The sequence below is a fragment of the Marivirga salinae genome (assembly GCF_030503855.1).
GTDB classification, from domain to species: domain Bacteria; phylum Bacteroidota; class Bacteroidia; order Cytophagales; family Cyclobacteriaceae; genus Marivirga; species Marivirga salinarum.
On the sequence record NZ_CP129971.1, the window covers coordinates 1,967,602 to 2,082,944 of the forward strand.

Consider the following 115,343-nt stretch of genomic DNA (forward strand, 5'->3'; position numbering starts at 1 on the left):
ATAAGTTATACAATAAAGTGAAGGTTCTTAATAGTATAAATAACCCACCTAGAATGAGAGCAAATCAAGAAGATACTACTTGGACTCAGCCCGGAGCTCCCATAGTAAAAGGTTTCTTGAAATTATTGATGTCTTTAAAGAATGTAACCGGAAGTTATTCTGAAAGAGGAGGGACACTATTACCAGGCTTTAGAAATAGAGCCTATTTATTTGGGTTAGATTCATCCTTAACAGCACCAGGTTTGCCCTTTGTTTTTGGTAGTCAAGATCCAAGTATCCGCTATACTGCTGCTGAAAATAATTGGTTGGCTACATCTTCTTCTCAATCGAGCTTTTATACACAATCCATTGTAAAAACATTGGATTTAAAAGCTACTCTTGAACCAGTTAAGGATTTAAGCATTCAATTGGATGTAAATAGAACGATAAATGATAATTATAGCGAATTATTCAGATTTAGTGATGAATCGAATTCATTTGTAAATCTCACACCTTCCAGGAGTGGTAATTACGTAATGAGTTATAATATGATAAAAACTTCATTTGTGCCTACTGATGATTCTTCATCACCTCTTTTTGAGGAAGTAAGAGAAAATAGAGAAAGTATAAGGCAAAGACTTTCTGAAGCTAATACCAGTAGTGGGGAATATCAAATTAACCATCAAGATGTGTTGATTCCTTCATTCCTTGCAGCCTATACTGGTACTTCTACTGATGAAATATCTACTAACCCTTTTCCAAAATTACCTTTACCTAATTGGCGTGTCGATTATAATGGTTTAACTAATATTAAAGCTATAAAAGATGTTTTTCCTAGTGTAAGTTTAAGTCATGCTTATGTATCAACTTTAACCATTAATAATTATATTAATAATGCAGTCTATCGTTCTGAAAGTGAATTAAACCTCAGTAATAATATTGAACAATACCCTTTGCCTTCTGTGGTTTCTGATAGTGGTTTCTATTTACCTGTATATACAATAGGCCAAGTGTTGATTTCAGAACGTTTTTCTCCCTTAATAGGTGTTAGTCTCAGAAGTTCCGGAAGATTAACAGCCAAATTTGAATATAAAAAGGAACGAAATGTGGCATTAAGTACAGAAACCTCTCAAATCACAGATCAAAAAAGTAATGATATAGTGATTGATATAGGATTTACTGATCCTAATTTTACTTTACCATTTAAAGTTAATGGTCGAACGGTTTCTCTCGATAATGATTTGACTATGCAGCTTAGTATTACAGTCAGAGATACTGAAGTCGTCCAAAGAACATTAGATGATGGGCGAAATGTCTTAGTAGATGGTACTATCAACTTTCAGCTTCGACCTACGGTTAACTACACTGTAAATGATAGACTCAACCTTAATTTTTATTATCAAAGAAATTTCAACGAACCGCGGGTTCAAAACTCCTTTCCTACCACAAATACAGCCTTTGGAGTACAAATTAGGTTCGGATTGCAATAATTATTTTTGCATCCAAAAAAAGAGTGTAATTTTGAAGAATTATTAAATAGTAGCCAAATTAAAATTGAATAACAAATGAATATTCCTGAGAATTTAAAATACACTAAAGATCACGAATGGGTGAGGGTAGAAGGTGATGAAGCTTACATTGGAATCACAGAATTTGCTCAGCGTGAGTTAGGTGATATTGTCTATGTTGAGGTAGAAACTATAGATGAAGAGCTTGAAGAAGGAGAGGTTTTTGGAACTGTTGAGGCAGTAAAAACTGTATCTGATTTATTTATGCCTGTAGGTGGAACAGTTTTAGAATTCAATGAAGATTTGGAAGACGCTCCTGAATCTGTAAATGAAGACCCTTATGAAAAAGGATGGATGATTAAATTGAAACTTTCTGACCCATCTTCTGTAGATAAATTGTTATCAGCAGACGATTACAAAGAATTGATAGGGGAATAATTATGTTTCTCAGGTATAATCTGTTTGGGATTATCTGGTTTTTGCTCATTCTGCTATTAGGCTTAACACCTGGTGAATCAATGCCTTTGACCAATGTTTGGGATTTTCTCAGCTTTGATAAAATTGCGCATTTTGGGGTTTTTGGCATACTTTGCTTTTTGTTAATACTAGGATTTTCCAAACAATATACTTTTTTATTCATTCGTTATAATGCTGTATTATTAGCGATAGTGATCAGTTTTGTTTATAGTTTAGCGATTGAATTATTTCAAATGTTAATTCCAGATAGAGGATTAGAATTGGCTGATATTTTAGCTAATTCACTTGGAATTTTTGCAGGATGGTTTGTATTTTATTTGATTTATAAAATATAATTTCATAAATTCTTGAAAAGATTGTAAGTATAATTTGAATTTTATCCATTAAATAATAGTTTTACTATCTAAACGATGCTTTAATTATGGAACTTAAAAAAAATCCGAAAGCTGATATCAATAAAAAGTCTACACTATTCCTAAATATTGGTTTAGTAGTTTCTATTTCATTGGTGTTCTTTGCTTTTGAATACAAATTTTATGATGAGGGACCGGCCATGGATTTAGGTACGGTTAGTGATGACATGGAAGATATTATGGAAATTCCGCCAACGGAGCAACCACCTCCCCCACCACCAAAAGTGAAACTTCCTGAAATCATTGAGATTCCTGATGAAGAAGAAATTGAAGAGGAAATTGAATTAGATTTAGATATGGACATGACTGAAGATGATGCCATAGAAGACATCGTATTCGAAGAAGAAGCTGAAGAGGAAGTTGATAAGGTTTTCCAAATTGTAGAACAACAAGCTGAGCCATCTGGTGGGATTCAAGCTTTTTATGATTACGTGGCTAATCAGTTATCTGATAAATATCCTAGACAAGCCCAGCGTATGGGAATCGAAGGTGTTGTTTATGTTCAGTTCGTAATTGAGAAAGACGGATCATTAACGGACGTACAGGCCGTGAAAGGTATTGGCGGAGGTTGTGATGAAGTAGCTGTTGAAGTTGTGAAGAATTCTCCGAAATGGACACCAGGTAGACAAAGAGGTAGAGCAGTACGTTCTCAGAGGGTAATCCCAATTAGATTTGTATTGAACTAAAACAAAAAAATATTTTTAGCATTATAAAAAGCCGGATCTTCCGGCTTTTTTTATGAGCTATTAAAAATATTTTATTTTGAATTCTAAGTAATCTGTCCTTTTGAATCTTTAATTTTGTTCGAATTAATACCTTAATAATCTAATGGAAATTATAGCAGTCATAATTGGTTTAGCGGTTGGAGTAGTATTGGCTTACTTTATTCTTAAGTCTCAAAATAAAAGTGGGGACGAATTGGAAGGTTTAAAGGAAGAAAAGCAACAAGTTTTAACCGAACTAAGCGTTATAAAAAGTCAGAAGGAAAACCTTTTTTCTGAACTAAAAAGTGAAAAAGAAGCTCATTCTGCTGAGAGAGAAAAGAATGTTCAGCTAAACAGACAATTATCAACAGTTGAGTCAGATTATAAAAATCTTAAAATAAAATTAGATGAGCATAAATCAGAATTAGCTGAACTGCAACAACAATTTAAAAATGAGTTCAAGAATTTAGCTCAAGAAATTTTTGAAGAAAAAAGCAAAAAATTCACAGATCAGAATAAGACTAATATTGGAGAATTACTGAATCCATTGCGTGAAAAAATCGATAAATTCGAAGAGAAGGTAGAGAAAAGCAACAAGGAAAACCTGATCTGGAATAGTGCATTAAAAGAACAGATTACATCTCTAAAAGAACTAAATCTTCAAATCACTAAAGAAGCTGAAAATCTTACTAGAGCTTTAAAAGGAGATTCTAAATCGCAAGGAAACTGGGGTGAAATGCAATTGGAAGCCATTTTAGAAAAGGTTGGTTTACAAAAAGGAGTTCATTATGAGAAAGAGAAAAACTATAAAAATGAAGAGGGTGATAATCAAAGGCTAGATTATATCATCAAAATGCCTGATGATAAATATTTAGTATTGGATTCAAAAGTATCCTTAACTTCATATAGTAATTATTTTGATGCCGATGATGATGTAAAGCAAGCGCGATTCCTTAAAAATCACCTGGATAGCATGTATTCTCATATTAAAACATTGGGAGACAAAAATTATCAAAATCTTTATGACATCAATCAGCCAGATTATGTATTAATGTTTATTGCCAACGAACCTGCTCTAACTATTGCGTTAAAAGAAGATCACAATCTTTATGAAAAGGCATTGGATAAAAATATAGTACTCGTATCCACTACTACTTTGATGGCTACTTTGAGAACTATTTCTTATATCTGGAAACAAGATTTGCAAAACAAAAATGCAATTGAAATTGCAACACAAGCTGGTGCCTTATATGATAAATTCACCAACTTCACTGATGATTTGTTGAAGGTGGGCAATAATTTGAAAACCACACAAAATAGCTACTCTGATGCTATGAAAAAGCTATATGATGGAAAAGGAAATTTAATTAGAAGAACTGAAATTTTAAGGGAGTTAGGTGCTAAAACTACTAAAAATATTGATAAACGGCTTTTAGATAGGTCATCAGAGTAGTTGTTAAAATAGTATAGATTGAATTATATTTTATTTATGTGGTTTATATATATTATTATTTAAATTGCTTACGTTGAAAATCATATGAGATTAATCTGTACAGTATTACTGCTGTTTTCAAGTCTTTTCTTAGTGCAAGCTCAAGAATTGGAAGGAGTGGTTAAATCAAGTGAGGATAACTTACCAATTGAAGGTACACATATTGTCAATACAACATCAAATAAAATGGCTGTTTCAGATGAAAATGGAAGGTTTCATTTAATTGCTGAAATGGGGGATACCTTAATAGTTTCAAATGTAAATTTCAATTCAAAGCAATTTGTAATTAATAATTCTCGTTTTTTAAATATCAGCTTGAACCCTGCTAGTATTCAATTGGAGGAAGTACGAGTTAGTAATTTGCCAGAAACTGAAGCAGAATTTAGAAATCGCTTGGTGAAAATGGGTGTTCAAGATGATGATACTTTTGTGATTTCAGGAATGCCACCATCCAAGCCTAAGGGCGAAATACCCAAAAATTACGACCCTAATTATACGAAATCTGTTAAATATGCTATTACTAAGCCTATTTCATTTATTACAAAGAAATTAAGCAAATCCCACAAAAACAAAGTAAAGTATTACCAAACAGTGGCTAATCAAGGAACAACTATTTCGAATAACAAGAAATATAATCCTGAAATAGTAAGAGAATTAACTGGGTTAGAAGGTGATAAATTAAATGATTTTATTCAATATTTGGATCTTGATCCAGCTTTTGTGAATAGGTCAAGTGAATATGAAATTGCAGCTCGGATTTTGAAGGAGTTTGATTATTATAAAACTAAATCTCAAAAGGGATAAATTTAACCAATTCTGAATTCTAAGATTAAAATATCCTCTATTTGATCTCTATTTCTTTTCCAATATAGATAAAGTGAAATAATATATAGGACTAAAATTCTAAATTTTATACTTTTGTTGATATTAAGAACCTCCATTTATTTACCTAAAATTTACTGGCTACAATAATTTAGTTAAAATAATGACTATTAAACTATCAACTTGGCTTTTTGCCTTTACTTTCATACTACTTTTAACCACAAAACAAACTGCACTTGCTCAAAGCGATACTACCTGGTACGATGCTTCTGGTTATACTACCAATCTCAGAGAAAGGGCTGTTTACTATAGTTTTAATCCAATAAAAACAGATAGCGGGTATAGGGTGGAAGAGTTTTACCTATCTGGTCAGAAGAAAATGGAGGGTCTTTCTACTTCAGCCGATGGACAGTTAATGGAAGGATGGGTTACATGGTATTATGAAAATGGCGATATAAGTGAAAAAGTTTTTTACGAGAAAGGAAATAGGAAAAAATGTATTTCTTATTGGGAAGGTGAGAAATTTTCTACTGCTGAATATCGAAATAATAAGGCTTATGAGGGCAAAATTGTAGTCTATGCAAACTCAAGAAGTGCCTACCTTATGCCAACTTACCGGCAAGGATCATTACATTCACTATATATTTTTGAGAATGACCCCAATGGTATTCGTTATGGCTACACTTTAACCGTAGACAATGATGGAGATACTTTACGTCATTACAAATTTTATGATGAAAATGGGGAGCTATTGGGCAAATATGAATGTGTAGATCAAGAATTTGAGATGTATGCTGATGAGGAGGATAAGCCTAAAAAGAATGGCACCTTTGTCGATTACTATTCCGACCCCATGCAGTTGGGCGCTATTATCAAGTACAAAAAAGGGAACGTCCTGAGTCGTAAAGATTATTACCGAACAGGTGCGTTAAGAGAGGAGGTCATTATAGAAGGAGAGACAGCTACAGCTAAATATTACAAATCGGATGGCACACTTTTAGGTGAGTTTTCAGGCCCTTACAACACTGAATATGACTATTTTAAGCGTGGTGGAACTGGCACTAAAGTGGATTTTTATGACGATAAGGAGGGTAGTCATATGCCGGTAAGAGAGATTGTGAAAAGGGAAGATGGAGAAAACGTGGAAAAGAAATTTTATGCTAGAAATGGCAATTTGAAGCGGTCAATAAAATTTGGTGATAATGGCGATAGGGTTGAAAAGCGTTTTAATGATGAGGGGAATCTAAGCCATGAGCTGATCTGGAAAAATAACGATCCATATCATGGTACTTTCGTCCAGAATTCAATGATGCATAAAATTTACGAGAAGGGCGAGATGACTGGAATAATTCATTTCTACAAATCGGGTGAAAAATTCAGGAATAAAAGAGATTCCATAGCAACTTATTATAATAAAGAAGGCGAGGTGATTGCTAAGGCCACATTTGAATCTTTGGAATCTGAAAAGCCGATAGAGGGCACTGTAATGGAGCTGTTTAACGCTAAATTACGTTATGAAAAACACTATAAACATGGAAAAGAAATTAAAAAGGTCGAATATTTCCACTACAAATATCCTTTGCGAATAAGCAAGAAAGAAACGATTTATGTAGATGGAAGAAGAACCCGTGAAAAATGGTATTACAGCACGGGTGACCTTAGGTCGGACTTTATTTATGACGGCTATCGCAGAAAAGCTGTAGCTTATTATGATAAAGACGGAGAGGTAATAGGAAAACTGAACTATTCTAACAGAAAGGAAATTGGCACAGAGGTAAAGTTTTTTTATGAAAGTGACCTTATAAGAGAAGTCACTAAATATGATGAGGAGGGGGAGATACTGACCAAAAAAATATATGACAAACGATATGATGAAGATAAAGTGCCCTATACAATTTTAGAGGCCGACATTCAGTCTAATGGAAAATCAAAATATTATGCTCCTGATGGCAGTAAGCTAGCAGAAGCAGAATTTCGGGTTGGAGAGCCTTTTTCTGGAGTAATTGTGGAACACCCTAGTTATAATGCTGATTATGATTTATATATTATCAAACCTTTTAAGGAAGGGGAGGTTCACGGTATCGTCAAAGAAATTAAATACTTTGATAAGGAGCCTTATCAGGCTGTGGTGGGAAGAGAATCAGTTTATAAAGAGGGTCAACGAAATGGTGTTGATAAAATATATTACCTGAATGGAGAATTGAGAATCTTTCAACATTATAAAAATGGACAACTTCATGGTAAATACATCAGCTATGATGAAAACGGTCATATTGAAGATCAATATAGCTATAAGGAAGGAAAGCCTTATGATGGACTTTTTAAAAATTCTATCCCTTATACGAGAGATATTGATGACAATGAGTACAAAATTAATAAAGGGAACTTGGTTTATTGTAATTTCAAATTAGATAGTCGGTTGCTTGAAAAGACCAAAATGGTTGATGGACAGTATGAAACAGTGATTTATAAAGAGAATGGTACTGACAGTATAACCTTAATGCTTGACGAGAATAGGAACGGTTCAGTATTGCTTCATGATAGGGAGAAGGGAGAATCCGAAAATATCATTAAAGATGGCGAGCCCTGGTCAGGTACTTTTTACTTTACTGATTTCGATAAACGTGAAACAGAGGTATTTGGTGAAACTGAGTATTTGAAAATTACTTTAGATCCTAATTCATGGAAACTAATTGCCTACAATATGGATGACGAGGAAATATTTCAGCTTGCAGAGCGAAAAAACTGGAAAGAATCTAATGTAATTTCCCGATATATATGGGTAGATAGTTATTTGAAAGATTTATCCTTTTTTTATAAACATAGGTGGTCAACCTTTAAATTCAAATGAAATCATTAAAACACTAACTAGCTATACCCCAATAAGAATATTATTGTACAACTATTAATTAAATATGACTGCACCCTTAAATCAACTGTTATTCTATTTGTCCATTTTATTTTACAGCCCTGTTACTTTTATTAGCCAGGAGACAGAAATTAGCTTCGACTTTTCTCAAAACAATCTAGAACTCATTTTTCATCATTTGGAAACTCCTGAATTAGAAAAGGAAAAAGCGAGAGCTGCATTACTACAAATAGATACAGCCAGCCAAATTGATTCTTATTTGACAGAATATACTCCTGGTTTTGGAGAGTTGAAATTACAATCCAAACAATTTCATAAAAACAAGAGACAGCTTGATGCTAAACTTACCTTCTCATTTACAGATAAAGAAAGCAGTTTGAAAGCCTTAGGTATTTATCATGTAGATGGTAAGTACCACTATGCATTATTGAAAAAAGAAAGCGTGCTTAGTACTAATGGAAAGGTACTTCATGAAAATGGTCAGAAATTCATTGTTTGGGATGAAGCTCATGAGCTCATTGAGCTTAAGTTAAAGCATAAAGCATTGGATGACCCTAACCTTCAAAAAATGGTAAATGCGAAAAAGTATTGGCAATAGAAAAACTTTAGAATTTCGAAATTGAATTAAAATGAGTAAATACATTGTATCAGTATTAATTATAATACTTTTCGGAGCTACATTTTTGCTTTTTGGGAAGGGGGAATCCATTAAATTCAACCCAAAACTAAATCAGCCTTATCGCTATGAGGCACAAGTCCTCCTCAATACTGATAAAAATGAGGATTACCCAGTCGGTTATGTTCAAATGATGATGAAAATAGATTATGTCATCACTTTTATCAATTCCGATTTGGATTTTTATCTCGAAATAGAAGGCATAAAGGGGTTTTTAAAACCTTCTTTAACTAGACACTCCTCGGAATCATCTCGAACAAAATACTTTAATACCTACGATTCCGTCCAATACGATAAGAAGCAGATAGCTTTCAAGAAACTTTTTCAAGGTAAAAGATTTTTGATTTCTTCAGATGAGGGTATTTCCATGGGTGATGGAAGCAATGATCCAGGTTTAGACGCACTTCGTGAGGAAGGAATACTAGAACCTTTGATTCGAGATTTTCGGTCAAAGAATTTGAACCCTTTCAGCAATATTAGTATGGAAAAAGGGAGTTCATTCAAGGTAATTGATTCAGTTTTGGTAAAGAACTCTAAGTACCTGAAAATGAACAACCAATTTGTAGTGAAAGATATTACCAGGAATAAAGTTCAATTAAGCATTACAGGACAGGCAAGGTTTAAATCACAAGAACATTATTCTCGCTCAACGGATAACCTTAAATAAGAAAACAGGAATGCCAAAGATAGCCCACCAATATTTGCAGTTAGGAAGTGAAAACGAAATGTTTTCACTTGTGAAAATGAGAGAGGTAGATGCGCCAGATATATTGAGTGAATTTGAGGAGCTCAATTTTACTAGATTGAATAATGTGATAAATGTAGATCGGTTAAATTCTGAGACTGGAAATATACCACCACTTGATGAACAGCCTTTTAAAGGCTTTAGTAAGAACGAACAAAGTCAGCGTGTGAGCCAATTTATTGATAGCCTGACCTTAGTTGATGATGAGTTGAACAGACCGATGTTTGTATATTCTGGCTTTCATGTATTTTCAAGGCAATTTCTTAAAGGAGCATATGTAAAAGCATCATCACTGAAAATATTTTCAGAAAACGGGGACACACATACATTGGCACCGAAATGGGGAAGTGAGTCCTTTTCCCCATTAAACCTTATTGGACCATTCCATTCGGATATCTTTAAGGCCCAGCCTAAGATAGACTCGTGTAGTTTAGATTTGACCTTTTTCGTGGCGACCGAAACGGAAGAAATTACCTTGACGAATAAGAGGAAGAAGCGAGGTGAATTTGAATTGGATTTGAAAGATAGTACTTTAACGCTTAGCTATCAGCATGATGGAATTAGACTTTTTTCACCATATCCTATGCATTCCCTGAAGTGTTATGATAAAGCGGGTAATGAAGTTCAGGCAAGGCTTGTAGGAATCGAGCCTAATGGCTTACATAAGTCTGGTCGGTATACTGCTTTGGAACTGGCAGAAATCTACGCAAACCAAGATTTGATAGATCCTCATAAAACGGTTTCCTTTATATTTGAAGCATCAAATGTTGATCATGTAGTGTTGGAAGCTTATACTGATATAGTACCATTCAAGGAGACATTATCGAGACCTTGAAGCTGATTCTTTAGATTATTTGATAGACTGGCTTTGGATTGAACTAATCGAGTCGGACTTATTGTATCAATTAGTGTTTCTAAACTAATTATCTTTACTATTCTTTAATCTGTTCAATTCTTATACCAGCTGAAACCATCCCTTTTAATTCATTTTCACGCATATATTGCTTTAATTCTATTTTGTAATTTCCTTTTTTAGGAAAATAAACAGAATCTTGAAGTATTAATTGATGCGAATAAATATCACTTTGATGGTCTCCATATGGTTTGCCTGTTTTAGCATTAAATAATTTTAAATTCAATAATTTATCTTCCATTAAATAAGTAGAATCTTTTAGTCGATATTTCATATATAGATTTCTATACGGATAATCCATAGTATTCCTGACATTCAATTTGATTTGATAAGGAAGTTCAACGCTGTCAATTTCAAAATTGAATTCAGCTGATTCTTCCATGTTCCAGATTCTATCTTTAAAATCATGGTTATCTTCAAAATACCTTTCTTCGGTGCAGGATAAGAATAGAAATACCAAAAATATAGTTCCGTATATTGCCCTCATTAATCTTTTTTGTTATTATTTGGGTTGTTCTTATTTTTATTAAACCTTTTTTTATTTTTAGGCTTTTTAGAATTGCCTTGTGGGTTGTCCTTAACTGCTGGATTTGCTCCTTTTTCAGCCTTTATTTTATTTGGATTAAACTTGCCACCTTTTTTCTTTTTCTTCTTAGGTTTGGAAAATTTACGATCTAGTTTAATTAAGTCACTGTTGATCTGTACCGTTTCTTCAATTTCAAGAATGTCTTCCATTAAAGTGTCAGGTTTTTCTCCCTGCTTATTTAAGGCAATTATTTCTGCTACTCTATCTACTTTCACTGGATGCCAGATGTTATCTTCCGAATAGCTAAACCACATAATTTTACGAAAGATATCAGTCTTTTGTAAAGTCAAACTGCCTCTTTTGGTTTGAATAGGTCTTTCAACTTCAGGTATGCCACTCAAGGCTTCCATATAAGTATCTAGCTCATAATTTAAGCAGCATTTTAATCTACCACATTGCCCTGAAAGCTTACTTGGATTCAATGATAGGTTTTGATAACGTGCAGCACTAGTAGAAACACTTTTAAAATCTGTTAACCAAGTGCTACAACATAATTCTCTTCCACAGCTGCCGATTCCACCGATTCTTCCAGCTTCTTGCCTAAGTGAAATTTGGCGCATCTCCACGCGTATTTTAAATTCACCTGCCAGCTTTTTAATTAGTTCTCTAAAATCAACTCTTTCTTCGGCAGAATAATAGAATGTAGCTTTTGAATTGTCAGCTTGAAATTCAACATCAGAAAGCTTCATTTTTAATTTAAGCTCTTGAATTACTTCCCGAGCACGATACATGGTTGGCATCTCTCTGTTTTGAACTTCATGCCATTTTTCAAGGTCTTTATCAGTTGTAACCCGATATACTGCTTTTATTTCATCATCATTTTTTACCTTTTTCTTTTGCATCTGTAAGCGAACTAATTCGCCTTGCATAGATACATAGCCAATATGATGACCATTGGGCACATCTACCACTACGGCATCTCCTGTTACTAATTCAAGATTATGTATATTTCTAAAAAATTCTTTTCTGCCTCCCTTAAACTTTATTTCAACTATGTCGAAATTATCATAATTCGGGAAATCCATATTGGATAACCAGTCAAAAGAATTCATTTTATTGCATCCGCCTGTACTGCATCCTCCATTATTTTGGCAACCAGTTGTAGTGCCTTCTTTATTTTTAGTTCCGCATGATGAGCATCCCATAGTATATTTATTTAAGCTGTATTTCTTTACAGCATTCTACATTTGATTGATATGAATACCAAATCCTCAAAAGAAAAATAGAGGGATATTCATCCAATTATATTTTTACTTAATAAAAAGTCGGTCATTGACCCTCTAAAGCCAATAAATCCTGACCTATGTCTTTTCTATAATAAATATCGTCCCAGCAGACTTTATTAGCGCCTGCATAGGCATTTTTTAAAGCCGTTTTCAAATCATCACCCATTCCAGTAATGGCTAAAACTCTACCTCCAGCTGTCACTACTTCATTGTCTTTTTGAGCTGTTCCCGCATGAAATACTTTTGCATCCTTCACATCATCTAAGCCTTTTATAGCTTTTCCCTTTTCATAACTTTCAGGATAGCCACCTGCCACTAAAACAATGGTAGAAGCAGTTTGCTCACTAATTTCAAATTCTTGATCTTTCAAGCTTTTGCTTTTCATGCTTTTGAAAATGGAGAGCAAATCACTTTTCAGTCTAGGAAGTACTACCTGTGTTTCAGGGTCTCCCATTCTTACATTGTATTCAATAACAAAAGGTTCTCCGCCTACATTCATCAGTCCAATAAAAATAAAACCCTGATATTCTATTTTATCTTTTTTTAATCCATCAATTGTAGGTTTTATAATTTTGGATTCGACTTTCTCCATGAAGGTAGCATCTGCAAATTTCACTGGGGAAACTGCACCCATACCACCTGTATTTAGGCCTGAATCTCCTTCACCTATCCTTTTGTAATCTTTCGCAGCTGGCAGAATTTTATAGCTTTCACCATCTGTTAAAACAAAAACGGAAAGTTCTATACCTGATAAAAATTCTTCTATAACTACCTTTTCACTAGCAGCTCCAAATTTTTCATCCTTCAACATTTCAGTAAGGCTTTGCTCTGCTGTTTGGAGGTTTTCACAAATAACAACTCCTTTTCCTCCTGCCAATCCATCTGCTTTTAAAACATAAGGAGGTTTTAAGCTTTGTAAATAGGAGAGTCCTTCTGATAAGGTAGCTTTAGTGAAAGTAGAATAAGCAGCAGTAGGGATGTTATGTCTTTGCATAAAGCTTTTGGCAAATTCTTTACTTCCTTCTAATTCTGCTCCGGCTTTCCCTGGACCTATAATTTGGATATCCTTAAGATTGCTATTATACTCAAAATAATCTCTTATTCCTTCAACAAGTGGTGCTTCTGGCCCCACCACTATCAAGTCAATTTTATTTTCTAAGCTGAAATCAGCGATTCCTTTAAAGTCAGTAGGAGATAGATTTATGTTTTTAGCAATTTGAGCAGTTCCAGCATTTCCAGGAGCAACAAAAAGCTTATTGCATTCAGCGCTTGCAGCTATTTTTTCAGTAAAAACGAATTCTCTTCCACCTGAGCCTAATATTAATATATTCATCTAAATAGTTCAATTTTGTCCATTTTCAACCTGAAAATGTAGTTTTCATCTAGTAAAATTAATGAAAAAAATGACCGCAATTAAAGCGGTCATTCAAATTAGTTTGCATAAGTGGATAAAAACTTAATACGCATCAACCTTAAATCTTCTTCACTGAATTCTTCATCAAATTCATCCATCGCGTCATCTATGCTGTCTGATTCTGCCGTAAGAAAATATTCCATTATTTCCTCCTGCTTATCATCATCAATGATCTGATTTAGGTAATAATTTAAATTTAAAGTGGTGCCTGAGTAGCAAATATGTTCTATTTCATCTATCAACTCCTCAAAAGAGATATCTTTCATTTCTGCTATTTCCTCTAAGTCCATTTTCTTATCCACTTGCTGAATAATGAAAATTTTCATTTTGGATTTGTTGACGGATGATTTTACCATTACATCAGCAGCAGTAATAATGTCATTTTCCTCAACATATTCCTTAATTAGCTCCATAAAAGGCTTACCAAATTTCCGAACCTTTCCTAAGCCCACACCATTCACTGCTGCCATTTCCTCGTTAGTCGTAGGGTAGGTAGTAGCCATTTCCTCTAAAGAAGGATCTTGGAAAATCACATAAGGAGGAAGGTTTTTCGATTTCGCAACCTTTTTTCTTAACGCCTTAAGCTGAGTGTATAAAGTTTCATCGAATGCGTTGGCTGAAACAGTATCTTTTTCAATATGATCTTCATCACCATCATCCGTATAAACGTGATTAACAGTAAATTGAATATCAGTTGGTTTCTTTAAGAAATCTTCTCCTGCTTTATTGATTTTCAGTACACCAATATTTTCAATGTCTTTTTTTAAATATCCGTAAAGCATGGTTTGTCTGATGACAGATTTCCAAAACTCAACATCTTGATCAGCCCCCACACCATGTACTTCTAGTTTGTTGTGGTCATAACTGGTTACGTATTGGTCTTTAGAACCACGAATTACATTTACTAAGTGATTGATGCCAAATCGTTGATTGGTTAATTTTACGGTTTTCAGAACCGTAATCATTTCATCTTTTGCGTCAAACTTTTCTTTTGGATGCTTACAGTTATCACATTTTCCACAGTAATCGGCAAATTCTTCCCCAAAATAGTGAAGCAATTGTTTTCTTCTGCAAACAGATGATTCTGCATAGGAAGACATTTCTTCCAAAAGCAGCTTGGCATTTTCCTTTTCTGTTACAGGCTTATCCTTATTAAATTTCTCAAGCTTAAGAATGTCATTATAGCTGTAAAACATTAGACAATCACCTACCAGGCCATCTCTTCCAGCTCTACCAGTTTCTTGGTAGTAACCTTCCACTGATTTTGGAGTGTCATAATGAATCACAAAGCGAACATCAGGTTTATCGATTCCCATACCAAAGGCTATGGTCGCTACAATTATATCAGTATCCTCGTTTAAGAAATCATCCTGATTTTTCATACGAGTAGCACTTTCTAAGCCAGCATGGTATGGAGCAGCATTGAATCCATTTACATTCAGAAATTCAGCAATTTCTTCAACCTTTTTTCGGCTCAAACAATATATTACACCACATTTCCCTTTTCTTTCATTTAAGAATCGAATGAGTTGTTTTTTGGCTTGATTTTTTGGCCTAACCTCATAATACAAATTTTCCCTATTAAAAGAAGATTTAAAAACATTGGCCTCTTCCATATTCAAGTTTTTCTGAATATCCAATTGCACTTTAGGCGTGGCTGTTGCCGTAAGGGCAATAATAGGAATATTAGAAATTTGCTCTAATATGGATTTTATTCTTCTGTATTCTGGTCGGAAATCATGTCCCCATTCTGAAATACAATGCGCTTCATCTATTGCTGCAAAAGAAATATTGGCTTGTTTTAAAAACTCAACATTTTCCTCCTTAGTCAGAGATTCCGGAGCAACATAAAGAAGTTTCAAGTTTCCACTCATGACTTCTTTTTTCACTCTTTTGGTTTCTGTTTTGGTTAATGTTGAATTTAAAAATGCGGCATTAACACCTAATGCAACCAAAGTGTCTACCTGATTTTTCATTAATGCAATCAAAGGAGATACAACCAAGGCTGTTCCTTCTTGCGAAAGTGCAGGTAATTGGTAGCAAAGTGATTTTCCTGCTCCAGTTGGCATGATCACAAAGGTATTCTTACCATTTATTAGGTTCTGCATAATCAATTCTTGGTTTCCCCTAAATTGATTATATCCAAATACCTCTTTTAATTTTTCTTTTAAAGTAGCTTCTTGCTCTTCTATCATTTCTTTAGCACAAATTGCTTAATTAATAACTTATTTATTCAATCTCATGTCAAATTTAATCGCTATTCATGAGATACTTTGAATTTAGTAAAAAATATTAAAAGGATTGCCTAAATATCTGTATTTAATAATGCATTTAGTGTAAGAATATTAATAATAATGAGCAATTTCTTCATTATACTCTTTAACCGTACTTCCGCTGAGATATTTTATTGGAGTTTTGAATTTTTTGTTTCGTTTTTCAATGCGGTTATTATTTTGCAATTTTGAGTTCAAAATTTCTGCCAAGAACATTTGTATTGATGGAGGCGTTAAACGACTTGAACCTGCTTTAATCAGCTTAAAGTGGATTTTTTTAATTTGGGTAACTTTTCAATTTGCTCGGAACCACAAAATTTATGAATCAGAATCATTATGTTATTATCATGGCCGGAGGAACAGGAACACGTCTTTGGCCAGTGAGCACATCTAAAAAGCCCAAACAATTTCATGATTTATTAGGAGTAGGTAAAACATTGCTTCAAATGACTTATGAAAGATTTTTGGCAAAATTCCCTAAAGAGAATATTTATATAGTTACAAATAAAGAATATGAAGACTTAATTCATGAGCAAATTGAAGGGCTTGGAAGTCAACAATTGTTGTTAGAGCCTTATAAAAGGAATACTGCACCTTGTATTGCTTATGCAGTATATAAGATTGCAAGTAAAAATCCTGATGCCTCCATGGTTATTGCACCAGCCGACCATTTAATTCTGAAAGAAGATATTTTTCATCAGTCCGTTGCAGTGGCTCTAGATAGTTCTTTAAAAAATGATCAGTTGATAACATTAGGTATGCATCCTAATAGACCCGAAACAGGTTATGGATATATTCAATACATTCCTGATTCTGCTGCCATTAAAAAAGTAAAAACCTTCACCGAAAAACCTGAGATTGGCTTAGCGCAGAAATTTATAGAAAGTGGAGATTTTGTATGGAATGCTGGGATTTTCATTTGGTCAGCTAAAAGTATTATCAAAGCCTTTGAATCTTACCTTCCTGATTTAGCAGAAGTTTTTGCTGATGGAGAATCACAATATTTTGGCACCAACGAAAGCTTATTTGTGAAGAAAGCTTATACACAGTGCGTCAATGTCTCCATTGATATCGGGATTATGGAAAAAGCAGAAAATGTTTTTGTGCTATTGACTGATATTGGCTGGTCGGATTTGGGAAATTGGGAAAGTCTACATGAAATAAGGGAAAAAGACAATCAAGATAATGCTGCACCAAAAAATGTAATGAGTTTTAATTCCACTGGAAATATTGTGACTACTGATAAATTAGATTTAGTGGTTGTTCAAGATTTGCACGATTTTCTGGTTTCAGAACAAAATGGAGTACTTTTGATTTGCAGGAAAAATGCTGAAAAAGAGATAAAAGAAATTGTAAATTCCGTTAAAACAGAAAAAGGAGATAGTTTTATCTAATCTCCTTTTAAGTTATTTTATAATTTGCTCCAAAAAATCTCCTACAAAATAAGCAACAAGTGCTGCTAAACCACCTAAAAGTAATGTTTCGGAAATTCCTTTTATAACAGAGTTATTGGTTACTTTGGATTTCAGGAAACCAATTATAATAAAGCCAATTCCTGTTAATATACTTGCCCAAAGGAATTTTTGAGAGATATCGATATTTATGTAATCTGCAACAAAAACTAATAAAGGGATCAATCCTACCACTAAAAAGGAAATGAAAGTATAAAGTCCTGTTTGAAAGGGAGATTTATCATCTTCAATTAATTCCAGCTCATCTTTCATCATAACACCTACCCAACGGTCTTTATCTTTTGTAATTACTTCCACTACTTGGCTTAATAATGGTTCTTCAAAACCTTTACCTTTATAAATATCTCTTATTTCCTCTCTCTCGGTTTCAGGCATATTTTCAACTTCCCAATATTCTATGGCTTTTTGTTTGTTGAAGTTTTGCTTTTCCGATTTTGCAGACATATAAGCTCCAATAGACATCGAAAATCCATCTGCAAAGAGATTGGCAAAACCTAAAATAATGATTATAGCATTGTCCAACCCTGCACCTACAGCACCTGCTACTACCGCAAAAGTGGTGATACTTCCATCTATGCCACCATAAACAAATTCTGCTAAATAATTTTGGTGTCTACCTAAGAAACTGTTTGGCTGATGTATAAATTCTTCTTTAGATTCCATATGTAATACAATATAGATTTTTCCATCTAAAGGAAGAACCGATTGTTGTTTTTTGTGACTTAATCATATAGAAAAAAAAAGGTGGATTTTGTAAATCCACCTTTTAAGAAATTAAGCAAAATTTAAGACTAGTACTATGAGGATCATGGTAGTAATAATTCCTATTACCACTGGCCAGTTCACTTGTTCTTCATCGGGTGGAGTGGCAATGTTTTGATTTGTAGTTTTCATTTTATTCTGATCACAGAAAATGCTGTAACAAGCTCATTTACGGATTATGTATAAAAAGGTGAGGTAGTTTGAGATAAATATTTTAAACTTTCAGAGCATTATAATTATTAGTAAAAACGACAAACAAGGCTTAACTTGCCACAAATAGTAAGTTGATATGAGAGAAGATTTCCTGACAGGAGATGATGAAAATTTGAATCCAGAAGAGAAAGAGTTTGAAAAAGCACTTCGACCGCTCTCTTTTAGTGATTTTACAGGTCAGCAAAAGACAGTGGATAATATTCAGGTGTTTGTGATGGCTGCTAAAAAGCGTTCTGAGCCATTAGATCATGTACTTTTACACGGACCTCCAGGCTTAGGGAAAACCACACTATCTCATATTATAGCTAATGAATTAGGATCAAGTTTAAAAGTTACTTCTGGTCCGGTATTGGATAAACCCGGTGACTTAGCCGGATTACTGACTAATCTGGAAGAAGGCGATGTTTTATTTATAGATGAAATCCATAGGCTCAATGCAGTGGTAGAAGAATATCTTTATTCTGCTATGGAAGATTTCCGCATAGATATTATGTTGGATAGCGGACCAAATGCTCGTTCTGTTCAAATCAGTTTAAGCCCTTTTACTTTAATTGGTGCTACCACTCGTTCTGGTTTATTGACTTCTCCATTAAGAGCTCGATTTGGCATCAATGCTCGTTTGGAATATTATGATGCTGAATTGTTGAAGAAAATCATCAAACGTTCTGCTGCTATTTTGAATACTCCTTTGGAAGAAGATGCTGCTTTTGAAATTGCCAGAAGAAGTAGGGGGACTCCAAGAATTTCCAATACACTTTTAAGAAGAACCCGTGATTTTGCCGAAATAAAAGGGGATGGAACTATTACTAAAGAAATTGCAGAATTTGCTTTGAATGCATTGGATGTAGATCAACATGGGTTAGATGAAATGGATAATCGAATTTTGTCCACCATTATTGAAAAATTTAATGGAGGCCCTGTTGGATTGGGTACAATCGCTACAGCAGTTGGAGAAGAAGCCGATACCATAGAAGAAGTATATGAGCCATTTTTAATTAAAGAAGGTTATTTAAAAAGAACCGCTCGTGGTCGTCAAGCAACCGAATTGGCTTATAAGCATTTAGGTACTGTGCCTCCGGGCAGATTAGGGACTTTGTTTGATTAATGTCTTTGTTGAAAGAAAAAAATACCAAAATCATCAAATCCATAGCCTCCGATTTGGGCTTTGATTTCTGTGGTGTGTCCAAAGCAGGATTTCTGGAAGATGAAGCCCCAAAGTTAGAAGATTGGCTCAAAAAGGGATACCATGGAAAAATGCATTACATGGAAAACCATTTTGATAAACGACTCGATCCCACAAAATTAGTGGAGGGTGCTAAATCAGTAGTGTCTTTAATGTACAATTATTACCCTGAGCAAAACTTAGCTAAAAGTGATTCCTACAAAATTGCAAAATATGCTTATGGTAAAGATTATCATTTCGTCATTAAGGATAAGCTGAAAGATTTTATGTATCGCATCCATGAGGAAATAGGGGAGGTAGATGGAAGAGTTTTCGTGGATTCAGCACCTGTGATGGAAAGACAATGGGCAGCCAAAAGTGGATTGGGCTGGCTTGGGAAGAACAGTTTACTGCTCAATAAACAAAGGGGAAGTTTCTATTTTTTGGCAGAATTAATCATTGACTTGGAGCTAGAAGAAGATGGCCCAATGCAGGATTATTGCGGTACCTGCACAAAATGCATAGATGCCTGTCCCACTGATGCTATTGTGGGTGATGGAATAGTGGATGCCTCGAAATGTATTTCTTATTTAACGATTGAGCTCAAAGATGACTTGCCCCCTGAGTTTTCCAATAAAATGGAGAATTGGGTTTTCGGTTGTGATATTTGTCAGGATGTTTGCCCCTGGAATCGCTTTTCAAAACCGCATCATGAAGAAGCCTTTCAACCTCATTCTTTATTAACGCAAATGGATAAAAAAGATTGGGAAGAAATGACTAAAGAAGTTTTTAACGAAGTCTTCAGAAAATCTGCAGTGAAACGAACTAAATATAGTGGCTTGATGCGGAATATTGATTTTATGAAATCATAATAACTAGTCAATATTTGACTAGTAATAATAAAACAACTTGTGGTACACATTCTTTAATTATTACTAAAGATTACTCAAGTAATTGCTTAAAAAACACTTTTCAAGGCTGAAAAATAGCTGGAATCACTTTTTGTATATCTTCAGAATGCTGAGCATAATGTACATAATCAGGCAGATCTTTCAAAGGCATCATTAATAGACCAATTTTTTCACTAAGTGCATATTCATGATAATCAGCAACAGAATGAAGATGTAATTTAATAAAGCCCAAAGGTTCAAAATATTTCTTGGTTTGTTTTACCAACTTTTGCTCTTTTAAACGGTTGTTTTTGCTTAGAGCATAAGGAGAAATAATAGTTGCGGGAATGGTGGTTATAGGCAAAAAGGGTTTTATTACTTTAAAGGAATTTTCAAAGTTTTCATGTCCGGTGAATTTAATAAGAGCTTGTTCTTTAATGGGTTGGTTTCGATGGTAAAATAAAACAGGTCTGTCAAATTTCGCTAAGCTTTTCAGGAAACTCCCTAAATCAATTTCAAAATCCTTTTCTTTTAGTTTTGAAAGGGGTAAAATTAGTTGATCCTTCTCTTCGTATATAGATAAACAACTGTTGCAAATTCCGTTCTTACAAGTGTAAAACGATCTGGCTGAAACCCAGTCATTGGGCTTCCCTTTTCCTCCGTTATTATGAATTGCTTTGGCTTCCATCTTTCCCAATTGTTTTTTACAAAATTGGCACAATTATGATGGAACTGCCCTGAGATTAATAAGGAGCTAATATGATAAATGTCATGGTTTTTTTGAAAGAGGTAAGATCCTAAAGTCAAGAATTAAGAAACTATATAATAATCAAAACTTCTAGCTTCCGATTGCAGACTTCTAACTTTTTTTCTTTGCTATTTCCAGTCTGACCTGCGCTACTGACCTAATCATCCATTACCCAAAATCCTTCTCATTCATATATTAAATAACCCTTTCTCATCTCCTTATATTCCTTTAATCTAGCCTCCCAGCTCATTTTAATTTCCTCTTCGGAAAACCCAGCTTCAATTTGCTGACGGAGAGATTCTGTTCCAGCTAATTTGGTTAAGAAGCTATTGAAGTATTCTTTTTTATTGGGAAAGGCCTTATAGAAGTTAATCAAATATTTTAATGAAATCCCTTCCTCAAAATCTTTAGCTTCGAAATCAATTCCAAAGCATTTTTTATCCTCAAAAGGAGGGTGAACGCTGCTTCCTGGCATGCTTACAGGAGTGAAAGTATGTCCATAATCTGTTAAGGAAGGATGCCCAATTTGCTGAAAAGGCTTTTCAGTTCCTCTTCCTACACTGATTACAGTTCCTTCAAAAAGACACAAAGAAGGATAAAGTGCTATACTTAAATCATTAGGTAAATTTGGGGAGGGTTTGATGGGAAGTGAATAGGTATCGCTATGACTGTAATTTTTATTTTTTATAATCTTCAATTCGCATTTTAATTCATTTTTTAGCCATTTTTCACCGTTTATCATTTGAGCTAATTCAGCTATCGTTAAGCCGTGCAAAATAGGAATCGGGTGCATGCCTACAAAAGACTGATGTTCCATTTCTAAGACAGGGCCATCAACATACATTCCGTTCGGATTGGGACGATCTAAAATCAATAATGGAATATTATTTTCAGCACAAGCTTCCATTACATAATGCATGGTGCTGATGTAGGTGTAAAATCTTGCGCCCACATCCTGAATGTCAAAAATGATTACATCCAAATCTTGTAGCTGCTCATTCGTGGGTTTTTTGTTCTTCCCGTAAAGGGAAATAATGGGCAAGCCTGTTTTTTCATCTATTCCTGATTTTACGGTTGCTCCAGCATCTGCCTCTCCACGAAAGCCATGTTCTGGTGCAAAAACTTTTACAATATTTATTTCATGAGATCTCAGAGTATCCACCAAATGGGTTTGACCAATTGTTGAGGTTTGATTCACTACCATTCCGACTGATTTTCCTTTCAAGAAAGGAAGATATTCTTCGGTTTGATAAGCAGCTGGCATGGGCGAATTTTGCTGAGCCACACAAGCATTTATTAAAATCATAAAAAATAGACCGCAAAGCGGAATGAGTTTGCCAATGAAATTGTAATTTGCAGTTCTAATCATAAATCAAAAATAAAGTTAATTCTTGAATCTACCTGATTTTATAGCGAAACGTACGATTAATTCTAAAACTGGTCAATTTTCTGGCAGTATTTATAAAATTGCCATCAGCAGCATCGCCATTGGATTGGCCATTATGTTGATAGCACTTTTAATTCTGGGCGGATTTCAGAAAACCATTAAAGATAAAGTGTTCAGTTTTGCTGGACACATGCAAGTAACGAAATATACGCTCAGTAATTCTTTTGACGAATCACCTATTTCTACAGAAACAGATTTTTTCCAGAATCATCAAGAATTATCTTTTATAAGACATGTACAAGGTGTTGCCTATAAAGCTGGACTACTAAAAACTGAAGAGGCTGTAGAAGGAGTGGTAATTAAAGGCATTGGAGTAGATTATGATACCGCAAATTTTGCTTCTAATTTAATTCAAGGAAGATTTCCAAATGTCAACTCTGAAAATTACAGTACTGAAATTATAATCAGCAAAGAATTAGCTCAATTGCTTAGACTGAAAATGGATGAAAAAGTCATCATGTATTTTGTTCAAAATCCACCAAGATTCCGACAGTTGGAAATTGTAGGTGTTTATGAAACAGGCTTGGAAGATTTTGATGAGCGAATGATTATTGGAGATATCAGAATGATTCAAAGATTAAATGATTGGAATGAAGATCAGGTGGGTAGTTTTGAAGTTTTTATAAATGATAATATTGATGAAGAGGAGGCAGAATCTATTGTTTTTGATAAAGTAGATGCTGACCAATTTGTAAATCTAACAAGTCAGAAATATCCGCAGTATTTTGAATGGTTGGAACTGCTCAATCAAAATGTACGATTATTTTTAGCCTTGATTTTATTTGTTGCCTGCTTCAATATGGTGGCCGTAATCTTCATTCTCACCATGGAAAGAACACCTATGATAGGGATGTTAAAATCTATGGGTGCCCAAAATAAATTGATCAGAAACATATTCCTGATGAGTGGTTTACGTCTAACTTTCAAAGGCTTGCTTTGGGGTAACTTAGTAGCCATCGGAGCTGCGGCATTACAATATTATTTTGAGCTCATCCCACTTGACCAGCAAAATTATTATATGAATGCTGTTCCAATCCTATGGGATTTTAAAATGATAGTAAGTTTGAATATATTGGTATTGGTAGTGGTATTGATTTCGCTCTTTTTACCGGTTTGGTTTATAGCTAGAATGAAACCGATTAAGGCTATTCGATTTGATTGATTAGATTTAAGCCAATTTTGCTTAAGGTCGTCCCTCTGAAACTTGGCTATTTGTTTTAATCTTTTTACGTAGGATAAGGTCGTCCTTACAGGACTTTATGTTCTATGGTTTGGGGACCCAACACCCTACTTCCAACTTTGCTAATTTCTAACTTCCAACCTAAACACTACATCACCTCAACACATAAGTACATCCAAACCTCATCACTTATGAAAAATCTATTTTTTATCTTCCGATTCTTCCCGCCTTTCACTAATTTCAAACTCTGAAAATCACCACCTTCTCAGCAAAGATTTTATGTATTTAATTTACGATACCGAGACCACCGGATTACCAAAAAATTACAACGCCCCATTAAGTGATGCAGACAATTGGCCACGCTGTGTGCAGATTGCTTGGCAGCTGCACGGAGCCAATGGTGAGTTATTGGATGCACAAAATCACATCATCAAACCTGAAGGTTTTGATATTCCCTATAATGCCGAAAAAGTGCATGGTATTTCTACCGAAAGAGCCCAGAAAGAAGGTAAACTGCTAATTGAAGTTTTAGAAGCTTTCGAAATGGTTCTGGAGAAAACCGATGTGGTGGTCGGACATAATATTAGTTTCGATGTTTCCATAATGGGAGCGGAGATGTTGAGAAAAGAACTTTCTGAATTGGTTCTTACGGAAAAACCCATAATCGATACCAAAGAAGCGGGGACTGATTTCTGTAAAATACCTGGTGGAAGAGGAGGAAAGTTTAAGTGGCCAACGCTAACAGAGCTTCATAAAAAACTTTTCGGACAAGATTTTGCAGATGCACATGATGCAGCTTACGATGTGGATGCTACTGCAAAATGTTTCTTTGGCTTGATTAATGAAAAAGCAGTAAAGCCCTTGGGTGAAACTCCAATCGAAGCGATTAATTATGAGCCGCCAAAATTAGATGCAGCTAATTTTGCTGCAAGTTCAAAAAATGAAGAAAAGGCAGCTTCTGATGCATTAAAGCAAGCTAAAAATGCTGATATATCAGAATTAAGTGATACTAATTTTGTGCATCTTCATTGCCATACGCAATTTTCCATTTTGCAATCGACTTCGGAAATTCCCTCAATGGTCAATAAGGCAAAAGAATTAGGTATGCCAGCCATCGCCATGACAGATCACGGCAATATGATGGGTGCCTATAATTTTGTGCGTGACGCGAATAAAGCCGGAATAAAACCCATCGTGGGTTGTGAGTATTTCCTTACGCAGGATAGAACTAATAAGAAAAATAAGGATGATGGTTTTCAAACTGTTCTTTTAGCAAAAAATAAAGCAGGATATCATAATTTAGCTAAGCTTTCTTCCATCGCCTTTGTGGAAGGCTTTTATTATGTGCCTCGAATTGATAAAGAAGCATTAATCCAATATAAAGATAATATCATTGCCACTACTGGTGGATTATGGGGAGAAGTCCCATTTTTGATTCTAAATGCTGGGGAAAGCCAGGCGGAAGAAGCTTTTGTTTGGTGGAAAGAACAATTTGGGGAAGATTTTTACATTGAATTAAACCAACACGGGATTCCCGAAGAGCAAAAGGTCAATGAAGTATTATTAAAATTTGCCAAAAAGTATGATGTAAAATATTTCGCAGCCAATAATACGTACTACACCAATAAAGAAGATGCTGAAGCGCAAGATATTTTACTTTGCGTGAAAGATGGTGAAACGACTGGAGAGCATGGAAAGCCTAAAAAATATGTAGGAAAAAGAGGACGCGAATATCGTTTTGGTTTGCCAAATGATGAATTTTACATCAAGTCTCAGGACGAAATGAAGAAGTTGTTTGTTGATTATCCAGAAGCCATTGCGTGCACAGCTGAGATAGCAGACAAAATTGAAGGTTTTGAATTAGCAAGGGATGTTCTCTTACCTAAATATGATATTCCTCAAGAGTTTATTGATCCTAAAGATGCTGAGGATGGTGGAAACAGGGGGGAAAATGCTTATTTAAAACATATCACTTATGAAGGAGCTAAAAAGCGATATCCTGAAATAACAGATGAAATAAAGGAACGACTTGATTTTGAGTTGGAAACTATTGAAAGAACTGGTTATCCAGGTTATTTCTTGATTGTACAGGATTTTACCACAGCCGCCAGAGAAATGGGCGTTTCAGTTGGGCCTGGAAGGGGTTCGGCAGCAGGTTCAGCAGTAGCTTACTGTACAGCCATTACCAATATTGACCCTATTAAATATGATTTACTATTCGAGCGTTTCTTGAATCCAGATAGGGTTTCATTACCCGATATTGATATTGATTTTGATGATCACGGAAGGCAAAAAGTAATTGATTATGTGATTAAAAAGTATGGAGCTAATCAGGTAGCCCAAATCACCACTTATGGTACTATGGCGGCTAAATCAGCCATTCGAGATACAGCAAGGGTGATGGAGTTGCCGCTTATGGATGCCGATAGGATTGCCAAATTGGTTCCTGATATTAAGCTCAAGGCCTTATTTGATTTGGCATCTGATAAAAAGAAGTTATCAGCAAAATTGAAGAATAATGGGGAAGCGATTAGCAAAGCGGAAGAATTATTGAATTTAGCAAAAGCAGATGATGCTTCTGCAAAAGTAATTAATCAAGCAAGAGTTCTAGAAGGCTCGGTTAGAAACACTGGGATTCATGCCTGCGGAGTAATTATCACCCCTGATGATATTACCAAATTCGTTCCAGTTGCATTGGCCAAGGATTCGGATATGTACTGCACGCAGTTTGATAATGCGGTGGTAGAGAATGCAGGTCTCCTGAAAATGGATTTCTTGGGTTTGAAGACTTTAACGCTGATCAAAGATGCTGTCAGAATTGTGGAGGAAAGACATGGTGTTAAACTTGATCCAGATGAATTTCCGATAGATGACCCAAAAACATATGAGCTGTTCCAAAAAGGAGAAACGGTTGGGATTTTCCAGTATGAATCTGCTGGTATGCAAAAATATTTGCGGGATTTAAAGCCTACAGAGTTTTCGGATCTGATCGCGATGAACGCACTTTACCGACCAGGACCTTTAGAGTATATTCCCAATTTCGTAAAGCGTAAAAATGGTCTGGAAGAAATCAGTTATGACCTTCCGGAAATGGAGGAATATCTGAAGGAAACTTATGGTATCACTGTTTACCAGGAGCAGGTGATGTTGCTGTCACAGAAATTAGCTGGTTTTACCAAAGGTGAAGCGGATGTTTTGCGTAAAGCAATGGGTAAAAAAATCTTTGCCCTACTGGAAGAACTGAAACCTAAATTTATTAATCAAGGAGCTGAAAAAGGGCATCCAAAAGATGTATTAGAGAAGATCTGGAAAGATTGGGAAGCCTTTGCAGCCTATGCTTTTAATAAATCACACTCAACTTGCTATGCTTGGGTGGCCTATCAAACAGCCTATTTAAAAGCGCATTATCCTGCTGAGTACATGGCTTCTGTGTTGAGCAATAACATGGGGCAAATCACGGATGTGACTTTCTTTATGGAAGAATGTAAACGTGCAGAAATAGAAGTTTTAGGGCCAGATGTTAATGAATCAAATCCTGGCTTTACGGTAAATGAAAATGGTCAAATCCGATTTGGATTGGCAGCTATTAAAGGAGCTGGTTCTGCTGCGGTGGAAAGTATTATCCAAGAACGTAAAGCTAATGGCCAATACAAAGATATATTTGATTTTGCAGAACGAATTCCATTAAAGAGTGTCAATAAGAAGACTTTTGAATCACTTGCAATGGCTGGTGGGTTTGATTGTTTTAAAGAATATCATAGAAAGCAATTTTTGGTTTCAGATAATGGAGAAGGTACATTAATTGAAAAAATAATTAAATACGCTCAAAAGCTGCAACATGAAAAAGATAGTGCACAAACTTCCTTATTTGGCGGGGAAGGAGGAGTAGCCATTCCGCCTCCAAGAGTTGCTGAAATGGAACCTTATTCTGAATTAGAAAAACTAAATATTGAAAAAGAAGTAGTAGGACTTTTCATTTCTGGTCATCCGTTAGATGCTTACAGATTTGAAATGGAGAGCTTTTGCAACACTCAAGTTTCGGAGTTAAATGATATTGAAAGTCTTGCATCTAAAAATGAAATAAAGGTTGGCGGTATTGTAACTGCTGTTGCACATAGACAAACCAAAACAGGAAAGCCTTTCGGTACTTTAACCTTGGAAGATTATGGCGGTTCTTTCACATTCTTCATGTTTGGAGATGATTATTTGGCGAATAAGCAATTTTATGAAAATGGTTGGTTCATTTTTATTTCCGGAAGAGTAGGGAAAAAACCATGGGGAGACCAAGCATTGGAATTCAAAATCAGCAAAGTAGAGCTGCTTTCGGAATTAAGAGACAAAAGAACCAAGAGTTTGGCTATTATGCTTGATTTAAATGCCATTACAGAAGATTTGATAGTAGAGCTTGATAATTTATGCCAAACATTTAAAGGAGAATGCGAAGTGAAATTGGAACTACAGGACAAAATCAACGGCTACAAAGTAGAAACTAAATCAAGAAAATATAAAGTTAATCCTAGTAATGAGTTGATAGAGGGTTTGAATAGAATTCCTGATTTGAATTATAGGATTTTGACTTAATAATCAATTATGGTTTTTTGAATTCATTGATCAATTTAGGGAAATTGGTTCTTATTTGAAAAGAAAAGGTACTTAAGCTAGTCGGACTGTGATTATATTCCTGAATATCAGTTCTTATTCCAATAGAGGTGTGGTCAAAGATCATTAATTCTAAATTTAGCCCGAAAGCCTTTCCAAAACTCAAACCGGAAAATGCTTCTTGTCTATAAGATTTATCTTCTTTAATTGGTTGCCCAGGAGGGGTTTTTGAGCCGTGTAAGTATCTTACTTCATCTGAATAACGAGATGAAATACCAGCGTGCGGAGTAATTGTAATCGGACCTAAATTAATCCTTAAATTGGCGTCTAATTGTAGTATTAAATTATAGGAATGTTCATCGACATATACGTCTTCTATATTAAAATAGCGCTGATTAGTCGCATGCATATAACTTAGTTGACTGCTTGCATATAAGAATCTCCAAACACTTTTATCAATACCAATGTAGTGATGACGGCCCCACAAAAAATCTTGTCCACCTTCACCTGATCCAGCAAAGTACGAAATTGAACGATCTTTTTGATCAGTATTTTGAGCCAGTGAATCATTAGTAAAATGTAGGATAAGAATAACGAAAATTAATCCGAAAGTATATTTTTGTCTAAAGTGCATTTTATAATAAGGTTTGATAGTTTTCAAAACTATTAAAACCTTAGGAAATATAAAATTCTTTTATGAATTGAATTAAATAATTCGGACTTGATAAAAATAAAAAATCCTCATTTCATAACATTGGATGTTAAGATGAGGATTTGTGTAGTTGAAATTCAATGCAGACTGAAAGTCTACACGCAGGTTTATATTTGTTTGATATTTACTTCTTTTTTATTATTTGCGCTATTTTTGCCAATTGGGACAAATATTTCCAATTTGTTATCATGGTGAACTGCATCTACATCATCCGTGTCTGCAAAAACTGGCAATTGTACCTTTCTATAAAAAAGTGGGATCATTACGCCTTGATTTTCAGCAGGATGATTTATGGTAGCGAATATCTGTAAAGAGTTTTGCTCTGAAATTACTTTAAGTTGTTCAGCCTCAATACCTGGAGCATTCACCACTATCAAAAAACCATCTTTTTGGTTTTCTATTTTAAAATCAACTTGTGCAACGCCCCCTGCCAAGGTATTCAATTGGTCACCTTGGTATAATAAGTTTCTTAATAAATCTTTATTTTTGAGTAGGTTCATATTTTCTCAATTTTATAATCAATGTCTTAACATCAAAAGCTGTTCCAATCAAAACTGTATTTTCAGGTAAGCCATAATGGCGCACTTCAATACTTCGTACTGACATTTATTCCGATTAATTAGTAAATTTTGTCTATGCTGAGACATAATAAAAGTAGCGAATTCGTACTTTTGCAGTCTAAATAAACAAATGGATTCTAAAATAGTAGTTATAATTCCTGCCTTTAATGAGGAGAATGCCGTTGGTAAGGTAGTGAAAGCTATTCCAAAGGATTGGGTGGAGGAAATAGTAGTTGTAAATAATAATTCTACAGACCAAACTCGACAGGCAGCAGAAAAGGAAGGGGCATTGGTACTGGATCAGGCTATTAAAGGCTACGGAAATGCTTGTTTGAAGGGGATAGAATATGTAAAATCCAAAACACAAAAGCCAGATATCATTGTTTTTTTAGATGCAGATTATTCTGATTATCCAGAGCAATTACCTGATTTAGTAAATCCTATTTTAAAAGAAAAAATAGATATGGTAATTGGTTCAAGGGCTTTAGGAGAAAGAGAAGGAGGAAGCATGACCTTTCCTCAAGTTTTTGGAAATTGGCTAGCTACCAGATTAATTAGACTCTTTTATGGCTATCGTTTTACAGACTTAGGTCCTTTTAGGGCAATCCGTTGGGATAAGCTGATGGAGATTAATATGCAGGATAAAACCTTCGGGTGGACTGTAGAGATGCAAGTGAAAGCAGCCAAAATGAAAATGAAATGCACGGAAGTGCCAATGGCTTACAGGAACCGAATTGGAAAATCGAAGGTTTCAGGTACAGTATACGGAACAGTTATGGCAGGTTATAAAATTTTATATACCATTTTTAAATATTTATGAGCATGATTTGGGAGTGGATTATTATTGTACTTTACGGACTCAGCTTATTGTTCATATTCTTTTTTAGTTTAGGGCAGTTACACCTGACTTATCATTATTTAAAAGCTAAGAAAAAGCAAAAGAGGCAAGCTGTAGAAACGCCAGAAATGAAAGGTGATTTCCCTAAAGTTTGTGTACAGTTGCCTATTTTTAATGAAAAATATGTAGTCAATAGATTAGTTGATGCGGTTTGTCAATTAGATTACCCCAATGAATCCCTTGAAATTCAGCTTTTGGATGATTCCACAGACGAAACTACTGAAATGCTGGAAGCCAAAGCTCAATATTGGCGTTCAAAAGGAAAAAATATTCAGCTCATTAGAAGGCCAGATCGAGTAGATTTTAAAGCTGGCGCCTTAAAATATGGTATGGAAATTACTGATGCGGAATTCATCGCCATTTTTGATGCCGATTTCTTGCCACAATCACATTTTTTGAAAGCCACTGTTCCGCATTTTCAAAACGAAAAAATTGGGGTAGTACAAACCCGTTGGGGACACGTCAATAAAGATTATTCACTTCTCACTCGCTTACAAGCTTTCGGATTGGATGCACATTTCACTATAGAACAAGTAGGTAGAAATAAGGCAGGATCCTACATTAATTTTAATGGAACAGGCGGTGTTTGGCGTAAAGAAACTATAATAGATGCAGGAGGATGGTCAGCTGATACTTTAACAGAGGATTTGGACTTGAGTTATCGTTCGCAATTGAAGGGTTGGGAGTTTTTATATAGAGAAGATGTGGAATCTCCTGCAGAATTGCCGATTATTATGCCAGCCATAAAATCACAGCAATTCAGATGGAATAAAGGTGGAGCAGAAACAGCAAGAAAGAACTTTCTGAATGTATTAAAATCTCCCATTAAGTTTTCCAATAAGCTGCATGCATTTTTCCATTTATTCAATAGCTCTATTTTTATTGCGATCCTGATTACCGCTGTACTTAGTGTCCCCATGCTTTGGATAAAGAGTATTCACCCTGAGTTGGCACTTTTATTCCAAGTTGGAAGCGTTTTTTTATTAGGGTTTTTCTCCATTGCCATTTTTTACTGGGTAGCCAATAAACATTTGATGAAAGGAAAAGCTCATGGGAAATATTTCTTTAAGACCTTTCCGATTTTTATAACAGTATCCATGGGTTTGTCTTTGCATAATGCTTTGGCTGTGGCGGAAGGTTTACTCGGTTTCAAGTCAGCTTTTATCCGTACACCCAAATTCAATATTTCAGATAAAAATAGAAGCTGGAAGGATAATCAATACATTAAATTGCAATTCAGCTGGCTGAGTGTTTTGGAAATGATCTTAGCACTCTATTTTGCTTTTGCTATTTTCTTAGGATTTAGCTTGGGCGATTATGGTCTCATCATTTTCCATCTAATGTTGATGCTAGGGTTTTTGATGGTTTTTTATCACTCGGTAAAGCCGCAACTTAAATAAATTGAAAGCTTCTGTGAAGTATATAGCTGTCATGATTATGGGCGTATTGCTCATCACCATCAGTTATTTAACTTTTCGATATGAAAGCTCGCTCCTAATTGGGCAATTTTTAACTCTTTTTGCTCTTTATTTGTTTCTGGCTTTTCAGAAAAAGGAGTTTTCTCTTAATGAAATAATCACTTTTGGAATACTTTTCAGATTGCTTTTACTGCTTTTGACTCCCAATTTATCAGAAGATGTATATCGTTTCCTTTGGGATGGCAAATTATGGTGGGAAGGAATAGATGCTTATGCCTTTTTACCTTCTGAAATTGCCAAGGAAAATATTCTTAAATCCAGAGTTATTTACTCAACTCAATTCACCCAATTATTACAGCATTTATCCACCATTAAATCAATTGATTTTTGCTATTGGAGGAATACTTGAAAATACCACTTTGGGCATTATCACCATAAGGCTGTTTATTATTTCAGCCGAGATTGGAACATTAATTTTACTTCCAAAAGTCTTGATGCAATATGGTAAAGATTCAAATCTCTCACTTTTCTATGCTTTCAATCCCTTAGTGATTTTGGAATTAAGTGGGAATCTTCATTTTGAAGCTTTTGTGATTTTCTTTCTGGCTTGGGGAATTTATGAATTTGAAAAAAGAAGAAACCATAAAAGCGCTATAGCTTTGGGTTTGGCTATAAGCTTTAAGCTTGTCCCACTTATTTTGTTGGCAGGCTTTTTCAGAAAGCTGCATTTAAAACAATATATTAAGTTTATTCTATTGGCTGGTTTAGTTGCAATAGTAAGTTTTCTACCGTTTTTATTTTCCGATGCGCTAAAAGGGATTTCCACTAGTACATCTTTATACTTTAAGAATTTTGAATTCAATGCAAGCCTATATTATTTGATCAGGGAAATTGGTTTCGCTGTAAAGGGCTATAATATTATTGGTACAGCAGGTCCACTATTAGGAATATTGTCTTTTTCTGCAATGGTAATATTCAATATTCTGGCTTCCTCAAAGATGAAATTGCCTGAAAGGATGTTATGGACATATCTGATTTATTTCCTATTTGCCACTACAGTCCATCCATGGTATGTTTTACCTATTCTGGTTTTAGGAATCTTAAGTGGTTATAAATTTCCTGTATTATGGACTTTTACAGTGTTTTTCACCTACTTGGGCTATTCATTAACAGGTTTTCAAGAGTATTTGTGGATTGTTGTTATAGAATACATCTCATTGGTAATATTTATCGTATTTGAATTGATACAAAAAAGTAAAAAAAGCAAAAGACTTTATGCTTAAAATCTGGTTGAATATCATGTTGTTTTCATTTTTACAATCCTTAGTGGCTTGCGGTCAGCAGACCTATGATCAAAAGCTTCAGTCACTTTATAGTAATACGGTTCCTCTTGTTAAGCCACAAGAAGTAAAAGAAAAGCTTAATAGCAAGGAAGTAGTAATTTTAGATACTCGTTCAGCAAAAGAATATAGTATTAGTCATTTACCAGATGCTCAATTTGTTGGTTATGATCATTTTGATATCGAACAAGTTAAAGACATTCCCAAAGACAAGGAAGTAGTCGTTTATTGTTCTGTTGGATATAGAAGCGAAAAAATAGGAGAGAAGCTCAAAAATGCAGGTTTTCAGAATGTTAGCAATATGTATGGTGGTATTTTCCAATGGAAAAATGAAGACTTTGAAGTAGTGAACCAAAAAGGACAAATTACCGATAGTGTACATGTTTATAATAAGCGCTGGGGAAAATGGTTGGAAGAGGGAAAAGGGATTAAAGTTTATGAATAAAAAGCGTTTGTTAATTATCTTCGTTAAAAATCCTGAATTAGGTAAATGTAAAACCCGATTGGCGGCTACAATAGGTGATGAAAAAGCATTGAATTTTTATAAGAACATGCTGGTAAGAACCAAAGAAGTAACTGTGCATGTCAATTCTGATAAAGCAGTATATTATTCTTCTTTCATTGATGAGAATGATTTATGGCCTAATCAGGCACCATTCTACAAGCATTTGCAATATAAAAATACTGACTTAGGGATCAAAATGCAATCGGCTTTTGAGGAAGCCTTTCAAAGTGGTTATGAATCAGTTTGTATCATCGGAAGTGATTGCTATGCTTTAGATGAGAAAGTGATCAAAAAGGCTTTTGATGCTTTAGAAAATCAAGAAACTGTTTTGGGCCCTTGCAAGGATGGTGGTTACTATTTATTGGGTATGAATAAATTGTATCCTGAGTTTTTTAGAAATAAAAATTGGAGCACGGAGACCGTCACGCCAGATACTATTAGAGATTTTATTGACCTCAGATTAAATTATAGCTTATTGGATGAGTTGATTGATATAGATAATGAGGAAGATTTAAATTCATTGCCTAAAGAGAAGATTATCGAGTTATTATCATTTTAGGCCGCATTATTCAATAAGTTTATAATAAATCAAAATGAATTTTTGGGGTTAAACCTATGCTCCTCCTAATAAATACTACAAACTTTCAAAATTAAATATTATCCCGATAAATACGAAACAGGTCTTTCTCGAAGAGGGAAGTTAGTAGGACAAAAAGGCGGGCCTGCTTGGGCAGACAAGCCAGCGTTGTGATATAGCGATAAAGCCAGCCAATAGCTGGTCAGCCTTTGGCTGATTTCTTTTTGATCAAACAAAAAGAAAAAGTAGAAACTGCGAAATATAATTTTGGTATAAATCTATATTTAATATCTTAAATCTCATACTCCCTCTAAATCAAAGCTTTCTGAGGTTTTAGATATGATGAGATTTCAGATTAAGGACTTTATATTTGCTATAATGAAAATTAGAGTTTCATTTTAATTTTCAAGAGAGCCCAAACCTAATCTTGAACTTTATTTATTCTTTTTCCAAATGTCATCATAAACGAAGCTCCTAAAGTATTTTGATTAAAAAATCGTTCATCTGGAGGAGCGAATCCTGGGCCTTCAAAATTTTTCATTTGAAAATTCAGAATATTTAATCTCATTCCTGGTACAAGTATTAAATCATGAATTTCAATATAACCATTGAATAATATATGATAACCAATATTAACTTGGTATTCGGCACTTCCTAAATATTGATTATTCTCAGTTAGTTTTGCCGTACCTGGAATTGCTAAGCTCATTCCACCTCCAATACTAAAACCATCTATATTTCGAGAGTCTTCTGTAAGAATAAACTTTGATAAGCTAGCCTCAATTGATTTCCAGTTAAATGAATAGGATGATAAATATTCCGCACCATTATTTAAAATGTAGTAGCGTGAGAAAAAACTGGCATTAATTCCCAATTGCCCATTCCATATCAAATTATTTTCTGTCCAGTATTCAATGCCAGCATTTAATTTTAAACCGCCACCAGGTTTGTAAAAGAGAAGTTGTTGGTTTATTTCTATTGGGTTTTGAATAACACCCATATTAAGTCCAATTGTGCCATTTAGATATAAATCTTGGCTAGATGCATGGTTAAAATATAGGCCTGAAAGTAAGAACAGTACAAGTATCCTTTTCATTATATTATAGAGAATGTTTTCGACTTTGAAAATAAAAAAAAGCCTTTGAATAATCTATCCAAAGGCTCATTATATGTTTTCTAAAATTTAGATTCTAGAAATTTGTATTTTATCCAATCGCTACTCTCTTGAATTCAGTAACAGTCATTCCTTTATTAACTGAATCTAAGTATTGAGCAATAGAAGTTTTGTTATCTTTTACGAAAGCTTGAGGTAATAAAGTACTTTCTTTGAAGAATTTGTTCAATTTACCTTGAGCAATTTTTTCTAACATTTCTTCTGGCTTGCCTTCCTGACGAGCAGTTTCTTTTCCTATTTCGATTTCTTTTTCGATTACTGAAGAATCAACACCATCTTTATCAACTGCAACTGGGTTCATAGCAGCAATTTGCATTGCAACATCTCTACCTGCATCTTTTACATCAACACCACCAGTGTTTTTCAATGCAACCAAAACGCCTAATTTAGCACCAGCGTGAACATAAGAAACTACTTTTTCACCAGATAAAGTTTCGTAATGACTGATTTCGATTTTTTCACCGATTTTACCTACCATTTCGATTACTTTCTCACCAATAGTGATGTCTTCATAAGGGATTGCTTTTAAAGCATCCATGTCAGCTGGCTTTTCAGCAGCAACTTTACCGATGATTTCCTCACCAAATTTTTGAAAATCTTCATTTTTTGAAACGAAGTCAGTTTCACAAGTTAAAGAAATTAAGAAAGCTTGCGTTTCATCATCATTAGTTTTGATGAAAACATTTCCTTCAGTTGTTTCTCTATCGGCTCTTTTTTCAGATAATTTCTGTCCTTTTTTTCTTAAGAACTCAATGGCTTTGTCAAAATCACCATCAGCTTCAGTTAATGCCTTTTTGCAATCCATCATGCCGGCACCTGTTATTTCTCTAAGCTTTTTTACTTCTTGTGCTGTAATAGCCATGCTTAATTGATTTTAATGTTAAATTTTATTTTATGGAATGGGTTAAATAAAAAATTGAACACCGGACAAAGTCTGATGTTCAATTTTTTTATTTATTCAATATTGTTCATTTGAAGAATTATTCAGCAGACTTTTCAGAAGCTTCCTCTTTCTTAGGCTCTTCCTTTTTAGATTCCTCTTTAGCATCTACTGCTTTTTTCTCTTCTTCAGCTTGTTTCATTTTAGCATCATCTTTCTCTGCTTTTCTTTCCATTAAGCCTTCTTCAATAGCTTTACCGAAAGATTTCAAGATTAAGCTGATTGATTTCCATGCATCATCATTAGCAGGAATTGGATAATCAACTTGAGTTGGATCAGAGTTAGTATCCACCATTGCAAAAACAGGGATATTTAATTTCTGAGCTTCTTTAATTGCGATGTGCTCTCTTTTAATATCGATAACAAATAGCGCAGAAGGGATTCTGTTCAAGTCGGCAATACCACCTAAAACTCTCTCCATTTTTTCCTTCTCTCTTTGAATCATCAAACGCTCTCTTTTTGCAAGATTAAGGTATGATTCTTCTTTTTGCATCTTATCGATGTTAGCCAATTTTTTCAATGACTTTCTGATAGTTGCAAAGTTGGTCATCATACCACCTTGCCATCTATCCACTACATAAGGCATGTTTAATCTTTTTGCCTCTTCCATCACGATATCCTGTGCTTGTTTTTTTGTAGCAACAAATAAAACTTTTTTACCAGAACGAACATGTTGCTTAATTGCGTGACATGCTTCATCTAAAGCAGCTAAAGTTTTATTTAAATCAATGATGTGGATGCCATTACGCTCCATGAAAATGTAAGGAGCCATTTTTGGATCCCACTTTCTTGTTAAGTGTCCGAAATGGACACCAGCTTCAAGTAAGTCGTTGTACTCAAGCTTAGCCATAAGTGTTTATATTTATATTGTTTGTAAAAATTAACGTTTCGAGAACTGGAATGCTCTTCTCGCTTTTCTTCGTCCGTATTTCTTACGTTCAACCATTCTAGGGTCTCTAGTAAGGAATCCTTCTGCTTTCAATGCTGGTCTATGTTCAGGATCAAGTTCACAAAGAGCACGAGCAATTGCTAAACGTACTGCTTCTGCTTGACCTGCAACTCCACCACCATCAACATTAACTTTCAGGTCGAAAGAACCTTCAGTTTTTGTTGTAGCAAATGGTTGGTTAACGATTGCTTGAAGAATTTCTGTTGGGAAATAATCTTTTATATCCTTTGTGTTAACGGTAATAGCACCTTTGCCTGACTGCATATACAATCTAGCAACAGATGTTTTTCTTCTACCAATGGTGTTTATAATTTCCATCTATTGATTTTTTAGATTTCTTTAACTTTAGGTTTTTGTGCTTCATGACCGTGCTCTGCTCCTTCATATACATAAAGGTTTCTGAACAAGTCTCTGCCCAATCTGTTTTTCGGCAACATGCCTCGTATAGCTCTTTCTACTAATAAAGTAGAAGATTTCGCTTTCAACTGACGAGGGGTGATTTCACGCTGACCACCAGGATATCCTGTGTAGTGCTGGTAAACTCTATTATCCCATTTCTTTCCAGTCATAAGGATTTTGTCTGCATTGATAACGATCACGTTATCACCGCAGTCCACATTAGGCGTAAAACTTGGTTTGTTTTTACCACGAAGAATTTTGGCTACATCGCTGGCAAATCTACCTAATACTTTTCCTGCAGCATCTACTACAACCCAGTCTTTTTCAACTGTTGCTTTATTTGCCGAGATGGTTTTGTAACTAAGCGTATCCACTATTTTTTCTTTTTGTTAGTTCTTAACTCCTTATTAATTAGCTTTTTACAGATAGTAAACATTTATGATCGGGCGAACTATCCGCTAAAAGGGACACAAAGATAGAAGCTTATTAATTGAAAAACAACATCCTACGGAAAAAATCGCATTGATTTACATATTGTTTTTGCTCTTTTTCAATGTAAATCTCAAAGATTGACCAATTTCCATACTTAACTATTTTTTTCCAATTGCTTTAGCGCCACTTCTATGTCTTTAGGATAGGGGGCTTCAACTGAGATTAATTGCCCTTTTAAATCTGTTAAACTTAAAGTGACTGCATGAAGGGCAAATCTTTTAATAATAGGTTGTTCTTCTTTTTCTTTCCCTTTAACATACTTCTTTTTAAAGGAAGATAAATACAATGCTTGACCTCCATAGGTTTCATCTCCTGTAATAGAAGCATTTAAGGAGGCTAAATGGACTCTAATTTGATGCATTCTTCCTGTTTCAGGTCTGCAAGCAACTAAAGTGTGCTTTTTAAAAGTTTTGAGTGTATTGAAAATAGTCTTAGCATTTTTTCCTTGCCTATGTGATATTTTGACATATCCTGATGCGGTGGTATGCAAAGGTAAATTCACTTCTTCATCATTAAATTGATGTAATCCATCTACGATAGCATTGTAAATTTTTTCTACTTGCCGGTGTTCAAATTGCATAGATGCATTTCTATAGGCTTCAGGATTTTTCGCTACTAATAATACTCCTGATGTTTCTTTATCTAATCTATGACAGATTTGATAATCATCATTGTATTTTTTTACTAAAGATAAAATCGTCACTGGATCGTTTCTATCAGCTAATGTGGAAACGAATGGTGGTTTATTAATAAAAATATAATCCTCTGTCTCTTCTATAATCAGAGGTTTTAGTGATTTGTAATACATTCTAAAATTAAAATTATTTACTCTGCCTCTTCATCCTCTACAGGTACATACGGTTCTGGTATTTTTTTCACAGGTAGTTTAAAGCTAAACAAAGAACCTTTCCCCACGGTACTTGTAACGGATACAGAAGAACCGTGTGCTTCTATAATATGCTTCACAATTGCTAAGCCCAGACCTGTACCACCTCTTTCTTTAGACCTACTTTTATCGATTCGGTAAAATCTTTCAAATATTCTCTTTATGTGTTCAGGTGATATTCCAGCACCATGGTCTTGAATTGCTATGATAACATCCTTATCTGTTATTTCAAAACCGACCACAATTTCGGTATTTTCATCGGAATATTTGATGGCATTGGAGATCAAATTTACAATTACTTGATAAATACGTTGATAATCAGCAATTACATTGATTGGTCCTTCATATGTCTTATCAAATTGAAGATCCATATTCTTTTTGTCAGTTTTCCCCTCAAACTGGTCAAAAACATCTTCAACCAACCCCAATAAATCAATTTCTTCAAAATGCATGGTGATTTCACCAGCTTCAATATGGGAGAGCGTTAATAAATCATTGACCAACATTTCCAGGCCATCCAAGCTTTTGGCAGCTTTTTTAAGAAATTTACCTCTCACTTTTTTGTCTTCAACAGCCCCATCCAAAAGCGTATAAACAAATCCTTGAGCAGCGAAAATAGGGGTTTTCAATTCATGAGATACATCAGCAAGAAACTCACGCCTGTAGGTAGCCATTCTTTTCAGCTCATCAATTTCTTGTTGCTTATTGGCAGCATAACTAAAAATTTCTTGATTGATTTTCCTTAATGGATTAGAAGATTTTTGAGTTTCTATATCATTCACGAATGAATAATCTTTTTCTCCAAGCTTATTAAAAACTTCATAAAGTTTGTTGATTTCCTTGAAAAATAGGAATTCCAATACGATGCTAATTAGTAAGTAGGAAGAAGAGGAAGATAAAATAAAGGTGAGAACCAATGCTGTTGTTCCAACGCCTTCTAATAAACTTAGAAAGGCAGTCGTAACTATGGCAATTGAAAGTGCTAATAAAACTGAAACTCCTCTGGAATTAAAAAGCATAGTTTTTACTATTCCATATCAAATTTATAACCAACTCCTTTTACAGTGGAGATATAACCATCTCCGACCTTTTCTCTTACTTTACGAACATGGACATCAACCGTTCTGGCTAATACATAAACGTCTGAACCCCAGATATTTTGCAATAAATCGTCTCTGTTAAAGACTTTATTGGGGTTTTGAGCAAGGAAATATAATAATTCAAATTCTTTTTTAGGTAATGAAACCTGTTTACCATCTACCGTGACCGTGTAACTAGTTCTGTCAATCATTAAACCACCAATTGTGATTTTATTGCTATCCTTTTGTTTCTTAATATCTCGCCTAAAATAAGCATTAATTCTACTCATTAAAGCGCGTGGTTTTATTGGTTTAGTGATGTAATCATCAGCGCCATTTTCAAATGCAGCAACTTCAGAATATTCTTCAGAACGGGCAGTAAGGAATATAATGAATGCATTAGCCGATTCTGGACTTTCTCTGAGCTGACGGCAGGTTTCTACACCATCTTGATTAGGCATCATGATGTCAAGCAGAATCAATTGTGGTTGAAACTTTTGAGCTTTTTCAACTGCCGTTTTTCCATCTTGAGCTGTTTTTACCTCATAGCCTTCTTTTGTGAGGTTATATTCCAATAACTCTAAAATGTCTGATTCATCATCAACGACAAGCACCTTGTGGCTTTGCTTGTTTCCCATGGTTTATTGTATTTTGTTTTGGGCTAAATTCGATAAAAATATTTATAAATTAAGCGATTAAAATGGTAATAACAATTTCTTAATATTGAATTAAACTTTAGGATATATTTATTATAAAGAATCGAAGTTCTTATGATAGAAATCTAACATTTTCAAAACATCTCCATTAAACTCTTCTTCCATTTCATTTTTTAGTAACTGCTGATGTCCAGAATAGCGTTTAAATGATAATAAATAAGCATTATTCACATCCATTTCACTTTTTTGAAACTTAGTGTATTTCGGATTGATAAACTTTTGTTTCTTTAAATCTTCCTTAAATCTTTCTATAAAATAATATTTCTGATTTTCTTTTTCTGTAGTTTTAAAGGTTTCGATTTGTTGATAAAGACTATCGAATTTGGGTATGTAATTCCTAACAAATTGATTTAAAGATTGTCTATCTTCAAGATGCGTTAAGTATTCTTTATAATCTTCCTCAAATTTTTCATGCTGTTTTTTAAAAAATAGTTTGGTGAATTCCTGTCCGAAAAAGGAAGCTAAGTTTTCATTGAAATCGACACTATCTTTTATAAAAATTTCATCGTGTGTGAGCTCATGGAAAATCAATTCAGCTAATCTTCCATTGCTGTATTGCAATACATTGCTTAATAATGGGTCATTCAACCAACCTAGTGTTGACCAAGCACTTGCGGTTCTTAATCTCACATCAAAACCATCTTTTTTTAATTCTTGTTCAAGTTTTAAAGCTTCTTCTTTAATGAAAAATCCCTTATAACTAACTTTCCCTAAAACTGGAAATTTCCATTGATAGCTTTCTAGTTTGTAAGGATAGGCTGCCGTTACCACCCACATCAATTCCTTTCCTTTTTGGTCAAACATTTTTTCATATTGATCTTCCGAAGAGAATCCTAATTCAGAATGTGCAAAAGATTTGACTGCTTCAACTAGTTTGATTTTTGCTTTTAAAGAGTCGGGGTAGGATGGGTTTTCAAAATATGAATCCAGTGGTTCAGCATTATACATGATAGAAAACTGACCTTTAGCTTGTTGTAAACCATATCGGATTAAATCCCATTTCAATACAATGAAGATAGTGACTATGATTAAACCGAGGAGTATTATTTTACGGAATACAGACTTCACTTATTTTTTATGGGTAGTGTTTTAAAAATATTAAAATAAATAGCGTGGGAGAATTCAAACACTTGATTTTTGAAATCCCAATAAGGTTCAAACCTTAATAATAAAGTTGAAGATTCTCCAATATGAAATTCATTCATCACTCTTAAAATTAATAGTTGCCGCTCATCTTCAAAATATCTTGAATTTGGATCAGTACTATAGGATTGATAAAGTCGACCACCTTTATAAGAATAAAAATGATCTCCATGCCAATAGCTCAGCATAAAATCCCCAATTTTTGTTTCCAAAGTTCCGTTCATGTAGTAACCATAACCTTGAGTATATGGTAACATGAAATCAAAACTATTATCTATATAATGCAAAAAATAACCCTCCCATTTATGGCCTTGAATAAAGCCTGTATTGTATTTTTTATGATAAGAAGCCCCAACTGCATTATTAAATCTGGTAACTAATGGTTGTCCTCTCAATGCATCAATTTGCCCTGCACGATGATAACCTCTAAACTGATAATGAAGTGTTGCTTTATTGCCATTCTTTTTAATTAGATCATATTGACTTACTAATCCACCAGAGACTTCTTCTTTAAAAGGAGAGTCCTGGTAGATCATTTTTTCCCAATTTATCCACGCATCAAAAAATATTTTTTCGGTATTGAATAAATACTGGATCCCATTTTCGGGAGTATCAACCAATAATCTTTCAAAATCTTCAAGAGGTTCCAGCATTCGGTGATGGATAGATCCATTATAATTTCCAAAAATTAATTGACTGTTATTCCAATCATATAGAATACTGAAATAGGGGATGGAGTAAGTGAGGTTATTATTCCCGAAATCTTTTTGAAGAAAAATACCAGCTTGTATGTTAACTTGTTCATGTAATTGATAACCAATGCTTGGGGTAAATCTGGTACCGAACAAAGTATAGCCTTTTACGATTCTATTGAAATACTCATTATTTTTATTAAATGACAAGATCCTCATAGAAAAACTAAATGGATCATCCAAAGTGCTATCCTTTTCAATTTTTTTTTCGAACCCTGTATTATCTAATTGAGCCATTAAAGGATTAACACAAAAGGCTAAAATAATGAAGTAAACAGTAATATATTTGAATTGCATAAAATTTAGTTATAAAGCGAGGCTAAAGCATTTGGCAATTGTTTCTTTTCCTGCTAAATTCGATGCAGCAATTTACAAATAAGCCCTATACAAAATATTAAAGATGAGCGAAAAAAGCGAAAAATTAAAAGCATTACAACTAACTATTGATAAACTGGATAAAACTTACGGGAAAGGTTCCGTAATGAAGTTGAGTGATGAGAAAGTTGTGGATGTTCCATCCATTCATACTGGTTCTTTAGGCTTAGACATAGCATTAGGAATCGGAGGTATTCCAAGAGGAAGAGTGATAGAAGTTTATGGTCCTGAATCTTCAGGTAAAACCACCTTAGCCATGCATTGTATTGCTGAAGCTCAAAAAGCAGGTGGAATGGCTGCCATTATTGATGCTGAGCATGCTTTTGATAAAGCGTATGCTGAAAAATTAGGGATTGATACTGAGAATTTGTTGATTTCTCAGCCGGATAGTGGAGAGCAAGCTTTAGAAATAGCGGAACATTTAATTCGCTCAGGTGCTTTGGATATAGTTGTGATAGATTCCGTTGCAGCTTTGGTTCCTAAAGGGGAATTGGAAGGCGAAATGGGAGATAGTAAAATGGGGCTGCAAGCCAGATTGATGTCTCAGGCATTGAGAAAATTAACTGGGGCAATTAGTAAAACAGGCTGTTCATGTATCTTTATTAACCAGCTAAGAGAAAAGATTGGAGTAATGTTCGGTAATCCCGAAACTACAACTGGTGGTAATGCATTAAAATTTTATGCTTCTGTTCGATTGGATATCAGAAGAATAGGGAGTATCAAAGAAGGGCCTGATAACATCACTGGAAATAGAGTGAAGGTTAAGGTTGTGAAAAATAAAATGGCTCCTCCATTCAAAGTGGTAGAATTTGACATCATGTATGGAGAAGGAATTTCTAAGGTAGGGGAGATTATTGATTTAGGTGTAGAATTAGATGTGATTAAGAAAGCCGGTTCTTGGTTCTCTTATATGGATAATAAACTAGGGCAAGGTAGGGATTCAGTCAAATCTTTAATTTTGGATAATCCGGAACTGATGGAAGAATTAGAAACTAAAATCAGAGCAAAAATAAACGGTGAAGATTTGGAAGAGAAAGCCGGAAAGCCTGAGAAAGCTAAAAAGTAATTTCAAATATTTATTTCTTTAAATACATATAAAAGCAGCTACTGAATGGTGGTTGCTTTTTTTGTATCCACTTACATGTAAAATTCATTAAAGCTTAATATGGTTTTTAATTTATTAGTTTGATTTTCACTTACATTTATGTGTAAATGAGCCCTGAATATTTAAAAAATAAAAGCCAATTTCAAAATGTGCTTTCCATTATGGATAGCTCAGAATGGTTATTGTTTATTAGTACTTTCATTCGTAGAAATAACCCCATCACTAAAATTTATTGGATTTATCTATTACTCGGTTTGATTGGAGGTGTTTATATCCTATTTAATGATGATTTAGTAAGCATTGAATCTAGGTTTTGGATTGTGGGCTTAACTGGTGGATTGTTACTTTCGCTATTAGTTAGTCCTGTTTTGCATGAACTGATTCATTCATTAGCTTTTAAATTTTTCGGTGCAAAATCTATAAAATTCAAATGGAGTTGGAGCCTTTTTCGCTTTAATGTTCAGGCCAATGATTTTGTTTTAAGCAAAAAGAAATATTATTTAATATGTAGCATTACATTTTTCCTTTTTTCAATTTTACCATTCATATTAGCTTTCTACACTGATGGCATAATCCTTTTTACGTTACTTTCCCTTTCTTTTTTTCATGCGCTTTATGCTATGAAGAATTTAGCCGTATGTAGTTACTTATATAAGTTTCCAAACTGCTTTATATACAGTTCTGAAGAAAATAAAACTATTTTTTATAAGTCAATACCATAATTTTCGCTTAATAAAACCTCCTTCATTTATTCTCGTTTCCGAATTAAATTCTTTAAGCTAATATTATGAAAACTTTACTTAAATTAAACCTAGTGCTAATTGCTGTGCTTGTTATAAGTTGTGAATCAAAGGAGAAGGAAGTCGAAAAGCTGAAATCTGAAACCATCGCAGTTCATGACGAAGTGATGCCCAAAATGGATGACATCATGAAATTGAAAAAATCATTGAGAGAAAAAAAAGATTCAATTTCAACAGAAGGAAATCAAACAATTGAAGAGTTAATTAGCTCGCTTGAAGAATCAGATAATGCCATGATGAATTGGATGCGAAATTATGATCCACAGATGAAGGATATGTCGGAGGATGAAAAAATCGACTATCTAAATGATCAAAAATCTTCTATTGAAAAAGTAAGTAAACAAATGAAAAATAGTATTTCTGAAGCAGAAAGATATTTGAATCAATAGAATTAATGGCAGTTGGAAAGCGACTCTTCAACTGTCTCTAATTCAATCATTCCTTTTTCATTTCCCCAGCTATTGAAGATATAGGTTGAGATTTCCGCGATTTCCAGGTTAGTTAATCTGTCTAAAGCTGGCATTGCCTGATTATACGTTTTGCCATTAACCTTAATCTCTCCTTTTAAGCCATTTTTTATAGCACAAATGCTTCTAGGAATATCAGCTAACATATAATCTGACTTTGCTAATGGTGGGAAAAGCTTACCTAAGCCATCGCCATTTTCTTGGTGGCAATTGCTACAATGGGTAGTATAAAGTTGCTTGCCCTGTATCATATACTTGGCATACTTCTGCATTTTAGCATCAGAATAATTTTTAGTAGCGGAGTTTTTAAATTCCTCGTATCTACCACATGAAACTAGTACAAGGATAAATATTACAATGGAGAAAAATCCTGATTTACTCTTCATAAGTAGCCAAAAGTAATTCGATGTCAGTGATTAATTTATCGACTTCTTCAGATCGTGTTCCATCATAAACCCCTCTAATCTTTCTTTCTTTATCCACTAATACAAAAGCACCACTATGAAGATAACCACCTACTTCGTTTTCATCTTCCATGGCAGTTACCATATAGCCTTTTTGACCTAATTCGTAAATAGCTTCTTTTTCTCCTGTAAGAAAGTGCCATTTTGGTGCTTTTACATCCAGTTTTTCGGCAAAATCTTTCAATAAAGCAACGGTGTCGTATTCAGGATCAATGGTGTGAGAGATAATGGCAACTTTATCATTCTCTTTATAAGCTTCATATACCCTCAGCATTTCTTTTTTCATAGTGGGGCAAATGGTAGGGCAAGAAGTGAAAAAGAAATCAGCTACATATACCTTTCCTTCAAATGTTTCAGGAGTAACCCAATTGCTGTCTTGATTCACTAATTTGTAGTCAGGAATTGTGTGATCCACAGTATCCGTTACAATTTTCCCATCTACTTCCTTTTCAACATATTGCTTTCTTCCCAATACAGGAAATTCCGCCTTTTTATTCTTTTGGTTCTCTAATCCGCAAGCAACTAATGTTAAGCTTATAAATGTGAATAGAATAATTGATTTAAATTTATTCATTTTGATTAATTACAAATTATTAATTACTAATTCTCTCTCAGGGCTTTATAGATTTTAATGGCAACCATTAAAAGGACTCCAAATCCTATAAAACCAACTGTTCCCCATATCCAGTTGATTTCATTTTTAAGAACTATTAAGAATACTACGGCAACCAGGAAAAGAGTTGCTACTTCATTCCAAATTCTTAACTGCGTAGAACTGTATTTGATTTCCCCTTTTTGCAGTTTTTTGTAAATATAATGACAAGAGAAATGGTATAAGTAAAGGAAAAACACAAAGGTTAATTTGATGTGCATAAAAGGTTGCTGTAACCAATTAGGTCGTAGTAAAAGTAAAGTGGTTGCCAAGACCAAAGTTATGATGGCAGATGGCCACGTGATAACATTCCATAAAAGTTTGGACATCTTACTTAACTGATTATGCAGAATTGATCTTTCAGGTTCAGATTTTTGAAGAGCTTCTGTTTGATAAATAAACAGCCTTACAATATAGAATAATCCTGCAAACCATGTGACTACAAAAATGATATGCAAAGATTTAATATATAAATACATATTGTGTTAATTGGAATTTTACTTTAATGATTTAGTAATTATTAATTTCACTCTGTTGCAAAAGTAATGAATATGAACAAACTTTTGTTTAGTTCCGTAAAGTATAACGTTATAATCAATAGTAAATATCACATTTTATAAACCCTATTCAAATGGCAGACTCTACCAAATTATGGTATTTTGAAAATGTTGATTTGTTCAATATTCTTTGTCCTCATAAAATTGAAGGAATAGAAGATGATCATCCCATGACTAAATTTAAGAAGGAAGAGTTTGTGTATTTCCCAGAGGATGTCTCAAATTATATTTATATGATAGCCGAAGGTAGAATAAAAATCGGCTCATATCTTGAAGATGGTAAAGAATCAGTTAAAGCGATTTTAAGTAAAGGAGAAATTTTTGGTGAATTGGCTTTAGCTGGTGAGGATACAAGACAAGATTTTGCACAAGCAATGGATAGCGGAACCATCATTTGTCCTATGACTTTAAAAGATATGCAAAACTTGATGGCAAATAATCAGCCTTTGAGTTTTAAAATGATGAAATTAATAGGTCTACGCCTTCGGAAAACAGAGAGAAGATTAGAATCATTGGTTTTTAAAGATGCAAGGACAAGAATTATAGAATTTCTGAAAGATGAAGCAAATGAGAGGGGAAAGAAAATAGGTTTTGAAACTATGATTCCTAGTCATTTTACTCATAAAGATATTGCAGCCTTAACAGGAACTTCAAGACAAACCGTTACTACTATCTTGAATGAATTACGAGAAAAAAATATTATCAATTTTGATAGAAGGAAGATCCTGATTCGGGATATGGAACTATTGGCATAAAAAAAGGAAGCACTTTTCAGGCTTCCTTTTTTAGTTTAGGTTTGGTTTTAATTCTTAAATTGCTTTAATCTACCAATTGATAATCAGTCCAGATATCTATTGGGACTGATTATCAAATAGATTTAACAGATTCACTATTAAATGCCTAATAGGCTCTATTTAATTTGTAAATCCATTTCTGATCAAGAAATCTTCATAAGCTTTTTCAAAAACCGGAACATCCGGTGCTTTCTGAATGGCTTGTTCATAAGCTGTCAAAGCATCTAAAAGTAAGTCGTTATCTTCATAGAAAGCAGCCATAATTAATTTATCCATTGCTGACTCACCTTCGATCTCACTTTTTAATTCTTTTAAAGTAGCTTTAATCTCAGCAGTTTCATCCTCAGGTTTGATGGTGATCGCATAATCATCAGATTTTAGATCCTTTCCTTTAACCTGAACTTTTACTTTAATAAAAGATTGATCTTTGAATGCTTCTTCAGTTCTATTTAACATGTAAGAAGTTTTGTCAACTGTTTCTGTTTTGATAGTTTCATCGAATAGATTACTAAAAGTAAGTTCATATTTTAATTCTTCGATTTCACCTTCCTGCTTAGGCTTATTCCATCTTAAGATGACTTCATCATTAATGATTTCACTTGAACTTAGTGCCATAATCTTAATGGAAGCACCGCTAGCTAAAGCACGATCAACCGCACCTGTAGCACCAATACTTTTTCTGTAATCACCACTACCTTCTTCATCACTCATTTTGTTCATTACAAAATCAGCATATTTGCTGGCAACACTAGTATTTTTGCTTTTTAAATTAGCAGCTAAGCCTGAAACAGTATGAGAACCAGGGGTTTTAACTTCTAAGGTTTTACCAGAACTGTGCATTAAGCCTAAATAAGCCTCATCTGATAGTTTTAATTCATCGCCTGAATTTAAAGACTGTCCTGTTTTTAAAGGGCTCCAATCTGCTCCTTCAATTTTTACAGAATTATCGCCTTTGTTTGCCAGTACCTTAAATACGTAACTTTGGGCATTAGCAGCGTAATTACCTAGCCATAATACCACGACTAAAATTTTAATTAAAGATTTCATAATTCTCGGTTTAATTGATTTCTACTTTGTCCTTTACTCTTTTATTAACACTAAATAATTCTTTTCTACCTTCTTTGGTAAACATATTTTTCACTACTCCATTATAAACTTCTAAGGAGTCACCCACTACCGCCACAACACCCATTGCGAGTGTTAATTCTAAATTAATATTGTATAAATGGTAGCTGTATATAATAGCTCCTAATATAAGTAATAACTCTATTAACTGAACTATTTTTGTTATTCCGTCATACCAATTCTTCAATGCATAATATACCCACATAAAAGCTACTACATTAAGATAGCATAATAATACGGCTATTATAATTTGATAATGCTCTTCTAATTTATAAACATAATCTTCATCCATTATCATGGATATGATATTAGCGTGAATTACAGCCCCGTACATATCAGGAGCTCCTCTACCTGCATATTTTTTATTTAAAGGTGTGTAATATTTATCTTCAACATTATAAGGGTCACCGAAATATTCACCTAGCATCCCGAAAATCACTATTTTGTCTTCAATTAATTCAGGGACAAAATTTTCATTTAATACATCTGGCACATCCAAGGCAAAGAAAGTAGGAGCGAAGTTAGTTTCACTTCCCATTGCATTTCCTTTGTAATTAATATACTCAACATCATTATCGCGTTCGATAAATCTTTTTACTTTTTCAGGAGCTTTGTATTCTGCTAATTTTACTGCAAATGCATAATGCAAACTGTCTTTGTTTAAGTAGGGCTCTTTTGGAATAAAAGATCGGCACGTTTTCACGTCTTCCTGTTCCACCCCTTCACCCACTATTAAATTGGCAAAACCAAAATCTTCAGCATGTACTCTGAATTTCTCAGCTGATAGCTTCAATGAATCAACCACTTTATCATCCCATCTTTCCAATTTAGTAGCCATTACTAAGTTGTCCACTTCTTTAAAAGCATTAACCAAGGCAGTGTCTTGAGCCTCACCTTTAGGGTAAGGAAAGAATGTGTCCATTCCTATTACTTTTGGATTGTATTTATTAATGATCCTAACTTGTTCTGCAATTAAACGTCTTGGCAACCTACCAATATTGACTAAAACAATATTATCGTCTGCAGGTGGGTCTTCTCTTAAAGTAGAGTAAACTATATCATTAAATTCTACATCTTCTAACGCTTCACCAACAGGATCTATAGCATCAAAAACATTTATTAAAGAGAAAAGTCCAAAAATCACAACGAATATAAAGGCTGTTGCCAATATTGAATCAATCCATATGTTCTTGAAGATACTTCCTTTCATCCTTTATTAAAATAATACATTTTTTTAATTGAATAGTAAAATTAATTTAATTTATTGAATATAACAATTATATGTATAAAAAATTGCATTTTAATGATTTACCACCTTAACTTTTGACTTTAAATGGAAGATCAGCTTGAAAAAGAAGAATAGATTATCAATTGAAGAATATAAATCTGGTGTGCTATCAGGAGATAGAGTTGCACTTAGTAGGGCTATCACTTTGGTAGAGAGTACTTTGGATGAGGATAATGAGCTAGCAGCTCAATTAATAGATGAGTTATACCAATATACTGGTAATTCATTTAGGGTGGGAATTACAGGTGTTCCAGGTGTAGGAAAAAGCACTTTTATTGAGTCATTCGGCTCTCATATTCTTGCTGAAGGAAAAAAATTGGCAGTTTTAACAATTGATCCCTCAAGCCAAAAAACTGGAGGTAGCATTTTGGGGGATAAAACTCGGATGGAAAAACTTAGTCAATCTAAGAATGCTTTTATCCGCCCATCTCCATCTGGTGATGCCTTAGGAGGTGTAGCACAAAAAACAAGGGAAAGCATGTTACTTTGTGAAGCTGCTGGTTTTGAAGTGATTTTTGTTGAAACAGTAGGAGTGGGGCAATCAGAAACAGCTGTAAAAAATATGGTGGATTTTTTCCTTTTATTGATGTTGGCAGGTGCTGGTGATGAACTGCAAGGAATTAAAAAAGGTATAATGGAAATGGCTGATACCATTGCTATCAATAAGGCAGATGGAAGTAATATAGAATCAGCTAAAAGAGCAAAAAAAGAATATCAAAATGCATTACATCTATTTCCTGCAAATGAAAATGGATGGATACCTGAAGTTAAAATATGTTCTGCTTTAGAGGATAATGGATTGTCAGATATTTGGCAACTATTAAAGGAGTTTCAATCTCAACAAAAAGAGTCTGGTTTTTTCGATCAAAACCGAAAGGAACAATCCGTCCATTGGATGCATCAAACCATTCATCATTTTTTGAAGAGAAACTTCTACAAAAGTCCAGAAATTAAAGAGAATTTGCTGAAATTTGAAGATGCTGTGAGAAAAGGAGATAAGCACTCCGTTCAAGCGGCTAGAATTTTATTACAGAACTATTTTAATAAACTATCATGACAAAAATATTTACCTTATTTGCTGTTTTAATATCAGTGAATTTAATTGCTCAGACACCTTGCGAAAATGGCGAGGTAGATGGATATCCATGTAATCAAGTAGATTTTTATGCTAACTTAAACAATTCAGCGCTCTCTGGTACCTCTGGTGTTGGGTCTAATGATATTTGGGGATGGACTGACCCGGAAACCAATACGGAATATGTGATAATTGGACAAGACAATGGGACTGTATTTGTTGATATTAGTAATCCTTCTTCACCTGTTGTAATTGGAAGGCTTCCTAGCCACACTGGAAACTCTAGTTCTTGGCGAGATATAAAAGTTTATGATAATCATGCATTTATAGTAGCAGATAATAATTCAGGACATGGTATGCAGGTTTTTGATTTAACCCGGTTAAGAGATGCAGGGAGTTCAATAGTGACCTTTGACAATGACGCACATTACGATGGTGTGTCTAGCGCACATAATGTAGTCATAAATGAAGAAACAGGTTTTGCATACATAGTGGGTGCTAGAGGAGCTGGAAATGAATGCGGACAAGGTGGCTTGCATATTGTGAATATTCAAGACCCTAAAAACCCAGTTTTTACGGGTTGTTTCGATGCCGATGGTTATACTCACGATGCACAATGTGTGATTTATAATGGCCCTGATTCTGATTATCAAGGTCAAGAGATATGTTTTAATGCAAATGAAAACACTGTTACCATTGCTAATGTTGATGATAAAAACAATACTTCTTTAATTGCGAAGGAAGGATATCCACAGTCTGCCTATTCTCATCAAGGTTGGCTTACAGAAGACCATAAATATTTCATATCAGGTGATGAATTGGATGAAGGAAATTCAGTTTATAGAACGCGTACATTAGTTTGGGATGTAAGAGATTTAGATAATCCTGTTTTACTGACCCAATATTATTCTGAAAGGGTAGCCATTGACCATAATCTTTATACAAAAGATGATATGGTATTCCAATCTAACTATACGAATGGATTGGTTATTTTGGATTCAAAAAAGGTGGAAAATGGAAATTTGAGAGAAATAGCCTTTTTTGATACTTTTCCTCAAGGAAACAATACCGGATTTAATGGGTCATGGAGTAATTACCCTTTCTTTGAAAGTGGAATAATTGCAGTTAGCGACATTAGTAATGGTCTATTTTTATTACAGCCTAATATAAAGGATATCATTACCGAACATCCAAATTTTACTGAATGCGGATCAGGCCAAAAAGTAATAAATGTAAGTGTTGATGCGCAATATGAAGTGGATAACTTTCAGTGGCAAATAATCACGGAAAATATCCCAAGTGATTTACAAGAAGGAGATAATTTTTCGGGTATAAACACATCTGAATTAACCATAAACTCAATCACTGAAGATATTGTAAATTCTAAATTCAGATGTAAAGTTCAGCTTTCAACTGGTGAAATTGCTTATAGTTATCCTTCAAGCCAACCCTCTGGTTTGCCTGAACCTTCTTTTACTTTTAATAGATCTGGTGATTTAACGGTAAGTTTCACTAATAAATCTATTAATGCGGATAGTGTTGTATGGGATTTTGGTGATGGTAGTGATTTTTCAAATGAAGAAAACCCTGTTCACATTTATAATGAATTAAAAGAATATACAGTGACACTTACGGGCTTTAATTTCTGTGGTGAGCAGACTATTTCGGAAAATCTTGGTGCTTCAGTATTGAACAATAGACAAGAATTAGGAAAGGATGTTAATATTTACCCTAATCCGGTAAAGGATATATTGAAAATTAAACAGAGTGAAAATTCTAACTTATTAAGTTTTAGAGTTTTAAATATTTCCGGTCATACTGTTTATGAATCAGGAAAACAGTCAGCAATCATAGCTGATAATATAAATACAGCTGAGTGGAAATCTGGAATGTATTTAGTTTTATTAACCTTTGAGGATGGTGGTAGAATAGTGAAAAAAATCATCAAGGAATAAATTATAGATATCTATTTATCATGGAGGTGAAAAGAGAATTTTAATACTGTATGGATTATTCGAATTCAGCAAAATAAAATTCGCTTTTCACCTTTTTTATTCCCTCATTTTCTTCAATCTGATATTCATAAAAGTGCGATTGAATTGATTTTAAATTGATTTTGACTGCATTCTTGAACAGAGGGCCATCATACACAAATGTGTGGAATTCTCCATTTTCTCCGCAAGGGTCAACATCTTTCGGTAATTGAATGAGGGTATCTTGAGTGATGGTTTTACCTATTATTTCCTTGTTTAATTTAGAAGCATCACCAGCACAAATTTTAGTTTGAAAGCCTAAATCTAAAAATTCATTGATCACATTCTTTGTATCTTTTTTCCACAGAGGAAACAAGCATTTTATATCTACTTCGGCCATTTTTTCTTCTCTGTATTTTTTCAAATCCTCAAGAAAAATATCACCAAAAGCAATGTTGCCAATATTTTTTGACTTACAATAATCAGCATATTCTCTCATGACTTGCTCATATGATTTATTGCTTTTACTAGATGGTAAATAACTGATCTTAAGTGGGAGGTTCAAAGAACTTGCTTGAGCTTCAATCAATTCTTTTTTGATCCCGTGCATGCCCACTCTATTAGTGTCTTCTCCAATTACTGTATGCAAGTGGTCTATTTCATATTCATTTGATTGGGTTAAATAATGCAATGCCAAACATGCATCCTTACCTCCACTCCAGCTTAAAGCAATTTTCTTCCTCATTTATTATATCGTTAAAAATGAAATATAGAGCTCAAAAGCAAACCCAAATAGTAAGAGTATAAAATAGAAAAATCCTAAAATGAAAAATTTAAAAACAGATTTTGCCCAACTGTTTTGATAAAGTCTTTTTATTGAAAAAAGTGTATAGAGGCTCACCCAAATAAAACTTATAAAGACTATCCAACCTTCAGCTTTAGAGAAAACACTAATTAATAAAATGGCCAATCCATAAATAAAATAGGCAAATGCATGAAGGTGCAATCCATGGATCAGATGTTCCATAAAATACCTTTTCTTCATAAATAAGAGATAAAGTATAAAAGCAAAAATTGGGAGAAAGAAAAACATCATCAAAGGCAGATTTCTAATGGCCTGATAAGTAAACATAGAAGAATTTAGTAAAAATGACCTTTTATACTTTGCTGGAATACCTTCGATATTTCCACCTACTTTATTTAGGTTCGCTTCGAATTCCTCATCACTCAAAGTTTCATCTTCAGCCCAATATTTTAGGGTAGCCCATTTATTAATTGAATCTTCCTTTTTCGCTACTTTATTCTGTTCTGCCTTTATAATCAGTTGTTGAACTTTAGCACTGTCGAGTTCTTCAACTTTTAGAGAATCCATCATAGGTTTTTGATTGACAATAGATCTTAAAACTGAGTCAGTCAAATCTTTAGGAACGGTAAGACTAATCATAAAAAAATAGAAAAGGGAAAAAATTAAATACAACCTAATGGGGTTGATGTATCGCCTTCTTTTCCCTTCATTAAAAGCCTTGGTAAGCTTTCCTGGCCTGAAAATGAAGGGGTTTAAGGTTTTGAATAAGATTGTATCAAAACTCAGATAATTAGAAAAGAAGTCTTTCAAAAATGCACCTAAAGCTAGTTTTTTATCGGAATTTTCTTGCCCGCAATTAGAACAAAAGTTTTGGTCAGTTTCTAATTGCTCACCGCAATTAAGACATTTTTGCAATTTTTCTTTCAATTTTTCTTTCAGTTAGCTTATCACGAAAGTAAAAAATAAAATGAAACTTTGTGTTATTTTTTTGCTTTCACATTTTTATACTGGAAGGGGCAATGTCTGCATTTATTTCCACAGCAATAACCTCTTTTTAAATGATATTTTTCAGTGAAAACGAAAAAGCCATTTTCCATATAAAAATCATCGTTCTCTATTTTTAAATTTTTTGCACTCATGTAATTAAAATTGGTTTCTTATTTTCATCTATAGCTACCATAGTAAAACAGCCTGAAATGGATTTTTCTCTGTGGTTGGAATACATTTCTTCTGTAAAAACATCCACTCTAACCTCTAAACTGGTATTACCTACTTTTTCTATTTGACCAACTAATTCCACTATGGTTCCAGCAGGAATTGCTTTATTGAAGTCAATTTTATCACTGCTAACCGTCACCATTTTCTGTCTTGAATAACGGGTGGCCGTAATAAAAGCCACCTCGTCCATCCATTGAAGGGCAGTTCCTCCAAATAGCGTATCATAATGATTAGTCGTATTTGGAAAAACTGCCTTGGTTACTTTTGTAATGGCGTTATCTGCCTTATTTCCTTTAGTTACAATCATCTATCTCTTTCGATGTTAAAAGAAAATTGAGTAGGGGCAATTCCAGACTCAAATGTATCCAGTAGTTCTCCTTCTGCATCATAGCGAATCACTAGGCCTTCACTCGAAAAATCTAGGGCGTCACCTAAGTAAAAATCTCCTGAAACTGGATCAACAGCGAAAGCATAAGGAGTTTGCATTTCAACCTCAATTCCTGTTGAGCTAATACTATTATCTGAAATATTTAAAAATGAAATTTCACTACCCGAGTAAAAATAGATAGCACCTTCATGTGAGTCAATATCACCTAATACTGAATTATCCAGTTCAATTTGATTTGCAATGCCTGTTAAAGATGCACTTAATTGTATCAAGTTTCCGCTAGTGCAAACCACCCAAACATTGCCGTTATCATCTTCTGTTATTTCTTTTGGGCTGCTTGGAACCTCAAGAGTTTCTTCTATTTGTAAGTTATCAAGATTGATAATAGATATTTCGCTAATGCTTCCATCAAAGGATGCGTGGCTTACAATAAGTTTGTTGTTTTTAATAAAAAGATGTTCAGGATATTCCTGAGTTTCAATACGGTCTACTAATTCATTTGTACTTAAGTCTACAACAAATATTTCACTATTCGTTAACGCAAAATTTTCATTGTAAGGGCCCCAATTTGCAATAAAGGCTAAGCCATCCAATACAGCAATATCCCTTGGTTTATCTAATTCAGGGAAACTGATTTTTGCTTCTGATTTTAAGTTTGAAGTCATTATATCAATGGAATTACTTCCGTTCAATACACTGTAGATTCTGTCATTATTATTATCCACTAAAATATTTTGTTGAACATCTCCAATAAAGCTGCTGTTTTGACCTCTGTAAAGTGAAGCATTATAATCATAAGATTCAGGATCATAATTACCAATGGTTGCATTATTGCTTCCAAATGCCCCTTCATGATATACGTAAACTCCTGCTGTTTTGAGTTCTATATCCTCAGTGTCATCACAAGCTGAGAAAATGAATAGTGCAACAATTAAGTTGATTAAAATTGAATAATTCTTTGTCATGTTAATTAAATTTAAATTTTCGGGTTATACTGAGTTGATAATTTCTACCAGGCATTGCATAGCCTGAGTAGAGGAAATATTCTGAGTTAAATAAATTCTTTGCTTTGACTGATAATTGCCAAGAAGTTGATTGCCAGTTCAATCCAAGATCGGATAATAAAAATGGCTGAAGGGAAAATAAATCTGAGTTATTATTGGTAGTGTAAACTTTTCCAGTCCATCGCTGGAAAATATCTAATGAAAAATTCATCCAAGAAACGGAAGCAGATGCATTTGCTTTATGTAAAGGCGTATAGATTAATTGTTTGCCAACCTCATTAGTGTTCGTTTCACTTTCCAAAACTCTGGATTGCGTATAGCTATATTGCAAATCTAACTCAAACCATAATTCATTATAAATAGGGAAATGAATTCCTGCTGTTGTTTCAATCCCTTTTGCCAGTACTTTTTTTATGTTTCTAGGTCGCCATTGATTGTTTTCATCTGGTATCCACTGAATCCAATTATCCACCTCATTATGATAAGCGGTCACCGAAAAGTCTACTTTGGTTTTATCCCAATTATGATTTGAATGAATAGACGCTTCTTTATTCCATGCTGTTTCTGAATTCAGTTCCGGATTTCCGGCTTCGTTCCAGAACCGATCATTTAAAGTAGGAAGTCTGTAGTTGTAAGAAGTATTTAATTTAAGATCGAGTTGATGATTTTCAGTTCTGAATAGTTGATGTGAAATCCCCGCATACGGAGAAATTGGAATATTAACTTCTGGTACCAATTGTTGTCTCAAATGCACGGCATAATCAAAGTTCCTCCATATTTCTCCTTTAAATAAAGCACCTAAACTATAGCGTTGTTCAGTGGCACCACCGCCTGCGTAATTTTGATTTTTCGCATCAATATAATTGTATCGAGCTGATAATTTTAGCTGATGTTTAATGGAGATTTGATATTTATAGTCAGCGAAGCTTTCCCATCTATCTACTTTATAATAAGAAATAGCCTGGTTCAATCGATAATCCATTTCATCCATGAAGTAGCCAGTCCCAATAGTTAGACTGCTTTTTTCTCCCATTTTTTCAAAGTTAAGATGTGTCCTTAGGTTTTGATCTGTTTGCTCGTTTACATCTCTGGTAGATCCTATTGGAGGTTGAATTTCCCTGAAGTTGTCATTATACCAAATCGCTAATTTTATTTTTTCAGTATTTCTGATTTTATAGCCGATGCTTTGGTTTATCCCCCATCTTTTAAATCTTGCATTATCCTGTTTTTCACCAGTTTGTAAAATTTCAAAATCATTTTTGGCTTTTCCCCAATATAACTTAGTGTCATAAGCCCATTTGCCGTTACTGCCATTTGCATTTACATTACTATTTAACAATCCAAAACTACCGATTTGCTGCCCGATAGATAATCTATTTCCTTTTTTGAATGAAAGTGGATTTTCCAATAAAACAGCACCACCAAATGCACCACTTCCTCCCATGCTGCTGCCACTTCCCGGAATGATGGATATTTCAGAAATGGCTTGAGAGGGTATTAAAGAAAAATCAGTTTGGCCTAGTGTGAAACTATTGATGTTGAAATTGTCCCAAAGCACTGCGGTTTGGCTGGCATTGGTGCCGCGGAAGGCTATGGTTGTGAGCATTCCATTTCCGTATTCCTTGAAATAAATACTGCTGTTCTGCTTTAAAATTTCGCTAATATTAGCGCCATCGTAGAAATTCAGTGTTTTGGCTTTGGGCAAAATAATAGTATTACCATGCAAAAATTGTTTTTCAAAATGGCCTTGCACAGACACTTCTTCTAACACAGGAATACTGTCCTGATGGTTTTGTGCCCATAGTTCATTGGAGAACCATAGCAATAAAAATAAAGCACCTAATCGCATAAAATTGAGTTTAATGCGACCACGGTCAAAATCAGATGTAAAAAAGTTAGCTTATAGCTTTCGTACATTCCTGACCTTTCACCCGAAAGTCGAAAATAGTTATGAGCTATGGCAGGTCTCCTGACTCGTCCGTTGAAGTTGCGGCCTTCCCATCAGCCGAAAGGCTAACAGTGGCAAGGGTAGTGCACTTCAATTAAAAATGGACTTACAGTTGCGGGGACAGTTTCGGAATATTGGTCTCAAAAATTAAAACCAAGCACCGAATTCCCTTTTAATTCTGAAGGAATGAAATCCAACAGAAACCATAATTCTTCAACAAATGTAGGGGAATGAAATCTGAAATCAAATTTTAATTCTTTAACTTTATTAATTAAAATGTTTGCGCAGTGAAAATAGTACCTATGTATCCTGACCCCTACAAGCTCAAAATCCATTTGGAGCATACGGATATATATAGAATAGTTTTAGTACCCTCCTTCATTAATATGCTTCAACTTCATTTGGTTTGCCAAGAAGCTATGGGTTGGATGATGGCACATTTATTCACATTTACAGATAAAAAAGGATCTACAGCTAGAATTAAGGCAGGCTTACCAATTGAAGATTTACCATTTTTATCAGGACCTAAGGAAATAAAAGCAGATAAAGTCAAGTTAAATGAATTTCATGAGATCACGGGTGGAAAATCGTTTTGGTATTGGTATGATTTCGGAGATGATTGGTGGCATAAAATAAGTTTCCAAAAACCTACTAAAAAGGACTTGGAATTATATAGTGGTACTCCAGTTTGTTTAGATGGAAAAAAAGCTTGCCCACCTGAAGATATAGGTGGAGTAGATGGTTATTTGCACTTCTTGAAAATTATAAATGAAAATACCCAACCTGATAAAGACGAATTAATGGATTTTTATGGCTTTATGGAAGGAGATGTTTTTGATCCAGAGTTTTTTGAAATTGACTTTATTAACGAGGAACTGACGGAAATAATGGAATGGGATGAATGGAATAAAACGGCTGACGATTTTATTTGATATTAGAGAAAGTAATGGAGTTAATCATTTATATTCCTGATACCATTGAAACTTCTCATCAAGAATTTCATTTTTCTTAAGTCTTATAAAATCCAGATAAGCTTGAGCAACGGGTGAAATTCTTTTTCCTTTTAGCCAAATTAATCTCCATTTCGTTGTTACTGGTAAATCCTCAGTAGGTAAAATATATAGTTGCTTATTTAATAATTCGTTTTTAATCCCAATTAAAGGCATAATAGAATTACCTAATCCTGCGATAACGGCTTGTTTTACAGCCTCATTAGATGTAAGCTCTAATCTCTTTCTAGACTTTGAATTATGTGTTCCATAATAGTGTTCCATCGCACTTCTTGTGGCAGAGCCTTCCTCCCGGTAAATCAAAGGCATACTTTCATTTTGCTGTGCTTCGCTACTCACTAAATATAATTTATTATCGATTAAGAGTTCTTCTTCTATATCTAATAAATCAGGAATTACGCTTACAAGGGCGAAATCAATTTCGTTATTTTTTAAGCTTTGAATTACTTTAGTTTTATTGGTAACATCTAAAACCAAATCAATTCCAGAGTTTTTGGACAAGAATTCTTCAAGGAAAAAAGGAATTACATATTTTCCTGTGGAGGCGGAAGAAATTTTCAGTTTTCCTGTCATCATTCCACTATAGGCCTCCGTTTTATAATTTATATTATTCAATTCTTCTATTACACGCTCCGCAATTAGGGCAATTTCTTTACCGAAATCTGTTATGAATAATTTTCTTCCTACAACCTCATATAATGGTATGTCGAATTGATCTTGAAAGTTTTTTAGCTGGATGGAAACTGCTGGCTGTGACATAAATAGTTCTTCCGAAGCTTTAGTGATGCTTTGTTTTTGGACCACTTTTAAAAATATCTGTAGCTGATGTATAGTGTAATGCATAATAATATTTTATGGTTTACATTAAATATATAAATAAAAATATATGAAAAATGTTTGCCAAATTTGTGTAAATAATTTCATAAAACATTAAACAACAATAAAAATTATGGAACAAGTTTTAATTAACAAGCAAGAAAAAGACCTACTAAGAGGTGAGTATTCGGCTGAGGAAGCAAAAGAGATTATTTCAAATTTCATTACTCAGAAAATCAATTTTCATAATATGAGGAATTTTAGATCACAAGTAAGATATGAAAAACCAGATGAAAATTCTTTGAAAAGAATAGAGGAGCTTAAGGAAAGTAGAAAATCAATAATGGAATTAATTAATACTGCCAAAGAAGAAGGCAAAATGCTTAAAATCGATTCAACCATCACCATTGAATTAATTTAAAACTGTAAATCATGACCAAAGAACTAATCATAAGCACGGTTTTTCTATCGCCACTTTTATTTACACTTATCGCCATTTTATCATGGTTTATGAGCGGCTTAAGGCCTAAAAAATTGATATGGGTAAGTAAAATCTCCATTTATGCAGGTGTACTTATGGCCATATTTTCTGCCGTGATGGTATATCAATATGGATTATTGGAGAGCAATAGTATAGGCTATAATGGTCTTGGATTATCCATACGATTAGATGCTTTAAGTGTATTGATCTTTACCATGATTAATCTCATCTCTTTTATAGTGATGCGGTTTAGTTTCAATTATATGGATGGCGATAATAGACAAGGGGTTTTTATAGGGAGATTAGCCGCTACTATTGCCTCCGTACAATTGTTGGTGCTATCAGGAAATGTAGGTTTACTGTGGATTTCTTGGGTTCTCACAAGTATTTCTTTGCATCGATTACTTATTTTTTATTCTGAAAGACGCAGATCTAAACTGGCAGCCAGGAAAAAATTTATTGCGGCCCGATTGAGTGATTTATTCCTACTAGCTGCTGTTATCTTGATTTTTAACCAATTCGGTACAGGAAATTTAGAAGAAGTCATAACCGGAATAAAAAGTTTTGCTAACAATGTCCCATTTAAAATAGAATTAGCGGCTATTTGTATTGTGTTGGCGGCTATCTTAAAATCCGCTTTATTTCCAACTCATGCATGGCTTGTAGAAGTAATGGAAACACCAACTCCTGTTTCTGCATTACTGCATGCAGGTTTATTGAATGCTGGCCCATTTTTAGTGGCAAGAATGTCATTTATAGTGGTGGAAACCACCTATGCGCCTCTACTACTGATTATTTTTGGTGGTATAACAGCCATATTTGGCTCCATTGCTTATATGACTCAATCTTCGGTGAAGACAGCTCTTGGTTATTCCAGTATTTCTCACATGGGTTTTAGTTTATTGCTTTGTGGATTTGGAATTTATGCTGCAGCCATGTTGCACTTGGTGGCACATTCTTTCTATAAAGCGCATGCATTTCTTTCTTCGGGTAGTTTTATTGATGTTAAAAAAGCATCCAAAATATCGCTGCCAGCAAGAAAAGCTAACCCACTTGTGCTTTTAACAAGTATAGGGCTTGCTTTTACAATTTTTGGAATAATGGCATATGCTTGGGGCATTAACCCAATAGAGGAATTGTCATTATTGGTGATAAGCTGCATTATAGTGATGGGATTATCATTATTAATAGGTACTGCTTTAGATTCTTATGAAAGCAGGAGGTTGATTCCAAGAGTGGTCTTAATGGCTGCTCTTGTTGCCTTTGCATTTTTCAGTTTGGAAACGCTAATGGGCGCCATTTTGAAATCCCAAATCCCCGTAATTATGCAACCTTCTACTGCAGTAGTAATTTTATTGTTTTTTTGGTTGATTGTTTTTGCAGGATTGGTGCTTATTCAAATTTTTTCACCTTTTATGAAAAACTCCACTATTTGGAGGAAATGGGCCATTCATTTTAGAAATGGTCTCTATGCAAATGTACTATATGACCGTTTGGTAGGAGCCCTTTATGTGAAAGCTTCTAAACCTGGAATCATGAAAGGATATGAATAAGTATAGTGATTTTTAACTATTTATTTAAAAACAATTTTTGTGTATTTAAACAATTTGAAATGTTAAATAAAATCAAGGATTCTGAAATCAATTTAATGAAAACTTCAATAAGTAAGACCTTAAATGAAGCTTCTAAAAAAATTGCACCTTTATGGCCTTTGGAGAATTTTGTTGCTGTAAACCCTTATTTGGGTTTGAGTGATCATTCTTTCGAATCCATTGCTCAACGATTATCTTTTACTGCAGGTATCAAGACAACTATGCCGCTAAGCTACTATTTGGATATTATAGAGCAAGAGAAGATATTGATGGAGGATTTAGAAATAGCATTAAATCAAAAATTCCCCCATGAAAATAGAAGTGCAAAATCATTTATTGAAGAACTGAAAAGGAAAGAATTTAAAAGTTTAAGTACTTTTCAAATTAATACGGTTGCAGAACTGGCTAAGAAAATAAGCACTGCCAATTGGCCCGATTTCATGTTAGACTGTATTTCTTCATGGGCGGCTTCTTATTTTGATGAAGCTCAAAGTCAGTGGAATTCTGAGGGGCAAACTATAGATTTATTTTCCGCTTGGAAAATTGAAGCAGAAACGAATCGATCACCATCTTTGATGGGGCTAAAAGGATTCCATAAGCTGATAAAAGAGCTACCAGATAATCATATTGAAGCCGCAACTATTGCACTTCATCATTTGGAAGTGGAGGAGAAGGCTCTGCCAATTTATTTACACAGTTTATTGCTAAAGGTAGGAGGTTGGTCATCTTACATTGCGCATTTTGATTGGGATGCTAAGCGATACGGTCGCGAAGAGGAAAGATTAAGTGAATTCTTAAGTGTTTTAATCTGCTGGGAATATGGGATTTTTAATGCACTGCAAAACCCGGTTTTGGAAAGCCAGTGGAAAAAGGAAAAGCTGGAAATGCTTAAATTTAATGATTCAGAAATCCATCATTCGGACTTATCGGATTTAATTATATTACAAAATGCTTATGACTTAACTGCCCAAAGGCGATTAATCAAAAAGTTTAAGAAAAAAGATTCTTCCAATCTAGAAATAGTTAAACCTAAAGTTCAGGCTGTTTTCTGTATTGATGTTAGGTCAGAAGTTTATCGTAGAAATCTGGAATCAGTGGCACCTGAAATTGATACTTTGGGCTTTGCTGGTTTCTTTGGTTTCCCAATAAACGTAAGGAAAATTGGCCACGATCAAGGATATGACCAATGTCCAGCTTTAATTCCTTCAGGCTATACTGTAAAGGAGCAGTTGCTTGAAAAGAATCAAAATGATAAAGTAGTTTTAAGAAGAAAACTTAACAGATTGTTCCATTTCTCATGGAAGTCCTTCAAATCAAGTGCTATCAGTTCTTTTGGTTTTGTAAGTCCTATTGGATTGTCTTTACTGCCTAAACTTTTTACCGATTCTTTTGGGATTACTAGACCCGTGCCGCATCCACAAAAAAATGGACTAAGTAAGGAAGAGCAAGAAAATTTATCGATGGATATCGACAGCAGTCCAGATGAATTGAATACCGGAATTCCTCTGGCAGACAGAGTTAATATGGCAAAAGGAGCCCTTCAGGCAATGTCATTAACAGAAAATTTTGCAAGAGTTGTGATGATAGTAGGTCATGGTTCTACTTCAGTCAATAACCCACATGCTTCTGGTTTGGATTGTGGTGCTTGTGCTGGTCAATCAGGTGAGGCCAATGCAAAAGTGGCTTCCATTATCTTAAATGATAATGAAGTAAGAAAGCAACTTGCTGAACAAAAGATTATCATCCCTGACTCTACCTATTTCTTAGCTTGTCTGCATGATACCACCACTGATGAAGTCTCTCTTTTTAATACAAGTCAAGTTCCTTCTTCTCATCAGGAAGATTTAGAAAATATTAAGGACAGAATATCAAAGGCTGGAAAAGCTACACGTGCTGAAAGGATTTTAAGAATGAATATGAGAGATGGAAAGGATGTTGATTCATTTATAAAATTAAGAGCCAAAGATTGGTCGCAAGTAAGGCCAGAGTGGGGACTAGCAGGATGTTCTTCTTTTGTGGTGGCGCCTCGTTCCATAACCAAAGGAGTTAACCTGGAAGGGCGTTCGTTTTTACATTCTTATAATTGGAAGGATGATCAAGGGTTTAAGGTCTTGGAAGCTATAATGACCGCACCAATGATTGTGACTAGCTGGATAAACCTACAATATTATGCCTCCACAGTGGATAATAAACATTTTGGATCAGGAAATAAGACTTTACATAATGTGACTTCAGGAATTGGTGTTTTAGAAGGATTTGCAGGAGATTTAAGATCAGGGCTGCCCATGCAATCTATTCATGATGGGGTGAACTATCAACATGAACCATTACGATTAAGTGTCGTAATTAATGCACCTAAAGAAGCCATGATCAAAATTTTGGAAAAACATGAATCAGTAAGGAATCTTTGTGATAACCAATGGATTTTTCTTCTGGCCATGAATGATGATGGAGAAATAACCGATGTGTATGACGGAGATTTTATGTGGAGAAAGTTGAATTCAACAGAGCTTGTTAATAAGCAAAATGAAAAAATGGTTGAAGAGTATGCTTAATAGTAATTAATATTATTTTCAGAATTTTAGGTTGTAATTTGGGGCTTCTTTATTGATTTAATGAGGCCCTTTTTTTATTCTTTCTTTTTTTGATAAAATAAAGTACAGTGTAAATGTCATAATATAATTCACTTAAAAATAAATAGCGGAGTATTTAGGTTGATTTTCCTGGTGTCTTTCTAATTGAAAATGAGAATTGCATTTGTTTGACTTAATAAATCTGTCTTAAATTTTCATACCTTCATTTTTAATTATTCTTTTACCCGCAATATTGATTTGACATGAAAAATCTTATAAAAGGAATTTGCCTTCTACTAACTTTTTCCTTCACCATAATGGAAGGAAAAGCACAAGACTATTTTCAAGAGGAATATCCCAAGGTTTGGGAACGAACTACTGCCTATTCCCGAACGATTGCGGAATCTATGCCAGAGCAGCTTTATAATTTTAAAGTTTATCAGGATGGCATGAGTTTTAAAGAACAGCAATTGCACATAGTAGGAAATATCAGTTTTCTATGCCGTCATATTACTGGAGAGTACAAAAACTTTTATTCAAGAGATGAGATAAAAGGGCTTAGCAAAAAGCAGGTTTTGCAGATTTCAGATGTAGCATTTAGCTATGTGGCAGATTTAATTGAAAGCACAAAACCTTCAGTGCTTTCTCAAAAAGTAATGTTTAAGGGAACTGAAATGACCAAAATGAATATATTTTACCTGATTAGAAGTCATGCAATTCACCATTTAGGACAATCCATTATTTATTTGCGCATGAATGATATTGAGGCGCCTGAGTATGTGGGGTGGTAAATGTTTTTTTTAATTTCTAACTGATTGATGTTTCAATCCATCTCTTCAAATAATACCTGATTTCCCTAATTATTGTAAGACCCTGGATTTCAAGAAGATTTCATTCAGACAGTTTCAAAATTATATTTAAGTATTTGCTTAAATAATAAAATTAATTAAATTTGAATGAGTCATGAAATAGCAAACAATATAATCATGGATAAAAATCAATCATGTATAAGGGTATTGGCTGATGAGGTGCAAATTCAACAATGCAAGGAAAATCTGGAAGAAAATAATGAATCATTTGGTAAGCTAAGTAGCATTCTGAATTTGGCTGGCAATGAGGTGAGATTGAAAATTCTATACCTTTTAGAGCAAGAAGGTCAATTATGCCCATGTGATCTTTCCGATATTTTAGGAATGAGTATTCCAGCAATATCTCAGCATATCAGGAAAATGAAAGACCGAAATATCATAACAGGAAAGAGAAGCGGGCAAACAATCTTTTATTCTATTAATGAAGAGCATTTAGGGCTTCTAAAACCCTTGTTTAAGGAAATTAGAGTTAGTGACCAAAAAGAATTGATATGAACTCGAAAGAAAACTCAAATATTGACTCTAATAGTAACAACAAATTATTAGGTGCAGGATTAGTATCGGCAATTACAGCATCTCTATGCTGTATTACCCCGGTTTTAGCCCTGGTTTCAGGTGCATCCGGTATCGCCTCTGCTTTTTCATGGTTAGATCCTTTAAGACCTTTTCTGATAGGAGTGACCATATTGGTTTTAGCATTTGCCTGGTATCAAAATTTGAGGCCCAGAACTGAGGAGGAGATAGCTTGTGCGTGCGAGGAAGGTGAAAAATCGAATTTTTGGCAAAGCAAGAAGTTTCTCGGAATTGTAACTGTTTTTGCCGTAGTGATGATGGCTTTCCCTTTATATGCCGATATGTTTTATTCTTCTCAGGATAAAAAACAGACGATTGTGGTAGAAAGTGATAATCTGCAAACTGCCACTTTCGAAATTAAAGGAATGACCTGTAATAGCTGTGCTTCGCACGTAGAAAATGATGTCAACAAATTGGACGGCATAGTGGGAGTAGATGCGAGTTATGAAGATGCTGATGCCACAGTAAAATATGATAAATCAAAAGTAAGCAGCGAGGAGATTGAGGCTGTGATAAACGGCACAGGTTATATAGTAATCAGTCAGAAATAGTATTTTTTTGGCTTTTATATTTAAGAAGTTGCTTAAATAAATTAATTAGAAATGGAAGTAATATTAGAATCAACGATAAAATGTCCCAATTGTGGGCACGAAAAAACAGAAGAAATGCCAACAGATGCTTGTCAATTCTTCTATGAGTGTGAAAATTGTAAAACAGTTTTGAAGCCAAAAGCTGGCGACTGCTGTGTGTATTGTAGTTATGGAACAGTGGATTGTCCTCCAATTCAACAAAACAAAGATTGTTGTTAATGAGAAAGCGTCTGACAATAACTAACCGTCAGACGCTTTTTTTAACATCAGGCCAACCACTTATTCGTTCCACCACATAACCAAATAGCACTCAAACCGGCTTCTTTTAATGTTTTAGCTCCTTCAGCTGAGCGCCCACCGCCTTTTCCACAAACTGTTACATAATAGGTGTTTTTATCCAATGTTGAGATTTTTTCACTTAGCTCACCTAATGGAATATTGATTGCCTCTGGAATATGAGCAGTTTCATATTCATCCTTATTTCTAACATCTATAATTTGAATAGCTTCATTTTTATTTAATGCTTCTTTTAGCTCCTCTGGTTCTAGGCAGTCCTTTGTTTGCTTGATGTTGGCCGGCATTCGGAATTTGATAATTAAAGAAGACATAATAGTCAGCCCTGCAATAGTTAGAATCGCATATTCTATCCCAAATAAATCAGCCATTACCCCTGAAATGATAGCACCAAATGCATACCCTAAATCTCTCCAAAGCCTAAAGGTACCCACACTTTCAGCTCTTTGTTGTGGACTGGTTGCCTGTGCAATGGTGGATAAAAAAGTAGGATAAACCAAGGCAGTTCCCAAACCTAAAATGGCAGATAAGCCCGCTAAAACGGTAAAACTGCTGCTGTACGGAATAAACAGTATAGCAATACCTTGCATTAGCATACCCCAGAACAGCATCCCTTTTTTGGAATAATGATCGGACATTTTACCGGTAAATAACTGACCAATTCCCCAGACGGTAGGATAGATAGCAGTGATTATACCAATATTTTCATTGTCATAATTCAATGAAAAAAGCACCATCGGTAAAAGCCCCCATATCATCCCGTCATTCAGGTTATTGATTAGACCTGCCTGCGTGACAGAGCTTAAGGTTTTGTTTTTGAAAGTGGTTTCTAAAAAGATATTTTTCAAATGCACGGTTATGTCAGTCCCGCTTTCTTTATTTACATGACCTCGGGTATCTTTCACCCAAAGTAATGTTAAAAGAAAACCTACAATTGAAAGGAAGATTCCAATGTAAAAAGGATAGGGTGTGATGCCATAACTATTCGCAACATAACCTGTGATGAAAGCCATAATACCTACAGCGAAATATCCGGCAAACTCATTTAATCCCATGGCGAATCCTCGGTCTTTTTCGCCTACTAGGTCAATTTTCATCACTACAGTACTGCTCCAGGTCAATCCCTGACTTAATCCTAACAAAATATTAGCGATTATGACGAATGTCCAGCTTGGCGCATAAATCAGCATGAAAGGAACAGGGATTGCCAATAACCATCCAAAGAGGAGGAGATTTCTCCTACCAAATTTATTGGCCAATTTTCCTGTATAATAATTGGCAATGGCTTTACTAATACCAAAAGCTGTAATAAAAGTCAGAATAGCCGATTTGGATGCAATCCCGAATTCCACTTCAGCAAATTGCGGGAATATACTTCTTTCCATCCCCACCATACCGCCAACAAAACCGTTGACGATCACCAATAATGTAAACTGCTTCCAGTTTTCTCTAAGTCCTAATTTTATATTATCCATTGATAATTAATTTCCAAACAGGCAAAGTTCGAAAAATTTTGAGGACTGTTATGTAACAATTATTATATTGTTTTATATTTTGTCTAAAGCCTTCATTATTTCCTCTGCACTTGCTCTTTTTTTATAGTCTCTATCGAAATGTCTCCAAGCAACTCTTCCATCTTGGTCAATGATAAAAGTTGCAGGTACAGGAATTCTTTTTGAATTGTCTGAATGTGCATTTTCTAAATCAGCATCCAGGCGAGTGTCATAGAGCTCAATCAATTGTTCTTTTGGGACAAAGGCCACATCGAAATCTTCACTGATTTTGTAATTTTTATCGTAAAGCAAAGTGAATTCAGCTCCTGTTTGAGATTTTGTCTTTTGAAGATTCTCCTGCTTTTCAGGTGAAACTGCTATCACTTTAGCACCTTTGTTTTTTATTAAATCTAAGTTTTCCTGCAACTGACTTAGGTGATGATTGCACACTGGACACCATTGACCTCGATAAAACAGTAAAACTACAGGGCCTTCTTTCAAGGAAGTTTTTAAATTGAATGTATTGCCATCAGCATCTGTAGCAATAAAGTTTTCAACAGTTTCGCCTACCGCTTTTCCTTCTACTTCTTCCACGGTTTTATGTTGTGCATTTGCAGAGAAAGCAAATATGAAGAAAGTCAGTATTATTAGTGAGTTGTGTTTTATGTTTCTCATCTGTAATTTTTTTTCTATTATCTTAAATCTTTTAAAATTATCTATACTCTGGATTCGGGTTGTCTTTATGTGTTGAAGCATCCCATTCCGTTCTTTGATTGCCATGTGCTGGAATTCCATTATTATCCTTCAGCATTTTAGCCATATGCATTAAATTCCAAGTCATGAAAGTGGTATTTCTATTGGTAAAATCATTCTCAGGCCCGCCACTTCCTTCATCCATATAGGATGCACCTGGTCCTGCTTCACCTACCCATCCTGCATCTGCTTGTGGAGGAATTACATAGCCCAAATGCTGCAAACCATACAAAGTACTCATGGCAACATGTTTGATGCCATCTTCATTTCCGGTCACCAAACAGCCGCCTACTCTTCCGTAATAAGCATATTGCCCATGCTCGTTGGTTTCCCCTGAAAAGCCATATAGTCTTTCAATCACCTGAGTGGCAACCGAGGATTTTTCTCCCAACCAGATAGGTGTACCAATTATTAAAATATTAGCATCCATTACCTTTTTTTGAATGGCAGGCCAGTCATCTTTATCCCAACCATGCTCGGTCATATCAGGGTAAACCCCAAAAGCTATATCATGATCAACCGCTCTGATGATATCTACATGAATCCCATTATCTTCCATGATTTGTGCAGACATACTTATCAGTCCAGAGGTATGCGATTTTTCAGGTGATTTCTTTAAAGTACAATTGATAAAAACGGCTTTTAAACCGCTGAAATCTGTTTTATTTTCTTTATTAAGTTGTGATTGATAGCTGCTGAGTTTCATAGTTTATAATTTATTTGCCCTAAGAAAAAGAATTTGTTCTTAATGAAATGTTTAATAGGTGACACTTGTATTGTTTTTAACTCTAATAATCAATTTAAAGTTATGAGGATAAGGGAAATGAAAATTATGTGATTTTAACTGTAATTATAATTCAATTTTTTAATTGATTTGCAACGATTAAGTACCTTATTTGTCATAAAAAAATGTAAAGAATAAAAAGTATTAGTTACTCACTATAGATTGTATTTCATTCACGTATACAACTACCTTGTCGGCTGCCTGCATCGCATGTAAAATTTTAAGTTGAAAACACTTGAAAGAGGGCGCAATGTAAGTTACCTACTCAAGAGCGGTAATTCTTAATTACTAATTATTAATTCATCACACTACTCTTCAAATTGAAAATTCATATAAGCATTTTGTAATTCCCTCAGAGCATGATGTTCACCATTTTTTTGAGCAAGCGCAATTCCTTTTTGGTAAATTTCTTCCGCTTTATCTCTATCAAAGAATTCTGCATATAAAGCTGCTGCATGATAGTAAGTTCCGATGTAGTTTTCATGCTTTTCTAGCAGTTCATCGAAAAGTTCCTTGGCTTTTTGTGGTACTTCTTCTTTAAATTCTGTAGCCAAAGCATAGATTATAAAGGGATCATTGGGAGATTCTTCTCGAAATTTTTGAAGTTGTGCTATTCTATCTTCATTCATTAGTCGGATTCAGTTTTTATTTTTTTCAATTATACTTAACTTCGGGCTTTAATATCAGTTATACTTTATAAATCTTCAAATTGTCTTCAACAAAAAGTGTTTTAGGCAATGAACCATAAACTCAATATATTTTATGAAAATATTAGTTTGCATAACGCATGTGCCAGATACAACGGCAAAGATTTCCTTTAAGGATGATAATACAAAATTTAATTCAGACGGAGTACAATTCATCATTGGCCCATATGATGATTACGCTTTAGCAAGAGCCGTTGAATTAAAAGAAGCTACTGGAGGTACAGTTACCGTATTAAATGTTGGGGGTGCTGAAACAGAACCTACTATCAGAAAAGCATTAGCAATTGGAGCTGATGATGCTATCAGAATTGATGCTGAACCAACGGATTCATTTTTTGTAGCAGAGCAAATAGCAAACCATGCAAAAGATGCTGGTTATGATTTAATCATGATGGGTAGAGAATCCATTGATTTTAATGGTGGTATGGTGCACGGAATGGTAGGTGAATTATTAGGCTTGCCCGCTATTTCTCCAGTAATGAAATTGGATATCGAAGGACAAACTGCTAAGTTAGCTCGTGAGATTGAAGGAGGTAAAGAATATTTAGAATTAGAATTACCTTTCATTGCAGGATGCCAAGAGCCAATTGCTGAATGGAAAATTCCTAATATGAGAGGAATCATGTCTGCTAGAAGTAAAAAGCTAGAGGTAGTAGCTCCATCAGATTCTTCTGAAGCGGTGAAATTACAGAAATACGAATTGCCGCCTGCTAAAGGAGATGTGAAAATGATTGATGCCGACAATGTAGAGGAGTTGGTGAAATTGTTGAAAAACGAGGCTAAAGTTATTTAATAACTGAAAAGTCGATTAATCATTGTTGAACGAAATTATTAGAAAGAAATGTCAATATTAGTATTTATAGAACACGCAGAAGGCGAAATTAAAAAATCATCTCTTGAGGCAGTATCTTATGCTGCGGCAATGGGAGAGGATGTAACGGCAATCGCTTTAGGTCCAGTAGATGAGTCAGTTTTGAAAGTGGCTGGAAAAGCAGGAGCTTCAAAAGTTTTGCACGCTGCAGACGAGAAATTAGAGAAAGGATTAATTCAGCCATATGCAAAGGTAATTGCACAAGCAATGGAAAAAGAAGGAGCGAAAACTTTAGTTCTTGCTAAATCTTCTTTAGGTGATCCGGTTGCTGCTAGAATTGCAGCTAAATTGAAAGCAGGATTTGTTTCTAACGTAGCTGATTTACCTGATACTTCGAGCGGATTTACAGTGAAAAGAAGTATTTATACGGGTAAAGCTTATGCTAATGTGGAAATGACCACAGAAAATAAAATCATTGGTATCAAGAAAAATGCTGTAGAGTTGAAAGAAGATGGGGGAGATGCTTCAGTTGAAGCTTTTGAGCCAACTTTGGATGATGCTGATTTCGCAGTAAAAATCACTTCTCAAGATAAGCAAGAAGGTGAAATCTTATTACCGGAAGCAGAAATTGTAGTTTCAGGTGGTAGAGGAATGAAAGGACCTGAAAACTGGGGAATGATAGAAGATTTAGCGAAAACTTTGGGAGCAGCTACTGGATGTTCAAAACCAGTTTCTGATATCGGTTGGAGACCTCACCATGAGCACGTAGGACAAACAGGAGTTAAAGTTTCTCCTCAGTTGTATGTTGCAATTGGTATTTCTGGAGCTATTCAGCATTTAGCGGGAGTGAATTCATCTAAATATATTTTAGTGATTAACAAAGATGAAGAAGCACCGTTCTTCTCAGCAGCAGATTATGGTATTGTAGGAGATGCTTTTGAAGTAGTTCCTAAGTTAACTGAAGCATTAAAAGCAGCACAAAACTAAAATTCACTTGTGGATAAAATCAAATTAGAAATATTAGGTTTATCGTCTAGTCAGTCGCAATCAGGTTCTTTTGCCTTAGTTTTAGGTGAAACACCTGGTAGTAGAAGACTTCCGATTATCATTGGGATGTTTGAAGCACAAGCTATCGCTATTGAAATAGAGAAGATTGTGCCCAACAGACCTATGACACATGATTTATTCAAATCCTTTGCACACAGTTTTAATTACACAGTAAAAGAAATTGTGATTTCAGATTTGAAAGAAGGTGTGTTTTTTGCCAAAATCGTTTGCGATAACGGCATGGAAACGGTAGAAATAGATAGTAGACCTTCCGATGCCATTGCAATAGGTATTCGTTTTGATGCACCTATTTACACTTATGAGAAAATCATGTCGGAGGCAGGAATAGTACTTTCAGACGAGAAAGAAGACGAAGATATTTCTGAGTTGAAAAAGCCGGTTGAAAAATCATCTTCACCAGGATCGTCATCAACTCCAACCTCAAAATCCGATTTCGACAAATTGAAAAATATGCCGATGGATAAATTGAATGAGTTGTTGGATAAAATGATTCAAAGTGAGGATTATGAGAAAGCCGCTAAAATCCGCGATGAAATAAATAGAAGGAATTAAGAAATATATTCTTAGATCATTTAATAAATAGCTTTGCCATTATTGGTGAAGCTATTTTTTTTATTGAAACTTCGATTCAATAGGGCAAGATTTCTGCCTCCGCAGGAATGACGCACTGATTAGATTTCTTTAATTAATTTGGAACAGTATACCACAGATAAATTGCTTGTGTTTTTTTCTTAAAGGCTAGAAAAGACCGTCATTCCTGCAAAGGCAGGAATCTATCCATTTTAATTTTCAATTAAAATATAATGATGGCTTATCCCTTGAATAAGAAGATCCACCTAACGCCAAACTCTTCCACATCAAATAATCTCTAAAAAAGTATAATTTAAGCTTAAAATACTTCTCAATTTCATACTCTTATCATCAAATTATACTAAATTTACGATCACTTAATACGAAGCCTTTATTTATTCTATTGAGTTTTCAATACTTGGTAAAAACATCATCCTAAGTAGTAATAATGAATTTCTCTGCACTTCTTGCACAACATCCAGTTTTTGAGTTAGTAAAAAAAAGCGCACAATCGCTTGGGATTGAAGCCTATGTAGTAGGTGGGTATGTACGCGATTTAATCTTAAAAAGACCATCAAAAGATATTGATTTTGTATGCGTGGGGAGCGGAATAGAATTAGCTAAAGAAGTAGCTGCCAATATTGGTTCCAAGAAGAAATTTCAAGTATTTAAAAATTTCGGAACTGCCAGTATCCATCATCAAGATTTGGAACTGGAGTTCGTTGGCGCAAGAAAAGAATCTTACCAAAGAGAAAGCCGCAAACCCATAGTGGAGGAAGGAACCCTTGAAGATGACCAAAATAGAAGGGATTTTACGATTAATGCTTTAGCTATAAGTTTAAATGAGGAAAATTATGGAGCGCTAATTGATCCTTTTGGTGGAGTAAAAGACTTAAAGAAAAAGCTAATTAAAACACCATTAGAGCCAGATGTTACTTTTTCAGATGATCCCTTGAGAATGATGAGAGCAATTCGTTTTGCTGCTCAATTGAATTTCGATATTGCTCCTAAAACTTTTGATAGCATTATTAAAAATGCTGAAAGATTAAAGATTATTTCCGCTGAACGCATTACAGATGAATTGAATAAAATCATTTTAACAGAGAAACCTTCTTATGGTTTTAAACTACTCTATCATGCTCAATTGTTAGATAAATTCTTTCCGGAAATGATAGAATTACAAGGCGTAGAGGAAAAGAATGGATTTAAGCATAAAGATAATTTCTATCATACTTTGCAGGTATTAGATAATACAGCGGAATATGGTGGGGATCTCTGGTTGAGATGGGCGGCCATTTTACACGATATTGCAAAACCTGCAACCAAAAGATTTAATCCGAAGCAAGGATGGACATTCCATGGCCATGAAGATAAAGGTGCTCGAATGGTGCCTAAAATTTTCAAGAGAATGAAGCTGCCACTGAACGAAAAAATGAAGTATGTGCAAAAGCTCGTATTACTTCATTTAAGACCGATCCCTTTAGTCAGGGATAATATCACAGATAATGCAGTTCGAAGATTACTTTTTGAAGCAGGTGATGATATTGAAGATTTAATGACCCTTTGCCGTGCGGATGTCACCTCAAAGAACATGAATAAAGTCAAGCAATTTCGAGCTAATTTTGATAAGGTAGAGCAGAAAATGAAAGAAGTGGAGGAAAATGACCAAGTCAGGAATTTTCAACCTCCCATTAGTGGAGAAGATATCATGAAGGCTTTTGATTTATCCCCTTGCAAAGAGATTGGAATTATTAAAAGTGAAATAAAAGAGGCGATTTTGGATGGTAAAATTCAAAATAATAAGGAAGAAGCCTATGAATTTATGCTTGGCATTGGTCGAAAACTTAATTTAAAAGCTGTATAAAAAATTAATTGGCACAGTATTAGTAAACACATTAATATAAAAAAATGAATATGCGAAATTTTACTCAAAAAATAGTTCTGTCGGTTTTTGCTTTACTATTGGTATTTAATTTTGATTTAACAGCTCAAAATGAAGCTGAAATTGAAAGAGCTAAGCAGAAGTACAGTAGATCAATTAAATACAATGATTTTGCTGTTGCTAAAAATGCTATATATGATTTACTGATTTTAGAGCCAAATAATACCTCATACCTAGATTCATTGGCCTATATGTATTTTGAGTTTAATCAATTTGCATCTGCAGCTTTAGTGGGCAGGGATGCTTTGAAGAATAATCCAAATAATCAAATGATGTTGCAAATCAGTGCTAAAAGCTTGGATCAATTAGGTGCTTTGGATCAATCCTTGAAAATGTATCAAAAGCTTTATACTATTTCTGATGATGGCTTTGTATTATTTGAAGTAATTCAAAAACAATATGACCTGAAAAAATATGATGACGCTATGATTAATTCAGAGTTATTGTTGGGTAAAAGAATAGTTGAAGGCAGTCGGGTTTATGCGAAAGACCAGAATGGAAATGAAATTGAAGTTCCTTTTAAGGCCGTCATCAAAAACTTACAAGGAATGATTGCAAGAGGACAGGGAGATGAGGAATCTGCAAAAAAATACTTTAATAGTGCATTAAATTTAGCGCCAAACTACGCTTTACCAAAAGAAAATTTGAATCCTAAAGACTAATGTTTTTATTTACTAATTGATTTAAGTGGAATTAATACCCTAAACTGAAAATTATGAAACAATTTAAAATTGTATTTTTTACGGCTACTTTCTTTTTTTTAAGTAGTGCTGTATTATCTCAAAATTTAACAGGAGATAACTATGCAACTGCAAAAGCAGCTGGCAATGGAACGGTTACTTTCACTTATGTGGAAACTCCAGGATTTGTGTATAAAGATCAAAGTGGAAAATTGACAGGAGTTTGTGTTGATATCATGAATGATTTTTTACAATATGTTAGACAAAATCATGGTATTAATTTGAATGCTCGTTTTTTAGGAAATGGTAGTAGTTTTAGCGCCATGTATAATGGAGTTAAAAACAGTCAAAATGGTGTTTTCGGTTTGGGAAACATTACTGTGACAGAAGCTAGGAAAAGCGAAATTTTATTTAGTCCGCCCTTTATCACCAACTTTGCTATTTTAGTTACGCATAGTAGTGTTCCATCTTTGGAATCCATGGATGAAATACCACAAAAATTTAAGGGTTTTACAGCTTACACGGCAAAAGGAACTCTAAATGAAAAACGTATTAATAATCTAAAATCTAATTATTATCCTGAGCTGAAAATAAGCTATGTGAATTCAAGTCCTGATGTTTTGGATAAGATATTATCTGACAAGAAGTCAATGTCTTATTTGGATTTGGCTTTTTATTTATCAGCCGTAAAGGAACGAAAACCATTGAAAAGACATAAAGTAGGAGATGAGGGTTCTGAAGAGTTTGCTTTTGTAATGCCAAAATCAAGTGATTGGCAACCAATTATTGAAGAGTTTTTTAATGCAAACGGAGGATATAAAAATACTACAGAGTACAAAAAAATTCTAGTTGATCACTTAGGCTTATCAGCAGTAAAATTATTGGATTCTGCATCAGAGTAAAAGCTGAATTAATTTATGGACCAAAAAACAGATTTTAAGTATTGGGAATCATTTTTTCAATCATTACAAATGACCTATTATGGTTTATTAGCAGCACCATTGTTTCTCTTTGCTGTGGTATTTTTAAGGGCTGAAAATGGCAATGCAAAATTACTAGGTATTCCTGCAGATATAGAGGATATCGTGGTAGGTATAGTTGTGATTTTAGCTATTATTGAAATTTTATTCCTTCATCTTTTAGCGAATAGGCAATATAAATTGGCTGCACAAGAAGAGGAATTAATATCTAAAATGCGTAAATATAAAAGTGCCACTTTAGTGAAATATATAGGTTTAGCCATTTATCAAATCATTACTGTTGCTGTATTTGCAATGACTTATCATAGTGGATTGATGGGGCTATTTACAGGTCTATTGCTTTACAGTTCTTTTTTTAGGCCAGAAATTCAAAATGCAAGAAGGGATTTGAAGCTGAGTAAAGAAGAATATCAAAAAATAGATTATAAAACAGGTTTAGTAACCTAAAAACAAAAGGCTTTCTAAGAAAGCCTTTTGTTTTTATATCTCTTTAATCACCACTTCATATGTTGCTTTAACATTTAGAGTACCAGAAACAGAGCAATATTTACCCGCTGCCAATTCAACCAATTTCATAAATTCATCTTCCTTTAAATTGTCTGATGTAGCGGTAAAAATCATATGGATACTTTCATATGCCCTCGGGTGTTCTTCTCTTCTTTTTCCTACGGTCTCAACTTGAAGGTCCATTAGATTTTTCCTTCTTTTCTTAATCATTTCCACTAAATCTACCGATGCGCACGAAGCTAAGGCAGCCAAGAGACTTTCCATTGGAGAAAAATAGTCCTTGCTTTTGGCGTCATACATATCAATATTTAAGATATTGCCTGACTCATTTTTGCTCTCATATTCCTTAGGAGCCAGCATATTTGTGATTACTCTCATTTCTTTATAATTAAAATTTTCAGGAAATCGCAAAGCTACAATCTTATAAATAAATTAGTAAGCTTATAACTTATATTTTCAATCGCTGTAAGATTCCATTATCTTTTCCTAATTTTAGAAAAGCCTAAATTAGCATAAATGTTAAAAATAATTCAAGACGATCCTTGGTTAGCTCCGTACGAACCCGATATTCAAAGCCGGTTCGATTATTTTAAATCAGAATTGGATAGAATTCAATTTCAATATGGAGATTTATTAAAATATGCTTCTCGACATCAGGAGCTGGGTTTTCAAAAGACAAAAGCTGGGGTTTCTTATAAAGAATGGGCACCCGGGGCTCAAGCTCTATCTTTAGTGGGTGATTTTAATAATTGGGATGAAAATGCTCACCCGATGCAGAAAGATGAAAATGGAATTTGGGAAGTTGAAATTAAAAAGGATGAGGGTTTAGCACATCTTTCACCTATTAAAGTGAGAGTTACTTCGGCCAATGGAAAGCATGACAGAATTCCTGCTTACATAAAATATGCTACACAAAACGAAGAGGATTATGATTTTACGGGAAGAGTTTGGGATCCTGAAAAAGCATTCAAGTGGACAGATACTAAATTTAAGTTAGCGGAAATTAAAAATCCTGTAATTTATGAATGCCATCCAGGTATGGCGCAGGAAAAAGAAGGAGTGGGCACTTTCAAGGAATTCGAAGAGAATATATTACCAAGAATAAAGGACTTAGGATATAATTGCATTCAATTGATGGCGGTGGCAGAACATCCTTATTATGGATCTTTTGGTTATCATGTGGCTAACTTTTATGCGCCTTCTTCTCGCTTTGGTACACCCGAGGAATTGAAATCTTTAGTCAATGCTGCTCATAAAATGGGGATTGCTGTGATTATGGATGTGGTCCATTCCCACGCAGTCAAGAATTTTTCAGAGGGCTTAAATGATTTTGATGGAAGCGGAAATCAATATTTTCATGAAGGCGGGAGAGGGTATCATACTGGCTGGGATTCCAAATTATTTAATTATGGAAAAGAGGAAGTATCTCGTTTTCTCTTGTCGAATTTACATTATTGGCTGGAAGAATTCCATTTTGATGGTTTTCGTTTTGATGGTGTAACTTCTATGCTCTATCATCATCATGGGGAAGGAGTGAGTTTTGATCATTATGATAAATATTTTAAAGAAGGAGTGGACTGGGATGCTGTTAGATATTTACAATTAGCCAATACATTAATCCATGAAATTAAATCCAATGCCATCACCATAGCAGAAGATATGAGCGGAATGCCTGGTACTTGTCAAGCAATTGAAGAAGGTGGCTTAGGCTTTGATTACCGTTTGGGAATGGGTATACCCGATAACTGGATTAAATGGCTCAAGCATAAGCAAGATGAAGAATGGGGCATGCAGGAAATCTGGAATGTGTTGGGTAATAGAAGATATGGAGAGAAAACCGTTGCTTATGCAGAATCTCATGATCAGGCTATGGTAGGAGATAAAACACTTGCTTTTTGGCTGATGGATAAAGAAATGTATTGGCATATGAAGAAGGGCGATGATAATTTAATTATCGACCGAGGAATAGCCTTACATAAAATGATTCGCTTGGTGACTGCCTCAGCTGGTGGGGAAGCCTATTTGAATTTCATTGGGAATGAGTTTGGTCATCCTGAATGGATGGATTTTCCCAGAGAAGGCAATAATTGGAGTTATAAATATGCCCGAAGACAATGGTCATTGGTTGACAATAAAGAATTGAAATATCATTATCTCAATGATTTTGAGGAGGCAATGCTAGACGTATTGAAATCAGAGAATGTATTGCAAGCAGCTCCGGCTAATTTGCTCAATGTAGATGAAACCAATAAAGTACTGATTTTTGAAAGAGCAAATTTGATTTTTGTCTTTAATTTTCATCCTAATAATTCTGTTCCAGACTATGAGTTTTGGGTGCCAAAAGCTGGCAAGTTCAAATACCTTTTAAACAGTGATGACGCAAAATTCGGAGGTCATGAAAGGATCGATCAATCTACTATTCATGAAAGCTTTAAAAAGGAGGGTGGAGATTTTATTAAAATTTACTGTGTGAATAGGGCGGCTTTGGTTTTGAAAAGAAAGTAAAAAAAATGTCTATTGCCATCCTCTAGATGGTGATGGTTACTGGTCTCTTGGTGCTTAAGCTTGCTTGCCGATGAATAGAGGTGGAGTCCCATAGACTTTAAGTCTACTTTAAAATAATTCAATAATAGAAGAACCAATAAATTAGTTATTGACCAATTTATTGTTTTCCATTAACTTCGTAGCTATGACTAAAATCATATGATAATGAAATTTAATTACCTTTTTAGTTTACTTATATTTTCAGTTTTAATTTCAGCCTGTTCTAAGGAGAGAGTAATTACTCAGGATAATTATGAAGTAGTGGATTTGCCCGATGGCAGCATAGTTTTTTTAAATCATTATTCAGAATTAGAATATATTGAAGCATTTAATCAGCGCAGAGTTGCTATTTCCGGTGAGTGCTATTTTTCAGTTGAAGCTTCCGATAAATCATTCACAGTAACAGGTGAATTAGGAGAAGTTGAGGTGTTAGGTACTGAATTTAGTGTAAAATCAGATATTGAGGATATGAAAGTTGAAGTTGAATCGGGAAGTGTCCAATTTACTGTTGAAGATCATTCTGAAAAATTATCCAAAGGGGAAATGGCTTCTTATCAAAAAGGAGATAATTCCATTAAGACTGGAAAAGCTTCCAATGGTTTTAAGAAATGGATGGCTAAATTAAGAATTGAGTTCAAGCGATTGGATAAAAAATTGAATGATGAAGCAAAAGGCATAGAAGAAGAACTCAATGAAAAAGCCAAGGAAATTGAAAAAGAAGCTAATAAAATTGGAAAGGAACTGGAAGATGTGGGAGATCAAATTGGCAAGAGTATTAAGAAAATTACAGATTGAGATTAATTAATAAGCCTCTACTATAATTAAATGTCTTTAAAGAAATCGTTCAGGTTTTTTAGGTATTGTGAATTAAGTTGAGCACTTACATTTATTTTCACCTTTAGACCAAATATTTACAATTGTATTTTGGTCATGTCCCTACCTTGCAGTATTTTAGCTTTTTAATAAAGGTTGAATACTATTGACAAAAGTTAAAATTTTTCATTTAAACATAACCAAATTTGGTGTAATAGCATCTAATTTAAATCTCTTCATTTTTCACCTGAGGATCTTATGAATCTCTTTTTACTAAAAACTATGGACAAATTATTACGATTATTTAAATTACTAAGCATTGTCACAGCATTTATCTTTGGTATGAGTCTTGAGATAAGTGCACAAAATATTACCATTTCAAACTTCACTCCTAAAAGTGGAGCAGTAGGCACAACGGTAACCATATCAGGCACTAACTTTAATACCACTGCTGTTAATAACATAGTGATATTCGGAGCTACAAGAGCAACAGTCACAGCGGCCACAGCTACTGAACTTACGGTTACCGTTCCGACTGGGGCAACTTATGCACCTGTAACAGTGCTTAATACTGAGACTGATTTAATAGCTTCTACCAATAGTAACTTTACGCCCACCTTCTCGCCCAACAAAAGCAGTATTACTGCTACCGATTTTGAAACTAAAGTGGATTTTGCGACTGGAGCTGATCCTTTCTCGGTTGCAATAGGTGATTTGGATGGGGACGGCAAAGCAGACTTAGTATTAGCAAATTTTACTAGCAATACTGTCTCTGTTTTACGGAATATAGGCAGCCCTGGTGTTGTGGACTATGCTGAAAAAGTGGATTTTAATACTAATACAAATCCTATATCAGTTGCCATTGGTGATTTGGATGGAGATGGCAAGGCGGATTTAGCAGTAGCGAATTACAGTAGCACTAATGTTTCTGTTTTGCGCAATACGAGTACTATTGGTACCATAAATTTTGAACCTAAAGTGGATTTTGCTACAGGTGCAAATCCTCACTTAATAGCCATAGACGATTTCGATGGAGATGGTAAGGCAGATATAGCAGTTGCGAATCGTAACTCTACTTTTAAAGTTTCTGTTTTACGCAATACGAGCATTCCCGGTAATATAAGTTATGAGACAAAAATAGATTTTCTATCAGGTGGTGTTCCTTATTCAATTGCCACGGGCGATTTGGATGGGGATGGGAAGTCAGACCTTGCAGTAGCGAATTATAATAGCAATAGGGTTTCTGTTTTACGTAATGAGAGCAGCTCTGGAACCATAAACTTTGCGCCTAAAGATGATTTTTTTACTGGTGGAAATCCTCATTCTGTTGCCATAGGTGATTTGGATGGAGATGGGAAAGCTGACTTAGCAACAGCGAATTATGGCGATGCTACCGTTTCTGTTTTACATAATAGGAGTACCACTGGTGACATAGACTTTGCATTTAGAGAGGATTTCCCTACTGGCCCACTTCCAATTTCAGTTGCGATAGGAGACCTGAATGGGGATGGGAAAGCTGACTTAGCAACAGCGAATTATGGTAGTGGTGAGAGGACAGTTTCTGTTTTACGAAATATAGGTGCCCCAGAAGATGCCATAAATTACGCCACCAAAGTTGATTTTACGACCTATACAGGTCCTGTCTTAGTCGCGATAGGCGATCTGGATGGGGATGGAAAGGCTGACTTAGCAGTAGCGAATCGTTTTAGTGATTTTGTATCTGTTATCAGAAACAATCCTGATTTTATTCCTTTTGTAACTGCTTATTCACCTGCAGATGACGAAACAGGCCTAGTGGAGGTCAATACAGACCTAATCCTTACCTTCAACGAAGATATTCAGAAAGGAACAGGTAACATTCTGATCAAGGAAGATGGAGTAATCACGCAGACTATTCCGGTAACGGATGCTAGTGTCACGGTTTCAGGAAATACGGTGACCATTAACCCTGAAGATTTTACAATAGGTGCTACAGTCAACATAGAAATGGATGCTGGTGTATTTAAAGATCTGACTGATAATAACTATTCAGGAATCACTGGTCCTACTACTTGGAATTTTGTTGCAGGCTTGCTTAGTCAAATGATCAGTTTTGATGCATTGGGTGATCAAACTTATGGTGATGCTAATTTTGATTTAACCGCCACAGCCAGCTCAGGTCTACCTGTGAATTATACCAGTTCAGACCAAAGTGTGGCAACCATTAATGGGAGTGAGGTAACCATTACGGGAGCAGGAACTACTACAATAACGGCAAGTCAAGAAGGTAATTCGGATTATAAATCAGCTCCATCAGTAGAGCAAACATTTACTGTAAATAAATCTTCTCAAACTATTACGTTTGATGCATTGCCTACTAAAAATTATGATGTTGCAGCTTTTAATTTAACTGCAACGGCCAGCTCAGGTTTATCTGTGAATTATACCAGTTCAGACCAAAGTGTGGCAACCATTAACGGAAGTGAGGTAACAATAATCGGAACAGGAACTACTACAATAACGGCAAGTCAAGAAGGTAATTCGGATTATAAATCAGCTCCATCAGTAGAGCAAACATTTACTGTAAATAAATCTTCTCAAACTATTACGTTTGATGCATTACCTACTAAAAATTATGGTGATGCAGCTTTTAATTTAACTGCAACGGCCAGCTCAGATTTGCTTGTGGAATATACTAGCTCAAACTTAAACGTGGCAACCATTAACGGAAGTGAGGTAACAATAATCGGAACAGGAACTACCACTATAACGGCAAGCCACCCAGGTAATGCAAATTATAAGGCAGCTTCTTCAGTAGGTCAATCATTGACTGTAAACAAAGGTTCTCAAACAATTACATTTGAAAGCTTAGAAAACAGAACTTATGGAGATGAGGCTTTTGATTTAACCGCTACATCGAGTTCAGCTTTAGAACTAACTTTTAGCAGTTCAGATGAAACTGTTGCTACCATTGAGGGAAAAACGGTAACCATAATCGGAGCAGGGACTGCAACCATCACTGCAACTCAGGCAGGAAATCAAAACTATGAACAGGCTACAGCTGTAGAGCAAATTTTAACAGTAAATAAAGCGGCACAAAGTATCACATTTGAAAGCTTAGAAGCCAAAACCTATGGAGATGCGAATTTTGATTTAACAGCTACAGCTAGTTCAGGCTTAGAACTGACTTACAGCAGTTCAGATGAAACTGTAGCAACCATTGATGGCAATACGGTAAGTATTGTTGGAGGAGGAACGGCAAGCATTACTGCCAATCAATCAGGTAATTCAAACTATGAGGCAGCTTCAGCAACCGAACAAATTCTAACGGTAAATAAAGCAGCTCAAAGCATCAGTATTACGGCCATTGAAGATAAATTGGTTGATGCAGCACCCTTTGAGGTTGTAGCGATTGTGAATAGCGGTTTGGATTTAACCTACAGTTTGACAGGCCCCGCTACTATTAGCGGAAATACTATTACTCTTGATGGATCAGAGGGAACTGTTGAAGTAACGGTTAGTCAGTCAGGCAATACGAACTACAATTCTACTTCGGCTAGCATTAGTTTTGAAGTAACAGACCCTTGCATTGACTTTGGTGCAGAGGCAATAAATATCACGAATGTACTATGTAATGGAGAGGCGAATGGAAGCTTTGAAATTTTAGCCACTGGAACAGAACCCTTCCTTTATACAATGGATGGAACTGATCAAGAGAGTGAAATATTCAGTAACTTAACTGCAGGAGACTATGATGTGATCGTAACGGATGGGAATAACTGTACCCAAACAGTTACTGTTACAGTAAAAGAACCTGCAATGCTTACAATCAGCGGAGAAGTAGCGAATAGTAATAGTACAGATGGTAATGGTAGTATTTCATTAACTGCCAATGGAGGAACAGGAAATCTAAGTTATGAGTGGAGCAATGGTGCTACTTCAGCTAATATTAGTGAATTAACTATTGGAGAATATACTGTAACAGTGACCGATGAGAATGGTTGCAGCTTAACAGAAAAATTTACAATAAGTGGGGTTACTGCCAATGGAGAAAAGCTGAATAGTCAAGTTAGCATATATCCAAATCCGACTAGTCAATCTATAAAAATACTGCATGCAGAGGCAGTAGAGATTATAACATTGTATAATGCACAAGGTAAATTGATCCTAACACAGAAAGCAAAAGGCACCGAAAGTAATCTGCAATTGACACAATTACCAATAGGACTTTACTTTATTCAATTGGACAATAGTGCAGAAATGCATAGAATAGTTAAAAAGTAGATAGTATTGAGTAGTGAGATAATTTATCTTCTCACTACTCAATTTTATGTTTTTATATGGGATGAGGAAATTTCCATATTTTTGTTGTTTTCCTCACAATAAACCTCAAAAATAATAATGAAATGTTCAATTTCGATTATTGTATACTTGATAACATCATTTCTAGCGTTTTCCCAAAAGCATCATACCATAAAAGGCCAGTTACTTCAGCATAGTGATTCATCACCAGTATTTAATGCGCATATTTATTTTGATAAAACAGCTATTGGTACCACCACCAATGAAGATGGATTATTTGCATTTCACTTTCTGGAAAATGAAAAACAGTCTAACATTCATATTTCTTGTATCGGATATAAAATTGATAGTATACCCATAAGCGAATTCCAGAATAAGCCTTTAACAATATTTATTGAGGAGGATAAATTATTCTTATCAGAAGTAGTGGTTAGCCCTAGTGACCCAAATGATATCCTAGAAAAAGCGATTGAAAACTTAGGACAAAATTATCCTAAGGAAAAAATCAGTAAAACGATATATTACAAAGAATCAGTTAAGCAAAATGGGAAACCCATTAGGTTGCTGGAAGTAGTGGCAACCATTGTTTCAGATGGCTTCAGTGATTCTCGTCAAAACCCTAAGAAGTATGAACTTTTTATTGATCAAAAACGACCAGATTTTAATTACGATTCAACTTTTGAGGGAGGAAATGGAATAGGAGTTTTGCATGGGCTTCTCTGGACAGAAGCATACTTGAATAAAAGAAAACTTAGAAAATACAATGTTTCATTTGATGGTAAATCCTTTTTTAGAAATCATGAAGTATATAAAATCAGCATTAGCAAACCTAATAGTCTGGGGACTACCTCAATGTACATTACGGTGGATGAATTTGCTATTGTTGCAATAAGTCAATCCTTTGTAAATCCTAGCAGGAAAAAACCGGATTCGAAACAGCAATTTCAGTTTTTAGCCTTTGATTTATACGTGGATTTTATACAAATGAAGGATGGATATTGGTATATTCATACTATTGATGACATCAGGGAAAGCATTTCTCAAGATGGCGCTATCACCAAAATCATAAGGTCCATTCGTACCACTTCTGTAGGTGAAATTCAGGATTTAAATAAAAAGAACAGGATTAAGATGAATACTGATTTATATAAATATCCGACCGAATACGACCCTGAGTTTTGGAATCATTACAATGCACCACTTGAAACACAAGAGGAGTTAAAAGCAAAGCAAGAATTTTCTGAATAGGAAATCAATTTCTTTCCCATTTCGATCAGTATTTCAAAATATAAAGAATAGAACATTTTAAGCCCTCTACTATGTCCAAATTCGTTCATTTTTGTTCAAAAATGAACAGCATTTGTACAATAAAAGTACCTCTATTGCCTTTTAATGAAGATGTTTTGAATGGTTTAATTATTGAACAAAAATAAAAAGTAATATTTGCAACTTTTTAAAGATAGTAGACATCTTTAAATAAATCTACTTTCTCAAAGTAAATAGAAATAGCACTCTGATACTTCTTTTTATGCTGTAAAATGTAGAAATGCAATAGTTAATTATTGTCTGTAAAATTGATATTAAATATTCACCATGCTGAAGTGTTATCTAGTCACATTATTTCTGTTTTTGAGTTTTAGTAGTTTTGCACTAGAAACAGATAGTATTTCTCGAAAAAGCATAGAAATTCCTAGAATCTCAGAAGCCCCTAAAATTGATGGTGTTCTTGACGATATTGCCTGGCAAAATGCCCCCATCGCAACAGATTTTGTCGAAAGAAATCCTAATAATGGAAGACCTATTCCAGATAGTCTATCCACTGAAGTGAAAGTAATTTATGATGATTTGGGGGTTTATTTTGGAGCCAAAATGAAAGATCCTGAACCAGATAAAATTTCAAAAGAGCTAACGGAAAGAGATAATATAGCAGCGGATGATTTCTTTTTCATTTTATTAAACGGATATAACGATCGCCAACAAAGTATGCAATTTATTGTAACTGCAGCTGGAGTTCAATATGATGCTAAAATGACCAATGGAAGGGAGGATAATTCCTGGGATGCAGTTTGGTATAGTGAGGTAAAAATCAATGATGATGGATGGGTGGCAGAAATTTTTATTCCTTATTTTATTTTAAGATTTCCGAAGAAGCAAGTGCAAGAATGGGGGCTCAATATGGAAAGAGAAGTTTTTAGGACACGAACTCGCTATAGTTGGAATCATGTAGATAATCAAAAAGGAGCTTATTCTTTATATGACGGAGAGATTCATGGAATCGAAAATATAAAAACTCCAACTAGATTATCTTTTCAACCTTATATTTCAGCTTACGCCAATAATTATGATGGCAATACTAATTTTAATTTTAATGGTGGATTGGATTTAAAATATGGTATATCAGATGCTTTTACGCTTGATATGGTACTGATTCCTGATTTTGGCCAAGCGCGATTTGATAATAATGTTCTTAATTTGTCAGCATTTGAAGTCCAATTTGCAGAACAGCGTGCCTTTTTTAATGAAGGAACAGAATTATTTTCCAAAGGTGATATGTTTTATTCCAGAAGAATAGGAGGCAGACCTTCTTCGAGTCCTACCATAAATGAAGGGGAAGAAATAGCTTTTCAACCCAATGCAGTAGAATTAATAAATGCAACTAAGGTGTCAGGCAGAACAGAGAGTGGATTAGGGATTGGGTTTTTCAATGCCGTTACCAATGAAGCCTTTGCTCAAATAAGAAATGTAGAGACTGGGGAGATTAGAACTGAAATGGTAGAACCTTATACCAATTACAATGTAACGGTGTTAGATCAGAGGTTTGGAGATAATAGCTCTTTTTCCTTTGTTAATACCAATGTAAGCAGACTGGGGAATTATAGAGATGCCAATGCAACCGGATTGTATGTTAGCCATACCAATAAAGCCAATACATGGAATTACAGTGCTAGTACTGAAGGGAGTTGGAGATTTTTGAAAGAGGAGACGATTTTTGGAACTGAAGTTCAAGCAGGTATATCCAAAATAAGTGGCGAACATAGGTTGGAAGGAAGATTGGATTTAAGAACGCTGGATTATAATATTAATGACTTAGGGTTCTCTACTAACACCAATTATGTTAGATATATGGGGTATTATGGGTATCGATATTTACAACCCAAAGGAAACTTGAACAATATGTTTCTTAATTTTAATCTCAATCATTTTAGAAGATTAGATCCTGATTTATTTAGCAATTTCACATTTAATTTTAACTCCAGCTTTACCACCAAAGACTTTTTTAGTTATGGGGGTGGTGTGGAAGTGACTCCTTTTGGGACCAACGATATTTATGAGCCAAGAGTGAATGGAAGACATGTGCAATTCCCTGGCTATCATGATCAGTGGATTTGGATGAATACTGATTTCAGAAAGAAATTGGCTTTCGAAGGCTTCATCGATTGGTATAAATTCTTTGAAGAGGGCAGGAGTAATATATTCCTGAGTTTGAATCCACGCTATAGGTTTTCCAATAAATTTAATTTAAGATATGGTCTGCTTTATAACCCTTCCTATAAGGAACAAGGCTTTGTGGATACAGATGGGGATGATATCATTTTTGGTCAGCGAGATAGATTAACAATTGAAAACTCTATTGGAGGGGATTATATTTTCAATAATAAAATATCACTAAACCTTACTTTCAGGCATTATTATTCAGGAGCTATGTATTCAAAACTTTACAGTCTAGAACAAAATGGTGAATTAACAGAAGAACCAGAAAGGGAAAATATTTATGATGTTACTTTTAATACCTGGAACCTAGATTTGAAATTTGCATGGTGGTTTGCACCAGGTAGCCAGATTACTATTTTATATAGAAATGCTTTAGATAGCTACCTGCAGCAAGGTGGTCAGGCTTTTGATGAGAATTTCGATTACTTATTTAATCAGCCGCAGCTAAATAGTTTTTCTGTTAGGTTGAGCTATTTCTTGGATTACAATCGAATCCGAAATGCATTCTCCAATAGAAACATGAATAGGGCTAAGCCTGGTAAAATGACTGCTGGTTTGTAAACCATATATCCTAAAATCACAAAAAAAAAGTAAGCAAGAATCATTCTTGCTTACTTTTTGATACAGTTTATTGATCACTCCTATAAAATATTGTCCTCCCTCATTTATTCTATCTTCAAAGATTCCGTAGGGTTTATTTTTGCGGTTTTATAAAGATTGAAAACCACCGTTAAGAAAGAAATGACAATTAATATTAGTGTTGGTATTATAAATAAATCAACGCTTAAGTTCATTTTGAAAGCAAAATTGGTAAGCCATTCTCTAGAAATATAAAAAACAATGGGTACAGAAATTAAACTTGCCATTAGCAACAGTGTTAAGTACTCTTTTGAAAGGATTAGAATCAATGTGCTTACCCTTGCACCAAGGATTTTTCTTATGCCCATTTCTTTGGTTCTTTGAACAGTGGAGAATGATACAAAGGCGAATAAACCCATACATGCTATAAATATGGCGATCAATGAGAAAATCATAAAGATTTTACCGAATTGCAATTCAGCTCGATATTGGTAATTGAATTCATCATCTAAGAAAAAATATTCAAACGGATTTCCTGCGAATTTTTCGTTATAAGCAGAGCGAATCTGTGATAATGATTCTTCTATATTAGAAGTGTTTATCTTGAAAGAAAAATATCTTCTTACTCCATCAGATGCTACAAAAAGGATAGGCATATGGTCTTCTTTTAAAGATTGCCAATGAAAATCCTTAAGTACGCCTGCAACTAATACAGTATCATCACCCACAACTATTTGTTCATTGAGGGCTTCTTCAGGAGACCCCAATTCATAAGTCTGCAATGCTTGCTGATTTAAGATTACATAGGTATAATCAGAGACAGTTTTGCGATCAAAAGGTTCACCCGCAAGGAATTCAAGCTCATAAGTATCAAAAAATTTATAATCTACAAAAGAAATTCCTCCAGGTTCATTTTGACTTGGATCTTTGCCTAATTTCCTCATTCCTACTACAGCACTATGCCCTTTTCCAGGTATGTTTCCAGAACTTGTAACCGACTGTATGCTTGAATATTTTGAAGTTTCTGTTTTAAATGTAGATAAATTGGATGCAATCGTTTCCCTATTTTCAATCAATTCCGGTCCTCTAACAACCAGTATTTGCTCCATATCAACACCCAAATCTTGAGATTTCATAAAGGTGATTTGGTTATAAATAATGAAAGTCCCAGACAGTAAAATGGAAGAGATCAGAAATTGGAAGATTACTAAGCCTTTACGCAAGTTAAATCTGAAACCTGATATTTTGAATTCTGATTTCTGAATGTTTATTGCTTGAAAAGAAGACATTACAAAGGCAGGATAAAATCCAGATATTAAAGCGCTAATAATTGTAAAAAGTACCAATCCAATCCAAAATTCATAATGACTGAAAAGTAAAAAAGTAAATTCACTATCCAGTATATTATTTAATTCAGAGAGTATGAGGTCAGCAATGAATATAGCGAGTATCACTGCGATAAAATTTATTATTAGGGCCTCCATTATAAATTGATTGCGTAATTGTGTTTTTAATGCACCTAATGCTTTTCTTATTCCAACCTCTTTCGTTCTTTTTATAGAATTTGCTATAGATAAGTTAATGAAATTTAGCCATGCAATGATCAGGATGAAGATTGCAATGATGCCTAATGCTTTTAAATTTCGGATACTTCCATTGTTTGAAATATCATATTCAAGATGGCTAGAGTATAAGTGAATGTCAGTAAGTTGCTGAAGGTTTAATTCCCATTTCACATTGTAGTGATCAAGTGATTTTCCAAAATTATCGTAAACAAGCTGGTCAAGCTTATTTTCGATATTCCCAATTTTGCTATTTTCACCAATCTTGAAATAGGTGTAAAAATTACATCTTCCCCAAGCCCCGCTTTTATATTCTCCGCTTTCCAAAAGCGAGCGCATGGGTAATAGAAAATCAAATTTAAGATGACTGTTACCTTTTGAAGTATTTAATACGCCAGTTACTACATAATCTTCTTTAGTCCATCCTTCAACCTTAAGAATTTTACCAATTGGATCAATTTCTTTTCCGAAATATTTAGCCGCCATTTCATCAGAAATGACAATATTATGTTTATCATTCAATACATTTGAAGGGTCTCCATGTTTTAAAGGGAAATTAAAAACATCAAAGAAAGTGCTATCTACATAAAGCATGTCTTGCTCTTCCTCTAAAAAAGGAACGTTTTTATCAGGATTAGTCACCACTGCACCAAAATATTGAGGATGTATCCTGCAGTATTTTTCAATCTCAGGAATAACTTCTTCAGCTTTGACACCCATTGCATAAGAGGTTTTTGCTTGCCTGCTTTTTATCACATCATTTTCAGATATATCCAAAGTCAAACGATAGAGGTTTTCCGAATCTTTATGAAATTTGTCATAACTTAATTCATAGTGGATATACTGTAAAATTGCAAGACATACTCCAATGCCAATAGCTAATCCTGCAATATTGATTATTGAGGATGATTTGTATTTTTTAAGGTTTCGAAGTGCTATCGTAAGATTAAATTTTAGCATTGGTTATAGGTTTAAGGTTATGAATAATTTATTTTTCGTTTAATAAAATTGGCTTCTAATAAAATTAAGATACTTTTTTGTAAAAATTTATTCCTCTCAAGTCCTCACAGCCTTTGGCAGTATCTTTTGTTTTCTTCCATTTTTATTCCCGTAAATGCGGGACAGGTTGTGGTTAAGTTTCCAGCTTTAGCTGGTTTTTCTCAACTTGAGAACATAGTTTCTTGTCTTAAATTAATTTTTGATATTCTAATCACTTTATCCCTCTCAAACCTTCGGAAACTGCAAAGTGAAAGTCGTATTCACCCCAGGAGTTGAACTTACGCTTAACTTCCCTTTATGCAGCTGCATAATTTGCCTTGAAAGCGCCAATCCAATTCCTGAACCCTGTTTTTTGGTCGTAAAAAATGGAATGAAAATGCGGTCTAAAGCCTCAGGCACTATGCCTTCTCCATTATCTTCAATATTGATATAATAAAAGTTTTGTGTGGTGATTATGGTGATGGTAATAAGAGGGTTTTCCGTCTCTAACAGTGCTTCTTTTGCATTTTTCAAGAGATTTATAAATATTAATTGCAATTGTTCTTCATCCGCCCATAAGCTAATATCATTTTCAGGAAGGTTTAATTTCAACTCAATTTTATGATTGTTTAATTCTTCTTGAAGCAATTTTTGAACATATAAAATCAGCTGTTTGGCAGAAATATTATCAAATTTGGGAGCAGGGATATTCGTATAATCTCTATAAGCATTGATAAAATTAATCAAACCTCGACTTCTACTTTCAATGGTTTTCAAGCCGAGTTGTAAATCATCATGAGCTTCCAAAGGCATGGTAAATGAATCTGAATGCTTGATTAAGTCTTCCTCCATTATATCATTCATAGAATTTACCAAAGAGGCTATAGGCGTAATGGAATTCATGATTTCATGGCGAAGTACTTTGGTAAGATTTTGCCAGGCATACAACTCATTTTGTTGTAATTCAGAATAAATATTGTGCATAGAAACAATTTTCCAATTTTTTGTGCCCAGACGAAGAATAGTACTGTTGAGGGCAAGCTTAATGTCATTGTTGACTATGATCAGGTCACTTTTACCGGGCTTAAGCTTAATGAGTTTCTCGTAAATGGCAGGCTGACTTCTTTTTATATCCGATAAATTCCTGATTTGGGGAGTAAGCAACAGCTTTTTAGACATACTATTGAGAATACCTATTTCACCGGATGCATCAAAACTTATAATGCCCGTCTGAATGTTTTGTAAAATAGTGGAAAGCATGATGAGATTCTGCTCTTTTTCCGCCCGGGTCTTGCGGAAGACTTCTAAGACTTCATTAAAAGCATGATTTAATTCTTTGAATGAATCTCCCATCTTATTATCAGTGGAAAAACCAGAGGAGAAATCAGAATATTTTACGGATTCTAAAAAACGGATCACTTTTTTATTGATGCTCACCACATAATGATAAAGCTCAATAAATTGAATAATTAATACTATGCCCAGCACAATGGAGCCTAAGTAATTAGCACTTGCCTGAATTAAATAGGCAATAAAGGCAAGTACTACAAATACGAGTAGAAGCCTTATAATTACACCAAAACTGAATTTTTTAAATATCAATTATTTATATGTTAGTTTAAATATCTTTTGAATTCTAAATCAAAACATTTCTGTATTTCCCTCCAATAACACCCCTATAATCCCCTCAAGGGGATAGTCCTCACGGATTTTAATTTGTAGATGTTAAAAATATTATACTATATTTTTAACATCATAAATAAAAAAATGATCAATTGGTATTAATTCAATTTTAAAAGATAAAGAAAATCTGTGCGACTCCCCCCTTGAGGGGGGCGAAGGGGGGTGTCTCAATAGTTGAATATAATTACTAGTCATTTCTTGTTTCCTTTTACTTTACGTTGCGAGGTCTTTGCGTCTCCGCGTCTTTGCGAGAGTCACCTCAAGCCTTTGGCTTGTAAAAGCTAATTCATAGCGAATGCCCCCCTTCGGGGGACAGGGGGCTTACAACCCATATTTCTCCAATCTTCTATACAATGAAGAGCGAGTCAATCCCAAATCCTGTGCAGCCTGCGTTATGTTTCCAAAGTTTTTATCCAAGGCTTTTCTGATCAATATCTTTTCGACATCCTCAATATTCAAGTGATCTAAATTTACCTTATCTGATTTTTTACTTTCATGATCAGCAGCCTGAAAAAAGAAATCTTCCGGCTGCAAAACCGATTGATTGCTTAAAATGACTGCTCTTTCAATGCTGTGCTGCAACTCGCGCACATTTCCAGGCCAGTCGTATTTGCACATTCTCGAAAATGCGGCATCGCTCACTTTATAAATTTCTTTGTTATACTTTTTGCTGTAGTATTTAATATAATGCTCTGTTAATAGCGGAATGTCTTCCACTCTTTCTCTCAAAGCAGGTAATTTTATTTCAATGGTATTGATTCTGTAAAGTAAATCTTGTCGGAATTTGCCTGATTGAATCATATCCTGAATAGGCATATTGGTGGCACTGATCAATCGGATATCGATATCAACTTCTTTATTGCTTCCTACGCGGGTAACTTTCCTGTTTTGTAAAGCGGCTAATAATTTGGCTTGCTGTGGAAGGCTAATATTCCCAATTTCATCTAAAAAAAGCGTTCCGTTTTGGGCCACTTCAAATCGACCCGCTCTATCTTCTTTAGCATCTGTAAAAGCCCCTTTTTTATGGCCGAATAGTTCACTTTCGAATAAACTGTCAGTTACAGAACCTAAATCAACAGTGACAAAAACCTTATCGTCTCTCAATGAATTTCTATGAATGGCTCTGGCTACTAACTCTTTCCCTGTTCCGTTTTCTCCAGTGATCAAGACATTAGCATCTGTGCGAGATACTCTTTTAATGGTTTCAAAAACCTGCTGCATGGCAGGTCCTTCCCCAATAATATCTCTGAATCTTCTATCTATGTCTGCTGATAATTGCCTTTGAGTGGATTCCAGCTGGCTTACCTTATTGCCGGCATTTTTGAGTTTTAAGGCGGAATGTAAAGTGGCTAATAACTTTTCATTGTCCCATGGTTTGAGCACAAAATCAGTAGCGCCTTGCTTGATGACTTTCACAGCTGTATTGACATCTCCATAAGCGGTGATGAGCACCACAACCGCAGAAGGATCAATTTCCAGAATTTTATTGAGCCAGTGATAGCCTTCCTGTCCGGTGCTTACGTCCCTGGTGAAATTCATATCGAGCAAAATGATATCATAGCTATCGTTTTGTAGCAGCGTAGGAATTAAATTAGGATTGCTTTCGATATCTACCCTTTTGAAATGCCTTTTTAAAAAAATCTTAGCAGCATTAAGAAGATCTTGATTATCATCAACAATAAGTAAGGTGCCTGCTTTGTGCTCATTCATTATGTAAAAGTATTATGCGATTGCTATTTTGACCTGAGAATGATTTTAAGTTCCTGCTAAGCTAGCTAGAACCGTCATCTCGGTCCCGATCTCTCGGGATTAACTTTTTTAAAAAAAGAAAAATATCGGTGATCTTAAAAGGCTCCCGCAATGCGGAAACAGTTCTTCCATTAATCAAACTCAAGTTAATAAAAAGGAATAGTCAAAAGCTATACCGTTTTGATAAATTTAATTGAATTAAGATTTAAAAATACTAAGAAATGCTTTTTAATTGATTTGAGAGGCGGTTATTTGGAATTGACTATTGTTAGGGTTTTTGGCTAAAGCGTCCGATATCGGACGTTTCCGGTCATCAGTGGACAGCCCCCTAAATCCCCCAAAGGGGGACACGCCCAGAATTAAACTTGTTTTTAATTTGATAGGACCTCACTTGTCAAATCTCTGCTTGAGATTTGATGAAAAAGTTGCAAAACTTATTATTTCCTACGAAACTCAAGCTGTGAGAACTATCCCCTCGAGGGGATTATAGGGGTGTTGCTTCAGGAATCTAAAGATGCTAGCTTGAAAATTGGAAATTTTATTATGTAGTAGCAAAAAGAAAAAGTGAGACTCTCAAAATATTGCAGGAGGCCCAGAATTTCCTGCAGGAAGGGTCAATAGTGCCACAGGAAGGGGCCGTATTCCCGCAGGAAGGGTCAATATTCTGACAGGAAGCCTAAATATTGCCGCAGGAAGGCTCATGGCCTGACAGGAAGGGTGGAAGTCCGACAGGAAGGGTAAAATTCCGACAGGAAACCCTTTAACACTCTCCTTTCCCGACCAAAAACCCACTTAATCAACTCAAAAAACCACCTTCGTTCCCGCCATACCCTGTATGTCCATGAGATAATCTTTAAATTTCATTCCAAAGCTAGCAAAGAACTAAGCCGCCCAATTTCCGAGGAACTCGGAAAAGCGGGAAGGAGGAAAGTTTAGCGGGCCAGCGTTGGCATCGCGCGTGGAAGCTTTAAACTTTCTTGATTTTTTGAATCTTTTTTATCAAGAAAAAAGATTGGCAGAAAAACCTGAAAATTTCAGACATATAGTAATAATGATCTAGAAGACCCTCAAAACCACTCAGGAAACCCCAATAATGATTTAGGAAGGGTCAATAATGAGTTAGAACAGCCAATAATGACTTAGGAATGAATATTTTTTGGCTTGAGTCTTCCCTTCTCGACCAGAAACCCCCTTCATCAAATCTAAGAACCCACCTGCTTTTCTATTAAATCCTGTATTTTGAGTGCTGATTAAGCAACTAATCCGCTATATTTAATATCATTTGGAAGCAAAACGTGTCAATATTCAATCTTTAATTTAAAGTCGATGAAAAAATCTGAGAATGAAGGAGTTCAACTATTTTTAGACGAAATAAAATTGATCGATTCTGACAAATCAACTACGCTTATTGAAATACGTGACATCATTTTGAATGCTTTCCCAAAAACTAAAGAAAGGGTCATGTATGGAGGTCTTGTATTCTTTCTTAATGATGAAATGTTTAGTGGATTATTCCTAAACAAGCACCATGTCACACTGGAATTTTCAAATGGATACTTAATGGAGGATCCTAAGAAAGTACTTGAAGGAAAAGGCAAATACCGAAGACATCTTAAAATATTGACTACAGAGGACATTTTAAACAAAGAAGTTTCCTTTTTTGTGAAACAAGCAGTATAAATTGATTCCAAAATCCACCTCCGTTCCATCCATGCCCCGAAGGTTCATGAGATAATCTATCAATTTAACTACAAAGCTAGCAAAGAACTAACCCGCCCAACTTCCGAGGAACTCGGAAAAGCGGGAGGGAGGACAAAAAGGCGGGGAGGGAGCTGGATTGAAGCGTGGGAGCATCTTTTTGTCTTGATTTTTTGCCAGCCAGAGGCTGGTCAGCCTCTGGCTGATATCTTTTTTATCAAGAAAAAAGATTGGCAGAAAAACCTGAAAATTTCAGAAAATCAGCAACAATGATTCAGAAAAGCCCCAAAGCCACCTAATAAACCCTCAAAACCACTTAGGAAACCCCAATAATGATCTAGGAAGGGGGTGAAACGGCTCAGGAAAGGGGTAAAACGATCTAGGAAGGGGGTAAAATGACTTAGGAAGGGGGTAAAATGACTTAGGAAGGGGGTGAAATGACTCAGGAAAGGGGTAAAATGACTTAGGAAGGGGGTAAAATGGTTTAGGAAGCCCTAAAGTCACTCAGGAAGGGTCAATAATCACTCAGGACAGCCAATAATGACTCAGGAAGGGTCAATAGTCACTCAGGAAGCAATAATATTGGGTCAGGAAGGGTGAAATTCACTCAGGACAGCATATTATTGGGTTTAAATCTTCCCTTCTCCACCCAAAAACCCATTATCAAATCTGAAAACCCACTTACTTTTCGATTAACTCCTGTGTTTTGAGGATGTATTTTATAATTAATCTTCTATATTTATGCATCAAGTTCATCTGCAACCAAAACCTGTAAATATTCAATCTTTCTTTTTTTGGTTAATGGCGACAGGATAGTTGATACAATAATGTAATTGTTATTGTATCAGGCAGTTGAGGATTGGGATAAGTTTTGTCTCATTATTTATTGTACAATACACACATGTTTATAACAAAAAATAACATAAATGACAATATACACTATATCATATGACCTATCAAACCCGGGAAGAGACTATGATAGTCTTTCTAATGCGATTAAGTCATACGGGAATTGGTGGCATCAATCAGGTTCTGTTTGGATTATTGCTTCAATAAATACAAATAGTGCCAGTATCAGGGACTATCTAAAACAATTCATTGATAGTAACGACAAACTGTTTGTAGCAAAACTACATGGTGAGTGGGCAGGTTATGGCTTTACAAAAGAAGAATATGATTGGATGAAATCTAAAAAGTGGTAAATATGGAAGATGTAAATTACTTATCACTTATTGGAGATATTCTTGCGATAATTTCGTTGATTTTGGCCATGTATTTTTACTACGGTGCGCGAACTAAAGAAATTGATGAACTAAAGAAAATAGTAAACGATCAGGCAAAAGCTGACTTTGATAAGTTGAAAAAGGAACTTTCTGAAATTAAAACCAGCATAGGACACCTAAACTCTGAAACTTTCGACCTTTTAAAAAATCAGGTTTCATTTATGCAGGAACAGGTAGGGCAAGTAGGTCAAAAAACTACAACTAAACCTGATGTGGAAATCCTTGATACAATTATGAAACACAAGGTTATTACGGTTGAGTCTTTATGTATGACTTTTAACAATATAGAGCGATTTATTGTAGTAAAATACGTGGAAGAGTTTGAATCTCGAGGCACAGTAACTTTTGACGGATCAGTTATCAAATTTGCAGATAAGAAGGTAAGTAAAGAAGAAGAAAGTTAGAAATACCTTGAACCCTTCTTCCCGCCATACACTAAATGGTGGTATCACAAGCTAGATTATATTGATCATCCGATCATTTCTTTTATTTATCTAAAAAGTTAGTTATTATTACTTATTTAAAATCAGAAATATGAGTTTTATAAATAGTCTCTTCAAAGGTTTTATTAGATCTGCTGTTAATCAGGTTGGTCGAGATGGTGGAAAAGTGATAAGTAATCAGGTTTATGGTGATAGTCATTCCAAACCAATTAGAATAGTTGATAATTCACATAAACAGAGTAAAGCTCATATAGAATCAAGAGAGAACCTAATTTCTAGGGGTGATGTGGAGGCAGAGGGTTTGAAGGCCATGTCAGTTAAGTTAAATATTCAAAATACTGTTTTCGGTTTTATTGTTTCTCTGTTTATACCTTTAGTTGGGCCACTTTATTGGTTGTACAATTCTCTCAGTTCAATTTTAACTAAATCTATTCCATTTTATAATATTTCACAAGTAGGTATCTATAAACAAGACCGTAGATATAAAACTGGAAGGAGATTAGAGGGCTATAGAACGGTAAAGCAAAAAACCAATATCAAAGCTGATCCTACTGATAAGGAAAAAAGTCAATTAAAGCTTAATTCAATAGTATATTTAATTCTTGCAGCTATTGTAGGTTTTGCCCAATATTCTTTTTTCTATGAAAATGTCAGTAATCCTGAAAATGCCTCAAAAAATGAGGTAGATTTTAAATATGCTGTGGTAAGTTCTAACTCTGGTCTTAATCTTAGATCTGATTCTTCCTTAAATGCTACTATAATCACTTCAATTCCAAATAATGATACAGTAAAAATTATAAAAGGTACTGATAAGTGGCTTTTGGTAGATTACAAAGAGAACGAGGGATGGGTTTCAAAAAAATACCTTGTCAGTATTCAAGAAAATTAATAGCTATATTTAGTTTAAATGACATTCAAACACAAAATATTTAATTTAGTTGATGAAAATAATAAGGGCAGTCTACCAAATAGAGCCTTTAATATTTTTATTGTCTTCCTCATAATATTGAATGTTACCGCTATTGTTTTAGAATCTTTTTCACGCATAAAAAGTACTTATAGTCAGGAGTTTTACATTTTTGAAATTTTCTCTGTAGTAATTTTTACAATAGAATATTTACTGAGAGTTTATACTGCAGATTTTAAATATCCAAGCAAAACAAAAATAGGTTCTATTGGGACTTTTTTAAGCTCACCTCTCGCGATTATAGATTTACTAGCAATCTTGCCAACTTATTTACCACTCATAATACCTATTGATCTCAGATTCATTAGAATTTTAAGACTTCTAAGAATCACAAGACTTTTTAAAATCAATAGATATTCAAATTCACTAAAACTTATTGCAGAGGTCTTTAAGGATAAACGCTCTGATCTTGGTGTAACAATATTTGTAACATTTATCCTCCTAGTCATTGCATCAACACTTATGTACTACATAGAGGGGCAAGTTCAACCTGATAAATTTCCAAATATTATTGCTTCGTTTTGGTGGGCGGTGGCAACTCTCACAACTGTTGGTTATGGCGATGTTTATCCGATAACAGGTTTGGGTCAGTTTATAAGTGGCATAATAGCATTATTAGGAATTGGTCTTGTCGCACTACCTACTGGTATTTTAAGTTCTGCTTTTATTGACAAAATCAACAGTAAGAGAAGAGCTGATGTGGAAAAATGTCCTACATGTGGTAGAGATTTATAGTTGATTTCTATAGTTCCCGCAATGTGGAGTATGCCCCCGTTCCCGCCATGCTACTCTTATGGTTTAAGCAAGTATATGCGTATAATTTTTTTCATATTTTCTATTATCTCGTATCACTGCAAAAATTCGATGGATAATTTTTGAACGTATAGCATTAAGGACTGACATTTTGTTTTTCCCTTCGTCTATTTTTCTATCATAATATTGCCGTAATTCTCCTTTGGTTGATAGGATTGATAAGGCTGCCATATGATATAAAGTCTTTAGATTTTTATTGGCTTTAGGGGAGACTTTGTTTCTAGACCTGATACTGGAGCCTGAGTTATAACTAAACGGGGCACAACCGACATGACAAGCAAACTTTTTAGGGTTTTCAAACTTGCGAAAATTATCGGTAGCCACAATAGTAGCGATAGCTGTTTGTTTCCCAACCCCTTCTACAGATACTATTTTAGTAAATGAAGCTTGTATTTCTTCATCATTTTTGATGATTTCATCTATTTTGTTTTCTACTTGTTTAATGGCTTTTTGGAGACAAGAGGTGAGTTTTAATATTCGTTTTTTCTTATCTTTAAAGTAGTCCAAGTCCAAAAATCCATCCTCTTGTTTTAACTGGGCTTTGTATTTGGCCATATCTTGTAGTAGTAGGCTTCTCTCCGTGTGCAGATGTTTTATCTGATTGATAGCCTTAGAGTTACTTTTTATAAGGCGTACTTTATCTACAAACCGTCTGGCATATTCAGCTATTCTTACAGCATCAACTCTATCATTTTTACCACGTATTAACCCCTGTGAATGGCGAATATCGTAAGGCGATTCTAACCAAAAATCCAAATCTAAGCTAAGTGCTACATCCAACAGTTTATTACCAAAATGTCCAGTATGCTCAGCACATATTAAGGTGTTCTCCTTTTTGAGGTTATATTCGGTAAAGAACTGTTCAAATTCTTTTAAGAGTGAGGTTCGATCGTTTGACCACTGAACGCTAATTATTTCTCCTTCCATTGTAAGTAGGGCAATATCCAGTACTGTCTTACTAATATCAATACCAATAAAGTTTGAGTAATTCATAGATCTGAGTAATTTTAAATTGAACAAAAAAACTGGGGGTTAAGAAATCTGAACTATTACCTAATAACCTTATCGGTGACAAACTCTTATACAGGTCTGAGTTCAGAGGGGAAACAAGTATTTAGAAGCATGATGAATCTTTTTCACTGCATGGTATAAGTCACTTGAATCCCTCTTAACCAACAGAAATATAAAACCTATTTCTTGAAATATTATAACAGTACTAAGCTAAGGTCTGCATGGTGGTAGCAAAAGCTAGAATATTTATATAATTTCAAAAAATTGCCAGTTATTTTATTTACTGGCGTTTATTTGATTTCAAATATTTGTCATTATTTACTATATTTGGCATAAATTTGATTTGAAATGCCTAAAATTATTGAAAATAGATTGATAGAAGAATTTAAAGAAAGAGATGCCTTCTCAAGAGAAGCTCTATTTGACTTTTTTAGGTATTACGAACCAGACCTGAAAGAAGGAACTTTTGGATGGCGAATTTATGATCTTAAGAATAAGAATATTATAAAATCAGTGCAAAGGGGTTATTACACTATTTCTTACAAGCCCAAATTCAAGCCTGAGATTTCTGGAGAGATTTTGAAACTTGCAAAACTAATTTCAGAGCGGTTTGAAGATGTGAAACATTGTATTTGGAGTACTGACTGGTTTAATGAATTCTCACAACATCAATCAGGTAAAAGATTAATCATAATTGAAATTGAAAAGGATTTTATCGAATCACTTTTCTACGAATTGAAGGACAACTTTAAATTTGACTTTTATCTTAATCCTGATGAAAAAGCAATAGACTTTTATATCTCGGAAAGTAAAAATCCTGTCATTATAAAAAAACTCATCACAAGGTCACCAATTTCAAAAAGAACCGAGAAGAGAATTAAATTCCACACTCCCTTACTTGAAAAAATATTGGTTGATGTTTTTACAGAAAGCAAATTATTCTATTTCTATCAGGGAGCGGAATTGATGCACATATATGAAAATGCTTTAAAGAATTATACAATTAATTTTACGAAGTTATTCAGTTATGCTAAACGCAGAGACCAAGAACAAGACATCAAACAATTTATGACTAACAACATATCACACCTAGTAAAAGATGTAATAGAATGATAAAAGAACATTGCTTTACTGAAGAATGGTTAGATGCTTTCAAAAATCAGAAAGAGCACAAGAGAATAGATAAGGCTATTCTTGAAAAAATGATTTATGCAATTCATTTGCTGGAACGCATTAAAGCAAATGGGCTCGATTTTATTTTCAAAGGTGGAACCAGTTTGTTGCTCTTATTGGAGGAAGGAAATAGATTCTCTATTGATATTGATATCATATGCAATACTAAAAGAGATACTCTAGAAAAAATATTAAGTAAAGTAGTGGATTCGTCTAATTTCAAGTCGTTTGAACTGGATGAACCCCGTAGTTATAAAACAGGGATACCAAAAGCACATTATTCTTTTGCTTTTGATTCCGCTACCAAGGGAAAATATTCTGGGACTATTTTGTTAGATGTATTAATTGAAGATTCGATATATCCTGAATTAACGGAAAGACCAGTTCAGACCAAATGGATTGAAATTGAAGAAGAAACAAAAATTAAATTACCTACTATAGATGCAATTACTGGAGACAAGCTTACCGCTTTTGCACCCAACACAATTGGTATTCCGTATTTTAAAGGGAAAGATCAACAACCATTCTCCATGGAGATTTGCAAACAACTATTTGATTTAAGTAAACTGTTCGAAAGAATAGAAAATATTGAAATTGTTGCCCAAAGTTTTGAAGTTTTTGCAACGCACGAAATTGAGTATCGCAAAACTGAGAAATCTGATTTAACACCAGAAAATGTACTGCAAGACACTTTAGATACTTGCTTAATTCTTGCAAAAAAAGGAAGCGGAACAACAGACGAAAAATCAAAATTCATCGAACTGCAGAGAGGAATAACAGCTTTTGGTACTGGCTTCTTAATGGTTGGTAATTTCAGAATTGATGATGCTGTACCTGCTAGTGCACGGATTGCCTATTTAGCAGCTAAAATATTACACAAAGAAATGTCTCCGCTTCAATATTACAATGGGCAAGACATTAAGGAATTAACAATTGAAAACCAAAATTGGAATTTTCTAAATCGCTTAAAAAGACAACCCGACAAGTCAAGTTTTTACTATTGGTATAAGACTGTTGAATTACTTGGTGAATTAAAATAGGATTATGGTTACGTTCCCGTTTCCATCATGTTCTACATGGCGTTAGGTTGGCAATTCATTTTCCAAACCACATAATCCCCTCCAAAAACCCACCCGTCCGCTATCGGACGTTTGCGTGCTTTTATGAACACATGCTAATAGCGATTTATCCCTTTAAATACTAATGAAGCCACTTTTACTATACTTGGCACAGAGTTGGTAAAAGTGTATTTGCATTATTAAAAATTTCAATGGATAAGAAAATAGTACAAAAAAAGTGGACGGGTAAAAGGTTGCTATTAATAGGTTTTGGTATTCTCATTTTATGCCTGATTGTTTACCAATTGCTTTTTGCAGATAATCGCTCTACACTCAATGTCAATAAAGATAGACTGAGCATAGGCACGGTGAAGATGGGTGAGTTCAAAGATTTTATTCCGGTTACCGGCAATGTGGAACCAGGAGAAACTTTTTATTTGGATGCCATTGAAGGCGGAATTATAGCCGAAATCGTGCGTGAGTCCGGTGCCATAGTGGAAAAAGGCGATACCATTTTAACTTTAACCAATTCCAATTTGCAGTTGGAGGTGATGCAAAGGGAAACGCAACTTTATGAGCAAATCAATAATTTGAGACAAACCCGATTGCTGCTCGACCAAAACGATTTAAGTCAGCAAGCGCAATTAGCCGAAATTGATTATCAACTGAATTTATTAAAGCCACAATATATTCGCTTTAAAAGCCTGTTTGAGCAAAAACTGATTTCCGAAAGAGAATTTGAGGAGGTAAGGGAGAATTACGAATATAATGTAAAGCGCAAGCAATTGACTTATAGAAGCTATAGAAACGATTCCGTTGCCCGTGTTTTTCAATTACGCCAATTGGCCAATTCCGAAGCTAGAATGCAAAGAAGCTTAGATGCAGTCGGCAAGATTTTAAATAATTTAACCCTAAAAGCCTCCAGAGATGGTCAACTAGCCACACCTCAATTGGAAGTAGGGCAATCTGTGAACTCAGGTCAGCGCTTAGGGCAGATTGATGTGATGAACAATTACAAAATCAGGGTAGCCATAGATGAGCTGTATCTGCCAAGAGTAGATCTCGGACAAAAAGGAAGCTTTTCATTTTCTGGAGAGGATTATCAGCTAGTTATCAATAAAATTTACCCGACTATTAGCAATGGTAGATTTGAAGTAGATATGGTCTTTGAAGGGGAAAGTCCGGAAGGCATTAGAAGAGGGCAAACGGTAAGAATCAAATTGGAATTAGGCGCCACAGAAGAGACTTTATTATTGCCAGTTGGTGGTTTTTATAAAGATACGGGCGGTAATTGGGCTTATGTCATCAACCCAGCCAATAAAGATGAGGCCGTAAAACAGCCGATCAGATTGGGTAGAAAAAATATAGATTATTATGAAGTGCTGGAAGGATTGGCAGCTGGCGATCAGGTGATTGTATCGGGCTATGAGAACTATGGGGATAATGAGAAGCTGAGCTTGGAATGAGTTGGAAGCTCGAAGTGGTACCTAGGTCAGTACCGAAGGTCAGACCGGAGATAGCTTGAAGTGGGAAGATGGAAGTTGGATGATTAGGTCAGTACCGAAGGTCAGACCGGGAATAGAAGTAAAGTTGAAATAGATTGAAATAAAGGGGAATAGGGGTTGAGGTTTAGGTTAACTAAGTTAAAACACCCCCCAACCCCCCTCAAGGGGGGAGCCCGCAACGATTTAGATAACTGCTTATGATTGCACTTTATCAAGCTTTAAATTTAAAGAGTAAGGAAATGGTAGTAAAGATTGCAGTTTTATGCTTATTTAAATCGAAGAGACTATCCCCTTGAGGGGATCATAGGGGTGTTATTTTTGGCAGGACTAGTGAAAAACAAAATAAAATTAGGAAATAGATTATATTAATAAATTAGAAACAATAGATATGGCAACTTTATAACGCGGCAACTTGCAAACCTGCAAACCTGCCAACATGAAAACTTGCCAACCTGACAACTTGTAAACTTAAAAAAATATGGATCATGTAATTAAAACGGTGGATTTAACAAAGCTTTATACTACTGAGGAGGTGGAGACTACGGCTTTGAATAATATCAATATTGAGATTAAAAAGGGCGAATTTGTTGCTATAATGGGACCTTCGGGTTGTGGAAAATCTACTTTGCTTAATATTTTGGGCTTGTTGGATAATCCTAATTCAGGTGAATACCACTTTGTGGATCATGAAGTGGCCAAATATTCGGAACGCCAGAGAGCGCAACTTAGAAAAGGCTCTATTGGCTTCGTTTTCCAAAGCTTTAACCTTATTGACGAGCTGACGGTATTTGAAAATGTAGAGCTGCCATTGCTTTATATGAAAGTGCCTTCTGCTGAAAGGAAAACCATGGTAGAAGAAGTGCTGACCCGCATGAATATTATGCACAGGCGCAATCACTTCCCGCAGCAATTATCCGGTGGACAGCAACAAAGAGTGGCTATTTCTAGAGCCATTGTAGCCAAGCCAGATGTAATCTTGGCCGATGAGCCAACCGGTAATTTGGATTCAGCCAATGGCGAAGAAGTGATGAAATTATTGGAGCAATTGAATAATGAAGGCACCACCATCGTGATGGTAACGCACTCCCCACATGATTCCAATTATGCGCACAGAGTCATCAATTTATTTGATGGACAGGTAGTGACAGAAAATATTAGAGAGCAGTTCCATGTGTGATAATGGATCAAGTTCTCGCAGACATTCCAGCCAGCTGGAAATTCAATGTAATTAAGTTAAGGAAATACCCTTAACGAGTTTTTCGCTTAAGCGAAAAAACTTTTGTTTTCTTTTGAATCTCTTGTGGTTGGAAATTGCTAAGGTAGGTGCAGATTACTGACATTTTTTATTAACCACAAAAGAGACAAGAGAACACAAAGGAAAATAACCAAGGTTATTTTTTTAGGATTTCAGTTCGAAGAGATCTTATTAATTAGAAGAAATTAAATACTTCAAAATTTAAAATTACGGCCATGCTGAAAAATTATATACTTGTTGCTGTTCGCAATATTCTTCGAAACAAAACCATCTCATTTATCAATATCTTCGGATTGGCAGTGAGTATGACGGTTTGCCTATTGTTGATTTTAATTGTTGCAGATCAATATTCTTACGATAATTTTCATTCCGATTCTGATAAAATCTATAGGGTAATTACAGATCGTGAAAAGCAAAATGACGGAATATGGAGCACAGCAACCGCCCCATTTCCATTGGCAGCTGCTTTAGAAGGACAGCAAGGCGTGGAGGAATTAGCATTGGTGAAGAAGAATTTTGAAGGCACAGCCAAATGGGAACAAGCAGAAATTCCATTTCACGGACTTTTTGCTAATAATGAAGTCTTCAGCATTTTCAATTTCCCTATGGCAAAAGGAAATGCCTATGAGGCACTTTCCCTTCCTAATGCTGTAGTCTTAAGCAATGAAATGGCTACTAAGTTATTTGGAGATGCTGACCCAATCGGTCAAACAATTGAAGTAGAGGAAGTTGGCGAATATGTGATAACAGGAGTATTGGAAGAATTCCCTGGCAAAACACATTTTGATTTTGATATGCTGGCTTCAGTCAATGGACTTCCCTTACTGGAAAAGGAAGGGAAACTCTTAGCACCATTAACAGACTGGCATAACATTTATGACAATTATATCTACATCAAAACTTCAGAGAGCTTTCAGGAAGGAGATTTAGAATCCATTCTAACCAAAGCTTCTACTGATAACTATAGTACCGAAGGCGATTATAGCTTTACCTTTAAAATGCAACCCCTTTCAGAGATTACCATGGGACCCTTGCTAAGCAATACCATGGGCTTCGGATTACCGGCTATCGTGATGTATGTATTATTGGGACTCGCCTTTGTAGTGATGCTTTCTGCTTGTTTTAATTACGCCAATTTAACCACAGCCAGGGCTATGAACCGAGCAAAAGAGATTGGTGTCAGAAAAGTAATAGGAGCCGGTAAAAAACACATTATGGGTCAGTTTTTAACAGAAGCAATCATCATTGCTATGTTTGCTTTTGGGATTGCAGCTCTTTTAGTGGAATATCTTCACCCTTCATTGAATACAATGTTTGCTTCATTAGGAGCTCCCATCCGCTTTGATAAAACCAATAATCTTTATCTAATATATGTGGGCTTTGCAGCTTTAACAGGCATTATCGCAGGTATAGTTCCGGCTATATTTTTCTCTTCCACCAATGCTTTGACAGCCCTGAAGAAATCAATTAATCTGGAAAATTTAGGTAAGAAAGTGGGGATTGCTCGATTCAGTATCCGCAAAGTGTTGGTAGTCACTCAATTTGCTTTCTCCATTTTCTTTGTAGTGACCATTATCACCATTTATCAGCAGATGAATATGGTATTGACGGCTGATCATGGTTTTAAGACAGAGAATATTCTGAATGTGAAATTGGAGGGAATGCCTTATGAAACCATCAAAAATGAATTTAGCTCCATAGCCAATGTGCAAGCTATTTCAGCAACTACACATATGCCAGCATTAGGTACCAATAATGGCTTTGAGGTGGACTTACCAAATGAGGAAGACCCCTTATTTATGAACTATCTGGGAGTAGATAATCACTATATACCCTCAATGGAAATTGAGTTGGTAGCGGGAAGGAATTATCCTGAAAACATGCCAAATGAAGAGCGCTATATTTTAATTAATGAGCGTGCAGTAGAGCGAATTGGTTGGGAAGGCCCTGAAGAAGCTATTGGTCAATATCTAACGGTTGGTGAGAATCAGGTTGAGGTTATTGGAGTCCTAAAAGATTTCCATTATGAAAGAATGGATGAAGAAATAGGGCCAATGGCATTAAGATATAAACCTTCTGAAGTGCAAACTATGATTGTGACCATTAATCAGAATCAGGAAAAGGAAACCCTTGCACAATTAGAAGCTGCCTGGAAAAAGCATACTAACAGACCATTTAGCTACAGCTATTTTGAAGATGATATGAAAGTAAGCTATGGATATTTTGCTGCTTTGCTTGCTGTTTTAGGCTATGTAACCATCATAGTAGTGTCATTAGCATGCCTTGGACTATTAGGAATGGTTATTTTCCATATCCAGAACAAAACCAAGGAAATAGGTATCAGAAAAACATTGGGAGCGGAAGCCTGGAACATCACCATGACGGTGAGCAAGAGCTTTATAATCCTGATAGGAATTTCCTATTTGATTGCTGGGCCACTGGCCTATTTTGTGAATGTAAGTTGGCTAAAAATGAATGCCTATAAAATAGATTTCGGTGTCGGAACTATTGCTATTGGCTTTCTTCTAGTCTTGGCTGTAGTGGCACTGACTATTGGAAGTCAGGTTTACAAAGCCTTAAAAATCAATCCAGTGGAGTCATTAAGAAGTGAATAAACCAAATTTTTGAAATCATGCTAAAAAACTATATAAAAATCGCTTTTAGAAACTTATTAAAATATAAGCTTTATTCAACAATTAATCTCATAGGTCTTTCAGTAGGCTTAGGGATTAGCATTCTGATATTCTTATTTGTTCAGCATGAAAATTCCTTTGATGATTTCCATGCGAAGAAAGATAGAATCGTGCGTGGTCTATGGGAATCAGGAGATACAGGAAACGTGGCTATTACTGCAAGTACACCTATGGCCTTTCCCACCACTATAAAAGACAAATTCGATGGTGTAGAAAAAGCATCGCATTATGTGAATACTGGGGCTTTAACGAAGACTGAGGGAGGACAAAGCATTGACCAACCACTCCATGTTGTGAGTGCTGATTTTCTGGATATTTTTACTTTCGAAGTATTGCATGGAGAACAGAATCCTTTCTTAAATGAAGAAGATGCAGCTCAAATTGTAATCACGGAGAAAGTTGCAGAAAGCTATTTTGGTACTACAGATGTTGTTGGAAAAACACTGCTTATTCAACTAGGATTAGCTTATCAGCCTTTTGCAGTAAAATCGGTATTGGCAAACCCTCCGTCCAATTCAAGCCTTGATTTCGAAATTTTATTGCCGGAAGCAACTTTAAAAACAATTATAGGCGAAGATTACCGGGATAGATGGCATAATACCTATGGTGGAAGTTTTGTTCTACTGGCTGAGGGAAGCACTATTTCTGATTTGGAAGCTGGCTTTGCATCTCTGGTTAGTGAAATAGTGGAAAGAGATGAGGAAGAAGATGTTTATAATTTGCTTTTGCAACCCCTTGAAGAAATTCATCTCGACAGCAGTATTGAAACCAGTACTGTAGTGGCCACAAATCCCAAGCTGTTGTGGATTCTATCGGGTATTGCCATGCTGATTCTATTGATTGCCTGTATTAATTTTACCACTTTATCGATCGGCAGGTCAGCAACTAGAGCTAAGGAAGTAGGCGTTCGAAAAACCATGGGTGCTGCCTATAAACAGCTTTTCGGTCAATTTATGACGGAATCTATGCTAATGACTTTTGCGGCTGCCATAGTGGGTATTGTGCTAGCGAATCTATTTCTGCCTGTTTTTAATAATCTTTTTGAGAAATCATTAGAGATAATTTTTAGTCCGGTTCAGTTGGCTATTATTCTGGCTTTGCTCATTTTAATTACCTTCATAGCAGGAGCATATCCGGCTTTGTTTCTTTCACAATTGCGTCCTATTGCAGTGCTGAAGAGTAGTTTAAACCTTAATTTTGGTAAGCAAGGGTTGCGAAAATTCCTGTTAGGATTTCAGCTTTTTCTGTCACTTTTTTTATTGGCGTGTACGCTCATAATGTACAGGCAAATGAAGGAAATCAACCAATATAGTTTGGGCTTTACCAAAGACAATGTTCTAATGGTGGAAGTACCTGCTGTTCCTGATCAAGACATATTTAAAGTTATTGAGAACAGTTTCAAAAAAGCAGATCGGTATAAAAAGGTGATTCAGCAAAATGCTCAAATTGAAAGCGCAGCCATTGCGAATGCAACTTATGGAAACGAGACCTGGTGGGAAGGTGGTTTTCCTGACAAAACAGGTGCTATGAAGTATTTCAAATTCAGTTTTGTAGGAGCTGAATATGCGGATATTCTTGATTTGGAATTTGTAGCAGGAAGAAATTTTTCAGCAGATATTCCTTCAGATAGTGGTGCAGTCATTATTAATGAGGCTTTTGCCCAACTGATGAAAATGGAAAACCCACTTCAGGAGCAAATCCATTCTGCCAAGGGAGAAGGATTTAAAAACAATAGGATTATTGGTGTGATGAAGGATTTTCACCATGCGGCACTGTATGATAAAATAGAACCGGTGATGATTGCATTAAATCCTCAAGCTGTTTTCTCAGGCATCAATTCACTCAGTATTTCAGGAGGGACAAATCCTACGGTTTACATAAAAGCGGCTTCTAATGATTTTCAGGCTGTCTTATCAACGCTGAAGAGCGAATGGGTGAAGCTATATCCTGAGGAACCATTTAATTTCTCATTTTTAGATGAGGTAGTACAAAGACAGTATTTGGCCGATCAACAGCTAGGGAAGATGGTGGGCATCGCTTCTTTGATTGCTATTTTCATTGCTGCAATGGGCTTATTTGCGCTGGCTTCACTTTCAATTACGGGTCGAATGAAAGAAATAGGGATCCGAAAAGTGATGGGAGCTTCGGCTTATAATATTTCCTTAATGTTTAACAAAGAATTTCTCAAAATCACGCTCTTAGGAATTGTGTTGGCCATGCCAGTCAGTTATTGGTTAATGAGCAAATGGCTAGATCAGTTTGAGATGCAATCCACACCGAGTATAGGAGTATTTCTTATTACCATTGCCCTTGGAATTGCTTTTACGGTAATTATAGTCTCATTTCAGACGATAAAAGCGGGTCTGATGAACCCGGTGAAGAGCTTGAAAGAGGAGTAATAAAAATTAATGTAGTCGCTACTTAAAGAATAGGAAGATGTTAAAAAACTATCTAAAAATCGCCTGGAGAAACCTTATGAAAAATAAGCTGTACTCCATTATTAATATTACTGGTTTATCAGTGGGGGTAGCCTGTAGTTTGCTCATATTTTTGTATGTTTCAAATGAGCTTTCTTATGATGAATTTCATGAAAACACAATTTATAGAGCGACTAGAGATTTAAGAATTGGTGACAATGAAGTCAGTTTTCCCTTTACACCAGCTCCTTTATCGGGTGTTTTGAATAATGAAATACCAGAGGTAAATCAGGCGGTAAGAATTAGAACGGTAGGCTCTTATCTAGTGAAGCGTACAGATTCTGATGAATCCTTTAAAAAAGAGGGATTGATGTTTGCAGATTCCGGATTTTTTAAGGTTTTTAGTTTCCCACTTTTGGAGGGTAATCCAGAACGTCAGTTTAAAGAACCTAATACCATTGCGATAAGTAATCAAATGGCCAAAAAGTACTTCCCTAATCAAAGTGCCATCAATAAGTCATTGGTATTAGACGGAGAAGATACCTACAAGATTACAGGAGTTTTTGAAGACATTCCTACTAATTCTCATTTTCAAGCTAATTTTTTAATGTCAATGGCCAATCTTAGCAGGGCAGAAAACACTTCCTTTACAAGCAATAATTTTTACACCTATTTTACTGTAGATGATAAGGTTGATCCTAAGGTGTTACAGACAAAGATTAATGAGGCGGTAAATGTGTATTTAGAACCTCAAATCATGAAATTTATGGGGAAAAGCTTGAAAGAGCTTGAAGCCTTAGGGAACTATTATGTGATTGAAATTCAATCTCTAAAAGATATTTATTTGAATTCTGATTTTACGGTTGACATTGGGCTGATGGGTAACAAAGACTACATTTATCTATTTTCCGCCATCGCTATTTTTATCATCATTTTAGCATGCATTAATTTCATGAATTTATCTACGGCTCGCTCAGCCAATCGCTCCAAGGAAGTTGGCGTAAGGAAAGCGCTAGGTTCTAAAAAATCGAATTTAATTAAACAGTTTTTGGTGGAATCAATCCTGGTGAGTTTAATATCAATTATTGCAGGGATTCTACTAGTGATCATAGTATTGCCGATGTTCAATAATATTACGGGCAAGGTTTTAATAATGCCTGATTACAACTTCACTTTTATTTTGAGTGTAGTTATAGCAGCCATTTTTGTGGGAATACTGGCCGGAATTTATCCAGCCTTTTATCTAAGCTCCTTTAAACCTGTAGAAACATTAAAAGGAAAAGCTTCTTTAGGAACTGGTAATTCATTTATTAGAAGTGGCCTAGTGGTATTTCAATTTTTCATAAGTATTCTTTTGATAATTGGAACCATCGCGATATATCAACAAATAAACTTTATTCAAAATAAGGAACTGGGTTTTAAAAAAGATCGAGTCTTACTGGTAAATGATGCTTATATGCTTAATGAGCAACGGCAGGCGTTTAAGGAAGAAGTCCGAAAAATTCCAGATGTTAGCCAGGCTTCTTACAGTGGTTTTTTACCCGTGAGTGGTTATAACCGAAGTGATAATACTTTCTGGCGTGAAGGGGAACAGCCAACTGAAGATAATCTGGTTAGTACACAAATTTGGTCCGTTGATCATGATTATTTGGAAACCTATCAAATGGAATTAGTATGGGGACGTAATTTCAAGCCAAATCTTGCATCCGATTCCTCCGCTTTGATTATTAATGAAGCAGCTTTTCGAGCTTTTGGTTTCACAGATATGAATGGAGATAATTACATCCAAACCAATGCATTTGATCAAGAAACTGGCGAGTTTTCAAGTAAAACATTTAATAAATATAAAGTGCTAGGAGTCGTAAAGGATTTTCATTACGAATCCTTAAAAAATGATATTGGACCATTAGCTTTCCAATTAAATGACAACAGTAGTGTACTAGCTGTTCAACTGAAAACTGATAATATTCAATCTTCCATACAAGCCATTGAAGGATTGTGGAAGCAGTTTGCCTCAAGCTTACCATTTAATTATAATTTTCTAGATACGGAGTTTGATAACATGTATAATTCCGAAATACGACTAAGCAAAATCTTTTCTGTTTTTGCAGGTCTTGCTATTATGATTGGTTGCCTGGGATTGTTCGCGTTAGCCTCTTTTATGGCAGAGCAAAGAACAAAAGAAATAGGCATAAGAAAGGTGCTAGGTGCCAGCGTAAGTGGTATTGTTCTAATGCTTTCAAAGCAATTCTCCAAGCTGGTTTTGATAGCATTTCTTATTGCGGTACCGCTAGCATGGTGGGGCATTTCAAGCTGGCTGGAAAGTTATCAATACAGAATTTCTATTGGGTGGGAGTTATTTGCTCTATCTGGAATAGCTGCATTTATTATAGCGTGGATAACGGTTGCTTATCATTCCATTAAAGTAGCGGTTAGTAATCCGGTGAATTCCTTAAAGAATGAATAACCCTTAATATAAATCATTATGCTTCTAAACTACATCAAAATCTTTTTCAGACAACTTTTTAAAAATAAAGCCTATTCATTAATCAATATTGGAGGCTTGTCGATAGGTATAGCAGCGGTCTTACTTATTATGTCATATGTGCAATTTGAGCAAAGTTATGATACTGATTTATCGGATGCTGACCAGATTTATAGATTAAATCTCAGTTCTACATCTGGGGATCAGATAAGTGAACATAGTGCTAGAACTGCCCCAGCCATGGGACAATTGGCTTTGGATGAAGTCCCAGCTGTAGAAGCTTTTAGCCGTGTTGTGATTATGGGTGAAGTAATAGCAGGTCTGGATGAGGAATTTATTCGAGAGGAACATATTTTCCTGACAGATGCTCAATACTTTGAATTTTTTGATCTCAATATAAAGCAAGGTGATTTGGATAAAATGAATTCACCTTTAAAAGCAATGCTTTCAGAGGCTACAGCTCTGAATATATATGGCAAGGATGATCCTACCGGAAAAGTATTGGAAATTAACAGTACTAATTTTGATGGAACGGTGGAGTTTGAAGTTGCAGGAGTTTTTGAATCTACTCCAATGAATAGACATTTAAGACCCCAGATTCTTATTTCTTATGCTACGCT

The 115,343-nt window shown here is 34.8% G+C and carries 100 protein-coding genes, 2 pseudogenes and 1 riboswitch (2 of these 103 only partly in view); of the genes and pseudogenes, 60 read left to right on the forward strand and 42 right to left on the reverse strand.

What is annotated here, in order from left to right:
- The 10 genes from sov to QYS49_RS08355 form a co-directional block, all read left to right on the forward strand.
- On the forward strand, nt 1-1,469 hold the end of the coding sequence (gene sov, locus QYS49_RS08310) for a T9SS outer membrane translocon Sov/SprA (RefSeq protein WP_308351317.1). It extends 5,695 nt beyond the left edge of the window; only the last 1,469 of its 7,164 coding nucleotides appear in the window; its start codon lies off the left edge, out of view; it ends in the stop codon at nt 1,467-1,469.
- Nucleotides 1,470-1,544: 75 nt separating this feature from the next.
- Complete coding sequence (gene gcvH / locus QYS49_RS08315; RefSeq protein ID WP_308351318.1) at nt 1,545-1,925, forward strand: glycine cleavage system protein GcvH; 381 nt, start codon at nt 1,545-1,547, stop codon at nt 1,923-1,925.
- A gap of 2 nt (nt 1,926-1,927) precedes the next feature.
- The gene (locus tag QYS49_RS08320) at nt 1,928-2,299 is read left to right on the forward strand and encodes a VanZ family protein (protein ID WP_308351319.1); all 372 of its coding nucleotides are present in this window, start codon (nt 1,928-1,930) and stop codon (nt 2,297-2,299) included.
- Nucleotides 2,300-2,385: 86 nt separating this feature from the next.
- A complete protein-coding gene (locus QYS49_RS08325) occupies nt 2,386-3,063 on the forward strand; it encodes an energy transducer TonB (protein WP_308351320.1) in 678 nt (225 codons plus the stop codon).
- Between the two features lie 142 nt (nt 3,064-3,205).
- Nucleotides 3,206-4,534, forward strand: coding sequence for a DNA recombination protein RmuC (locus QYS49_RS08330; RefSeq protein ID WP_308351321.1), 1,329 nt, complete (start codon nt 3,206-3,208; stop codon nt 4,532-4,534).
- Nucleotides 4,535-4,618: 84 nt separating this feature from the next.
- On the forward strand, nt 4,619-5,377 hold the full coding sequence (locus QYS49_RS08335) for a carboxypeptidase-like regulatory domain-containing protein (RefSeq protein WP_308351322.1): 759 nt from the start codon (nt 4,619-4,621) through the stop codon (nt 5,375-5,377).
- A 181-nt stretch (nt 5,378-5,558) separates the two neighbouring features.
- Nucleotides 5,559-8,246: a toxin-antitoxin system YwqK family antitoxin gene (locus tag QYS49_RS08340; protein WP_308351323.1), complete on the forward strand. Its 2,688-nt coding sequence runs from the start codon at nt 5,559-5,561 to the stop codon at nt 8,244-8,246.
- A 64-nt stretch (nt 8,247-8,310) separates the two neighbouring features.
- Nucleotides 8,311-8,862 carry a hypothetical protein gene (locus QYS49_RS08345; RefSeq protein WP_308351324.1) on the forward strand — a complete coding sequence of 184 codons (552 nt, stop codon included), beginning with the start codon at nt 8,311-8,313 and terminating at the stop codon, nt 8,860-8,862.
- A 31-nt stretch (nt 8,863-8,893) separates the two neighbouring features.
- A complete protein-coding gene (locus tag QYS49_RS08350) occupies nt 8,894-9,607 on the forward strand; it encodes a hypothetical protein (RefSeq protein ID WP_308351325.1) in 714 nt (237 codons plus the stop codon).
- Between the two features lie 10 nt (nt 9,608-9,617).
- Nucleotides 9,618-10,520 carry a hypothetical protein gene (locus QYS49_RS08355; RefSeq protein WP_308351326.1) on the forward strand — a complete coding sequence of 301 codons (903 nt, stop codon included), beginning with the start codon at nt 9,618-9,620 and terminating at the stop codon, nt 10,518-10,520.
- A gap of 97 nt (nt 10,521-10,617) precedes the next feature.
- Here the strand turns inward: QYS49_RS08355 and QYS49_RS08360 are convergent, their stop codons facing one another.
- The 4 genes from QYS49_RS08360 to recQ form a co-directional block, all read right to left on the reverse strand.
- Entirely contained in the window at nt 10,618-11,085 is a 468-nt protein-coding gene (locus QYS49_RS08360; RefSeq protein WP_308351327.1) for a gliding motility lipoprotein GldH, read from the reverse strand.
- The gene (locus tag QYS49_RS08365) at nt 11,085-12,329 is read right to left on the reverse strand and encodes a PSP1 domain-containing protein (protein ID WP_308351328.1); all 1,245 of its coding nucleotides are present in this window, start codon (nt 12,327-12,329) and stop codon (nt 11,085-11,087) included. Before QYS49_RS08365 ends, QYS49_RS08360 begins: the two co-directional genes overlap by 1 nt.
- Nucleotides 12,330-12,453: 124 nt before the next feature.
- The gene (gene purD / locus QYS49_RS08370; protein ID WP_308351329.1) at nt 12,454-13,743 is read right to left on the reverse strand and encodes a phosphoribosylamine--glycine ligase; all 1,290 of its coding nucleotides are present in this window, start codon (nt 13,741-13,743) and stop codon (nt 12,454-12,456) included.
- 98 nt (nt 13,744-13,841) lie between these two features.
- Nucleotides 13,842-16,019, reverse strand: a complete 2,178-nt coding sequence (gene recQ, locus QYS49_RS08375; protein WP_308351330.1) for a DNA helicase RecQ — start codon at nt 16,017-16,019, stop codon at nt 13,842-13,844.
- A 398-nt stretch (nt 16,020-16,417) separates the two neighbouring features.
- On the opposite strand from recQ, the gene QYS49_RS08380 reads away from it, so the two are divergent.
- Nucleotides 16,418-17,491 (forward strand): mannose-1-phosphate guanylyltransferase, encoded by a 1,074-nt coding sequence (locus QYS49_RS08380; RefSeq protein ID WP_308351332.1) that lies wholly within the window; start codon nt 16,418-16,420, stop codon nt 17,489-17,491.
- Between the two features lie 12 nt (nt 17,492-17,503).
- On the opposite strand, the gene QYS49_RS08385 is transcribed toward QYS49_RS08380, so the two are convergent.
- Entirely contained in the window at nt 17,504-18,232 is a 729-nt protein-coding gene (locus QYS49_RS08385) for a VIT1/CCC1 transporter family protein (RefSeq protein WP_308351334.1), read from the reverse strand.
- Nucleotides 18,233-18,620: 388 nt separating this feature from the next.
- Here QYS49_RS08385 and ruvB point away from each other — a divergent pair, with 388 nt between their 5' ends.
- Both ruvB and queG read left to right on the forward strand, forming a co-directional pair.
- Entirely contained in the window at nt 18,621-19,649 is a 1,029-nt protein-coding gene (ruvB, locus tag QYS49_RS08390) for a Holliday junction branch migration DNA helicase RuvB (RefSeq protein WP_308351335.1), read from the forward strand.
- On the forward strand, nt 19,649-20,578 hold the full coding sequence (queG, locus tag QYS49_RS08395) for a tRNA epoxyqueuosine(34) reductase QueG (RefSeq protein WP_308351336.1): 930 nt from the start codon (nt 19,649-19,651) through the stop codon (nt 20,576-20,578). The genes ruvB and queG overlap by 1 nt, the downstream gene beginning before the upstream one ends.
- A 100-nt stretch (nt 20,579-20,678) precedes the next feature.
- Here the strand turns inward: queG and QYS49_RS08400 are convergent, their stop codons facing one another.
- Complete coding sequence (locus QYS49_RS08400; protein WP_308351337.1) at nt 20,679-21,284, reverse strand: hypothetical protein; 606 nt, start codon at nt 21,282-21,284, stop codon at nt 20,679-20,681.
- A 244-nt stretch (nt 21,285-21,528) separates the two neighbouring features.
- Nucleotides 21,529-22,713 (reverse strand): exo-beta-N-acetylmuramidase NamZ family protein, encoded by a 1,185-nt coding sequence (locus QYS49_RS08405; protein ID WP_308351338.1) that lies wholly within the window; start codon nt 22,711-22,713, stop codon nt 21,529-21,531.
- A 22-nt stretch (nt 22,714-22,735) separates the two neighbouring features.
- Here QYS49_RS08405 and QYS49_RS08410 point away from each other — a divergent pair, with 22 nt between their 5' ends.
- Complete coding sequence (locus QYS49_RS08410; protein WP_308351339.1) at nt 22,736-23,953, forward strand: ABC transporter permease; 1,218 nt, start codon at nt 22,736-22,738, stop codon at nt 23,951-23,953.
- A 297-nt stretch (nt 23,954-24,250) separates the two neighbouring features.
- Nucleotides 24,251-28,552, forward strand: a complete 4,302-nt coding sequence (gene dnaE, locus QYS49_RS08415; RefSeq protein WP_308351341.1) for a DNA polymerase III subunit alpha — start codon at nt 24,251-24,253, stop codon at nt 28,550-28,552.
- A 7-nt stretch (nt 28,553-28,559) separates the two neighbouring features.
- Here dnaE and QYS49_RS08420 read toward each other — a convergent pair whose 3' ends face one another.
- From QYS49_RS08420 to QYS49_RS08430, 3 genes are all read right to left on the reverse strand, one after another.
- Complete coding sequence (locus tag QYS49_RS08420; protein WP_308351342.1) at nt 28,560-29,231, reverse strand: hypothetical protein; 672 nt, start codon at nt 29,229-29,231, stop codon at nt 28,560-28,562.
- A 158-nt stretch (nt 29,232-29,389) separates the two neighbouring features.
- Nucleotides 29,390-29,782 carry an Hsp20/alpha crystallin family protein gene (locus tag QYS49_RS08425; RefSeq protein WP_308351345.1) on the reverse strand — a complete coding sequence of 131 codons (393 nt, stop codon included), beginning with the start codon at nt 29,780-29,782 and terminating at the stop codon, nt 29,390-29,392.
- On the reverse strand, nt 29,763-29,888 hold the full coding sequence (locus tag QYS49_RS08430) for a hypothetical protein (protein ID WP_308351347.1): 126 nt from the start codon (nt 29,886-29,888) through the stop codon (nt 29,763-29,765). The genes QYS49_RS08425 and QYS49_RS08430 overlap by 20 nt, the downstream gene beginning before the upstream one ends.
- An 84-nt stretch (nt 29,889-29,972) precedes the next feature.
- Between QYS49_RS08430 and QYS49_RS08435 the strand changes: the two genes are divergently transcribed.
- Genes QYS49_RS08435 through QYS49_RS08460 form a run of 6 tightly spaced genes read left to right on the forward strand, consistent with a single transcriptional unit; the run spans nt 29,973 to nt 34,562 of the window.
- The gene (locus QYS49_RS08435; protein WP_308351349.1) at nt 29,973-30,662 is read left to right on the forward strand and encodes a glycosyltransferase family 2 protein; all 690 of its coding nucleotides are present in this window, start codon (nt 29,973-29,975) and stop codon (nt 30,660-30,662) included.
- 2 nt (nt 30,663-30,664) lie between these two features.
- Complete coding sequence (locus tag QYS49_RS08440) at nt 30,665-32,140, forward strand: cellulose synthase family protein (RefSeq protein ID WP_308351351.1); 1,476 nt, start codon at nt 30,665-30,667, stop codon at nt 32,138-32,140.
- Nucleotides 32,141-32,153: 13 nt separating this feature from the next.
- A complete protein-coding gene (locus QYS49_RS08445) occupies nt 32,154-32,567 on the forward strand; it encodes a hypothetical protein (protein ID WP_308351353.1) in 414 nt (137 codons plus the stop codon).
- On the forward strand, nt 32,539-33,441 hold the full coding sequence (locus QYS49_RS08450; protein ID WP_308351354.1) for an MptA/MptB family glycosyltransferase: 903 nt from the start codon (nt 32,539-32,541) through the stop codon (nt 33,439-33,441). Before QYS49_RS08445 ends, QYS49_RS08450 begins: the two co-directional genes overlap by 29 nt.
- Nucleotides 33,434-33,943, forward strand: a complete 510-nt coding sequence (locus tag QYS49_RS08455; protein ID WP_308351355.1) for a rhodanese-like domain-containing protein — start codon at nt 33,434-33,436, stop codon at nt 33,941-33,943. The genes QYS49_RS08450 and QYS49_RS08455 overlap by 8 nt, the downstream gene beginning before the upstream one ends.
- On the forward strand, nt 33,936-34,562 hold the full coding sequence (locus QYS49_RS08460; protein WP_308351357.1) for a TIGR04282 family arsenosugar biosynthesis glycosyltransferase: 627 nt from the start codon (nt 33,936-33,938) through the stop codon (nt 34,560-34,562). The genes QYS49_RS08455 and QYS49_RS08460 overlap by 8 nt, the downstream gene beginning before the upstream one ends.
- Nucleotides 34,563-35,001: 439 nt before the next feature.
- On the opposite strand, the gene QYS49_RS08465 is transcribed toward QYS49_RS08460, so the two are convergent.
- The 10 genes from QYS49_RS08465 to QYS49_RS08510 form a co-directional block, all read right to left on the reverse strand.
- On the reverse strand, nt 35,002-35,676 hold the full coding sequence (locus QYS49_RS08465; RefSeq protein ID WP_308351358.1) for a hypothetical protein: 675 nt from the start codon (nt 35,674-35,676) through the stop codon (nt 35,002-35,004).
- A gap of 109 nt (nt 35,677-35,785) precedes the next feature.
- A complete protein-coding gene (gene tsf, locus QYS49_RS08470) occupies nt 35,786-36,616 on the reverse strand; it encodes a translation elongation factor Ts (protein WP_308351359.1) in 831 nt (276 codons plus the stop codon).
- Between the two features lie 118 nt (nt 36,617-36,734).
- A complete protein-coding gene (gene rpsB / locus QYS49_RS08475; RefSeq protein WP_308351360.1) occupies nt 36,735-37,544 on the reverse strand; it encodes a 30S ribosomal protein S2 in 810 nt (269 codons plus the stop codon).
- Nucleotides 37,545-37,574: 30 nt separating this feature from the next.
- Nucleotides 37,575-37,961, reverse strand: a complete 387-nt coding sequence (rpsI, locus tag QYS49_RS08480) for a 30S ribosomal protein S9 (RefSeq protein ID WP_308351361.1) — start codon at nt 37,959-37,961, stop codon at nt 37,575-37,577.
- An 11-nt stretch (nt 37,962-37,972) separates the two neighbouring features.
- Nucleotides 37,973-38,416 (reverse strand): 50S ribosomal protein L13, encoded by a 444-nt coding sequence (rplM, locus tag QYS49_RS08485; RefSeq protein WP_308351362.1) that lies wholly within the window; start codon nt 38,414-38,416, stop codon nt 37,973-37,975.
- Nucleotides 38,417-38,628: 212 nt separating this feature from the next.
- Nucleotides 38,629-39,342, reverse strand: coding sequence for an RluA family pseudouridine synthase (locus QYS49_RS08490; protein ID WP_308351363.1), 714 nt, complete (start codon nt 39,340-39,342; stop codon nt 38,629-38,631).
- Nucleotides 39,343-39,359: 17 nt separating this feature from the next.
- Nucleotides 39,360-40,439 carry a sensor histidine kinase gene (locus QYS49_RS08495; RefSeq protein WP_308351364.1) on the reverse strand — a complete coding sequence of 360 codons (1,080 nt, stop codon included), beginning with the start codon at nt 40,437-40,439 and terminating at the stop codon, nt 39,360-39,362.
- Between the two features lie 8 nt (nt 40,440-40,447).
- The gene (locus QYS49_RS08500) at nt 40,448-41,137 is read right to left on the reverse strand and encodes a response regulator transcription factor (protein ID WP_308351365.1); all 690 of its coding nucleotides are present in this window, start codon (nt 41,135-41,137) and stop codon (nt 40,448-40,450) included.
- Between the two features lie 111 nt (nt 41,138-41,248).
- Nucleotides 41,249-42,283 carry an aminopeptidase gene (locus QYS49_RS08505; protein WP_308351366.1) on the reverse strand — a complete coding sequence of 345 codons (1,035 nt, stop codon included), beginning with the start codon at nt 42,281-42,283 and terminating at the stop codon, nt 41,249-41,251.
- Nucleotides 42,280-43,407 carry a lipid A deacylase gene (locus QYS49_RS08510; protein WP_308351367.1) on the reverse strand — a complete coding sequence of 376 codons (1,128 nt, stop codon included), beginning with the start codon at nt 43,405-43,407 and terminating at the stop codon, nt 42,280-42,282. Before QYS49_RS08510 ends, QYS49_RS08505 begins: the two co-directional genes overlap by 4 nt.
- Before the next feature lie 103 nt (nt 43,408-43,510).
- Here QYS49_RS08510 and recA point away from each other — a divergent pair, with 103 nt between their 5' ends.
- The 3 genes from recA (at nt 43,511) to QYS49_RS08525 (ending at nt 45,779) form a co-directional block, all read left to right on the forward strand.
- A complete protein-coding gene (gene recA, locus QYS49_RS08515) occupies nt 43,511-44,551 on the forward strand; it encodes a recombinase RecA (RefSeq protein ID WP_308351368.1) in 1,041 nt (346 codons plus the stop codon).
- A gap of 200 nt (nt 44,552-44,751) precedes the next feature.
- Entirely contained in the window at nt 44,752-45,312 is a 561-nt protein-coding gene (locus QYS49_RS08520) for a DUF3267 domain-containing protein (RefSeq protein WP_308351369.1), read from the forward strand.
- A 65-nt stretch (nt 45,313-45,377) separates the two neighbouring features.
- Nucleotides 45,378-45,779, forward strand: a complete 402-nt coding sequence (locus QYS49_RS08525; protein WP_308351370.1) for a hypothetical protein — start codon at nt 45,378-45,380, stop codon at nt 45,777-45,779.
- A 2-nt stretch (nt 45,780-45,781) separates the two neighbouring features.
- Here the strand turns inward: QYS49_RS08525 and QYS49_RS08530 are convergent, their stop codons facing one another.
- The 3 genes from QYS49_RS08530 to QYS49_RS08540 are packed head-to-tail and all read right to left on the reverse strand — an operon-like array spanning nt 45,782 to nt 47,452.
- The gene (locus QYS49_RS08530) at nt 45,782-46,243 is read right to left on the reverse strand and encodes a c-type cytochrome (RefSeq protein ID WP_308351371.1); all 462 of its coding nucleotides are present in this window, start codon (nt 46,241-46,243) and stop codon (nt 45,782-45,784) included.
- Nucleotides 46,233-46,895 carry an SCO family protein gene (locus tag QYS49_RS08535; protein WP_308351372.1) on the reverse strand — a complete coding sequence of 221 codons (663 nt, stop codon included), beginning with the start codon at nt 46,893-46,895 and terminating at the stop codon, nt 46,233-46,235. Before QYS49_RS08535 ends, QYS49_RS08530 begins: the two co-directional genes overlap by 11 nt.
- A 26-nt stretch (nt 46,896-46,921) precedes the next feature.
- The gene (locus tag QYS49_RS08540; protein WP_308351373.1) at nt 46,922-47,452 is read right to left on the reverse strand and encodes a CopD family protein; all 531 of its coding nucleotides are present in this window, start codon (nt 47,450-47,452) and stop codon (nt 46,922-46,924) included.
- Between the two features lie 152 nt (nt 47,453-47,604).
- Between QYS49_RS08540 and QYS49_RS08545 the strand changes: the two genes are divergently transcribed.
- Complete coding sequence (locus QYS49_RS08545) at nt 47,605-48,285, forward strand: Crp/Fnr family transcriptional regulator (protein WP_308351374.1); 681 nt, start codon at nt 47,605-47,607, stop codon at nt 48,283-48,285.
- A gap of 159 nt (nt 48,286-48,444) precedes the next feature.
- On the opposite strand, the gene QYS49_RS08550 is transcribed toward QYS49_RS08545, so the two are convergent.
- Both QYS49_RS08550 and QYS49_RS08555 read right to left on the reverse strand, forming a co-directional pair.
- Complete coding sequence (locus tag QYS49_RS08550; protein WP_308351375.1) at nt 48,445-49,371, reverse strand: hypothetical protein; 927 nt, start codon at nt 49,369-49,371, stop codon at nt 48,445-48,447.
- Nucleotides 49,372-49,381: 10 nt separating this feature from the next.
- Nucleotides 49,382-50,659, reverse strand: coding sequence for a CHASE2 domain-containing protein (locus QYS49_RS08555; protein WP_308351376.1), 1,278 nt, complete (start codon nt 50,657-50,659; stop codon nt 49,382-49,384).
- Nucleotides 50,660-50,789: 130 nt separating this feature from the next.
- Here QYS49_RS08555 and meaB point away from each other — a divergent pair, with 130 nt between their 5' ends.
- Nucleotides 50,790-51,794, forward strand: coding sequence for a methylmalonyl Co-A mutase-associated GTPase MeaB (meaB, locus tag QYS49_RS08560; RefSeq protein WP_308351573.1), 1,005 nt, complete (start codon nt 50,790-50,792; stop codon nt 51,792-51,794).
- Nucleotides 51,791-53,767, forward strand: a complete 1,977-nt coding sequence (locus QYS49_RS08565; RefSeq protein ID WP_308351377.1) for a choice-of-anchor B family protein — start codon at nt 51,791-51,793, stop codon at nt 53,765-53,767. Before meaB ends, QYS49_RS08565 begins: the two co-directional genes overlap by 4 nt.
- Before the next feature lie 55 nt (nt 53,768-53,822).
- Here QYS49_RS08565 and QYS49_RS08570 read toward each other — a convergent pair whose 3' ends face one another.
- Genes QYS49_RS08570 through QYS49_RS08595 form a run of 6 tightly spaced genes read right to left on the reverse strand, consistent with a single transcriptional unit; the run spans nt 53,823 to nt 59,049 of the window.
- Nucleotides 53,823-54,530: a Dph6-related ATP pyrophosphatase gene (locus QYS49_RS08570; protein ID WP_308351378.1), complete on the reverse strand. Its 708-nt coding sequence runs from the start codon at nt 54,528-54,530 to the stop codon at nt 53,823-53,825.
- Between the two features lie 3 nt (nt 54,531-54,533).
- The gene (locus QYS49_RS08575; protein WP_308351379.1) at nt 54,534-55,517 is read right to left on the reverse strand and encodes a DUF3667 domain-containing protein; all 984 of its coding nucleotides are present in this window, start codon (nt 55,515-55,517) and stop codon (nt 54,534-54,536) included.
- A gap of 53 nt (nt 55,518-55,570) precedes the next feature.
- Complete coding sequence (locus tag QYS49_RS08580) at nt 55,571-55,729, reverse strand: C1orf53 family protein (RefSeq protein ID WP_308351380.1); 159 nt, start codon at nt 55,727-55,729, stop codon at nt 55,571-55,573.
- On the reverse strand, nt 55,726-56,115 hold the full coding sequence (locus QYS49_RS08585; RefSeq protein ID WP_308351381.1) for an acyl-CoA thioesterase: 390 nt from the start codon (nt 56,113-56,115) through the stop codon (nt 55,726-55,728). The genes QYS49_RS08580 and QYS49_RS08585 overlap by 4 nt, the downstream gene beginning before the upstream one ends.
- The gene (locus tag QYS49_RS08590) at nt 56,112-57,161 is read right to left on the reverse strand and encodes a DUF5074 domain-containing protein (protein ID WP_308351382.1); all 1,050 of its coding nucleotides are present in this window, start codon (nt 57,159-57,161) and stop codon (nt 56,112-56,114) included. Before QYS49_RS08590 ends, QYS49_RS08585 begins: the two co-directional genes overlap by 4 nt.
- Nucleotide 57,162: 1 nt before the next feature.
- On the reverse strand, nt 57,163-59,049 hold the full coding sequence (locus QYS49_RS08595; RefSeq protein WP_308351383.1) for a TonB-dependent receptor: 1,887 nt from the start codon (nt 59,047-59,049) through the stop codon (nt 57,163-57,165).
- Nucleotides 59,050-59,142: 93 nt separating this feature from the next.
- A riboswitch (cobalamin riboswitch) is annotated at nt 59,143-59,371 on the reverse strand.
- Between the two features lie 64 nt (nt 59,372-59,435).
- Here QYS49_RS08595 and QYS49_RS08600 point away from each other — a divergent pair.
- The gene (locus QYS49_RS08600; RefSeq protein ID WP_308351384.1) at nt 59,436-60,080 is read left to right on the forward strand and encodes a plasmid pRiA4b ORF-3 family protein; all 645 of its coding nucleotides are present in this window, start codon (nt 59,436-59,438) and stop codon (nt 60,078-60,080) included.
- 24 nt (nt 60,081-60,104) lie between these two features.
- Here the strand turns inward: QYS49_RS08600 and QYS49_RS08605 are convergent, their stop codons facing one another.
- Nucleotides 60,105-61,001: a LysR family transcriptional regulator gene (locus QYS49_RS08605; protein ID WP_308351385.1), complete on the reverse strand. Its 897-nt coding sequence runs from the start codon at nt 60,999-61,001 to the stop codon at nt 60,105-60,107.
- 106 nt (nt 61,002-61,107) lie between these two features.
- Here QYS49_RS08605 and QYS49_RS08610 point away from each other — a divergent pair, with 106 nt between their 5' ends.
- The 7 genes from QYS49_RS08610 to QYS49_RS08640 all read left to right on the forward strand — a co-directional run bounded on the left by QYS49_RS08610 (nt 61,108) and on the right by QYS49_RS08640 (nt 67,871).
- Nucleotides 61,108-61,395: a hypothetical protein gene (locus QYS49_RS08610; RefSeq protein WP_308351386.1), complete on the forward strand. Its 288-nt coding sequence runs from the start codon at nt 61,108-61,110 to the stop codon at nt 61,393-61,395.
- 11 nt (nt 61,396-61,406) lie between these two features.
- The gene (locus QYS49_RS08615; RefSeq protein ID WP_308351387.1) at nt 61,407-63,008 is read left to right on the forward strand and encodes a proton-conducting transporter transmembrane domain-containing protein; all 1,602 of its coding nucleotides are present in this window, start codon (nt 61,407-61,409) and stop codon (nt 63,006-63,008) included.
- Nucleotides 63,009-63,067: 59 nt separating this feature from the next.
- Nucleotides 63,068-65,602: a YbcC family protein gene (locus tag QYS49_RS08620; RefSeq protein WP_308351389.1), complete on the forward strand. Its 2,535-nt coding sequence runs from the start codon at nt 63,068-63,070 to the stop codon at nt 65,600-65,602.
- 281 nt (nt 65,603-65,883) lie between these two features.
- Nucleotides 65,884-66,411: a DinB family protein gene (locus tag QYS49_RS08625; protein WP_308351390.1), complete on the forward strand. Its 528-nt coding sequence runs from the start codon at nt 65,884-65,886 to the stop codon at nt 66,409-66,411.
- Nucleotides 66,412-66,606: 195 nt separating this feature from the next.
- On the forward strand, nt 66,607-66,984 hold the full coding sequence (locus tag QYS49_RS08630; RefSeq protein ID WP_308351574.1) for an ArsR/SmtB family transcription factor: 378 nt from the start codon (nt 66,607-66,609) through the stop codon (nt 66,982-66,984).
- Complete coding sequence (gene merTP, locus QYS49_RS08635) at nt 66,981-67,613, forward strand: mercuric transport protein MerTP (protein ID WP_308351391.1); 633 nt, start codon at nt 66,981-66,983, stop codon at nt 67,611-67,613. Before QYS49_RS08630 ends, merTP begins: the two co-directional genes overlap by 4 nt.
- A gap of 51 nt (nt 67,614-67,664) precedes the next feature.
- A complete protein-coding gene (locus QYS49_RS08640) occupies nt 67,665-67,871 on the forward strand; it encodes a GDCCVxC domain-containing (seleno)protein (protein WP_308351392.1) in 207 nt (68 codons plus the stop codon).
- Nucleotides 67,872-67,918: 47 nt separating this feature from the next.
- Here the strand turns inward: QYS49_RS08640 and QYS49_RS19080 are convergent.
- From QYS49_RS19080 to QYS49_RS08660, 5 genes and pseudogenes are all read right to left on the reverse strand, one after another.
- Nucleotides 67,919-68,182: pseudogene (locus QYS49_RS19080) on the reverse strand (rhodanese-like domain-containing protein); the annotation flags it as partial.
- 9 nt (nt 68,183-68,191) lie between these two features.
- Nucleotides 68,192-69,421, reverse strand: a pseudogene (locus QYS49_RS08645) (MFS transporter); the annotation flags it as partial.
- 72 nt (nt 69,422-69,493) lie between these two features.
- The gene (locus QYS49_RS08650) at nt 69,494-70,114 is read right to left on the reverse strand and encodes a peroxiredoxin-like family protein (protein ID WP_308351394.1); all 621 of its coding nucleotides are present in this window, start codon (nt 70,112-70,114) and stop codon (nt 69,494-69,496) included.
- 37 nt (nt 70,115-70,151) lie between these two features.
- Complete coding sequence (locus QYS49_RS08655) at nt 70,152-70,898, reverse strand: flavodoxin family protein (protein ID WP_308351395.1); 747 nt, start codon at nt 70,896-70,898, stop codon at nt 70,152-70,154.
- A 386-nt stretch (nt 70,899-71,284) separates the two neighbouring features.
- Nucleotides 71,285-71,605 carry a tetratricopeptide repeat protein gene (locus QYS49_RS08660; RefSeq protein WP_308351396.1) on the reverse strand — a complete coding sequence of 107 codons (321 nt, stop codon included), beginning with the start codon at nt 71,603-71,605 and terminating at the stop codon, nt 71,285-71,287.
- 133 nt (nt 71,606-71,738) lie between these two features.
- Between QYS49_RS08660 and QYS49_RS08665 the strand changes: the two genes are divergently transcribed.
- From QYS49_RS08665 to QYS49_RS08695, 7 genes are all read left to right on the forward strand, one after another.
- Nucleotides 71,739-72,476: an electron transfer flavoprotein subunit beta/FixA family protein gene (locus QYS49_RS08665; protein ID WP_308351397.1), complete on the forward strand. Its 738-nt coding sequence runs from the start codon at nt 71,739-71,741 to the stop codon at nt 72,474-72,476.
- A gap of 48 nt (nt 72,477-72,524) precedes the next feature.
- Entirely contained in the window at nt 72,525-73,481 is a 957-nt protein-coding gene (locus QYS49_RS08670) for an electron transfer flavoprotein subunit alpha/FixB family protein (RefSeq protein ID WP_308351398.1), read from the forward strand.
- Between the two features lie 9 nt (nt 73,482-73,490).
- Nucleotides 73,491-74,114, forward strand: coding sequence for a bifunctional nuclease family protein (locus QYS49_RS08675; protein ID WP_308351399.1), 624 nt, complete (start codon nt 73,491-73,493; stop codon nt 74,112-74,114).
- Between the two features lie 466 nt (nt 74,115-74,580).
- Nucleotides 74,581-75,996 (forward strand): CCA tRNA nucleotidyltransferase, encoded by a 1,416-nt coding sequence (locus tag QYS49_RS08680; protein WP_308351400.1) that lies wholly within the window; start codon nt 74,581-74,583, stop codon nt 75,994-75,996.
- A 50-nt stretch (nt 75,997-76,046) separates the two neighbouring features.
- On the forward strand, nt 76,047-76,736 hold the full coding sequence (locus tag QYS49_RS08685) for a tetratricopeptide repeat protein (RefSeq protein ID WP_308351401.1): 690 nt from the start codon (nt 76,047-76,049) through the stop codon (nt 76,734-76,736).
- A gap of 53 nt (nt 76,737-76,789) precedes the next feature.
- A complete protein-coding gene (locus tag QYS49_RS08690) occupies nt 76,790-77,656 on the forward strand; it encodes a substrate-binding periplasmic protein (RefSeq protein ID WP_308351402.1) in 867 nt (288 codons plus the stop codon).
- Nucleotides 77,657-77,671: 15 nt separating this feature from the next.
- Nucleotides 77,672-78,181 carry a hypothetical protein gene (locus QYS49_RS08695; protein WP_308351403.1) on the forward strand — a complete coding sequence of 170 codons (510 nt, stop codon included), beginning with the start codon at nt 77,672-77,674 and terminating at the stop codon, nt 78,179-78,181.
- Nucleotides 78,182-78,214: 33 nt separating this feature from the next.
- Here QYS49_RS08695 and QYS49_RS08700 read toward each other — a convergent pair whose 3' ends face one another.
- The gene (locus tag QYS49_RS08700; protein WP_308351404.1) at nt 78,215-78,619 is read right to left on the reverse strand and encodes an OsmC family protein; all 405 of its coding nucleotides are present in this window, start codon (nt 78,617-78,619) and stop codon (nt 78,215-78,217) included.
- Between the two features lie 138 nt (nt 78,620-78,757).
- On the opposite strand from QYS49_RS08700, the gene QYS49_RS08705 reads away from it, so the two are divergent.
- From QYS49_RS08705 to QYS49_RS08725, 5 genes are all read left to right on the forward strand, one after another.
- A complete protein-coding gene (locus tag QYS49_RS08705; RefSeq protein WP_308351405.1) occupies nt 78,758-80,746 on the forward strand; it encodes an alpha amylase C-terminal domain-containing protein in 1,989 nt (662 codons plus the stop codon).
- Nucleotides 80,747-80,950: 204 nt separating this feature from the next.
- Nucleotides 80,951-81,580: a FecR domain-containing protein gene (locus tag QYS49_RS08710; protein WP_308351406.1), complete on the forward strand. Its 630-nt coding sequence runs from the start codon at nt 80,951-80,953 to the stop codon at nt 81,578-81,580.
- Between the two features lie 300 nt (nt 81,581-81,880).
- Nucleotides 81,881-85,861: an FG-GAP-like repeat-containing protein gene (locus tag QYS49_RS08715; protein WP_308351407.1), complete on the forward strand. Its 3,981-nt coding sequence runs from the start codon at nt 81,881-81,883 to the stop codon at nt 85,859-85,861.
- A 147-nt stretch (nt 85,862-86,008) separates the two neighbouring features.
- Nucleotides 86,009-87,127, forward strand: a complete 1,119-nt coding sequence (locus QYS49_RS08720; RefSeq protein ID WP_308351408.1) for a carboxypeptidase-like regulatory domain-containing protein — start codon at nt 86,009-86,011, stop codon at nt 87,125-87,127.
- A 345-nt stretch (nt 87,128-87,472) separates the two neighbouring features.
- Nucleotides 87,473-89,932 carry a DUF5916 domain-containing protein gene (locus QYS49_RS08725; RefSeq protein ID WP_308351409.1) on the forward strand — a complete coding sequence of 820 codons (2,460 nt, stop codon included), beginning with the start codon at nt 87,473-87,475 and terminating at the stop codon, nt 89,930-89,932.
- 104 nt (nt 89,933-90,036) lie between these two features.
- Here the strand turns inward: QYS49_RS08725 and QYS49_RS08730 are convergent, their stop codons facing one another.
- From QYS49_RS08730 to QYS49_RS08740, 3 genes are all read right to left on the reverse strand, one after another.
- A complete protein-coding gene (locus tag QYS49_RS08730) occupies nt 90,037-92,472 on the reverse strand; it encodes an ABC transporter permease (RefSeq protein WP_308351410.1) in 2,436 nt (811 codons plus the stop codon).
- A gap of 264 nt (nt 92,473-92,736) precedes the next feature.
- Nucleotides 92,737-94,092 (reverse strand): sensor histidine kinase, encoded by a 1,356-nt coding sequence (locus QYS49_RS08735; RefSeq protein WP_308351411.1) that lies wholly within the window; start codon nt 94,090-94,092, stop codon nt 92,737-92,739.
- A gap of 402 nt (nt 94,093-94,494) precedes the next feature.
- Nucleotides 94,495-95,883, reverse strand: a complete 1,389-nt coding sequence (locus QYS49_RS08740) for a sigma-54-dependent transcriptional regulator (RefSeq protein ID WP_308351412.1) — start codon at nt 95,881-95,883, stop codon at nt 94,495-94,497.
- Between the two features lie 1,365 nt (nt 95,884-97,248).
- On the opposite strand from QYS49_RS08740, the gene QYS49_RS08745 reads away from it, so the two are divergent.
- The 5 genes from QYS49_RS08745 to QYS49_RS08765 all read left to right on the forward strand — a co-directional run bounded on the left by QYS49_RS08745 (nt 97,249) and on the right by QYS49_RS08765 (nt 101,048).
- Nucleotides 97,249-97,602 (forward strand): DUF1801 domain-containing protein, encoded by a 354-nt coding sequence (locus QYS49_RS08745; protein WP_308351413.1) that lies wholly within the window; start codon nt 97,249-97,251, stop codon nt 97,600-97,602.
- A gap of 944 nt (nt 97,603-98,546) precedes the next feature.
- Nucleotides 98,547-98,822 (forward strand): CRISPR-associated protein Cas2, encoded by a 276-nt coding sequence (locus QYS49_RS08750; protein ID WP_308351414.1) that lies wholly within the window; start codon nt 98,547-98,549, stop codon nt 98,820-98,822.
- A 2-nt stretch (nt 98,823-98,824) separates the two neighbouring features.
- Nucleotides 98,825-99,307 carry a hypothetical protein gene (locus QYS49_RS08755; RefSeq protein ID WP_308351415.1) on the forward strand — a complete coding sequence of 161 codons (483 nt, stop codon included), beginning with the start codon at nt 98,825-98,827 and terminating at the stop codon, nt 99,305-99,307.
- Between the two features lie 130 nt (nt 99,308-99,437).
- On the forward strand, nt 99,438-100,235 hold the full coding sequence (locus QYS49_RS08760) for an SH3 domain-containing protein (RefSeq protein WP_308351416.1): 798 nt from the start codon (nt 99,438-99,440) through the stop codon (nt 100,233-100,235).
- A gap of 18 nt (nt 100,236-100,253) precedes the next feature.
- Nucleotides 100,254-101,048: an ion transporter gene (locus tag QYS49_RS08765; RefSeq protein WP_308351417.1), complete on the forward strand. Its 795-nt coding sequence runs from the start codon at nt 100,254-100,256 to the stop codon at nt 101,046-101,048.
- A gap of 63 nt (nt 101,049-101,111) precedes the next feature.
- Here QYS49_RS08765 and QYS49_RS08770 read toward each other — a convergent pair whose 3' ends face one another.
- Nucleotides 101,112-102,119 (reverse strand): IS110 family RNA-guided transposase, encoded by a 1,008-nt coding sequence (locus QYS49_RS08770; RefSeq protein ID WP_308350911.1) that lies wholly within the window; start codon nt 102,117-102,119, stop codon nt 101,112-101,114.
- A 366-nt stretch (nt 102,120-102,485) separates the two neighbouring features.
- Here QYS49_RS08770 and QYS49_RS08775 point away from each other — a divergent pair, with 366 nt between their 5' ends.
- The 8 genes from QYS49_RS08775 to QYS49_RS08810 all read left to right on the forward strand — a co-directional run.
- Nucleotides 102,486-103,250 carry a DUF6577 family protein gene (locus QYS49_RS08775; RefSeq protein WP_308351418.1) on the forward strand — a complete coding sequence of 255 codons (765 nt, stop codon included), beginning with the start codon at nt 102,486-102,488 and terminating at the stop codon, nt 103,248-103,250.
- The gene (locus QYS49_RS08780) at nt 103,247-104,350 is read left to right on the forward strand and encodes a nucleotidyl transferase AbiEii/AbiGii toxin family protein (RefSeq protein ID WP_308351419.1); all 1,104 of its coding nucleotides are present in this window, start codon (nt 103,247-103,249) and stop codon (nt 104,348-104,350) included. The genes QYS49_RS08775 and QYS49_RS08780 overlap by 4 nt, the downstream gene beginning before the upstream one ends.
- Nucleotides 104,351-104,580: 230 nt before the next feature.
- Nucleotides 104,581-105,834 (forward strand): efflux RND transporter periplasmic adaptor subunit, encoded by a 1,254-nt coding sequence (locus tag QYS49_RS08785; RefSeq protein ID WP_308351420.1) that lies wholly within the window; start codon nt 104,581-104,583, stop codon nt 105,832-105,834.
- Between the two features lie 517 nt (nt 105,835-106,351).
- Complete coding sequence (locus QYS49_RS08790; protein ID WP_308351422.1) at nt 106,352-107,050, forward strand: ABC transporter ATP-binding protein; 699 nt, start codon at nt 106,352-106,354, stop codon at nt 107,048-107,050.
- 293 nt (nt 107,051-107,343) lie between these two features.
- The gene (locus tag QYS49_RS08795; protein WP_308351423.1) at nt 107,344-109,743 is read left to right on the forward strand and encodes an ABC transporter permease; all 2,400 of its coding nucleotides are present in this window, start codon (nt 107,344-107,346) and stop codon (nt 109,741-109,743) included.
- A 17-nt stretch (nt 109,744-109,760) separates the two neighbouring features.
- Entirely contained in the window at nt 109,761-112,220 is a 2,460-nt protein-coding gene (locus QYS49_RS08800) for an FtsX-like permease family protein (RefSeq protein WP_308351424.1), read from the forward strand.
- A 76-nt stretch (nt 112,221-112,296) separates the two neighbouring features.
- Nucleotides 112,297-114,705, forward strand: coding sequence for an ABC transporter permease (locus QYS49_RS08805; protein ID WP_308351425.1), 2,409 nt, complete (start codon nt 112,297-112,299; stop codon nt 114,703-114,705).
- 18 nt (nt 114,706-114,723) lie between these two features.
- Nucleotides 114,724-115,343, forward strand: partial view of an ABC transporter permease gene (locus tag QYS49_RS08810; protein WP_308351426.1) — the 5' portion only. 1,792 nt of this gene lie beyond the right edge of the window; 620 of the gene's 2,412 nt are visible here — the first part of the coding sequence; its start codon is at nt 114,724-114,726; its stop codon lies off the right edge, out of view.

Bases quoted from the DNA above. Each gene is read 5' to 3' on its own strand.
- gcvH (WP_308351318.1), top strand. From the start codon at position 1,545: ATGAATATTCCTGAGAATTTAAAATACACTAAAGATCACGAATGGGTG.
- QYS49_RS08320 (WP_308351319.1), top strand. From the start codon at position 1,928: ATGTTTCTCAGGTATAATCTGTTTGGGATTATCTGGTTTTTGCTCATT.
- QYS49_RS08325 (WP_308351320.1), top strand. From the start codon at position 2,386: ATGGAACTTAAAAAAAATCCGAAAGCTGATATCAATAAAAAGTCTACA.
- QYS49_RS08330 (WP_308351321.1), top strand. From the start codon at position 3,206: ATGGAAATTATAGCAGTCATAATTGGTTTAGCGGTTGGAGTAGTATTG.
- QYS49_RS08335 (WP_308351322.1), top strand. From the start codon at position 4,619: ATGAGATTAATCTGTACAGTATTACTGCTGTTTTCAAGTCTTTTCTTA.
- QYS49_RS08340 (WP_308351323.1), top strand. From the start codon at position 5,559: ATGACTATTAAACTATCAACTTGGCTTTTTGCCTTTACTTTCATACTA.
- QYS49_RS08345 (WP_308351324.1), top strand. From the start codon at position 8,311: ATGACTGCACCCTTAAATCAACTGTTATTCTATTTGTCCATTTTATTT.
- QYS49_RS08350 (WP_308351325.1), top strand. From the start codon at position 8,894: ATGAGTAAATACATTGTATCAGTATTAATTATAATACTTTTCGGAGCT.
- QYS49_RS08355 (WP_308351326.1), top strand. From the start codon at position 9,618: ATGCCAAAGATAGCCCACCAATATTTGCAGTTAGGAAGTGAAAACGAA.
- QYS49_RS08360 (WP_308351327.1), bottom strand. From the start codon at position 11,085: ATGAGGGCAATATACGGAACTATATTTTTGGTATTTCTATTCTTATCC.
- QYS49_RS08365 (WP_308351328.1), bottom strand. From the start codon at position 12,329: ATGGGATGCTCATCATGCGGAACTAAAAATAAAGAAGGCACTACAACT.
- purD (WP_308351329.1), bottom strand. From the start codon at position 13,743: ATGAATATATTAATATTAGGCTCAGGTGGAAGAGAATTCGTTTTTACT.
- recQ (WP_308351330.1), bottom strand. From the start codon at position 16,019: ATGATAGAAGAGCAAGAAGCTACTTTAAAAGAAAAATTAAAAGAGGTA.
- QYS49_RS08380 (WP_308351332.1), top strand. From the start codon at position 16,418: ATGAATCAGAATCATTATGTTATTATCATGGCCGGAGGAACAGGAACA.
- QYS49_RS08385 (WP_308351334.1), bottom strand. From the start codon at position 18,232: ATGGAATCTAAAGAAGAATTTATACATCAGCCAAACAGTTTCTTAGGT.
- ruvB (WP_308351335.1), top strand. From the start codon at position 18,621: ATGAGAGAAGATTTCCTGACAGGAGATGATGAAAATTTGAATCCAGAA.
- queG (WP_308351336.1), top strand. From the start codon at position 19,649: ATGTCTTTGTTGAAAGAAAAAAATACCAAAATCATCAAATCCATAGCC.
- QYS49_RS08400 (WP_308351337.1), bottom strand. From the start codon at position 21,284: ATGGAAGCCAAAGCAATTCATAATAACGGAGGAAAAGGGAAGCCCAAT.
- QYS49_RS08405 (WP_308351338.1), bottom strand. From the start codon at position 22,713: ATGATTAGAACTGCAAATTACAATTTCATTGGCAAACTCATTCCGCTT.
- dnaE (WP_308351341.1), top strand. From the start codon at position 24,251: ATGTATTTAATTTACGATACCGAGACCACCGGATTACCAAAAAATTAC.
- QYS49_RS08425 (WP_308351345.1), bottom strand. From the start codon at position 29,782: ATGAACCTACTCAAAAATAAAGATTTATTAAGAAACTTATTATACCAA.
- QYS49_RS08430 (WP_308351347.1), bottom strand. From the start codon at position 29,888: ATGTCAGTACGAAGTATTGAAGTGCGCCATTATGGCTTACCTGAAAAT.
- QYS49_RS08435 (WP_308351349.1), top strand. From the start codon at position 29,973: ATGGATTCTAAAATAGTAGTTATAATTCCTGCCTTTAATGAGGAGAAT.
- QYS49_RS08440 (WP_308351351.1), top strand. From the start codon at position 30,665: ATGATTTGGGAGTGGATTATTATTGTACTTTACGGACTCAGCTTATTG.
- QYS49_RS08455 (WP_308351355.1), top strand. From the start codon at position 33,434: ATGCTTAAAATCTGGTTGAATATCATGTTGTTTTCATTTTTACAATCC.
- QYS49_RS08460 (WP_308351357.1), top strand. From the start codon at position 33,936: ATGAATAAAAAGCGTTTGTTAATTATCTTCGTTAAAAATCCTGAATTA.
- QYS49_RS08465 (WP_308351358.1), bottom strand. From the start codon at position 35,676: ATGAAAAGGATACTTGTACTGTTCTTACTTTCAGGCCTATATTTTAAC.
- tsf (WP_308351359.1), bottom strand. From the start codon at position 36,616: ATGGCTATTACAGCACAAGAAGTAAAAAAGCTTAGAGAAATAACAGGT.
- rpsB (WP_308351360.1), bottom strand. From the start codon at position 37,544: ATGGCTAAGCTTGAGTACAACGACTTACTTGAAGCTGGTGTCCATTTC.
- rpsI (WP_308351361.1), bottom strand. From the start codon at position 37,961: ATGGAAATTATAAACACCATTGGTAGAAGAAAAACATCTGTTGCTAGA.
- QYS49_RS08490 (WP_308351363.1), bottom strand. From the start codon at position 39,342: ATGTATTACAAATCACTAAAACCTCTGATTATAGAAGAGACAGAGGAT.
- QYS49_RS08495 (WP_308351364.1), bottom strand. From the start codon at position 40,439: ATGCTTTTTAATTCCAGAGGAGTTTCAGTTTTATTAGCACTTTCAATT.
- QYS49_RS08500 (WP_308351365.1), bottom strand. From the start codon at position 41,137: ATGGGAAACAAGCAAAGCCACAAGGTGCTTGTCGTTGATGATGAATCA.
- QYS49_RS08510 (WP_308351367.1), bottom strand. From the start codon at position 43,407: ATGCAATTCAAATATATTACTGTTTACTTCATTATTTTAGCCTTTTGT.
- recA (WP_308351368.1), top strand. From the start codon at position 43,511: ATGAGCGAAAAAAGCGAAAAATTAAAAGCATTACAACTAACTATTGAT.
- QYS49_RS08520 (WP_308351369.1), top strand. From the start codon at position 44,752: ATGGATAGCTCAGAATGGTTATTGTTTATTAGTACTTTCATTCGTAGA.
- QYS49_RS08525 (WP_308351370.1), top strand. From the start codon at position 45,378: ATGAAAACTTTACTTAAATTAAACCTAGTGCTAATTGCTGTGCTTGTT.
- QYS49_RS08530 (WP_308351371.1), bottom strand. From the start codon at position 46,243: ATGAAGAGTAAATCAGGATTTTTCTCCATTGTAATATTTATCCTTGTA.
- QYS49_RS08535 (WP_308351372.1), bottom strand. From the start codon at position 46,895: ATGAATAAATTTAAATCAATTATTCTATTCACATTTATAAGCTTAACA.
- QYS49_RS08540 (WP_308351373.1), bottom strand. From the start codon at position 47,452: ATGTATTTATATATTAAATCTTTGCATATCATTTTTGTAGTCACATGG.
- QYS49_RS08545 (WP_308351374.1), top strand. From the start codon at position 47,605: ATGGCAGACTCTACCAAATTATGGTATTTTGAAAATGTTGATTTGTTC.
- QYS49_RS08550 (WP_308351375.1), bottom strand. From the start codon at position 49,371: ATGAAATCTTTAATTAAAATTTTAGTCGTGGTATTATGGCTAGGTAAT.
- QYS49_RS08555 (WP_308351376.1), bottom strand. From the start codon at position 50,659: ATGAAAGGAAGTATCTTCAAGAACATATGGATTGATTCAATATTGGCA.
- QYS49_RS08565 (WP_308351377.1), top strand. From the start codon at position 51,791: ATGACAAAAATATTTACCTTATTTGCTGTTTTAATATCAGTGAATTTA.
- QYS49_RS08570 (WP_308351378.1), bottom strand. From the start codon at position 54,530: ATGAGGAAGAAAATTGCTTTAAGCTGGAGTGGAGGTAAGGATGCATGT.
- QYS49_RS08580 (WP_308351380.1), bottom strand. From the start codon at position 55,729: ATGAGTGCAAAAAATTTAAAAATAGAGAACGATGATTTTTATATGGAA.
- QYS49_RS08585 (WP_308351381.1), bottom strand. From the start codon at position 56,115: ATGATTGTAACTAAAGGAAATAAGGCAGATAACGCCATTACAAAAGTA.
- QYS49_RS08590 (WP_308351382.1), bottom strand. From the start codon at position 57,161: ATGACAAAGAATTATTCAATTTTAATCAACTTAATTGTTGCACTATTC.
- QYS49_RS08595 (WP_308351383.1), bottom strand. From the start codon at position 59,049: ATGCGATTAGGTGCTTTATTTTTATTGCTATGGTTCTCCAATGAACTA.
- QYS49_RS08605 (WP_308351385.1), bottom strand. From the start codon at position 61,001: ATGCATTACACTATACATCAGCTACAGATATTTTTAAAAGTGGTCCAA.
- QYS49_RS08610 (WP_308351386.1), top strand. From the start codon at position 61,108: ATGGAACAAGTTTTAATTAACAAGCAAGAAAAAGACCTACTAAGAGGT.
- QYS49_RS08615 (WP_308351387.1), top strand. From the start codon at position 61,407: ATGACCAAAGAACTAATCATAAGCACGGTTTTTCTATCGCCACTTTTA.
- QYS49_RS08620 (WP_308351389.1), top strand. From the start codon at position 63,068: ATGTTAAATAAAATCAAGGATTCTGAAATCAATTTAATGAAAACTTCA.
- QYS49_RS08625 (WP_308351390.1), top strand. From the start codon at position 65,884: ATGAAAAATCTTATAAAAGGAATTTGCCTTCTACTAACTTTTTCCTTC.
- QYS49_RS08630 (WP_308351574.1), top strand. From the start codon at position 66,607: ATGGATAAAAATCAATCATGTATAAGGGTATTGGCTGATGAGGTGCAA.
- merTP (WP_308351391.1), top strand. From the start codon at position 66,981: ATGAACTCGAAAGAAAACTCAAATATTGACTCTAATAGTAACAACAAA.
- QYS49_RS08640 (WP_308351392.1), top strand. From the start codon at position 67,665: ATGGAAGTAATATTAGAATCAACGATAAAATGTCCCAATTGTGGGCAC.
- QYS49_RS08650 (WP_308351394.1), bottom strand. From the start codon at position 70,114: ATGAGAAACATAAAACACAACTCACTAATAATACTGACTTTCTTCATA.
- QYS49_RS08655 (WP_308351395.1), bottom strand. From the start codon at position 70,898: ATGAAACTCAGCAGCTATCAATCACAACTTAATAAAGAAAATAAAACA.
- QYS49_RS08660 (WP_308351396.1), bottom strand. From the start codon at position 71,605: ATGAATGAAGATAGAATAGCACAACTTCAAAAATTTCGAGAAGAATCT.
- QYS49_RS08665 (WP_308351397.1), top strand. From the start codon at position 71,739: ATGAAAATATTAGTTTGCATAACGCATGTGCCAGATACAACGGCAAAG.
- QYS49_RS08670 (WP_308351398.1), top strand. From the start codon at position 72,525: ATGTCAATATTAGTATTTATAGAACACGCAGAAGGCGAAATTAAAAAA.
- QYS49_RS08680 (WP_308351400.1), top strand. From the start codon at position 74,581: ATGAATTTCTCTGCACTTCTTGCACAACATCCAGTTTTTGAGTTAGTA.
- QYS49_RS08685 (WP_308351401.1), top strand. From the start codon at position 76,047: ATGCGAAATTTTACTCAAAAAATAGTTCTGTCGGTTTTTGCTTTACTA.
- QYS49_RS08690 (WP_308351402.1), top strand. From the start codon at position 76,790: ATGAAACAATTTAAAATTGTATTTTTTACGGCTACTTTCTTTTTTTTA.
- QYS49_RS08695 (WP_308351403.1), top strand. From the start codon at position 77,672: ATGGACCAAAAAACAGATTTTAAGTATTGGGAATCATTTTTTCAATCA.
- QYS49_RS08700 (WP_308351404.1), bottom strand. From the start codon at position 78,619: ATGAGAGTAATCACAAATATGCTGGCTCCTAAGGAATATGAGAGCAAA.
- QYS49_RS08705 (WP_308351405.1), top strand. From the start codon at position 78,758: ATGTTAAAAATAATTCAAGACGATCCTTGGTTAGCTCCGTACGAACCC.
- QYS49_RS08710 (WP_308351406.1), top strand. From the start codon at position 80,951: ATGAAATTTAATTACCTTTTTAGTTTACTTATATTTTCAGTTTTAATT.
- QYS49_RS08715 (WP_308351407.1), top strand. From the start codon at position 81,881: ATGGACAAATTATTACGATTATTTAAATTACTAAGCATTGTCACAGCA.
- QYS49_RS08725 (WP_308351409.1), top strand. From the start codon at position 87,473: ATGCTGAAGTGTTATCTAGTCACATTATTTCTGTTTTTGAGTTTTAGT.
- QYS49_RS08730 (WP_308351410.1), bottom strand. From the start codon at position 92,472: ATGCTAAAATTTAATCTTACGATAGCACTTCGAAACCTTAAAAAATAC.
- QYS49_RS08740 (WP_308351412.1), bottom strand. From the start codon at position 95,883: ATGAATGAGCACAAAGCAGGCACCTTACTTATTGTTGATGATAATCAA.
- QYS49_RS08745 (WP_308351413.1), top strand. From the start codon at position 97,249: ATGAAAAAATCTGAGAATGAAGGAGTTCAACTATTTTTAGACGAAATA.
- QYS49_RS08750 (WP_308351414.1), top strand. From the start codon at position 98,547: ATGACAATATACACTATATCATATGACCTATCAAACCCGGGAAGAGAC.
- QYS49_RS08755 (WP_308351415.1), top strand. From the start codon at position 98,825: ATGGAAGATGTAAATTACTTATCACTTATTGGAGATATTCTTGCGATA.
- QYS49_RS08760 (WP_308351416.1), top strand. From the start codon at position 99,438: ATGAGTTTTATAAATAGTCTCTTCAAAGGTTTTATTAGATCTGCTGTT.
- QYS49_RS08765 (WP_308351417.1), top strand. From the start codon at position 100,254: ATGACATTCAAACACAAAATATTTAATTTAGTTGATGAAAATAATAAG.
- QYS49_RS08770 (WP_308350911.1), bottom strand. From the start codon at position 102,119: ATGAATTACTCAAACTTTATTGGTATTGATATTAGTAAGACAGTACTG.
- QYS49_RS08775 (WP_308351418.1), top strand. From the start codon at position 102,486: ATGCCTAAAATTATTGAAAATAGATTGATAGAAGAATTTAAAGAAAGA.
- QYS49_RS08780 (WP_308351419.1), top strand. From the start codon at position 103,247: ATGATAAAAGAACATTGCTTTACTGAAGAATGGTTAGATGCTTTCAAA.
- QYS49_RS08785 (WP_308351420.1), top strand. From the start codon at position 104,581: ATGGATAAGAAAATAGTACAAAAAAAGTGGACGGGTAAAAGGTTGCTA.
- QYS49_RS08790 (WP_308351422.1), top strand. From the start codon at position 106,352: ATGGATCATGTAATTAAAACGGTGGATTTAACAAAGCTTTATACTACT.
- QYS49_RS08795 (WP_308351423.1), top strand. From the start codon at position 107,344: ATGCTGAAAAATTATATACTTGTTGCTGTTCGCAATATTCTTCGAAAC.
- QYS49_RS08800 (WP_308351424.1), top strand. From the start codon at position 109,761: ATGCTAAAAAACTATATAAAAATCGCTTTTAGAAACTTATTAAAATAT.
- QYS49_RS08805 (WP_308351425.1), top strand. From the start codon at position 112,297: ATGAAAAATAAGCTGTACTCCATTATTAATATTACTGGTTTATCAGTG.